Source organism: Stenotrophomonas sp. CFBP 13725, from assembly GCF_014841935.1.
Taxonomy (GTDB): domain Bacteria; phylum Pseudomonadota; class Gammaproteobacteria; order Xanthomonadales; family Xanthomonadaceae; genus Stenotrophomonas.
Genome location: NZ_JACYUV010000002.1, coordinates 288,034 through 400,413, shown reverse-complemented (window position 1 = coordinate 400,413; position 112,380 = coordinate 288,034). Strand labels below are relative to the sequence as shown.

The following is a 112,380-nucleotide window of genomic DNA, read 5'->3' as shown; positions in this document are numbered from 1 at the left end:
CGCGGGTGGTGCGTGGGCCGCGGACGTGCACATCCAAGAGCGCCGCTCCGGCTGGTCAAATCTTAAACAGCCTTCCAGTGGAACAACACCCTGAAGACATGCGTCGCCCCTACATGTCGGCCATGTTGAAACGCATGGGCTTCGGCCGTCCAACGATTAATGGATTTCGGTCAACTTTCAAGGATTCGCGGCGAGAACAACTGATTTCCCTGATGATTTGTCGGAAGCGGCGCTGGCCCATAGGGTCCGCGACAAACCCAAGGCCGCCTACAAGCGGGGAAGGATACTGAGACACGCCAGACAGTAATGCGGACCGACCAGCCTTCTACGGATGCCCGTCCCACGTGCAAGTGCCGAGGCGTAGGGGCGGTCATGCCGCACCGGAAGATGATCGAGAATCTGGGCGGTTGGGGAGTCTCTCGGGAATGGGCCAGCCCAGCGAGAGAACATGGCAGCATAATGCGCCGCGTCTCAGAACCGATGTTCAACGAGGTCAACCATAGCGTTTCTAACGTACCTGCAAGGGTTTCGCCAAAGCATCACACGATGATGAAAAGGATAACTACGCTTTTCAAAGGATTGATAACGCGGAAAAAGCTAGCTCTTGCGCTGGTTGTCATCGCCTCGCTGGGCGCGACCACAACAATTGCGACTACCGATCTGGCGAGGGTCCAAGTTGTAGCGATCGCAATGGATGGAAAACCCATCTCTTGCTCAACATCCGGTTGCAACAATGCGGCAAATCAAGAAGCGCTGGCAGAATACATGCGCTGGCAGTTGGAGCACGCTACCGCTCCCGAGGAGCCACTAGCCATTGATCGCCCGAAATTTTGTCAACGACTTCGCGCAAGCAGGCCTGCTAACTGCGGCTCAGGTCCACCGCCTTCCGTTCCAGGATATGACTTGGGCTGGCAGCCTAATGGCTGTGGCACCGGAGGTTTTTCGAACTGGATTGCCAACTCTGTGCTCTCTATCATAAGTACTGAAGCATATTCTGGAAATTTTGATGCTCCCTATCCAGGAGTGTCTTTCCTGGGTTCTTGTAATGAACACGACAGATGCTGGGGAGGCGGAGGCAATCGGGCCGCGTGCGACACGGCCTTCCATGGTTCAATGTTGACTGCCTGCGGTGGGGCGGCTGAGGGCGGCCCGCGGTCCACGTGCATCGGATTTGCAGGTATCTACCATGGCGCAGTAACAACGACTGACGCATCGAATGATGCCTACGCCAATAGCGTGGCTCAACATGCGTGCGCCGCATGGACCTATGACATGAATCTCAATGAGTGCCCACGGTGATGAACAGGAAAATCGTCTTTATGGCGCTCGTAGCAGCCGCACCGCTGAGCGTGAGTGGCTGCCAGAATGACAGCGCGGCAGCGTTGGCCGTGGAGTCCGCTGCGACACCCACCCGTCAAATCGCCAAGCCTCCTGCGGCTCCACGAGCGGTTGAGGAGGAGCTCTTTGAAGGCGTAGCCGATTCACGTGCTAAGAGTTGGGATGCATTCCTCTCAAGCGTTTCTAAAGATGAGCGGACTTACTTGGAGGGGCTATCCCAACGTTACTTTGGAGCTCTACACTTCAGCACCGCTGCAGAGCGTAGTGAGTTGATCAGTTTGGGGACACCGCTTCCTGAAGAGTGGCTTGTTGCCCAGCATGTTAGCGACGCTGACCTACGAGCGATGGCCGACGACAACAATCGAAAGGCCGGTATATTCCTTGTCGACCGTCTGCTGGCGAGGATGGCGAGTGTTATGGAGCAGGCAGGCGCCAGCAGCTATCTTGAGGTAGTCAACGCACTTCCCGAGGCACAGCGCCCAGCAATAGATAGAGACCGCCGCGAAGCAATGGATCGGTCTGCTTCACAGTTCAGCATCAGTCCTACGCCATTTACCGCGTACCAGTTTGGCCTTGGGTTTTCTGCGGGCACGGGAAGCACTGCCGGAATTCCTGCCGCCATGACTGTTGCTGGGGAGTTGGGGGACCCGCGTGCTGTGAAGTTGCTGGCAGCCTACACTGCTACGCACCCCGACGAAGATCCCAAGCTGGTAACCAACGTTATAGGGGCCATGCGGGCGTTGGCGAAGCCAAGCGAAAAATGAAGTGGCTGCCCGGATCCTTCAGCCAACCAGCCAGGTGATCACGGGTGACTGTCCGCCACACGCGCATGGTGGGGGCGTGCCTGCAGCAGGATTGGCTTCCTCGCAGATCAACGCGGAGCTTTTCCTGATCGGTTCTTCCAACGTCAAGAGCGTGTTCGACAAGATCTACGCCGCCAGCGGTTTCATCGAACGCAATTGGCACTTCCTCGGCGATCCGCGATGCGTATAACTGCAGGCCTCGTAACTGTTCTAATCACCGGCCTATGCGCATCGGTAGAGCCGACTTCAGTCGGCTGCCTCACTTCCCGCCGAGCACGGCTCGGCGCTACCGTGGCCTTGGTAGCGCCGACCCATGGTCGGCGAGCGCAGCGGGCCGCACTACATCACGCCGACCATCAGCCAGCATGACGCGTGTCCATCACGGGGCGGTGTAGGTCGCCGTCAACGTAACCGCGCGATACCCGCCGGTGCCGCCCACCAACCGGATGAAGTACGAGTCCGCCACCGGCAACGCGGCCTGCATGTTCTGCGTCGTGCCGGAGCGCACCGCACTGACATCCGCGCCGGTGCCATCGCGTTCCGGTGCGCGGGTGGTGCGTACGTACATCTTCAACTGCCCGCTGCCGCCCAGCGTGCGGATCTGCAGATTTCGCGCGCCAGCCGGCACGTCCACGCGGTACAACTGCCATGCGCCCTGCGCAGCAGTGAGCTGGCTGGCAGACGCACCGCGTGCCAGGGTCACCGCGCTACCTTCGTCACCGCCAGCAGAAACACCGGCCGCCCGCGCGACCGCTTGCCGCGCATCCAACAGGCCCGCGCCGATGCGCAGGATCGGCTTGACCGGAAACACCTTTGACGTCTGGGTGAGGATGTCACGCACTTCGCGCGGTGTCGGCAGCGGACGGTTGGCAGTGTATGCAGCGCTGAACACCAAGGCTGCCACGCCGGCGACGTGGGGGGCGGCCATCGAGGTCCCGGTGTAACCCGCATACGTGGGGGTCTCTGGCCCGTGCGAGCCGGTGTTGAGCGTGGACCAGATGTAGCCGGCACGTGCCGTCGTCCCGGTAGACGGATCATCGTTGGTGTACGTGCCACCGCCGGGTGCCGACAGGGTGATGCTGTTGCCGTAGTTGGAGTAAGACGCGCGCTTGCCGGTGATGCCGGTGGCGGCCACGTTGATGACGCCCGGGCAGCTCGCTGGCGTGAAGGACGCCGCATCCACGTTCGAATTGCCGGCGGCGACCACCACCACCGTGCCGCGCGACATCGCACCGGCAATCGCCTGTGCGGTCACGCTGTCGGCGGTGCAGACGCCGCTGCCGCCCAGGCTCATGTTGATGACCTCGGCCGGATTCTGGTTGTCCGGCACGCCATCCACATGGCCACCCGATGCCCACGTGATGGCGTCGGCGATGTCCGCCGTGCTGCCGCCACAGTGGCCCAGCGCGCGGATCGGCAGCACCTTCGCCTTCGGTGCAACCCCGACCATGCCCACGCCGTTGTTGGTCAGCTCCGCGATGGTGCCCGCCACGTGCGTGCCGTGCCAACTGCTGTCAGTGGCTTCCTGCTCCTGCACACAACCGCCATTGGCCACGAGGAACTTGGGGTCGGTGGTCCAGTCGCCGGTGTCCCAACCGCCCGCGACGCGGCCATCGGTGGCACGCCCGGACACGAACGCATTGCTGATGAAGTCGTAGCCCGCGTTGGCCAGCGACAGGTCCAGGTCCGGATGCTGGGTGATGCCGGTGTCGATCACCGCGACGGTGATGCCTTCGCCATCGCCCAGCTCCCATGCCGGGATCACATCGATGCCGCCACGGTTGGGTGCCGTGATGCTGGTATCCGGCTCCACCCGCTCCAGCGTGCCGTCCGCCGCACGCATGTGCCACTGCACCTTGAAGTTGGGATCGTTGGGTACGGTCGCACCAGGAGCAAGCACAGTGCTGGCCGTGCTGCGGATGGCCTTCAGCATCAGGTTCGGCTCGACGTGGGCCACGTTGGGATCAGCCTTCAACTGCTGCACCAGACTGTCTACCTGGCCCTGGGTCAGGATGCGGCTGGGGCGTACCAGATCGGCGCCCACACCCAGTCGACGCACGCGGGTCAGCACCGGCGGTGCCTGTTTGTACTGGCTGCTCCACTGCGCGCGCACCGTGCTGCTGCCCATGACGGTGCTCAAGCGGCTGGCGGCGGCGCTGGCACTGGTGCGTGCGGTGGTGCCAGTGCGGTAGGTGACAATCAATCCGTCATACAGCGCCGTAGGCTGGGTCGTACTGCCGGTCTGCAGCGTGGAAAACCGCGGTTGGGCGGCATGGACGGCCGGCAGTGCGGACAGCAGCGCAGCTGTCAGCAGGCTGCGGCGCAGCATCGTGGAACGCTTGCTCATCTGTTTCTCTCCGAGGAAGGGGCTGGCGGCAGCAGGGAGCCACCGCCATGCAGGCGATGGGGGTTACAGGTCGATGCCGAAGCCGATGCCGGCCGAGTTGTCACTGCCACTGAAGGCACCGCCGAGGCTGAAGCTGGCGCGCTCGCTGATCTGCTTGGCGTAGCCGACCGACAGCGCGTTCTCCCCGCCCTGCCAACCGGCGCCGACGGCCACACGACCACGCGGACTGCGGCTGCCTGCTGCGTTGATCGCCATGTTCATCATCGCCGAGCTCATCGCGCCCATCCGGTCCATGCGCTGGTCCTGCTTGCCGAGGCGTCGGTCGAGATCGGTGCCCATCCGTTCGAAGCGATCATCCAGCGTGCTGTCGAGCGCGTTGAAACGACCATCGGTGTACGCGTTGGCCGTGCTCGCCGACTGGCGATCAGCGGCCTGCATCTGGGTCACGTTGACCGCGTCGGTGCCAGCAGTGCCTGCCGCCACGTGAGCGACCTGTCGGTCATTGCCGCTGCTGCCGACCGATACCGTATTGGCGCGGTCGGCGACACTGCCCTGCCCCACTGCAACGGCGTTGCTGGCCGTGACGCTGGCACCTTGGCCGAGCGCGGTACCCGAGGCGGCGCTGACCTGGCTGCCCTCGCCCACCGCTACCGCGTTCGTCGCCGTTGCACTGATCGCGCTGTTGGCACCCACGGCCGTGCTGCCATCGGCGAGCACCCGCGCATTGGCGCCCAGCGCCGTGTCGTTCGGACCCACAGCCACGGCACCCGCACCGACGGCGGTGGCATTCTGCCCGCCCGCACTGGCACCCGAGCCGATGGCCACGGCATTGCTGCCTGCCGCGATGCTTGCACTGTCATCGCCGCCCACGGCAACACCGGGGCTGCCGACGCCGCCCTGCGGACGCGATTCCACGGCAGTGACACGTTGATCCAGCCGGGTCCACGCGCTGTCCAGTGCAGCGAAGGCGGTATCCACCGAATTGAACACATTGCCCTGCACGCTGTACGCCGGCGCCACGAAAGCGCCATCGTCGGCGACGCGGCCACCCAACGCGGCCACCGTGAGCCCCAGGTTGGCCCGCAGCGCTTCATCGCTGCTGCCGAGCACGGTGGAGAGCGCACGGAACTGCGCAACGTTCACCGCGTCGGTGTCTTCGCTGCCGGCCGCGACGCGGGTGAGCTGGCGCTCAGCCCCTTCGCTGCCGATCGACACCGTGTTATCCCGCTCGGCCACGCTGCCTGCGCCCAGCGCGATGCTGCCCAGGCCGGTCGCCGCCGCGTTCTGGCCCAAGGCCAGCGAGCCGTCACTCAGTGCGGTCGCACCGGCGCCCAATGCCGTGGCGCCGACCCCGTTGGCGCTGGCGACGTAGCCCACTGCCGTCGCTTCTTCTGCAGCGGCGAAGCTCATCGCACCCAATGCGCTGGCGCTGTTGTCGGTGGCCAATGCCTGCCCACCCAGGGCGGTGGCATACATGCCATCGGCGTGACTGTCATACCCCATCGCCACGCCATAGTCCGACAGCGCCCACGAGCCTGCACCGACGGTCACCGAGCCGAGTCCATTGGCCTGTGTATAGATGCCCGCACTGCTGGACCCGATCGCGATGCTCTGCTGCCCTTGGGCCAGTGCGGTTTCACCCAGGGCCACCGCACCATCGCCTGCAGCCTGGCTGGACCAACCGGCGGCCAGCGAGGCAAAGCCGGTCGCCTCGGCGAAGCTGCCCAGCGCCACCGCGACGTCATTGTTGGCATAGGCGCCGTAACCCACTGCAGTGGATTGAACACCGTTGCCGGCCGCTGAAGCGCCCACGCCCACCGAATACAGGCCTTGTGCCCGCGAGCCGGAACCCAATGCGGTGGCGTTGTCGCCTTCGGCAACGGCCGACCAGCCAACCGCCGTGGACGTGTTACCCGTTGCGGTAGCCACCGAGCCCACTGCCACGGACCCGAAGCCGCTGCTCAGCGCGCCGTCCGAGTCACCGAAGGAACTGCCGAAGAAACTCCCGCCGATCGCCACGGCCGACTGGCCGGTGGCTGCCGCGCCGTCACCCATCGCGATGGCGGTGTTGCCGGCGGTCGTGCGGTGGCCGATGGCGATGCCGTAGGCGTCGGTCACCCGCGAACGCGGACCAATGGCCACACCGAAGTTGCCGTCCGCCGCCGCACTGGCACCGATCCCGATCGCATGGGTGCCGACCGCGGTGGCGTCGTCGGTATCGTCTTCTTCGCCGTCCGCCGCGAAGTAACGGTTGGCCGCATCGACCGATGCAGGCGTGACCACGGGATCGGCGTCAGCCTGCACGGCGGCCGTATCGGCGGCCGCCGGCTCGGCGGCGGTCGCCAGCGAGGACAGCGCCAGCAGCAATGCGGCTGTCAACGAACTGAAAGACGGGGCGCTCAGACTGCGGCGCAGGGAACGCTGCCCGACGCGGGCGATCGGCTGGATTCGGCTGGTCATGTGGGTTGTCCGGAGGAAGGGTTGGCCGCACCGGGCCCCCTTGGCCGACGCGTTCCGTACCTCGATTTACCGACAGCGACGACGTCGCTTCAATGCACGCATTCTCTCTGCTTCCTCACGCTAGACTCACCGCATGGGGATGCCTGGACTGCAGCGGGTCACGTGGGCGCCATGGCGCCGGGCGGCGGCATGGCTGCGCCGCGTGCCGGTGGCTGATCCGATTGACCGCCGCAACGCGCCGGCACTGCAGATCCTGTTGATTTTCCTGGGCGTGGAAATACCGCTCAACAAGCTCTATCACCTGCTTACCTACGAAATACAGATGAACGCCGCGCAGTTGGCGGTGGATATCGGCACCGATTCCGCGATGACGGTGGCAGCGTGGAGCGGTGTGCTGATGATCCGCCGCGGGCTGGTCAAGCCCGGCACGGCCATGTTCATCACGGTCACGATGTGCTGCGCGCTCATCGCCAACCTCGCCTTCGGTTACCAGCTGCAGGCCTTCGATCCTTATCCGATGCTGCTGCTTACCCTGGCCGCGCTGGTGATCGGTCGCGGTGCGCTGTGGAGTGTCTACGCCTGCATCCCGCTGATGTTCGTGCTGGGCATGGGCAGCCCGTGGGGGCAGCCTCCGTCGGGCAGCGGCAGCCGGTTCCAGAACCTGCCATCGCTTGCACTGAGCTACCTGATGATCACCCTGGTGCTGGACCGCACCGTCGCCGCGCTGCGCGAAGGATTGGCGCGCGCGCAACATGCCGCACGCCGGATGCGCGAGGAGATGCGCGAACGCGAACGCGTGCAGCAGCGGCTGCTGCACATGCAGAAGATCGAGACGGTCGGCCAGCTCACCAGCGGCATATCGCATGACTTCAACAACATCCTGGGCAGCATCATCGGCCACGCCTCGCTGCGCCACCGCATCCATGAACTGGATTTCGATGCTGCCAGCGAGGCACCGCAGCTGGCCGATGCGCTGGAAGGCGTCGAACAGGCCGCCCAACGTGGCATCAGCGTGACCCGCAAGCTGCTCAGTTTCAGCCGCCAGGACCTGTTGGTGCCGGTGGTGTTCGACGTCGGCCACGCCGTGCAGGAGCTGCGGCCGATGCTGCGCCAGCTGCTCGGCCCCGGCGTGGCACTGGAGGTGACCGTCCCCGCACAGCCGTGCACGGTTCGTCTGGATCGCAGCCAGTTCGAACTGGTCCTGCTCAACTTCGCCGCCAATGCGCGCGATGCGATGCCCGCCGGCGGTTGTTTTTCGATCAGCATCCAGCACGAAGGCACCTGGACACTGCTGGAGTTGGCCGACACCGGCACCGGCATGAGCCCGGACGTCGCCGCGCGTGTATTCGAAGCGTTCTACACCACCAAGCCGACCGGCCAGGGCACCGGCCTGGGGTTGGCGGTAGCGTGGGAAATGGCACGCGACGCCGGGGGCACGATCAGCGTGGACAGCACGCGCGCGGTGGGGGCGTGTTTCAGCCTGCGCCTGCCACAGGCATCAACAGATACCCCTGCCCACGAATCGAGGTAAGGGGCAGCGCACTGCCTGTGCGCTCCAGCACTTTCTGCCGCAACCGGTGCAGCAGCACATCCAGCCGATGCGGGTCGATCTCCATGCCGAGCTCGCCGCCCAAGGTCGCCAGCAAGGCATCGCGCTGCACCAGCCGTCCGCGCGTGCGCCACAGACACAACAGCACACGCCGCTCGGAGCTGGTCAAGGCTAGCGCACGGCCATCCGGTGCGAACAAGCACCAGCCATCATCCTGCAGGACCCAGTCCGCGGCGGCCGGGGCACTGGCCATATCACGCTCCGCGGCAACCGTCGCACCGACGGCGACGCGCTGCAGCCGCCGCGCGACACTGAACAGCGTCGCCGCCAGCATCTCGATTTCCACCGGTTTGGCCAGATACGCATCGGCGCCTTGGCTCAGTCCCTGCACCATGTCCGGGGCGCTGCCACGGCCACTCAGGATGACGATGCCAAGGCCAGGGAAGCGCTGCTGCAGATCACGGGTCACAACCAGACCATCGCCATCAGGTAGCCCGATATCCAGCACGATCAGGTCCAGCCGACGGTGCTGCAGCACCTGTTCGAGTTCGGCCACAGTACGCATGGGCAGTACGTTGAAACCATGGCGACGCAGCCCCGGCAACAGCACCCGGTCGCGCAGCATGTCGTCGTCCTCCAGCAGGGCGACGCAGATCAGCGAGTCAGGCACTTCGGTTTCGGATGAAGCGTTCAAGGCGCTACCAGGACCACCGGGACGACGAAGCCCAGTGTATTGCAGTCCGCTGACGTCAACGGCGTCGATATGCAGACAATCGGTTGCGCGGCGTCATGCTCGGCGGCTCGAACACCGGGTCGACTCTCAACGCTGCCGTGCACGGCGCGTGCGCTGGCTGAAGGCAAAAAAAAACGCCTGCAGATCAACTCTGCAGGCGTTTTCGTATGTGGCGGAGCGAGAGGGATTCGAACCCTCGATAGAGTTTTTGACCCTATACTCCCTTAGCAGGGGAGCCCCTTCAGCCGCTCGGGCATCGCTCCGGGGTAGTGCAACCGCTGGTGGAGAAGTACTCCGCAGCGGGGACGCGAATAATAACGTTTTTCGCGGCCGCAGGTAAAGCCTTATTCAGCAGAATCTTCACTGCTGGTCGCAGCTTCATCTCCGCGCTGGATGCGCTGGTAGATTTCTTCGCGATGGACGGCCACGTCCTTCGGTGCCGTGATGCCGATACGGACCTGGTTGCCCTTGACGCCGAGCACAGTAACGCTGACCGAGTCGCCGATCATCAGGGTTTCGCCAACGCGGCGGGTCAAGATCAACATTGCAGTAATTCTCCATGAAACCGTGTGGAAGGGTATCCCCCACCGGCCTGGCAGACCGTCAAGGCCCGCCCCACGTTTAAGGGAAAAAGATGGCCAATGGTACCGTCAGCCCTCCCGCAGCCACAAGGCACGAGAGGGCTGCGGTTCATACGAGACGCGACTTGACCCAATCGGCAACCGCCGCCAATGCAGATGCAAGGGCGGGCCCGTCCTCACCACCACCCTGGGCCAAGTCCGGGCGACCGCCGCCCTTGCCCCCGATCTGACTGGCGACGTGGGCCAAGAGTTCCCCCGCCTTGACCCTGCCGGTTGCACTGCCGTTCACGCCAGCGACCAGCGCGGCCTTGCCGTCCTGGGTGCCGGCCAACAGGATCACGGCATCACCCAGCTGCTGCTTCAGGCGATCCACCGCATCACGCAGGGCTTTTGCGTCAAAGCCTTCAAGCCGGGCGACCAGCAGCTTCACTCCGGCCACGTCCACCGCCTGCGACGACAGGTCCGCCGTGGCACCGGCGGCCAGCTTGGCCTTCAACGATTCAAGCTCACGTTCCAGCTGTTTCTGCCGTGCGACCTGCACGCGGATCTTTTCCACCACATCGGCCGCGCTGCCACCCAGCAGATGGGCGGCTTCGGCCAGACGCGCTTCTTCGGCATCCACATGGTCCAGCGCACCCTGGCCGGTCACGGCCTCGATGCGACGCACGCCGGACGACACGCCGCCCTCGGACGTGATCTTGAACAGACCGATGTCACCGGTGCGGCTGACGTGGGTGCCACCGCACAGCTCCGTCGAGTAGTCGCCCATCTTCAGGACGCGCACGTTCTCGCCGTACTTCTCGCCGAACAGGGCCATTGCGCCGAAGTCCAGCGCTTCCTGCATGCCCATGTTGTGCACTTCAACGGCGTTGTTGATGCGTACCTGCTGGTTGACCTTGCGCTCGATGATCGCCAGTTCTTCGGCGCTGATCGGCTGGAAATGCGAAAAGTCGAAGCGCAGGCGATCCGGAGCCACCAGCGAGCCCTTCTGCTGCACGTGAGTACCCAGCACTTCGCGCAGGGCGGCATGCAGGAGGTGCGTGGCGGAGTGGTTGAGGATGGTGGCGCCACGGCGCTCGGCATCGACCTGCCCGGCCAGCACGTCGCCGACCTTCAGGCTGCCTTCGGCCAGCGTGCCGACATGGCCATGGAACTGCCCCGCGAACTTCTGGGTTTCCGCTACGTCCACGCGCACGCCGTTGGCCGACAGCACGCCGGTATCGCCCACCTGGCCACCGGATTCGGCATAGAACGGCGTCTGCTCGGTCAGCACGATGACCGCATCACCGGCCTGCACGGCCTGTACCGGGCGACCGTCCTTCAGCAGGGCCACCACGCGCAGGCCATCGGACTGCAACGCGTCATAGCCCAGGAACACGGTCGGCTTCAGCGTGGCCACCAGATCAGCCGGAAGCGACACGCCGCCACCGAACTTGCCCGCGGCGCGCGCGGTTTCGCGCTGCTGTTCCATCGCCGCATCGAACCCCGCCGTGTCCACCGTCATGTCGCGCTCGCGGGCGATATCGGCAGTCAGGTCCAGCGGGAAGCCATAGGTGTCAAACAGACGGAAGGCATCCACACCCGGAATCACCTTGTTGCTGGCACGGCTGGCGATGTCTTCGAAGATCTTCATGCCGGCATCGAGCGTTTCAGCGAAGCGCTCTTCCTCAGCCTTCAGCGCACGGGTCACGGTGTCGGCCGTGGCCGGCAGCTCCGGATAGGCCACACCCATCTGCTCCACCAGCGTGGGCACCAACTTGCTGAAGAACGGCTGGCGCACGCCGAGCAACCAGCCATGGCGCAGTGCGCGGCGGATGATACGGCGCAGCACGTAGCCGCGGCCTTCGTTGGACGGCAGCACGCCGTCCACGATCAGGAAGGAACAGGCGCGGATGTGATCGGCGATCACGCGCAGCGACTTGTTTTCCAGATCGCCCATGCCGGTCAGCTCGCTGGCCTTGCGGATCAGTGCCTGGAACAGGTCGATTTCATAGTTCGTATGCACATGCTGCAGGATCGCCGCCAAGCGCTCCAGACCCATGCCCGTATCCACGCACGGCGCGGGCAGCGGGGTCAGCGTGCCATCGGGCTGGCGATCGAACTGCATGAACACCAGGTTCCAGATTTCGATGAAGCGGTCACCGTCTTCGTCCGGCGAACCCGGCGGACCACCGGCGATATGATCGCCATGGTCATAGAAGATTTCCGTGCAGGGACCGCACGGCCCGGTGTCGGCCATCTGCCAGAAATTGTCCGAGGCGTACGGGGCGCCCTTGTTGTCGCCGATGCGCACGATGCGCTCTTCGGGGATGCCCACCATGTCGCGCCACAGTGCATAGGCTTCGTCATCGGTCTGGTAGACGGTGACCAGCAGGCGATCGGCCGGCAGCTTCCAGACCTGGGTCAGCAGCTCCCATGCCCACGCGATCGCATCCTTCTTGAAATAGTCGCCGAAGGACCAGTTGCCCAGCATTTCAAAGAAGGTGTGGTGACGTGCGGTGTAGCCGACCTGGTCCAGGTCGTTGTGCTTGCCACCCGCACGCAGGCAGCGCTGCACATCGGCGGCGCGCACGTAGCTGCGCTTTTCCGCACCGAGGAACACGTCCTTGAACTGGACCATGCCGGAATTGGTGAACAGCAGGGTCGGGTCATTGCCGGGCACCAAGGGGGCCGACGGCACGATGGTGTGCCCCTTTCCCTTGAAGAACTCAAGGAAATCACTGCGGATCTGGGAGGTGGTGAATTTGGCGGATGCGGTCATGGGGGCTGGCAGTCTGCGGGCCGGAGAGCCACCGCCGCCAGCCACACTGGCCAGGGTCGGATTTCGGACCTCCGAAACCCTGAAGGGTAACAGGCCAGCGCCGCTCAGTCCTCTGCATCGAAGCGGGTAGCGCGGCGGATGGTGTCGCCATCGAACCCGCGGCGGGCCAGCAGGTCGGCGGCCTTGCGCCGCTGGGGCAGATCCTGCGGCCCTTCCTCGCCGAATCGACGGCGAACCAGGTCGCGGGCGTTTTCGAGGAAATCCCCTTCGTACCGATCCATCGCCGCACTCACGGCGTCGCTGTCCAGACCGTGGGTACCCAGCTCGGCGAGGATATGGCGCGGGCCGTAGCCGCCATTGGCGCGGTTGCGCACCAGTGTTTCCGCAAAGCGCTCATCGTCCTGCCAGCCCTCGCTGGTCAGCCGGTCCACGGCGGCCTGGGCCTGCTCGGGTTCGATGCCGCGGGCCACCAGCTTCCGGCCGAGCTCCTTACGCGAGTGCTCGCGCCGCACCAGCAGGCCCAGCGCGCGTTGCAGCGGCGTCAGCTCAGGCCGTCGGCGCTTGCGGGCCGGAGCGGCGGGCGGTTCGGTTTCGTCGTGCATGTCCACATCCTTCCGTCAGCGTCGTGGCGTCACGCCACCCGACCAACGGGCATCAAGAGCTGCGGGACAGGGCGACGTCACTGACGGCGCCGCCCTGCCCCGCAGGCACTGCTTACGCTTCTTCGGCGTCGTCTTCGTCGCCCGCTTCCTTGGGCGCCTCGGCCGGCTGGAACTTCTCACGCAGTTCCGCTTCCAGCTTCTGGGCGACCTTCGGGTTGTCGCGCAGGTAGCCGCGGGCGTTGTCCTTGCCTTGGCCGATACGTTCTTCACCGTAGCTGTACCAGGCGCCTGCCTTCTCGACCAGCTTGGCTTCCACGCCCATGTCGATCAGCTCGCCTTCGCGACTGATGCCTTCGCCGTACAGGATCTCGGTGATGACCTGCTTGAACGGGGGCGCCAGCTTGTTCTTGACCACCTTGATCTTGGTCTGGTTGCCGATGATCTCGTCGCCCTTCTTGATCGCGCCGATACGGCGGATATCCAGGCGCACCGAGGCATAGAACTTCAATGCGTTGCCGCCGGTGGTCACTTCCGGGCTCTGGCCCGGCATCATGACGCCGATCTTGTGGCGCAGCTGGTTGATGAACACCACCAGCGTGTTGGAGCGCTTGATGTTGCCGGTCAGCTTGCGCAGCGCCTGGCTCATCAGGCGGGCCTGCAGACCCGGCAGCTGGTCGCCCATTTCGCCTTCGATTTCCGCCTTCGGCGTCAATGCGGCGACCGAGTCGATCACCACGATGTCCACCGAGTTGGAGCGCACCAGCATGTCGGCGATTTCCAGCGCCTGCTCACCGGTATCCGGCTGCGACAGCAGCAGGTCGTCTACGTTGACGCCCAGCTTGCCGGCATAGATCGGATCCAGCGCATGCTCGGCGTCGATGAACGCTGCCGTGCCGCCCTTCTTCTGGCATTCGGCAATCGCCTGCAGCGTCAGCGTGGTCTTGCCGGACGATTCCGGGCCATAGATTTCCACTACCCGGCCCTTCGGCAGGCCGCCGATGCCCAAGGCAATGTCCAGCATCAGCGAACCGGTCGGGATGATCTCGACAGGCTCGACAACGCGGTCGCCCATGCGCATCACCGAACCCTTGCCGAACTGCTTTTCGATCTGGCTCAGAGCGGCGGCCAGGGCGCGCTTCTTGTTCTCGTCCATTGTCTTGGTCCTTGAAGTAGTGGTCATCTTTTTAATCGTGGTCAACTCGGGTTCGGGGGAGACTGTAGCGGCCGCTCATCGCACAGAGTGAGACGCGGGCCGGGCAAGTCGAACATTATCGCCGCAGACGTCAGCGGCAGCCGTCCCCGGGATGTTCAGCGGTTGGGTCGCAGCAGGCCGCAGTACAGGCCTTCGATGGAAAAATCCTGGTCAGGTTGGACTTCGATCGGCGCATAGTCCGGGTTTCGCGGCAGCAGGCGGATCCGGTCCTTGCCGATCTTCAGCAGCTTGACGGTGATTTCCTCGTCGATCCGCGCCACCACGATCTGCCCGGTGCGCGCATCACGGGTGCGATGCACGCCGATCAGGTCACCGTCGAAGATGCCTTCGTCGATCATCGAGTCGCCCTGCACCTTCAGCAGGTAATCCGGCGCAGGCGAGAAGAACACCCGGTCGAGCACGACGAAATCGTCCGATCCGATGTCCGCCCCTATCGGCAGGCCGGCGGCGACACGCCCCAGCACGGGCAGGCGCAGCACGCTGTCATCCAGCGCCGGATCGGCCACCTGCTTCAACGGCGGGGCCTGCATCAGCCGGATACCACGCGCCTGCCCCGGCACGCGGCGGATCGCCCCGGCCGCTTCCAAGGCCTCAAGGTGATACTGCGCTGCGCGCACCCCCTTGAAGCCGAAGGCCCGCGCGATCTCGGTCTGCGACGGCGGCACGCCATCGCTTTCGATGCGGTCGGTGATCATCTGCAGGATGGCCTGCTGGGTTTCGGAGAGCGTCGTCGTATCCATGGTTAGTAGTAATACTACTAACTCAATCGTGTCGCAAGTGCCTCCGATGTGGCGGCGAACGGCTGGGCGCGTTGTGGTGGGTCGCAGAGAGCGGTTTACGGTGATTGGGCCGGGCGATGGGACTGGGCGGGGGACGGCAAGGGCCGCATCCATGCGGGCCTCGTTTCGCGCCATCCTTGGCGCTCAACGCCCCCGCCCAGCCCCATCGCCCGGCCCTGTGACGGTTCGCGTGCGCCCACCACGGACAAAAAAAAGGAAAAGCAGAAGCGGAAGCGGAAGCGCCGAGCCGTGCTCGGCGGAATGTTCCCGCCAACGGCCCGCTGCGCTCGCCGACCATGGGTCGGCGCTACCTTTTTCTTTTTTACGTGGTGGGACGCACACGCGGACTGTCAGGACCGGGCGGGAGGGGGTGGTGGGGGCGTTGAGTGCCATGGATGGCACGAAACGAGGCCCGCATGGATGCAGCTCTTGCCGTCCCCCACCACCCCCTCCCGCCCGGCCAAATCCAGAGAGCTCCAAGCGACCCACCAGGAGGGGCTCAGCCGTTCGCCCGATGTTTCCGCCAACGGCCCGCTGCGCTCGCCGACCATGGGTCGGCGCTACCTTTTTCTTTTTACGTGGTGGGACGCACACGCGGACTGTCAGGGCCGGGCGGGAGGGGTTGGTGGGGGCGTTGAGTGCCATGGATGGCACGAAACGAGGCCCGCATGGATGCAGCTCTTGCCGTCCCCCACCACCCCCTCCCGCCCGGCCAAATCCAGAGAGCTCCAAGCGACCCACCAGGAGGGGCTCAGCCGTTCGCCCGATGTTTCCGCCAACGGCCCGCTGCGCTCGCCGACCATGGGTCGGCGCTACCTTTTTCTTTTTACGTGGTGGGACGCACACGCGGACTGTCAGGGCCGGGCGGGAGGGGTTGGTGGGGGCGTTGAGTGCCATGGATGGCACGAAACGAGGCCCGCATGGATGCAGCTCTTGCCGTCCCCCACCACCCCCCCCGCCCGGCCAACCCCACAGTAGGCAGCTCCAACCGACCCACCACGAGGGGCTCAGCCGTTCGCCCGCCTCACCGACGGCGGCCGCTGCGCCAGATCGAAAACAGAATCCACACCCCGCACAGCCCCGCGCCGATGAAGCCGCCGACGCCCAGCACCAGCAGCCAGCGGCTGGAAAGCCCACCCACGCTGTGCATGACGATCGACGAGCCGATGATCAGCGCCGCGGTGATGATGCCCACCACCAGCCGGTTCGCTGCCTGGTTCACCTGATCGCCGAAACCCTTCAGCGCATTGGTTTCGACCTTGATCTGCAGGCGACCGCGGCGTGCTGCCTGCACCAGCCGACGTAGATCGCGTGGCAGCTCGCCAGCCAGGTCGATCATTCCCAGCAGGCTGCGTCGTCCCCGTCGCAGCAGTGCGCGCGGCGCATAGCGCTGCATCACCACACGCTCCAGGAACGGGCGCGCGGCACTGGCCATGTCGAATTCGGGATCCAGCTGCCGCCCCATCCCTTCCAGGGTCAGGAAGGCCTTGATCATCAGCGCCAGATCCGCCGGCAGCATCAGGTTGTAGCTGCGCAGCAGCAAGGTGATGTCACTGAGCATCAAGCCGATGCGCAGGTCCTTCAGCGGGACACCGCGATAGCGGTCGACGAACTGGCTGATGTCCTGCTGCAGGCGTCCTTCGTCCACCGCTACGCCGCCCGCCCAGTCCAACAGGATATCGGCGACGGCCTCCGGCTCTTGTTCGACCAGTCCGTGCAGCAACTGTGCGACCTGGAATCGACGCGACTCGGAGAGCGTACCCACCATGCCGAAATCGATCACCCCGATGCGCCCGTCGCGCAGGTAGATGATGTTGCCCGGGTGCGGATCGGCGTGGAAACAGCCGTCCTGCAGCACCATCTTCAGCACGATATCAGCGCCGCGGTTGGCCAGCTGGCGCCGGTCCAGCCCGGCGGCATCCACGCTGGCCAGGTCACGCCCGGAGATGCCGTCGACGAAATCCTGGACGTTCAAGCTCTCGCAGGTCCACTGCCAATGCACCTGCGGGATCAGGATGTCCTGGCGACCTTCAAAGTCGCGTGCGATGCGCTCGGCGTTGCGGCACTCGGCCGCGAAATCCAGCTCGCGACGCAGCGACGTGGTGAACTGCTGCACCACCTCGGCAGGATGATAGCGACGCAGGTCCGGCAGCCGCGCTTCGATGATTTCGGCCAGCCGTGCCAACAGGCGCAGATCCGCCTCGACGACGTCACGGATGCCGGGGCGACGCACTTTCAGCACGACCTCGCGGCCGTCGTGCAGCCGCGCACGATGCGCCTGCGCCAGCGAGGCGGCGGCCAGCGGCGTTTCGTCCAGCCATGCAAATACCTGCGCCGGCTCGCCACCGACGTCTCGCTTCAACTGCTCGTGGATCTGCGCATAGGGCAGCGCCGGCACCGCATTCTGCAGTTCGGAAAATTCAGCGATCCATTCGGGCGGGAACAGGTCTACGCGGGTAGCCAGCACCTGTCCCAACTTGACGAACGTAGGACCGAGCTCTTCCATCGCACGGCGCACACGCATCGGCGCGGTCATCGGCAGCCGCTGGCTGCTGTCATCGCCCCAGTGCAGCAGGCGACCTGCGCGCTCGAGCACATCGGCCAAGCCGATCCGCCGCACCAGATCACCGAACCCATAACGGATCAGGACCGCCGCGATTTCCTGCAGACGTCCAAGGTCACGGACCGTGCCCAGTGTTTCCCACATCGAAGACCGCTCCGTGCCGAGTGAGCGGCCAGCATCTCACAGCTGGGCGAGCATCCCGTGCAACGCCGCCGAAACGGTCTGCCGACGGATCGCGTCGCGGTCGCCGTGGAAATGGAACAGCTGTGCCTGCGCGTAGCCGCCGCGCCGCTTCCAGCCGATCCAGACGCTGCCGACCGGCTTGTCATCGCTGCCACCGCCAGGACCGGCGATACCCGTCACGGCGATCGCCACCCCAGCGCCGGAATTGATCAGGGCACCGGACACCATCTCCAGCACCGTCTCGCGACTGACCGCACCGAACACTTCCAGCGTCTGCGCACGGACACCCAACAGGCGCTGCTTGGCTTCGTAGCTGTACACGACCATCCCGCAGTCGAAGAACGCCGAAGAGCCGGCGATATCGGTCATGCACTTGGCGATCCAGCCACCGCTGCAACTTTCGGCGGTGACCAGCTGCAGCTGGGCGAGCCGCAGCGTCTGGCCCAGTTCGCTGGCCAGGGTGGCCAGCATGTCATCAGTGGGAACGGTCATGGCGATCCTGCGGCAAGGGGGCAGCCCACGCTACCACTCCGGCAGTTTCTCGGGCAGCAGCGCGCGGATCGGAGCACCGTCTTCACCGGCGGCGAGTTTCTCCGCTTCGGCGATCGGGATGTTCACCTGCAGCAACCAGCCATCTTCATCGCTTACTTCCTCGCCTACCACTTCCAGCTGATGCAGCTTGGCCCGCAACCGTCCCGCAGAGGGCGGCAGACGCAGCTCAGCCGTCACGTGCTGCAGGCCCAGGCGCTGGCCCAGTACGCTCTGCAACAGCTCCAGGCCGCGCCCATCGCGAGCGGAAATCCACACGCGTTCGCGGCGCGACTCGTCCGGCACGCCATCCTGGCCGTCGTGGCGGACGTCGGCCCCGTCGATGCGGTCGATCTTGTTGAAGACCAGCAGTTGCGGCAGATCACCTGCCCCCACGGCGGTCAGCACCTCGTCGACCTGGGCGATGCGTTCTTCGCGGTGCGGATCGGCGGCATCGACGATATGCAGCAGGAAGTCGGCGTCGCGCGCCTCGGACAATGTGGAACGGAACGCCGCCACCAGGTCATGCGGCAGGTCGCGCACGAAGCCGACGGTATCGGCCAGCACCACGTTGCCGCCGGGCAGCACGATGCGCCGCACGGTGGGATCCAGCGTGGCGAACAGTTGGTCGGCCGCGTAGGCGTCCGCACCGGTCAGCGCATTGAACAACGTGGATTTGCCGGCGTTGGTGTAGCCCACCAGGGCCACGCGCGGCAGCTCACTGCGCAGGCGCGCACGGCGCATCTGCGTGCGCTGCACTTCCACTTTTTCCAGACGCTTCTGCAGCTGTTCGACGCGCTTCTGCAAAAGGCGGCGATCGGTTTCCAGCTGCGTCTCACCCGGGCCGCGCAGGCCGATGGAGCCACCGCGCTGGCGCTCCAGGTGGGTCCAGCCACGAATCAGGCGCGTGGACATATGCCGCAACTGGGCAAGCTCGACCTGCAGCTTGCCGTCATGGCTGCGAGCGCGCTGGGCGAAGATATCCAGGATCAGACCGGTACGGTCGATCACCCGGCGCTCCAGGAATTTCTCCAGGTTGCGTTCCTGGCCCGGACTCAACGCATGGTTGACCAGGATCAGGTCGGCACCGCTGGCATCGGCGGCCGCCTTCACTTCTTCCAGCTTGCCGCTGCCGATCAGCGTCGACGGACTGGGCCGGTCGATGCGTGCCGTGATGGTGGCGGCGATGCTGGCACCCGCCGAGCGTGCCAGGTCACCGAACTCTTCCAGCACGTCTTCTTCCAGCTTGCCCATATGGGGCTGGATCAACAGGGCGTTTTCGCCCTTTTTCGAGCGATCAAACACGAACCACTCCAAGGTTATTCAATTGAGTCATCACCTGCCTGCTGGCCGTCCTCGTTGGACTGCACCAGACCGCCGCCCGGGCCCATCTTCACATTACGCGCTGGCACCACCGTGGAAATGGCGTGCTTGTAGACCATCTGGCTGACGGTATTGCGCAGCAGCACCACGAACTGGTCGAACGATTCGATCGTGCCCTGCAACTTGATGCCATTCACCAGATACACCGAGACCGGCACGCGCTCGCGCCGAAGTGCATTCAGAAACGGGTCCTGCAGCGATTGCCCCTTGGACATGGCTAACTCCTGATTATTGTTTTTATGGGTGTCGGCAGCTACCACGGCCCCCCAGCCAACCACCGACTTGCCGATGGTACACGGCAGGCGCATGGGACGCTTTCAGGACGGGACGAAGGCGGAGACCGCTGCAGCCATCCGCTGATGTTCTAGATGGGGATCGAACCAGCGCGCATCAAGTTCCCCGCGCAACCAGGTCAGTTGCCGTTTGGCCAACTGGCGTGTGGCGAATATCGCCTTGTCACGGAAAGCGGCCGCATCCACGTGGCCATCGAGCAACTCCCAGGCCTGGCGGTAGCCCACCGCACGCACGGCGGGCAGATCCAACGGGCTGGGCACGGCGGCCATGGCGGGCAGCGCGCGCAGCGCATGCACCTCATCCAGGAAGCCTTGCGCCAGCATGGCGTCGAAGCGCTGTTCGATGCGCCGGTGCAGCACTGCGCGATCCTGTGGCGCCAGCACCAGCTTCAGCGTCCGCAGCGGCAACCTGCCCTCGCCCGGCTGGCGCTGCCAGTGGCTGATCGGCTGGCCGGTCAGCCGATGCACTTCCAGCGCCCGCTGGATACGCTGCGGGTCCGTTGCGTGGATGCGTGCGGCGGCCTGCGGATCGACCTTCGCCAAATCAGCATGCAGGGCCGCCCAGCCGCGCTCGGCCGCCTCCGCGCTGAGCTGCGCCCGGGTGGCCTCATCGGCGGGCGGCATGGGCGACAGCCCTTCCAGCAGCGCGCGGAAGTACAGCCCGGTGCCACCGGCGAGGATCGGCAGCTTGCCGCGCGCGACGATGTCATCCACGGCGCGGCGGGCGGCGGTGGCGAACTCGGCGGCCGAAAACGCCAGCCACGGGTCACACAGGTCCAGCAGGTGATGCGGCGCCTGCGCGCGTTCGGCGGCGTCGGGCTTGGCCGACCCGATATCCAGCCCGCGATACACCAGCGCCGAATCGACGCTGACGATTTCTCCATCCAGTTGCTGGGCCAGCGCGATCGCGGTGGCTGTCTTGCCGCTGGCGGTCGGGCCCATCACCGCGATGGCAAGTGGCCGCCGATCGATTGCCATCAGTCTTCGTCCGGCCAACGGATGCTGGGCGCGGCGTCCTTGCGCACGGCAGGCACGGCCTGCACCGCCTGCCACAGCTTCAGGGCATCCACCGTGGCCGCCACGTCGTGCACGCGCACGATGCGCGCGCCACGCTGCACGGCGATCACGTGCGCCGCCACCGAGGCGGCGAGCCGGTCCGCGGGTACGTCGCGGCCGGTGATCTCGCCCAGCATGCGCTTGCGCGACAAACCGGCCAGCATCGGCACGCCCAGTTCGATGAAGCGTTCCGAGCGGGCCAACAGCGTGAGGTTGTGCTCCAGCGTCTTGCCAAAGCCGAAACCGAGATCGACGATCAGGTTCTTCTTGGCGATGCCTGCCATTTCGGCAGCAAACAGCCGCTGCACGAGGAAACGATGCACCTCCGCGACCACGTCGTCGTACTGTGGGTCGGCCTGCATGCTGCCGGGCTCGCCCTGCATGTGCATCAGCACTACCGGCACGCCGGTATCCGCCACGGCCTCCAGCGCGCCAGGCTGACGCAGCGCATGGATGTCGTTGATCATGCCGGCGCCCGCAGCGACGGCGGCACGCATCACCTCCGGCTTGAAGGTGTCGATGCTGATCGGCACAGCGGTGCGCGCCGCCAGTTGCTCGATGACCGGCAGTACCCGGCGCAGTTCTTCCTCCAGCGACACCGGCGCACTGCCGGGGCGGGTGGATTCCCCGCCGATATCGAGGAGGTCCGCTCCTTCTTCCACCAGTTTCAGGCCATGAGCTACCGCGGCGTCGGCACTGTCGTGAGCGCCGCCGTCGGAGAAAGAATCCGGGGTGACGTTGACGATACCCATCACCTGCGCACGGTCCAGCCGCAGAACACGACCGGCGCAATCAAGCTGGGGGGAGATATCGAACATGGCGGACCCTCGGGCGTAGTGACGGCCGCTGGCCGTGAACAGGAAATTCAACCGATCCGCCGGGCATGCCGCGGCGCGACCAGCAGGGGGAGTCAGCGCTTGCGGCGCTTGCGATCCACGTACAGCGTCTTGCCGATGCTCAGCACGATACCCAGCGCGATACCGACCCCGCAGCCCAGCAGCAGGTTGTCCATGCCCAGCCCGACGGCCACGCCGACGACGGTGGCGATGACCATTTCGGTGGTGTGGGAAATCGGCTCGGGAGGGGGCGTCGACATGAGGCATCCGGGGGTGGAAGGAACGTCGTCCTATTGTCCCGCACCGGCCCGCCCCGTGCACGGAACACATGAACGGAAAAGGCCGGGTTTCCCCGGCCTTTTCCTGCACGATCACGCTTGGCGGATCAGATCTGCTCAGCCGGCCCACTGATCGGCGGCACCGGACGGGCATCACCGCCCTTGTCATTGTTGCCGCCATCCTTGTTGTCGCTGTTGTTCGGCGACTTGGCCCAGCCCATCGGCGGCGGCGGATCGCGGCCTTCCATGATGGCGTCGATCTGCGGCGCGTCGATGGTCTCGTACTGCAGCAGCAGCTGGGTCATCGCGTGCAGCTTGTCGACGTTGGCGGTCAACAGCTCGGTGGTACGGGCATACGCCTTGTCCAGGATGCTGCGCACCTCTTCATCGATGCGGCGCGCGGTGTCGTTGGACACGCTCTTGTGCTGGGTGACCGAACGGCCCAGGAACACCTCGTCGTCTTCCTCGCCATAGGCGATCGGACCAAGGGTCTCGGACAGGCCCCACTTGGTGACCATGTTGCGGGCCATCTTGGTGGCACGCTCGATGTCATTGGAGGCACCGGTGGTGACCTTGTCGGCACCGAAGATCAGCTCCTCGGCCACGCGACCACCGTACAGCGAACACAGCTGCGAATTGATCGCCACGCGGTTGATCGAGTACTTGTCGCCTTCCGGCAGGTACATGGTCACACCCAGCGCACGACCGCGCGGAATGATGGTGACCTTGTAGACCGGATCATGCTCGGGCACCAGACGGCCGACGATGGCGTGACCCGCCTCGTGGTACGCGGTGAGCGTCTTCTCTTCTTCGCTCATGGCCATCGAGCGACGCTCGGCACCCATCAGGATCTTGTCGCGGGCACGGTCGAAGTGGTCCATGCGGACTTCCTTCTCACTGTTGCGCGCGGCAAACAGGGCGGCCTCGTTGCACAGGTTGGCCAGGTCGGCACCGGAGAAACCAGGCGTACCGCGGGCAATCACCATCGGCACGACATCGTCGGCCAGCGGCAGCTTGCGCATGTGCACCTTGAGGATGTGCTCGCGGCCCTTCACGTCGGGCAGGCCGACCACGACCTGACGGTCGAAGCGACCCGGACGCAGCAGCGCCGGATCCAGCACGTCCGGACGGTTGGTCGCGGCAATGACGATCACGCCTTCGCCGCCTTCGAACCCGTCCATCTCGACCAGCAACTGGTTGAGGGTCTGCTCGCGCTCGTCATGACCGCCGCCCAGGCCGGCGCCACGATGGCGACCGACGGCGTCGATTTCGTCGATGAAGATGATGCACGGCGCGTGCTTCTTGGCCTGCTCGAACATGTCGCGCACGCGGCTGGCGCCGACGCCGACGAACATTTCCACGAAGTCCGAGCCGGAGATCGAGAAGAACGGCACCTTGGCTTCGCCGGCGATGGCTTTTGCCAGCAGCGTCTTGCCGGTACCGGGCGGGCCGACCATCAGCACGCCGCGCGGGATCTTGCCGCCCAGCTTGGTGAACTTCGACGGATCGCGCAGGAAGTCGACCAGTTCGCCGACTTCTTCCTTGGCCTCGTCGCAGCCTGCCACGTCGGCGAAGGTGACCTTGACCTGGTCTTCGCCCTGCAGCTTGGCCCGCGACTTGCCGAAGGACATGGCGCCCTTGGCGCCGCCGCCACCGCCCTGCATCTGGCGCATGATGAACAGCCAGAAGCCGATGATCAGGATGACCGGCAGGAAGTTCATCAGGATGGCGCCCAGCGAGATACCGCTGGACGGCTCCTGCTGGACGATTTCCACGTTCTTGGTGCGCAGCACGTTGATCAGGTCGCGATCGAACGGCGCGGTGATGGTGGAGGTCTGGCCGCCACGGGTGGTGTAGGTGATTTCGTTGGTGCCGCCGCGCATGTCGCCGGCGAAGGTCACCTTCTGTACCGTGCCGCTGTCCACCTGGTCCAGGAACTGCGAATACGTGGCACCCGGAGCGCCCGCACCACTGGTCTTGGGCGAGAAGCTCTGGAATACCACCATCAGCACGACGGCGACGACCACCCATAGCAGGAGGTTCTTGGTCAAGTCGTTCATCCTCATTGGCTCCGGTATTCCTCTTGTGCTGGGTGGCGCGTGGGTACTGCTTGCGTGTCGAGCTTACTTGATCGTGGCGCGCTTGCCTTGTCCGAGGGCATAGACCTCGGGGGAGCGCTTGCGTGAGGCGTCCGGCTTGCGGATGGAGACCTTGTCGTACCGCCGGCGCATTTCACGCACGTAGTCGTCAAAGCCTACCCCTTGGAACAGCTTGATCAGGAATGCCCCACCGGTCTTGAGGTGGTTGTCGGCGAAATCCATGGCCAGCTCTGCCAGGTGCATCATCCGCGGCTGATCCACCGCATCCATTCCACTCTTATTGGGGGCCATATCGGAGAGCACAAGGTCCACCGGCTGCTCACCGACCATTGCCTCGAACTGCGATAGGACGGTTTCTTCCCTGAAGTCGCCGTGAAGGAAGTCCACGCCGGCCAGCGGCGGCATCTCCAGAATGTCCAGTGCGAACACCCGACCGGTATCGCCCATCTGCCGGCGGACCTGCTGCGACCAGCCACCGGGCGCCGCGCCGAGGTCCACGACCAGCATGTGCGGCTTCAGCAACCGGTCACGTTCGAGCAGCTCTTCCAGCTTGTAGGCGGCGCGCGAGCGCATGCCCTCGGCCTGCGCCTTCTTCACATAGGGGTCGGAGAAGTGTTCTTTCAGCCAACGCTGGCTGCTCTTGCTGCGGGAAACCATAGTAAATACAGCCGGGTGGGGTCGCCATGATACCCTGAACCCCCCAAGTCACAGCGCTTTCCTGCATGTCCACTGCCCTGACCGCATCCCAGACCCGTTTTCTTCGCGGCCAAGCCCACGACCTCAAAGCCCTGCTCCAGATTGGTGGCAAAGGCGTGACCCCGGCCTTCCTGGCCGAGCTGGAAGAGGTGCTGGAGCGCCACGAACTGATCAAGGTGAAGGTGGGTGCGGAAGATCGCGAAGCCCGCGACGCCATGATCGCCGAGCTGGTGACCACGACCGGCAGCACCCTGGTGCAGCGCATCGGCCACGTCGCCGTGCTGTACCGCCCGAGCAAGGAAAACCGCCAGATCGTGCTTCCGCGCGGTTGATCGGAGCCCCGTCCCCGTATGCAACTCAGTCACGAAGCGCCTGATTACGCCTACACCCTGCGGGGTGCGGATGGTCATTCGGCGCGCATCAACGACCGCGAGCTGGCCAGCAGCTTCATCGTCACCCCCCAGGTGCTGGTGGAGGACTGGCCGGTCGCTTCGGTGGCCGCGCTGACGGTCGCCCATCTGGAGCAGATCCTGACACTGGAGCCGGTGCTGATCGTGCTGGGCACCGGTGCCCGTCAGGTATTTCCGTCGCCGCAGCTGATGGCCACGTGCCTGTCGCGCGGTATCGGCCTGGAAGTGATGAACAACCCGGCCGCCGCGCGCACGTTCAACATCCTCGCCGGCGAAGGCCGCAAGGTCGCCGCCGCGTTCATTCTCGAGCGATGAGGGTTGGCCGCTGAGAGCGGCTTTCGGCCATGGGTTCTGTGTTGGGCGAGGGGGAACGCCCCTGTGCGGGACACGCGCAAGTACGTCCATGTAGCTCTTCGCGGCTCCTGCCGCTCAAGGTCCCGCCCAGCGCCCTTCCCCTCGCCCCGACAGTCCGCCGGTGGCCGGGGAAAAAGAAGAAAAAAAAAAGCAAAAGCAAAGCCGATCCAACGATCGGCTGCTTTGCTTCGCTTTGCTTTTCTTTCTCCCCCCGCCGAGGGGATGTGTCGAAGGCGGGTGCCGGCGGGGCAGATGGGACCGTTGGAGCCCATGGATGGGCGGAAACGAGCCTACATGGATGTACTTGCGGCGGGTCCCATCTGTCCCGCCGGCACCTGCCCGCCGCCAAATCCCACAACCAACACGGCAACCGCTCTCAGCGGCAACACCTCAGCGCGCTGGCAGGTACTGCTGGGGATCGACCGGCTTGCCGTTGTAGCGGATCTCGAAATGCAGCATGTCCCGGTTAGCACCGGTGCGGCCCATCTCGGCGATCTGCTGACCGGCCTTCACGCTCTGTCCTTCGTTGACCAGGCGCTTGCGGTTGTGACCATAGGCCGACAACCACTGCTCGTTGTGCTTGACGATGATCAACTCGCCATAGCCCACCAGGCCGGCACCGGAATACACCACCACGCCATCGGCGGCAGCTTTTACCGCCTGTCCGCTGGTGCCGGCGATGTCCACGCCCTGCTTGGTCGTTTCACCCGCCACGTAGCGGCCCACGACCGCGCCGTCGGCCGGCCAGCGCCAGCTGACATTGCTGCGCACCGGGGCCACCGTGGACACCGGCGTGGTCGTGGTCGTCGTGCCACCCGAAGGCCGCGGCGCCGTGACCACCGTGGTCGGCACCCGACCGCCGCCCGCACCCTGCGGATACAGCCGGATGATCTGCCCCGGATAGATCGTCGAGGGATTGGACAGGCTGTTCCAGGCAATCAGGTCGGAGGGCGTGATGCTGTGGATGCGCGCAAGGGCATAGACCGTATCGCCCTTCTGTACGCGCACGGTCTTGCCCGGCTGCGCCACCGAGGTCTTCGGCGTGGACGAGGCCCCGCCGCTCCCGCCACCGGACGGACGCACCACGGTGGCCGTGCCGCACGCGGTCAGCGCGGACAGCGCCATGGCCAGCGCGCCCAGACGCAACCCCCTGTTCAAACAATCAGCACTCATGCGAACTTCGACCTCCATACAAGCCAGGCCACCATCGCCACTACCAATGCAGTAGCGATCCAGCCCAGCGGTTCAATCCAGCGACGCAACGCCGCTTCAGCGCGCGCTCCACCGATGCGGATGACGGCGGCCAGCACGAATACGCGCTTGCCGCGACCAATCAGCATGCTCAGCAGATACTGCGGCATCGGAACACCGACGATACCCGACGCCCATGTGAAGACCTTCATCGGGATCGGCATGAAGCCGCCCAGCACCAGGAACGTGAACACAGCCCACGGCGAATCGGCCATCTTCTCCTGCACGATCGCGATACCGCGTTCGATGCCCGGCAGCATGCCCATCGTATCCAGCAACGGCTTGACCGCCTCGTAGGCGAAGTGACCCAGCGCATAGCCCACCACCGCGCCGACCATCGAGCCGGACAGGCTGAGCGTGGCGAACCACCAGCCGCGCTTGGGCTGGGCAACGCACATCGGGGCAAGCATCACTTCCGGCATCACCGGGAAAATGATCGCCTCGATGAAGCTCAGCACCGTCAGGTAGGTCGGTGCCCGCTCATGGTTGGCCCACTTTAACGCCCGCTCGTACAGCGGCCCAAAGATCTTCATGAATGCCCTGCTCCGTGAAATTCAGTCAAGCATGCCAGACAGCAACGGGACGAAGGTGACCGGCGCCAACACGGATTGCGTGATGCTGCCATCCTCCAGCCGGTCCAACTGCACCAGCGACTGCGCGCCCGGGCCGCCGACCGGCGCGACCAAGCGTCCACCGACCGCCAGCTGCTCCACCAGCGCGTCGACCAACGCAGGCGCTGCAGCAGTCACCACGATCGCATCGTACGGGCCATGCTCCGGCCAGCCCACGCGGCCGTCATCGTGCTTGGTACGGATGTTCATCGCCAGCGAACGGAAGCGCTTGCGCGCCTGGCGCAGCAGGTCGCCGATCCGCTCCACGGTAAACACCTCCAGGCCTACGGCACCGAGCACGGCCGCCTGATAGCCCGAACCGGTGCCGACTTCCAGCACATTCTTCGGTGCGACCTGCAGCACCGCCTCGGTCATCCGCGCCACGACCCACGGCTGCGAAATGGTCTGCCCATGGCCGATCGGCAGCGCCGTATCTTCATAGGCACGCGAGGCCAGCGCTTCGTCGATGAAAAGGTGACGCGGCACGACGCGGATGGCGTTGAGGGTGGCCTCGTCCACGATGCCCGCCTCACGCAGACGCTCGACGAGTCGGTCACGCACCCGCTGGGAGGTCATGCCGATGCCGACGGCTTCCGGCTGCAGGCGCAGGCGCTGGCTCATGCCGGTCGGCCCAGCGCGGCAGTCAGCCCACCTACCCAGCTGGCAACGTTCTCCAGCGCCTGGTAGCGGGTCAGGTCGACCTGGATCGGGGTGATGGAAATGAAGCCGGTACGTACCGCATGGAAGTCGGTGCCGGGACCGGAATCCTGTTCACGACCGGCCGGGCCGATCCAGTACACCGTATTGCCGCGCGGGTCTTTCTGCGCGATGCAGCCTTCGGCGCGATGGCGGTTGCCCAGACGCGTGACCTCGAATCCCTTCACTTCGTCCCAGGGCAGATCGGGCACGTTGACGTTTAGGATGGTGTCGGCCGGCAACGGATCGGCCTTCAACTGCGCGACGATCTCCACTGCCGCTCGCGCCGCCGTCTCGAAATGCTTCGGCTCATGGTTGCGGCTCACCAGTGACACCGCGACCGCGGGCAGGCCCAGGTGACGGCCCTCCATCGCGGCGGACACGGTGCCGGAATAGATCACGTCGTCGCCCAGATTGGCCACGTTGTTGATCCCGGAAACCACCATGTCCGGCTCGTTGTCCAGCAGGCCGGTCAGTGCCAGGTGCACGCAATCGGTAGGCGTACCGGCGACCGAGACGGTGGAGGGGTCCAGGCGCTTCACGCGGATCGGCAGGTCCAGCGTCAGCGAATTGCTGGCACCGGAGCGATCACGGTCGGGCGCCACCACGGTGACCTCATGGCCCGCTTCGCGCAGGACAGACGCCAGCATGCCGATACCGGGGGCGTCGACGCCGTCATCGTTGCTGACCAGGACCCGCATCTGCGTTTTAACCACTTGATCGTTCAAGACTTCTGCTTCCATCACTGCTGACATGGACATGTCGCGGCGCTCCCCCCGGCGCATGCCGCAACCTCGCAAGTGCGTTCTGTATTGTGCCGCAAGCCGCCCCCATGGCCTACCCTGCCATGGGTCATTGGACAGCGCTCATGGCCGGGGCCGCATGCGGTAATCTGTGAGCATGTCGCATCCGCATGACGAAGATCCTGCCGAACTGTTCCGCTCGGCCATCGGCGAGATCACGCCGCTGCGCAAGGTCAGCGAGCCGGCTCCGGCCGCGCCGAAGCCGCGTCCGCGCGCGCGCATGGCCGAACGCGACGACCAGGAAGCACTGGGGGAGTTCGCCCGCCTGCTGCGGGCAGGGCCGCCACTGGATGCCGGCGACGCGCTTAGCTACCGCCGTGACAACCTGCCCCCGCGCATGTTCCAACGACTGAAGAAGGGCCAGTACTCGGTACAGGACGAGCTGGACCTGCACGGCGCCACGGCCGCCCAGGCCGAAACCCTGCTGCGCCAGTTCCTGCTGGAAGCGCACGCCCACGACCACGGCTGCGTCCGGATCATCCACGGCAAGGGCCTGCAGGCCGACGGCGGCGCCCCGGTGCTGAAGAACCTGGTCGACCGTCACCTGCGGCTGCGCAACGACATCCTCGCCTTCCACTCGGCCCCCGCCGGCCAAGGCGGCACCGGCGCGGTGCTGGTACTGCTGGCGCGGTAGAGCAAAAAAAAGGGGACGGAGGGGATTAAGTAAAAAGGGGACGGAGGGGGTTAAGTCGCATTTGGCCCACGCGTGGGCCAAATGCGACTTAACCCCCTCCGTCCCCTTTTTGAGCGACTTAATCCCCTCCGTCCCCTTTTTTTCAGCTGACGGGGCCGAGTTCCTGCAGGACGGCCGTCGCGTAGCAGCCCGGCGGCAGCGCGAAGCTGAGCTCCAGCGCGCCTTCTTCCAGCCACTGGTGCTGCAGCAATGCCGGACGCAGGCGCAGGGCGCGGCGCTCGTGCTTCAGTCCTTCCGCTTCCAGCCCTGCGCGCAGCGCCAGCGACTCCTCGTCGCTGATCGCGGCCAGTTCGAGTTCGCGTGCGGCATCGGTGCTGCGCAGTTCGCCAGCACCCCACAACGGGCCGCTCGGATGGATGTCGAAACGCGCCAGGCGCTCGGCCAGCACCTCGGTCCAGGCTTCCGGACCGAATACGCTGCGGCTGCCGTCCAGCATCCACACCTCGCCGTCCAGCGGCTGATCCCAGCTGCCCTGCTCCACGCGCGCGGCCAGCACGCGGTTGAACAGCGCCGAGCGGGCAGCCGACAGCAGCAGTGAGCGCTGGTCCTTGCGCATGCGGCGGCCACCGAACATCGCCAGCGCCGCCGGTACGTTGCCACCGTCACGGCCGAACCGCTGCTCACCGAACCAGTTGGGAATGCCGCGCACGGCAATCTGCCGCAGCCGTTCGTCGATGGCCTGCGGATCGCCGTCCACCTCGCGCAGCACCAGCTTGAAGCGGTTGCCCGCCAGTGCGCCACGCTGCAACTTGCGGTTGTGCCAGGTCGACGACACGACCTCCACTTCGTCGCTGGCCAACAACGCCAGGTCGGGGGCCACGCGCTTGGGCAGGTGCACGCTGAAACGCTGCGTGGTCACCGCATGGCGATCCTTCATCCCGGCGAAGCTCACTGCCATTTCCGGCAGTCCCGCCCATTTCGCCAGCAGCGTGGCCACGTGCACGGTATTGGCACCGCGCTTGCGGATCTCCAGCAGCAGATGTTCGCCCTCGCCGGTCGGCTCGAAGGCAGGCAGCTCGTCTACCTGGAAATCTTCCGGCGTGGTGCGGATGCGGGCGTTGGAAAACAGCGGCGCACCGAAGGCCAGCGGCAACGGAATCATGCCGCCACCAGCAGCACGATGGCCTGGGCGGCAATGCCTTCGCTGCGACCGGTGAACCCCAGCTTCTCCGAGGTGGTTGCCTTGATGCTCACTGCATCCAGCGGCACTTGCAGCAGTTCGGCGATGCGCTCGCGCATGGCCATCGCATGCGGCCCGACCTTCGGGCGCTCGCAGATCACGGTGATGTCGGTGTTGCCGACCTGCCAGCCACGCGAGCGCAGCAGCGCATCGCAGTGGATGACGAAATCACTGCTGTCGGCATCCTTCCAGCGCTCGTCGCTGGGTGGGAAATGCTGGCCGATGTCGCCCAGCGCCAGGGCACCCAGCATGGCATCACAGAGCGCGTGCAGGATGACGTCGCCGTCGCTGTGTGCGAGCACGCCGGCACTGTGCGGCACGCGCACGCCCCCCAGCATGATGTGGTCGCCCTCGCCGAAGGCATGGACGTCGTAACCCTGGCCGATGCGGACAGGCGGGAAAGGAAGGGTGGTCATGGGTGATGCCTTTGCAATGCCACGCGCGGCTGGATCAGCCGGCGCGACGGGAGAGTACGAATTCGAAGCGGTCCAGGTCGGACGGCGTAGTGACCTTGAAATTGTCCTCGCTGCCTTCCACCAGCAGCGGGCGCTGGCCCTGGCGCTCCATGGCCATGGCATCGTCGGTGACCTCGACCCCGGCAGCGGCGGCCTCGGCCAGCGCGCGGCTGAGCTGATGGCGGCGGAACAGCTGCGGCGTCAATGCACGCCACAACCTTGCACGCGGCTCGGTGCCATCGATGCCACCGTCATCGCCTGCACGCTTCAGCGTGTCGCGGACCGGTGCGGCCAGGATCGCGCCGACCGGATCGGCCCGCCCTACTTCCAACAACCGGCTGAGGTCGACCAGTGCCAGGTTCGGTCGCGCCGCATCGTGCACCAGCACGAACTCATCGGCACGCACGCTGTCCGGCAAGGCCTGCAGACCGGCCAGTACGGAGTCCGCGCGGGTAGCGCCGCCAACGCAGGTCAACACCGGCTTGCCTGCCCACTCGGTCCAGCCTGGCCAGTCGACATCATCCTGGCTGATGACCACCATCGCGCCGGCCACGGCCGGGTGCACCAGCAAGGCGTCCAGCGTGTGCGCGATCACCTTCTGCCCGCCAGCCTCGAGGTACTGCTTCGGCAGGGCAGCGCCGAAGCGCGCACCCCGACCGGCGGCAGGCACCACCACCCAGATCGCCGCGCTCATGGCACGTCCGCCGGGTGCTCGACAACGGGTGCCGCGGCAGGCGCCCGCACCGGGGCCACCGGCGCATCTTCCACCACGCGATAGAACTTCTCGCCAGGCTTGATCATGCCCAGCTCGCTGCGCGCGCGCTCTTCGATGGCGGCCTGGCCATCCTTGAGGTCCTGCACTTCCGCAGCCAGCGCATCGTTGCGCTGCTGCAGACCGTCGTTATCGCGGTTCTGGTGCTCGACCTGGGCCTCCAGGGTCATCACTTCCCCTGAATTGCCCGGGCCGAACCAGAAGCGGTACTGCAACCATGCCAGCAGCAGGGCCAACGCCAACAGCACCCACCGCCAGTTGCGCATGGGATCAGCGCTTCAGCGAAACGAAAGCGTCGCGACCGGCGTAGCGCGCACCGGCACCCAGCGCTTCTTCGATGCGCAGCAACTGGTTGTACTTGGCCACGCGGTCGCTGCGGCACAGCGAACCCGTCTTGATCTGGGTCGCGGTGGTAGCGACGGCGATGTCGGCGATGGTGGTGTCTTCGGTCTCACCGGAACGGTGCGACACGATGGCGGCATAGCCGGCACGGTCGGCCATGGCGATCGCTTCGAGCGTTTCGCTCAGCGTGCCGATCTGGTTGACCTTGATCAGGATGGCGTTGGCAGTGCCCGAATCGATGCCTTCCTTGAAGATGCGCGGATTGGTCACGAACAGATCGTCACCCACCAGCTGCACGGTCTTGCCGATGCGGTCGGTGAGCAGCTTCCAGCCTGCCCAATCGTTCTCGGCCAGACCGTCTTCGATGGTGATGATCGGGTACTGCGCGGCCCAGTCGGCCAGGAAGTCGACGAACTGATCCGAGGTCAGGCGCTTGTTCTCGCCCACCAGGTTGTACTTGCCGTTCTCGTAGAACTCGCTGGACGCCACGTCCAGGCCGAGCAGGATGTCTTCACCGGCGGTGTAGCCGGCCTTGCCGATCGCTTCGAGGATGGTGTCGAGCGCTTCGACGTTGCTGCGGAAGTCCGGCGCGAAGCCGCCTTCGTCGCCGACTGCCGTGCTCAGGCCGTGGCCCTTCAGCACCGACTTCAGCGAATGGAAGATTTCCGTACCGGCACGCAGGCTTTCAGAGAAAGACGTGAAACCGACCGGCAGCACCATGAACTCCTGGAAGTCCACGTTGTTGTCCGCGTGCGCACCGCCGTTGATGATGTTCATCATCGGCACCGGCAACGACGGGGTGACGCCGGTCTTGCCGGCTAGGTACTGCCACAGCGCCTGCTTGCTGGAAGCAGCGGCGGCATGCGCGGCGGCCATGGAAACACCCAGCAGCGCGTTGGCGCCCAGGCGGCCCTTGTTCTCGGTCCCGTCCAGATCGATCAGGCGGCGGTCGAGGCCTTCCTGGTCGGCGGCATCGAAACCGGTCAGCGCGCCAGCGATCGCGCCGTTGATGTTCTCCACGGCCTTGCGCACGCCCTTGCCCAGGTAACGGGTCTTGTCGCCGTCACGCAGCTCCACCGCTTCCTTGGTGCCGGTCGAGGCGCCGGAGGGCACGGCGGCGCGACCGAACGAACCGTCCTCCAGGATGACGTCGGCTTCCAGCGTGGGGTTGCCACGGCTGTCGAGGATTTCACGGGCGTGGATGCTGCGGATCGTACTCATGGGCTGGCCGGTTACCTGTCTGTAGAGGGGTGCGACAAAAACGAATGCCGCGTGATTATCCCCGCACACCGGTCAGATGCCAAATCGGCGCGCAGGGCAGCGGTGACGCCACCCCGCGCAGCGTTCAGGACAGCAGCGCAGGCAACGCCAGGCAGGCCATCAGCAGCGCCAGCAACGCAAGCGCTGCGACACCGCCTGCTGGCCGTTGCGGCAAGCGCAGCGAAAGCACGCTGGCGATCAGGCAACCGATCACCACCAACCCGCCAAACGCCACGGTGATGAACAGGGGAACGCGGGTGGCGCGCATGGCATGGTCGCCGTCCCCGGGCATGCCAACGCTGGCCGCCACCAGGAACGCCAGCGCGAACAGGCAGATCCAGGCCGCAATGGACAGCGTCAACGCCGTCCAGCCCCAGGGCCACTGGCGCCAGTGCCGCCGCTGGCGGCGCGCATCCAGCGCCGCCCACGGGTCCTGACTCATGCGAAGCGCGAGAACCCGTGCTTCTTGGTCACGGCATCGAGCTCCATCAGGGTTTCAAGCAGTTCTTCCATGCGGTCCAGCGGCCAGGCATTCGGGCCGTCGGACAATGCCTTGGACGGGTCCGGGTGGGTCTCGGCGAACAGACCCGACACACCCACCGCGACCGCGGCACGCGACAGCACCGGCACGAACTCGCGCTGGCCACCGGAGCTGTTGCCCTGCCCGCCCGGCAGCTGCACCGAATGGGTGGCATCGAACACCACCGGGCAGCCGGTATCGCGCATCACCGACAGCGAGCGCATGTCGCTGACCAGGTTGTTGTAACCAAAGCTGGCGCCGCGCTCACAGACCATGATCTGCTCGTTGCCGGTCGCCTTGGCCTTCTCCACCACCGGCTTCATGTCCCACGGGGACAGGAACTGACCCTTCTTGATGTTCACCGGCTTGCCAGCGGCGCAGACCTTGGTGATGAAGTCGGTCTGCCGGACCAGGAAGGCCGGGGTCTGCAGCACATCCACCACCGAGGCTACTTCGTCCATCGGGGTGTATTCGTGCACGTCGGTCAGCACCGGCACGCCGATCTGCTTCTTCACCTCGGCCAGCACCTTCAGGCCTTCTTCCAGGCCCGGGCCACGGAAGGACGTGCCGGAAGTACGGTTGGCCTTGTCGAAGCTCGACTTGAAGATGAAGTTGACGCCCATCCGCCCGGTGATTTCCTTCAGACGCCCGGCAACGTCGAGCTGCAGCTGCATCGACTCGATCACGCAGGGGCCGGCGATCAGGAACAGGGGCTGGTCCAGCCCGACCTCGAATCCACACAGTTTCATGGCATTTCCTTGGTAGTTGCGCGGTGCCGACAGGGCCGGCAGGCAGCAGGGTTTTCAGTGCCGAAGATGGGGGCGGCTCGCCCCCGCTGCAAGTCAGGCGTTTGCTTCGGCCAGCGGCTGGCCACCGGCCTTGCGCTCGCGCGCGGCCCGGATGAAACCGATGAACAACGGGTGCCCCGCACGCGGCGTGGACAGGAATTCCGGATGCGCCTGGCAGGCCAGGAACCACGGATGCGCACTGCGCGGCAGCTCGACCACTTCAACCAGCGTGTCGTCCATCGACTTGCCGGCGATCACCAGGCCGGCGTCTTCCAGCTGGGTACGGTAGCGGTTGTTGAACTCGTAGCGGTGGCGATGACGCTCGGACACCACGTCCTGCCCGTACAGCTCGCGGGCCAGGGTGCCCGGCTTCAGGCGCTGTTCCTGCAGGCCCAGTCGCATCGTGCCACCCAGGTCGCTCTTGTCGTCGCGCTTTTCAACGTCGCCGGTGGCGGTACGCCATTCGGTGATCAGGCCGATCACCGGGTTCGGCGACTGGCGGTCATTCTCTGTGCTGTTGGCCCCTTCCAGGCCGACCACGTGGCGTGCGTAATCCACCACCGCGGCCTGCATGCCGTAGCAGATGCCGAAGTACGGCACCTTATGCTCACGGGCGTATTGCGAGGTCAGCACCTTGCCTTCGAAGCCGCGGTCGCCGAAACCACCCGGCACCAGGATGCCGTCGACATCGGCCAGCGCGGACATGTCGCTGCCTTCCAGCTCCTGTGCTTCCAGCCACTTCAGGGTGACCTTGGTGCGCTGGCGCAGGCCACCGTGCTTGAGCGCTTCGCCAACGGATTTGTACGCATCCTGATGGTCGACGTACTTGCCGACCACGGCGATGGTGACCGCATCGAGCGGGTTCAGCGTGGCATCCACCGCGTCTTCCCACATCGACAGATCCACCGGACCGACTTTGTCGGCCAGCTTGAACTGGTTGACCACGATGTCGTCCAGGCCCTGCGCATGCAGGCCCATCGGGATGCTGTACAGCACGTCCACGTCCGGCACGCTGATCACCGCACGCTCGGAGACGTTGGTGAACTGGGCGATCTTGCGACGCTCCGAATCCGGCACTGCCTGCTCGGAACGGCACAGCAGCACATCCGGCTGGATGCCGATCGAGCGCAGTTCCTTCACCGAATGCTGGGTCGGCTTGGTCTTCAGCTCACCGGCAGCACTGATGTAAGGCACCAGGGTGAGGTGCATGAACAAGGCTTTTTCCGGGCCGCGCTCGGTGCGCACCTGGCGGATCGCTTCCAGGAACGGCAACGACTCGATGTCGCCGACCGTGCCACCGATCTCCACCAGTGCCACGTCGAAGCCTTCGGTCGCTTCATCGATGCAGCGACGGATCTCATCGGTGATGTGCGGGATGACCTGCACGGTGGCGCCAAGGTAGTCGCCGCGACGCTCCTTGCGGATCACGTTCTCGTAGATGCGGCCGGTGGTGACCGAGTTCTTGCGGCTCAGGCGCGTGCGCACGAAGCGCTCGTAATGGCCCAGATCCAGGTCGGTCTCGGCGCCGTCATCGGTGACGTACACCTCGCCGTGCTGGAACGGGCTCATGGTGCCCGGGTCGACGTTGATGTACGGGTCGAGCTTCATCATCGTGACCTTCAGGCCACGCGCCTCGAGGATGGCGGCCAGTGACGCGGCGGCAATGCCTTTGCCGAGCGAGGACACCACGCCGCCGGTTACGAAAATCAAGGGAGTCATGGCTGCAAGCATCCTGTATTGAATTGGAAAACGGCCGCACTCCCCTGTCCCGAGGGGCAGGGGGTGGGCTGGAAGGGGGTTTTCCGGTTCGCTGGAGCAGCGAGGGAGCGGGCGGTGCGATGACCATCGTGCGAGGTCAGCTTGGCCGTGCCGGTCATGGAGACCGTCACCTGCGCCCAGCCTTGCTGGCCGCCATGCATGGCCTTGCCAGTCCAATCGCTGATGGTGGACACGCACTACTCCCGGAAAGCGATAGTTTACAGATTGAAGCGCCCAAGCCCAAGGGGGCGCCGCCAACCGGCCAAAAAGAAAGCCCCGGCAATGCCGGGGCCTGATTACCGAAACAGCGGAGATCAGCGCTTCTTGCGCGCCTCTTCCTCTTCTTCTTCGCGCGGCGGCGTCTGCTGGCCCTTGGCCTTCAGTTCCGCGTTGGCCTGCGCGCGGCGCTTGGCCTTGGCGTCCGCCTCGGCCTGCGCGGCGTTGGCCTGATCACCCTGCGGCGGTGCGTTCTGCGCCATTGCCAGTGGCACGGCGACCACGGCAGCAGCGATGACAGCGATGGTAAGCAGCTTCTTCATGGAGTCCTCCTCGCGGTATCGACCCGGAAACGGGGGGTGCTGGCGTCCTTTTCCCAGCTGTGACCATTTTAGCGCCCCGCCGGCCCTGCCAGATGAACCGCAGGCGTGCAAAATACCCGCCCAGACCGCACACTTGCGCGTCGCTCCAACGCTTTGAAATATAGATGAACGCCCGCTATAACGCCGCCGATATCGAAGTCCTGTCCGGCCTTGACCCCGTCAAGCGCCGCCCCGGCATGTACACCGACACCACCCGCCCGAACCACCTGGCGCAGGAAGTGATCGACAACTCGGTGGACGAAGCGCTGGCCGGCCACGCCCGTTCCATCGAGATCACCTTGTACAAGGACGGCAGCGTGGAGGTCAGCGATGACGGCCGCGGCATGCCCGTGGACATCCACCCGGAAGAAAAGATTCCGGGCGTGGAGCTGATCCTGACCCGCCTGCATGCCGGCGGCAAATTCAACAACAACAATTACACCTTCTCCGGCGGCCTGCATGGCGTGGGCGTGAGCGTGGTCAATGCGCTGTCCACCCTGGTGGAGCTGCACATCAAGCGCGAAGGCGCCGAGCACCGCATCACCTTCCGCAACGGCGACCTGGCCTCGCCGCTGGAAGTAGTGGGCAGCGTGGGCAAGAAGAACACCGGCACGCGCCTGCGCTTCTGGCCGGACCCGAAGTACTTCGACACCCCCAAGTTCGCCGTACGTGCCCTCAAGCACCTGCTCCGCGCCAAGGCGGTGCTGTGCCCGGGCCTGACCGTGAAGCTGACCGACGAGGCGACCGGTGAGGTCGATACCTGGCATTACGAAGATGGCCTCCGCGATTATCTGAAGGTCGAGCTCGGCGAGCGCGAGATGCTGCCGACCAACCTGTTCGTCGGCCACGTCAAGAAAGAGAACGAGATCGCCGACTGGGCCGTTGCCTGGATGCCGGAGGGCGAGCTGGTCCAGGAAAGCTACGTCAACCTGATCCCGACCGCCCAGCACGGCACCCATGTCAACGGCCTGCGCACCGGCCTGACCGAAGCCCTGCGCGAGTTCTGCGACTTCCGCAACCTGCTGCCGCGTGGCGTCAAGCTGGCACCGGAAGACGTGTGGGACCGCGTGGCTTTCGTGCTTTCGGTGAAGATGACCGACCCGCAGTTCAGTGGCCAGACCAAGGAACGCCTGTCCTCGCGCCAGGCCGCCGGTTTCGTCGAGGGCGCCGCCCACGATGCCTTCAGCCTGCTGCTCAACCAGAACGTGGAGATGGGCGAGCGGATCGCGCAGCTGGCCATCGAGCGTGCCAGCGCCCGCCTGAAGACGGAAAAGCTGGTGGTCCGCAAGAAGGTCACCCAGGGCCCTGCCCTGCCCGGCAAACTGGCGGACTGCATCAGCCAGGACCTGTCGCGCACCGAGCTGTTCCTGGTGGAGGGTGACTCCGCGGGCGGCAGCGCCAAGCAGGCGCGTGACAAGGATTTCCAGGCGATCATGCCGCTGCGCGGCAAGATCCTGAACACCTGGGAAGTGTCGTCCAACAGCGTGCTGGCGTCGGAAGAAGTGCACAACCTGGCCATCGCGATCGGCTGCGACCCGGGCAAGGACGACATCAGCGGCCTGCGCTACGGCAAGGTGGTGATCCTGGCCGACGCCGATTCCGACGGCCTGCACATTGCGACCCTGCTTACGGCGCTGTTCCTGAAGCACTTCCCGGCGCTGGTCGATGCCGGCCACGTGTTCGTGGCGATGCCGCCGCTGTTCCGCATCGACGTGGGCAAGCAGGTGTTCTACGCGCTGGACGAAGAAGAGAAGCGCACCATGCTGGACAAGATCGAGCGCGAGAAGATCAAGGGCGCGATCAGCGTCACCCGCTTCAAGGGCCTGGGCGAGATGAACCCGCCGCAGCTGCGCGAATCGACCATCCATCCCGATACACGCCGCCTGGTGCAGCTGACCATCGACGACGGCGAGATGACCCATTCGCTGATGGACATGCTGCTGGCGAAGAAGCGGGCATCGGACCGGAAGGGGTGGTTGGAGACCAAGGGCGACCTGGCGTCGCTGGAAGCCTGAACAAAAACGCCGGCCCCAAGGGCCGGCGTTTTTTTGTGCCATGGTGGACCTGGTAGCGCCGAGCCATGCTCGGCGGGCTTCCGTACGCTGAGGGAAAGCCGCCGAGCATGGCTCGGCGCTACCGATGAAAAGCGACCAGCCGTCAGGCCCAGCCGATCATCTCGAACAGCTTGAGGATCAGGTAGGCGCAACCGCCTGCAGCGGGGATGGTCAGGATCCACGCCCACACGATGCGCTCGATCACGCCCAGGCGCAGCGAACGCGGGTTCTTGGCAAAGCCCACGCCCATGATCGCGGTGGAGATGCTGTGCGTGGTCGACACCGGCATGCCGAAGTGCGCCGCCACCGTCAGCACCGTTGCGGAGCTGGTTTCCGCCGCAAAGCCATGGATCGGGTGCAGCTTGACCATCTTGTGGCCCAGCGTCTTGATGATCTTCCAGCCGCCCGACGCCGTACCGGCCGCCATCACCACCGCACACGTCAACACGATCCACATCGCGATGCCGTCGCCGGCACTCGCGTCAGGGTGCATGAACGCCAGGAAGGACGGCAGGTCGTTCAAGGCGCCCGTGGCTTCGGCCCCGATCAAGGTCATCGCGATGATGCCCATGGTCTTCTGCGCATCGTTGTGGCCGTGGGCGAAGCCCATGTAGGCCGCCGAGACGATCTGCGCCTTGCCGAAGAACATGTTGACGAAGCGCGGACGCGCCAGGCGACCGATCGCACCGCCGACCTTGGCCAGCGCCGCAATCAGCGCCCACAGCAGCAGCATCACCAGGATGCCGAGCAGGAAGCCCGCCACCGGCGAGGTGATCATCGGCACGAAGACCTTCCACAGCAGGCCTTTGTTCTGTGCCCAGCTGCCGAGGCGCTCCGACCAGATCAGTGCATCCCAGTTGTTCTGCGCGGCCGCCAGCCCGGCACCACACAGACCGCCGATCAGCGCGTGGGACGACGAGGAAGGCAGCCCCTTCCACCAGGTGATCAGATTCCAGATGATGCCGCCCAGCAGCGCGCACAGGATCACCTGCGGCGTCACGTCGACCACGTTGGTGTTGAGCAGGCCCGAGGCGATGGTCAGCGCGACGGCGGTGCCGGTCAGCGCGCCGATGAGGTTCATGAAGGCGGCCATCATCACTGCCCAGCCCGGCGACAGCACTTTGGTCGCCACCACGGTGGCAATCGAGTTCGCCGTATCGTGGAAGCCGTTGATGAACTCGAAGACGAGAGCGGTGAAGATCACCACCAGAACAAGGGTCAGCATCCGTGCGGCCCGTCAGCTGTTCTTCAACACGATCTGGTACGCCACGACGCCGGCTTCACGGCAGCGGTCGATGGCCTTTTCCAGAATCTCGAAGAACTCCTTCAACAGGAACATCTGCACGTGGTCCAGGCGACCGGAGTAGATATCGCGGTACAGCTCCAGCATCAGCCGGTCGGCCTCGTTCTCCAGCGCGCGCAGCTTCTCGTTCAGCGCGGTCATGCGATCGAGGTTCATGTGGCGCAGGTCGGCCACCATCTCCACCACCACGCCGGCCGCCTGTTCCAGCATCGCCGCGCGCGGCGCGAAATCGATGTGTTCCAGATGGGCCACCGCCAGCGAATAGCGATCAGCGAACTTCTCGATCTGCTTGGGGATCTTGTACAGCGCCGAACCCAGCGCTTCGATATCCTCCCGCTCGATCGGGGTCATGAAGCTGTCGACCAGGGCCTGGCTGATCTTGTCCGACGCGGCGCGCTCACGCAGGCGGGCAAGCTTGAAGGCGTCCAGCGCAGGCTGGCGGTCGGACTCGCGCATCATGGCGTGCAAGGCCCGGGCGCTGTCGTTGGCCGCGACGGCAGCCTCATCAAGCAGGGTGTAGAACTGTTTGCCGGAGCCGAAAATGGTCTGCAGAGAGAACATCGAGAAACCTGTTCGCCGTCGCGGGAAGGACGGCACCAGACGGAATTATGACGGCTAGATGACCGTTCCGGGTACTCCCCGACACTTCTGTCTGGTTTTCCCCTCTACCTGAACAGGCACTTGCAGCATTCCACCCCCCGTTTGCTAAGATGCCAGCGCGCCCACGGGCGCACACCTATGGAAGACGACCCTTACCCCCCGCCGCCGCGCCGGACTTACCTCCCCAGCGCCTGCCGCCATCGCAAGCACCCGCCCTCCCTGCCACCAACCGGGGATGCCGCCCGTGTTTGAACTGATCATTGTCCTCGCCCTCGTTCTGTTGAACGGTTTCTTCGCCATGTCCGAGATGTCGGTCATGACCTCACGCAAGAGCCGCCTGAAGCAGATGGCGCACTCCTCCAAGCGTGCGGCGCGCGCCCTGGAACTGTCCGAGCGGCCGGAAAACTTCCTGTCCACGGTGCAGATTGGCATCACGCTGATCGGCGTGCTGACCGGCCTGTTCGGCGGTGAAGCCATCGGCGAGGCCATCGGGGCGTGGATCCATGAAGTCGCCCCCGGGTTCGCCTATGCGTCCGGCGTGGGCAAGACCTTGGCCGTGGCCCTGATCACTTTCCTGACCCTGATCTTCGGTGAGCTGGTGCCCAAGCGCCTGGCGATCACCCGATCGGAGGATATCGCCGGGCTGGTCGCCCTGCCGATGAGCTGGCTGGCCAAGGTGGCCGCCCCCGGCGTCTGGCTGCTTTCACATACGACGCGCCTGGTGCTGCGGGTGATCGGCCTGGGCAAAGACGAAGCCGCCAGCGTCAGTGAAGAAGAGATCCGCATGCTGGTAGCCGAAAGCCACGAAGCCGGCGTCATCGATGCGCACGAGCGCGACATGATGAACCGCGTCATGCGACTGGGCGACCGCACCGCGGACAGCCTGATGACCCCGCGCAACCGCATCGCGTGGCTGGACACCCAGGGCGCGCTGGAAAAGAACCTGGAAATCATGAGCGAGAACGAATTCTCGCGCTATCCGGTGTACCGCGAGAACGACTCGGACGTGGTCGGCATCCTCGAGGTGAAGACCCTCGCCACGCGGATGGCACGCGGTGACCATGCGCTGTTCCAGAACCTGCGCGAGGTGCTGTACGTATCGGAAAGCACCCATGCCATGAAGCTGCTGGAAATCTTCCGCGAAGAACAGCAGTCCGTGGCCCTGGTGGTGGACGAGTACGGCGAAATCCAGGGTCTGGTGACCATCAGCGACCTGATGGGCGCCGTGGTGGGCCGCCTGCAGGCCACCGAAAACGCCGATGAAGATGCGTTGGTGGTAACGCGCGAAGACGGCTCGCTGCTGGTGGATGGGTCGCTGCCCATCGAAGACCTGCGCGAACTGCTGGGGACCAGCAACCTGCCTGACGCCGAGGATGGCGATTACTACACGCTGGCCGGCATGTGCATCCACTACTTCGGCCGCATCCCGCATGTCGGCGAGTATTTCGACTGGGCCGGCTGGCGGATCGAAGTCATCGATCTGGACGGCGCGCGTGTCGACAAGCTGCTGCTGCGCATGCTGTCTGACGAGCAGGCCGATGAACTCACCGCCTGATCCGTCGTCGTCACCGTCGCCGGACGAGGCGCCGCTCTACCGCAACGAGGGCATCCGCACGCTGTTGGCGATGTTCCAGTTCGGCGATCCCGCCCAGCACATGAAGCTGGGGGAGATCCTGCAGAATCTGCAGCAGAGTGCGTACGGGGTCTTCCTGTTCATTGCGATCCTGCCCGCCTTCATCCCGATCCCGGGCGTGGGCGGCGCGGTCAGTGGCCCGCTGATCCTGCTGATGGGCACGCAGATGATGTTCGGCCTGCGCAAGCCGTGGGTACCGGGGTTCATCGCCCGTCGCGGCCCACGGCGCGGCACCATGCACAAGTTCCTGGACCGGATCGACGGCGCCCTGCGCCGGCTGGATCGCCTGCTGAAGCCGCGCATGCCGCAGCTGCTGGTGCCGGTGCTGGCACATGCGTTTACGGGCCTGCTGCTGGTGCTGCTGGGCGTACTGCTGTCGTTGCCGATACCGTTCACGAACTATCTGTTCGGCTTCCAGTTGCTGCTGTTCGCACTGGCGCTGCTGGAACGCGATGGTGCGTTGATGCTGGTGAACTGGATAGCGGCGATCGCCGCCATCGTCTTCTTCGGCTTCAGCTCCGGGCAGCTGGTTGGCTACATCGCCGAGTTGTTCCAGCGCTGGTTCTAGCTCTACCAAAAAAACAGCCGGCTGAAGCCGGCTCTACCCTTGTTTCATTTTCCCGGTAGAGCCGACTTCAGTCGGCTGCCGTGCGCTCCCGGCCTCAGCGCAGATCAACAAACCCGTTGTCGCCCAGACGCGCGGGCTCATCCTGCACTGCGGACAGGACGAAGCTCAGCGCCTTGCCCAGCAACGTGCCCGGACCGTCCCAATACTCGGCCGACTCGGCATGCACATGGATCAGGCGCAGGTTCGGATCGTCCTTGCCCTCCGGGAAGAACAGCTTCATCGCCGGCGACCACAGTTCGTCGATTTTCGCGCGGTCGGCAACGATCTCCGCGGTGCCCGAAACCGACACATAGCTGTTCTTGGACGTTGACGCATAGGCGACGTTGACGCGGGGGTTCAGGGCGATCTCGGCCACCTTCGGGCTGTCGGCCGACGTGGCGAACCACAGGTCACCGTCGAACTCCACTTCCTGCGTGCCCAGCGGGCGACTGTAGAGGCGGCCGTCCACGCCGGTGGTGGTGAACATCGCCACCTCGACGTCCTTGATCAGGGCGGCAAGCTGGGTGATGTGCTGCTGGCGATCTGCGTTCATGGGGAACTCCGTAGGTAGGGCCCCATCTCACGCGAGCGCGGTGCAACGCTGCGTGAGGCGGATGTTCATTGCGCGTGGTGGCCTGCGCGCTGCATTCAGGCTGCGTGGCGCGCGTGCCAGGCCTGCATGGCCAATTCGAACGAACGCAGGCGCGCGCGGTGGTCGTAGATGTTCGCCGTGAGCAGGAGTTCGTCGGGCTGGTGGCGCTCGACGAAAGCCGCAATGCCCTCGCCTACCTGCTGCGCGTCCCCCAGCACCGTGCAGGCCAGCGCACGCTCCACGCCGACCTTCTCGTGCGGCTGCCAGAAGGTTTCGATGTCATCCACCGGCGGTGGGATCTTGCCCGGGCTGCCGCGCCGTAGATTGACGAAACTCTGCTGCTGGCTGGTGAACAAGCGGCGTGACTCGGCTTCGCTTTCACTGGCCACCACGTTCAACGCCAGCATGGCATGCGGCTGCTGGAGCGAGTCGGAGGGACGGAACTCGCGCCGATACACGGCCAACGCTTCGTCCATCGCATCGGGCGCGAAGTGCGACGCGAAGGCGTAAGGCAGGCCCAGCGCAGCGGCCAGGCGTGCGCCGAACAGGCTGGAACCGAGGATCCAGACCGGCACCCGCAGACCCGCGCCCGGCACCGCCTGCACCGCTTGGCCCGGCTTCGCCGGCTCGAAGTAGTGCAGCAGCTCGCGCACGTCCTGCGGGAAATTATCGGCCCCATCGAAGTATCGGCGGAGCGCGCGAGCGGTCGGCTGATCGGTGCCCGGGGCTCGGCCCAGGCCCAGGTCGATGCGGTCCGGGTACAGGGAGGCCAGCGTGCCGAACTGCTCGGCGGCCTGCAGCGGCGCATGGTTGGGCAGCATGATGCCGCCGGCGCCGACGCGGATGCGCTGGGTGCCACCGGCGACGTGACCGATCAGCACCGCGGTGGCCGCACTCGCGATGCCGGGCATGTTGTGGTGCTCGGCCAGCCAGAAGCGGCGGTAGCCCAGCGCATCGGCCTGCTGGGCCAGCTCAAGCATGTTGGCGAAGGCAGCGGTTGTGTCACTGCCCTCGCAGACGGGGGCCAGATCGAGGATCGACAAGGGAATCATCAGCGCGGCTTTTCTTCAGGAGACCCTCCCTTGTGTGGGGCCGCGCGGGAGGGATTGCCAGCGGACGCCGCGGGACGCTGATTCCCGCCAAGGCAACAGGCGCCGGTAGTGCCGGCTTCAGCCGGCAGCTCGCTCCACCGGTAGTGCCGGCTTCAGCCGGCAGCTCGCTCCATTGGTAGTGCCGGCTTCAGCCGGCAGCTCGCCCCATCGGTAGTGCCGGCTTCAGCCGGCAGCTTGCCCCATCGGTAGTGCCGGCTTCAGCCGGCAGCGTTACTGCTCAGCCGACTGAAGTCGGCTCTACCTGTTGGCGGTCTCGCTCAGCCGACTGAAGTCGGCTCTACCTGTGGGTGTTAATGCTCAGCCGACTGAAGTCGGCTCTACCAGTCGGCGCTACCAGTCGGCGCTACCTGCGCGGTATCAGAACGCGCTCGGCTTCGGCTCGGGCAGGGGCTGGTCCACCAGCGGCTGCAGCTGGGAATCCAGTGCTACGCGCTCGTCGAAGACGAAGCAGCGGCCTTCGTAGCCCTCGCCCCCCACTTCCTCGAAATAACCCAGAATGCCGCCGTCCAGCTGCAGCACATTGTCCATGCCATCGTTCTGCATCCACAGTGCCGCTTTCTCGCAGCGGATGCCGCCGGTACAGAAGCTCACCACGGTGCTGTCCTTCAATGCCTGCCGATGCGGGGCCAGCGCGGCGGGCAGGTCGGTGAACTTGTCGATGGGCAACACCAGCGCATCCTTGAACGTGCCGTACTCGATCTCCTGCACGTTGCGCGTATCGAGCATCACCACCGGCTTGCCGTGATCGTCGTGGCCCTGCCGAAGCCAGCGCTGCACCGTCGCCGGGTCCACGGCCGGTGCGCGCGGATACTCCAGCGGTTGGCCGTCATCGCGCCGGAAACTGATGATCTCGTCCTTGACCTTGACCTTCAACCGAGCAAACGGCTGGTGCTCGCTGAAGCTGGTCTTGACCCGCATATCGGAAAACCGAGGGTCGGCATGCAACGCATCGTAGAAGGCATCGATGGCCGCCGGGCTGCCTGCAAGGAACAGGTTCAGGCCTTCAGCGGCGACCAGGATGCTGCCGCGCAGGCCTGCAGCCTCGGCGTCGGCAACCAAGCGGTCGGCAAGCACCTGCGGCGCGTCGATGGTGACGAAATGATAGGCGGCGGTATTGGCGATCATCCGCCCATTTTACCCGCTGCGCGCCGGTTCAGCCTCGTAGCAGCATGAACGGTAGAAGCACGAGCGCGGCCGCGCCGACCATGCCCAGCAGCACCAGCGCCACAAAGCCGGGACGACGCTGCAACAGGCCGGAAAAGGTCTCAGCGCTGCCGTCCTGCAGGGCCTGCTCACGCTCGGCACGCATCCGCACGCTGCGCTCGCGCTGGTACGCGCCCATCACGTCGCGGGCTCGCGCAAGATCGTCGTCGTCGCGGATCCACAGCCCCCCGTTCGAGATGCCCCAAGGGCTCGGCTCGGTGCGATACCACGCAATACGGTGCTGATCCAGCAGCGTGCAGACGTCATGGTATTCATCGTTGCCGACGTGGCGCAGGTTCAAGAGCAGCTTTGACATGCCGCCATCATAGCCCGGCGAACAACCGCTTCAGCGAGAGGAGAGGGCGACGGTCCGCCCTGTCTCTGCCGTGGATGCGATGCGTTACCCTTGCATCCCCTCGAATTCGGATGCCGCCCATGCGCCGCCTGCTCGCTCCCCTCCTGTTGTCCCTGGCCCTCGCTGCCTGCGCACCGGCCGGTCCGCCGCCGGGCGGCTCCATTGCCGCCTTTGAGACCATCGACACGCAGGCAGGTACCGGCGCTGTCGCCACACCCGGCAGCAAGGTGACCGTCCACTACACCGGCTGGATCTACGACGAGCGCGCTGAAGACAAGCACGGCAAGACCTTTGACAGCTCGGTGACGCGTGGCGAACCGTTCTCCTTCGAACTGGGGGGCGGTCAGGTCATCCGGGGGTGGGACGAAGGCGTGGCGGGCATGAAGGTGGGCGGCAAGCGCACCCTGATGATCACCCCGGACATGGGCTACGGGCAGCGCAGTGTCGGACCGATTCCCGCCGGCTCCTCGCTGGTCTTCGATGTCGAGCTGCTTGATGTCCAGCCCCGCTGATCCGGTAGCGGTGCCGCGCGTTGCGGTGATCGGTGGCGGCCCGGCAGGGCTGTTTGCCGCCGAGCAGCTGTGCGCGGCGGGACTGGCGGTGGATCTGTATGAGGCCAAGGGCTCGCCTGGCCGCAAGTTCCTGATCGCCGGCAAGGGTGGCTTGAACCTGACCCACTCCGACGCGCGCCCGCTGTTCGACAGCCGCTACCGATCGCAATCCACGGCGGTGGCCAGCTGGCTGGATGCGTTCGATGCCGATGCGCTGCGGCGGTGGGCTGCTGGGCTGGGTGTGGAAACCTACGTGGGCAGTTCCGGTCGCGTTTTCCCGGTGGACCGCAAAGCCGCGCCGCTGTTGCGCGGCTGGGTGCGCCGGCTGAAGGAACAGGGCGTGCGTTTCCATGTGCAGCACCGCTGGCAGGGATGGGACGCCGACGGTGCGCTGCGCTTTGCCACGGCTGAGGGCGACACCCGCGTTGTCGCCAACGCCACCGTCCTGGCGCTCGGCGGTGGCAGCTGGCCGCAGCTCGGTTCCGATGGCAGCTGGGTACCGCTGCTGCAGGAACGTGGCGTCGCCGTTGCGCCCCTGCAGCCGGCCAACTGCGGTTTTGATGTGGCATGGACGCCCTGGTTCGTGCAGCGCCACGCCGGCACTCCACTGAAATCCGTGGTGGCGCACTGGACCGACCTGCAAGGTACGGATCACCAGCAGCAGGGCGAATGCGTGGTGAGCGAGTACGGCATTGAAGGCAGCCTGGTCTATGCCGTGTCGGCAGACCTGCGCGATGCACTCGCCCGCGATGGCACAGCGACGCTGTGGCTGGATCTCGTTCCGGGACGGTCGCAGGAACGCTTGGCAGCCGATCTGGCACGCCCCCGCAAAGGACGCAGTTTCGGCGAGCATCTGCGTCGCCAGACCGGCGTGGATGCAGTGAAGGCATCGCTGCTGTTCGAGGTACTGGGCAAGGAAGCGGGCCAGGACGTCGACCGCGTTGCGGCCGCGTTGAAGCGCCTTCCGGTGGTCCTGCAGCGGCCGCGACCGATGGCAGAGGCGATCAGCACGGCGGGCGGCGTGATGCTGCCGGCGATGGATGCCGAGTTGATGCTGCAGGCGGTGCCGGGCGTCTTCTGCGCCGGCGAAATGCTCGACTGGGAAGCGCCGACCGGCGGCTACCTGCTGACCGCGTGTTATGCGAGCGCGCAACGTGCGGCCGATGGTGTAGTCGCGTGGTTAGCTGCCCGCTGACGCGGCGGGCCGCCGCATGCGGATCGCGGCCAAGGTGATTCCGCTGGGGTGCAGGTAATCCTGCGGTCCTTCTGCAATGAATCCGCCACGCTGGTAGAACGCCACCGCATTCAACGATGCCGACAGGACGATGTCGGCATCCGGTGCGGCAAGGGCGAACAATTGCTGCAGGAGTGCCCGTCCAACCCCCTGACCGGCCGCATCCGGATCCACGAACAGCGCATCGACCTCGTTGTCCTGCAGAACCAGCATGCCGTAGCCGACCACGCGGCCCTGCGCATCCTCGGCCACCACGCAGCCGCCCTGCCCCAGCAGCGCGGCATAGTGAGCAGGCGGCGGCGATGCGGACCAGCGCGCGATCACGTCAGCGGGGTAATGGCTGCTGCACAGCTCGCGCACGCAGCGCGTCCGCAATGCCCAGAGCACCGCCTCATCTCCCGAGCTGCCCGCGCGAAAGCGCAGCGCGCTGGCAGTGCTCATCGCGATTTGCTGGCGCGCAGTGCCTGGATGCGCGACGGCGGCTGGAAGGAATCGCTGCGCGCATCGCCCCAGTAATCATGGAACACCGCATGGTCGGGCACCTGCCGCAGCAGCTCGCCCGGCGCCAGATAGCGATACAGCGATGCCAGCGAGCGTATCTCCACCGGCGACACCCGACGCAGGATGTGTTCCGGCCCCAGCTCGGCAGGGTCGTTCAGTCCCGCCGCGCACAGCAGTTCTTTCAACGCATGCAATGTCTGCCGGTGGTAGTTGTGCACCCGCTCGGCCTTGTCGGTCGGGTCCAGGCTCTTCCAGCGTTTCGGATCCTGGGTGGCGATGCCGGTGGGACATTTGTCACTGTGGCAGCTGAGCGACTGGATGCAGCCCAGCGCGAACATGAAACCCCGCCCCGCGTTGCACCAGTCCGCGCCCAGCGCGATGATCCGCGCGATGTCGAAGGCACTGGTGATCTTGCCGGCCGCCCCGATGCGGATGCGGTCACGCAAGTCCAGCCCGACCAGCGTGTTGTGCACCAGAAGCAGCGCTTCATGCATCGGCACCCCGACATGATCGATGAACTCCGACGGTGCCGCACCGGTGCCACCCTCCGCACCGTCCACGACAATGAAATCAGGCAGCAGGCCGGTTTCACTCATCGCCTTGGCAATGCCGAACCATTCCCACGGATGGCCGATCGCCAGCTTGAAGCCGACCGGCTTGCCACCGGACAGCTCACGCAGGCGCGCGACGAACTGCAGCAGTTCGATCGGGGTGGAGAAGGCGGAATGCCGCGACGGCGACACGCAGTCTACGCCCATCGGCACCCCGCGCGTCACCGAGATTTCTTCGCTGACCTTCGCCGCCGGCAGCACGCCACCGTGGCCCGGCTTGGCGCCCTGCGACAGCTTGATCTCGATCATCTTGACCTGATCGTGCGTGGCATTGGCAACGAAACGTTCTTCGCTGAAGCCGCCCTGCTCGTCACGGCAGCCGAAATAGCCCGACCCGATTTCCCATACCAGGTCACCGCCCATTTCGCGGTGGTACGGCGATATCGAGCCTTCACCGGTATCGTGATGGAACCCGCCGCGGCGCGCGCCTTCGTTGAGTGCGCGGATGGCATTGGCCGACAACGAGCCGAAGCTCATCGCGGAGATATTGAAGATGCTGGCCGAATACGGTTTGGCGCAGTTGGGCCCGATCAACACGCGGAAATCCTGATGCCCGATGCTGGTCGGAGCCAGCGAATGATTGATCCATTCGTAGTCCACCGCATACGTGCTGCGCAGCGTGCCGAACGGCACCACGTCCATCTCGTTCTTTGCACGCTGGTAGATCAGCGCGCGCTGCTGGCGCGAGAACGGCACATCTTCCAGATCGCTCTGCACGAAGTATTGGCGGATCTCCGGACCGATCGACTCCAGGCCGTAGCGGAAGTGGGCCAGTACCGGATAATTGCGACGCAGCGTGCTGCGTGTCTGCAGCAGATCCCATGTACCCACCACGAAGACGGTCGCCGTGAACGCCACGCCCCAGTACCAGGCGGGCCAAATGGTGGCCAACCACAGGCAGACCGGAAACAGGATGATGGCGAGCACGTAGGCCAGATAGCGGTGCATGGCGTTCCTCTTTGCGTAGCTGTGACCAGTCTACCCCGCCGCTGATCAACGCCCCGCCAATGGCCTCAGAGCCGGTCGTCCACCACGTCACGCGGCCAGGCCGATTTGACGTCATAGACGACACCCTGCGGTGCCAGCAACGCCTTGATCGCGGCCGCATCCATCTGCCGGAAGCGCTGGTGCGCCACCGCCAGCACGACCGCGTCATACACCCCTGCTTCGGCCTCGGCCACCCATTCGACGCCCGCATCCTGAAGCGCGGCCGGCCCGACCCAGGGGTCCTGTACCTGTACGCGTGCGCCACTGGCCTGCAGCTGCTGGGCCAGTTCCAGTGCACGGCTGTTGCGCAGGTCCGGGCAGTCTTCCTTGAAGGTGACGCCCAGCACCAGCACGCGCGCTGCCTCGGGTGCTCGCCCACGTCCGGCCAGCAACGACAGCACGCGCTGGGTGACATGTGCACCGACGCGATTGTTGACCTGTCGCGCGGTGTGGATCAGATCGGGGTGGTAGCCCACGCTTTCCGATTTGTGCAGCAGGTAATACGGGTCCACGCCAATGCAGTGCCCGCCCACCAGGCCCGGCCGAAACGGCAGGAAGTTCCACTTGCTGCCCGCCGCTTCCAGCACGTCCTGCGTATCGATGCCCAGCTTGTCGAAGATCAGCGCCAGCTCGTTGACCAAGGCAATGTTGACGTCGCGCTGGATGTTCTCCACCACCTTGGCCGCTTCGGCCACGCGCATGGACGGTGCCGGGAAGGTGCCGGCCGTGATGATCTGCCGGTACAGCGCATCCACCACGGCGGCGACGTCCGGCGTGGAGCCGGAGGTGATCTTGCGGATGTCGGCCAGGCGACGCTGGCGGTCACCCGGGCTGACCCGCTCCGGCGAATAGCCGCAGAAGAAATCTTCGTTGAAGCGCAGGCCCGAACCGGCCTCGAGCAGCGGGATGCACACTTCTTCGGTGGTGCCGGGATATACCGTGGATTCGTAGATGACCAGATCGCCGGGCTGGAGCACGCTGCTCACCCGTTCGCTGGCCGAGCGCAACGGCCCCAGGTCGGGCTGCTCATGCACGTCGATCGGCGTCGGCACGGTGATGATGTAGACATTGCACGCCGCAAGCTCACCGGCATCGGCCGTGCAGCGCAGGTGCGTGGCCTGTGCCAGTTCGCCGTCTTCCAGCTCGAGGGTGTGGTCATGGCCCTGCTGCAGTTCGGCCACGCGAGCGGCATCGATGTCGAAGCCCAGCGTGGGGAACAACCGGCCGAAAGCGACGGCCAACGGCAAGCCCACATAGCCCAGTCCGATGATCGCCGGACGCGGCGACTGCGCCGCCGACAGCGGCGTACTCATGCCATCCACCGGCAGCACGTGATGCGATCGGAACGTTCCATGGCGCACCCGGCTCCTGCATAAAGAGCGACAAGGTTAACCGCCCTGCTGGTCGCTGACCACGTCCTGCCTCACGACCCCAGGCTGACCGCCGCAGGCTCCAGCTCGCCGCCGCCGCCCATCCAGGTGTACAGCAGCCGCTCGAAGCCGTGCCCAGCCAGCGCCGGCTCCAGCGAAAGACCTTCCCATGGCGCGTCCACGATGGCCGCCAATGCCTGGGCATCGATCTGCCGGCTGGCCATGGTCCAGCGCGGAAACCAGCGTGCCTGCACGCGTGCGCTGGCCAATTGTCGAAGGCCGTGGTGTCGACGCGCGTTGACCACCCGGGCATACACCGAATCCAGCCCATCAGCGGGACCCTCCAGATACTGCAGAAAGCGCGCACCATCGAACATCAGCACGCCGGTGACCCCGGCCATGCGATTGAACGCGGTGGCATCGGCCATCAGCCCGTCCAGCTCGGCGAGGGACAGTTCCGCCCGGGCCTGACTGACATAGACAATCGCGCGCAGTGGCATGTTTCCCTCCCCAGGTACGCCTGATTCAAATATGGCATGAACCTATTAGTGTTGGTAGGTAATGCAGAAACGAATTGCCGGCGGCACGTCACCATTCCAAATTGGCGCCGCGTGGTGCACCCTATGCGCGCGGCCCGGATGGCGAAACTGGTAGACGCATCAGACTTAAAATCTGCCGACCGCAAGGTCATCCCGGTTCGATTCCGGGTCCGGGCACCAGCCATCACCCTTGCGTCTGCACCGCTCAGATCGCGCGCGAATACTGCGCCACAGGTGCTGATTGCGACAGATATCGATCAAAACACATGGCCAGCAGGCGCAGCAGCGGCCTGCCCTGCTCGGTCACGCGCACGCGCCCTTCGATCACCTCGGCCAGCCCATCGGCTTGCAGGGCCGCCAGGCGTGGCAACGCATCGGCGAAGTACGTGTCGAAGTGCTCGCCGCGCGCGGCACACACCGCGGCTACATCCGCTTCGCCGTGGCACATCAGCTGCTGGATGATCTCCGCACGCAGCACATCGTCGGGGTCCAGCTGCAGTCCGCGCCATACCGGCATGTGGCCGGCATCCACCGCGGCTTCCCACGAAGGCAGGTCGCGCGGATTCTGGCTGTAACTGGCACCGACGTTGCTGATCGCGCTCACCCCCAGCCCCAGCAGATCGGTATCGGCATGGGTGGTGTAGCCCATGAAGTTGCGATGCAGCTGCCCTGCCCGCTGCGCGCGTGACAGGTCCTCTTCGGGCAGCGCGAAATGGTCCATGCCGATGTATTGATACCCCGCCGCCATCAGCTGCTGCACCGCCAACCCCAGCAGGGCGAGTTTCTGTTCCGGCGCGGGCAGCTGGGCTTCGTCGATCTGCCGCTGCGCCCGGAACACGTGCGGCAGGTGCGCGTAGCCGTAAACCGCCAACCGGTCCGGACGCAGGGCCAGCACCTGCTGCAGCGTACGCCCGAATCCCTGCGGGGTCTGGCCCGGCAATCCGTAGATCAGATCCACGTTGACCGAGCGCATGCCGTAATCGCGGCAGGCCTGCAGGATGTCCAGCGTCTGCCCGACCCCCTGCACGCGGTTTATCGCCACCTGCACGGCCGGATCGAAATCCTGGATCCCCAGGCTGGCCCGGTTGAATCCCAGCTCGGCCAACAGCGCCACGTCGTCACGGTCGATGAAACGCGGATCCAGCTCGATCGAAAAATCACGCGACGGCGAGGAACTGAAAGTGAAACGACGCCGCAGGCCACCGACCAGCTCGACCAGCGCGTCGCGGGTCAGAAAGTTCGGCGTGCCACCGCCCAGATGCAGTTGAATCACCTCGCGTCGCGGATCGACATGCGACGCCAGCAGGTCTGCCTCGGCCAACACGCGGGCCACATAGGCCTGGCCGCGACTGCGGTCGCGGGTGATTACCCGGTTGCAGCCACAGTAGAAACATGGACTGCTGCAGAAAGGCACGTGCACATACAGTGACAGCGCCTTGCCTGGTCCGTTGCTGGCAGCCAGCGAATCGGCCAGTTGCCGTTCGCCGAAGCCATCGTGGAAGTGCGGCGCGGTCGGGTAGGAGGTATAGCGCGGGCCGGCCTTGTCATGCCGCTGCAGCACCTCGGCATCGAAGCACCAGGCCAAGCCACCGTGCACGGGAGAGTACGTATCCATGACGCAAGCATCCCGCCAACGGACACGCCGCGCTTTGACCCAGATCAAATCAGCCGACGATCGGCAGGCCAAGCGACGGCAAGCGCAGCATCCGATAGCGCTTCCAGAAGGTATCGGCGATACGCGCGGCGATATCGTCGGCAAGCCGCTGCATGTCTGGATTGCCGCACTCCGCCGAAGTCAGCCGGAACAGCGCCAGCCAACGATCGAACAGATCGCGGTCCATGTCGTCGATCGCCATGTGCTTGGACATCGGCGAGCCCTGGAAACGGCGGGTGCCGCGCAGCAGGGCCGACCAGAAATCCACCAGCTGGCGCAGATGCGTAGGCCAGTCGACGACATGCGCGGTGAACACCGGGCCGAGTCGGGGCTCGTCGCGGACGCGCGCATAGAAGTCATGCACCAGACGGGTGACCTCTTCCTCCGTACACAGATCGGGCGAGGCGTCAGGCAGGGGCAGCGGGGCAGTGTCCATGGGATCCAGCAGGTGTCGAACCGCGATTATCCCACCGCGCGCGCGTGCGCGCAGCGGGCGGGCCCTGCAGCGCTTGATCCAGATCAATGCCTGCGCCGGACGGGCTTCCTAGATTGATCGCTCGCCGGCGCGCGATACACCCGCAGCCCGTCGCCCCACTGCCTCCTGCCGGACTGACCCGCATGCCGCTGTCGCCTGTCCCTCATCGCCTGCCCTGCCGACAACGCGTCGAGCGGTGGGGGATGGTGCTGTGGCCCAGCTTCATCGCGGCGGGGCTGGCCAGCGGGGTGTTCTTCGCCTTCGTTGATCCGGTGCGCTTATGTGCCATCACCTTTCCTGACCACGTGATCAGCCGTGAACTGGGCTACACGCTGGGGTTCTTCATGTTCTGGACGGTCACCGCCGCCTCCAGCGCCGTCACCGCGTACCTGCTGCGGCCGATGGATGCGGACGACGATGAGGTGCCGTTGGGGTGAACTGGCTGCTGCGCACGCCCTATCTGCGAACCGGACTGACGCTTGCGCTGCTGGCAGCCTTCTACGGGTTGCCGTGGCTGCAGTGGAACGGCCGACAAGCCCTGTTGTTGGATCTCGCGCAGCGCCGGTTTGACCTGTTCGGGCTCACCCTGTGGCCGGACGATGTGGGCCTGCTGTTGGCGCTGTTGGCATTTGCCGCCGTGTTGCTGGCGCTGTTCACCCACCTGGCGGGGCGACTGTGGTGCGGCCATGCCTGTCCGCAGACGTTGTGGAGCCAGTTGTTTGGCTGGGTGGAACGTGGCACGCGGTGGGCACTTCAAGGCGCATCCGTTGAGCCGCTGTTGCGGCATGCGCTCTGGGCCTGCCTGGCCTTGGCCACCGGCCTGACCGTCGTCGGCCTTTTCACGCCGTTCCACCCGTTGCTGATGCGGGCGGTGCAGTGCCGGCTGGGTGCCTGGGAAACGTTCTGGATCGTGTTCTATGCTGCCGCGACATGGGGCAATGCAGGATTCCTGCGCCGTCATGTGTGCAGGGCGCTGTGTCCGTTTGCACGCGTCCAGCCCCTGCTGGCCGATGCGCATACGCCGCGCATGCTCTATCTGGCGCCGCGCGGCGAGCCCCGAGGCATGCGCGCTGCCGGGCTGGGCAGCGTGGCGGCGCGCGGCCGGGGGCTGCTCGACCCCACTACCGCGCAGGACTACGTGTTTCGCGCCGCACATCCTGAACTTGCCGGGTCCATGCCGCTCTTCGCCGCTGACCGGCTGGGGGACTGCGTCGACTGCCGCCTCTGCGTCAGCGCCTGCCCGGTAGGGCTGGACGTACGTGAGGGGCCACAGGCGGATTGTCTGGCGTGTGGCGCATGCCTGGTGGCCTGCAACAACGTGCAGCAAGCCACGATGGGCACCTCCGGGCTGATCCGTTACACGAGACCCGACCACGGCCTGTTGCCGCCACGCAGGATGCTGCGACCGTTCACGCTGGTGCTGCTGGTCCCGCTCTGCGTGCTGGGGGCGTGGCTGGTGGCGCGCCTGTTCGCGGGCTGACTCAGCGCGCTGGCGACTCGGCAGGTGGCACAAGTTGCGCCTGCCGCACGATGCCAAGCTGCTCGATCAACAACGCCATTTCATTGGTGACCTGCGTGCGCTGGCCACCTTGTGGCACCAATCGCGCGAGCACCTGCTGGTAGGTATTCCAGAACTCTGGACCGCATCCGTGCTTCTGGTAACTGTCTTCCAGCTCGTGGCGGACCTGGTCTGCCAGATCCTGCGTGCCGTAGTCCATGTACGACCCTCCAAGGAATAAACGCCCGGTTTCGACTCTCTCGTCCAGAAAGCCTGCTTATGCCGCCTATTGAATTAGTCATAAATTTGACTACACGTCAATGACAAGAAGAACACATCATCGGCATAAACCTGAACTATTTACCTGCTCCCGCCAGGTTACGTCGCCTACTACCGACACCGCCCTCACCCCGTACCGCTAAGGTTGGTGAAAACAGACAGGTGAGACGAGCATGCAACTGACGACCGAGCAGCGCAGGATCCTTGAGGACATCCACGCAACGCGTGAGGTGTCTGCCGAAGACGCGACGTGGGCGGTCAAGGCCGGCTTGGCCGTACAGGCCGAAGATGGTGACATCGACCTGAGCCAGGAAGGCCGGCAGCAGGTCGAGCCGATCGTCGGCTGAGACCTACCCCGCCTGTGGGTGCAGCCGCTGCGCAGGCTGACAGGTTGCGCCATGCCCCATGCGACGCCGCGGCTGCGTACCACGCGGCGGCGGGGCGCAGCGGACGGAACAGAGGGAGATCAAGCGAGCCTGCCGCACTGTGTAGGCTGCACGTCGCGCGCAAGCTGCCGTCTGCTGACAGGACACAGCGGCTACACCGCGTTCGTGCAGCCTTATCGCGCGCAGGGCCGATGCGCGCCTCGGCTCCCGGAGCGTCAGATGCTCACCGCAGCACACCTTTCGCAAATTCTCATGTGCCCGTTGACGCTGGCGCAGCGTTGGGCAGACCCGTTGAACGTGGCCATGGACACCTTCGGCATCACTACACCGCGGCGCCAGGCCCACTTCCTGGCCCAACTGGGGCATGAAAGCCACAGCCTGCAGACGTTGCAGGAACTGCTGTCGTACAGCCCCAAGCGCATCCGCGACGAATACGGCTGTCGCGTTGCCGAAGCGGAACATTCGTCCTACGCGCGCAAGCCGGAGCGGCTGGCCAATCGCGTGCACGCTGATCAAGGTGGCAACGGCGACGAAGCCAGCGGCGATGGATATCGATATCGCGGTCGCGGACCGTTACCGCTACGCGGGCGTGGCGACTATCGGCGCATCGGCGTGCTGATCGGCATGCCACTGGAAGAACAACCCGAGTTGATGGAATCCCCGGAAGTGGCTGCGCTGGCGGCAGCCGCATGGTGGCACGACGCCGGACTCAATGTGCTGGCCGACAAGGACGATCTGCTGTCGATAAGCCGACACGTCAACCTGGGAAGTGCCGCCTGCAAAGCGACACCGCAGGCGCTGAGCGAACGCGGCGCCCGCACGCGCCGTGCGCTGCTGGCGCTGGGCACGATGCCGCGCGCAGATGGCTGGTAGAGACGCGCAATGGCATGCGACTGATGCCCGCACGCGTCGTGACGTGTTGGCGCTGGCCACACTGATACCCGGTAGAGCCGACTTCAGTCGGCTGCCGTTGCGGTTGCGGTTGCCGTCGCCGTCGCGGCTGCTGCGATGCGGGACGGCAGCGGACTGAAGTCCGCTCTACCAGACTGGTTCACCTCTATCTGCACCGACCTGCATGCCGGACCGTACCGCCTGCCAACCCATTTGCGCGATTTCTGACAGCAGGCGTTGCGGCCCGCAGGCAGCCTTCTGTTGCCTCAGCAGCGTCCCAACGACGTCAAGGATCACGCATGTGGAACTCAAAAACCGCTCTATCGGCTGCCGCAGGCGTGCTGTTATGCCAAGGCGCTGCTGCCGAAAATACATTGCCGCTCATGCCGCAATCGTTCGAGCTAATCTCAGAAACAGTATCGAGTAGCAACGACACCCCAGGAAATCCGCCAACGTTGATTCGCCGGTATCAACTGGAAGAAGGAGATCTCGTGGAATTGGTTCACTCGGTAGCATCGGATGGGCATCTGCTTCTCAAAGCATCCGAGCAGTCAAAGGACACACTTACCAAGATGGATCGGTACTGCTCAAAGCTGGGCGGCGAAGTGGTCCGCACGAGCACCGCCAAGTTCCCCTTTGGAACCCGCACACTGCTCTCTTGCGGGAAGAGTGGAAACAGCCATGCGGGATCGTTGTGACCTTCTCGAAAGGTATTGAATGACCCGAGCGCGGCGAAGGTGGAACGCACCACCGCGCCTTCTGATTCAGGTGTGCACAGGGCTAAGGACCGCAGGGCTCATCGCACTTCCAACTGCTTTCCAGCCGATGCCTTGATCAATTCCCGGCCAGCAACCAGCAAGCCATCTACCAGGTGCTCTCCAAGCAGCGAAGCGTTATCCCCATCGCAACGCGCTATGTGCTCGGCATGCAGGATCTCCAGCGCCGCATCCAAAGCTTGCATCACGCGGATTGGCACGGCGACTTTACCCACGCGCTCCAGTTCGGCGGACGGGTCTACCTCCGGTGCGGGCAGCGACGGAACCAGCGTCAGGTGGGTCAGTCGAGTACTCGCCGGGTGCTCAGCCGCGTACTGCTGCAGACGGCGTTCCAGCGTCTCGATGAACTTCTGCGGCACGTCGTGGATCTGCTCGCCCAGCAGGGAGGCAAGACGCGCGGAGCTCAGGGGATGTTCGGTAGTCAACGGCAGGACCTCGCAGTGAGGCCACCTGCGCCGGAGCGCAAGGTGGCGGGCGATGCGGGTTGCCATACCGGGTGAGTAAACCATTAACCGGCGGATCAGGGATCCCCCGCATCGCCTGCCATGAAACCGATAGGCGATGCAGTGCATTCTCCGCCGTGCCCCGGAGGGCAGAACAGAGTCAACGGTTAACTCACTAACAGGATGGCAATCCCGGCTGATGCCCCGTGGCACCAGCGGGATCATCGTGCGCAGCGGCAAGTGCCTGCGTCCATGAGGAAAATTGCGAAGTTCCGCCCATGTGCGCCATGTATCCCGCGTAGCCATCAAAGACATGAGATGGCGCGAAGCGCGGGACCAGAGATGACGCCGGATTGGCCACCATCCATACGGCAATGGGCAGCATGCGACATGCCGCCAAGACCGCCGACCGAAGCACACGCCGAATTACAGACATAAAAAAAAGCCCTGATCAAGATCAGGGCTTTAGTCTGGAGGCCTGGGTCGGAATTGAACCGGCGTACGCGGCTTTGCAGGCCGCTGCATAACCACTCTGCCACCAGGCCGGTGTACAGCAACCAAGGATGCGAGACCCTGGTAAGACGAAGTTCCGTGTTGGAACCTGTCGGGATTTGGAGCGGGAAACGAGACTCGAACTCGCGACCTCAACCTTGGCAAGGTTGCGCTCTACCAACTGAGCTATTCCCGCGTGAGGCCGACATGCTACCGGATGACCCGGGACCACACCAGCGTTTTTCACGCTTCAACACATCGTTTTTCCCGTTGCAGGCCGCTTACTGGAGCGCTGCCCCGCGCAGCCAGCGCGGGAGAAAAACAAAGCCCCTTCCGGGGCCCGGTAAAACTGGAGCGGGAAACGAGACTCGAACTCGCGACCTCAACCTTGGCAAGGTTGCGCTCTACCAACTGAGCTATTCCCGCGTTTTCTTCGACCTGCGCCGAAGAAGCGATATTGTGTCTAAAAACCTTCATCTCGTCAAGCCTGTTCATCTGCAATCGAACAGTCCGGATGCTGGTTTTCCAGCGCGGGATGCAGGCAAAAAAAAGAAGCCACGTGGGCTTCTTTTCGAAAACCTGGAGCGGGAAACGAGACTCGAACTCGCGACCTCAACCTTGGCAAGGTTGCGCTCTACCAACTGAGCTATTCCCGCTTGGGAGGCGGCATTCTACAGCAGCCAGCGCAGGAGTCAAGAAACGCGAAAACAAAAAAAGAGGCCTTTCGGCCTCTTTCAGATTCTGGAGCGGGAAACGAGACTCGAACTCGCGACCTCAACCTTGGCAAGGTTGCGCTCTACCAACTGAGCTATTCCCGCTTGGGAGGCGGCATTTTACCTGTCTTCACATCGGTGTCAACAGGCCTGTCAGCCGCCTTTCTTCAATCGCGCGCGTTCGCGTGCCGCGCGTTCATCGGCGCGCAGGCTCGGCCAGGCGGCATGCAGATACTGCAGGCCCGAATACAGCGTCAGCATGGCGGCGATCGCCAGGGTCCAGTCGCCGATATGGAACACCGGCGGGCCCATCCAGATCGACTCGACCGGAGTGTTGGGCGCTACGGAATACAGCAGGCACAGCAAGGCCACCATCTGCGCGGTGGTCTTGACCTTGCCGATCATCGCCACGCGCACCTTCGCGCGCTGGCCCAGTTCCGCCATCCACTCGCGCAGCGCGGACACGGCGATTTCGCGGCCGACGATCACCGCCGCCCAGAAGGCCATCCACGGAGTCGGGTGCCCCTGCACGATCAGGAACAGCGCCACGGCCACCATCAGCTTGTCAGCCACCGGGTCCAGGAACGCGCCGAACGCCGATTCCAGCTTGTAGCGCCGCGCGATCCAGCCATCCAGCCAGTCGGTGATCGCTGCCAAGCCGAACAGGGCCGCCGAGGCGAAGTTCGTCCATGTATAGGGAAGATAGAACACCAGCACCAGCACCGGGATCATCAGGATCCGCAGCAGTGTCAGCCAGGTGGGGAGGGTCAACGTCATCAGATCTCTCTACTCGCCCGCCGCATTCGGCTCGGGCAGTCCATGAAGGTTAGCGTAGATACGGGCAGCGAGGGCATCGTTGATGCCCTCGACCTTGGCTATTTCCGACTCGCCTGCCGCCTTCAGGCCGACCAGTCCGCCGAAATGCTTGAGCAGGCTGGCCCGCCGCCGTGGGCCGATGCCGGCGATGTCTTCCAGTTTGCTGGTCATCCGCGCTTTCTGGCGGCGGCCGCGATGGCCGGTGATGGCGAAGCGGTGCGCCTCATCGCGCACCTGCTGGATGAACTGCAGGGCCGGCGAGGCCGCGCCCGGGCGCAGCTCGCGGCCGTCGGGCAGCACCAGCGCTTCGTGTCCGGCGCGGCGTTCCGCACCCTTGGCCACGCCCACCAGCAGCACGCCTTCCACACCCAGGTCGGCCAGCGCTTCCTGCGCCTGGGTCAGCTGGCCGGCACCGCCGTCGATCAACAGCACATCCGGCAGCACGCCCTGCTCTTCCACCGCCCGGCGGAAGCGTCGGTCGATGGCCTGGCGCATGGCCGCATAGTCATCCCCCGGCTCGATGCCGGTGATGTTGAAACGGCGATACTGCGCTTTCACCGGACCGGCGGCGTCGAACACCACGCACGATGCCACCGTGGCCTCGCCCATGGTGTGGCTGATATCGAAACATTCCACCCGCTTCACCGGCTCGGCCAGGCCCAGCATCTCGCGCACGGCCTCGCTGCGCGCGTGCTGCGAATCCCGGCTGTTGAGCTCGGTGGCCAAGGTCAGCTGGGCATTGCGGCTGGCCAGTTCCAGATACCCCGCGCGTTCGCCGCGGACGTTCCATTTCAACTGCACCTTGTGCTCGGCGGAGGCGGACAACGCCACTTCCAGCAGCGACGCATCGGGAATTTCGCGGTCCAGCAGGATCTCGCGCGGCGGCTGGAATTCCACGTAGTACTGAGATACGAACGCGCCCAGCACTTCGTCCGGGCTGTCTTCGCCATTGGTGCGCGGGAAGAACGGCCGCGTGCCCATGTTGCGGCCATCACGGAACGCCAGCAGCATCACGCAGGCCTGCGCTCCGCGCGTGGCCACGGCCAGCACGTCCAGGTCGGCCGCGCGGCCATCGACATACTGCCGGGTCTGCATGCTGCGCAGCGATTTGACCAGGTCACGCAACCGCGCGGCCTGCTCGAACTCCAGCGACTCACTCGCGGCCTGCATCTGTTCGCCCAGCTCGCGGGTCAGGTCATCACTCTTGCCTTCCAGGAACATGGACGCCCGGCGCACCGATTCGGCGTAGTCCTCGGCCGGCACCAGCTCTACGCACGGCGCACTGCAGCGACCGATCTGGTACTGCAGGCAGGGCCGCGAGCGGTTGCGGAACACGCTGTCTTCGCAACTTCGCAGCTTGAACAGCTTGTGCATCAGGTTCAGCGTTTCGCGCACGGCGGTGACGCCGGGATACGGGCCAAAATAGCGGCCCGGCACCGCGCGCGGGCCGCGGTGCAGCGCAATGCGTGGCCACTGCTCGCGGGTCAGCAGGACGTGCGGATAGGTCTTGTCATCGCGCAGCGACACGTTGTAACGCGGCGACAGCGATTTGATCAGTTGGTTTTCCAGCAGCAGCGCTTCGCCTTCCGAGCGCGTGACCGTCACGTCCATCCTGACGATCTGCGACAGCATCGACATGATGCGTGCGTTCTTCGGGCTGCCGTTGAAGTAGCTGCCGACGCGGTTGCGCAGCGCGCGCGCCTTGCCCACGTACAGCAGCGCATCGTCGGCACCGTACATGCGGTAGACGCCGGGTGCGGTACTCAAGGCAGCGGCGAACGCCTTGCCATCAAAAGCGGGTACTTCGTTCATTCGGTGATCGGCACTTCGCTCAGCACGCCACTGGCGGGGTCCAGCCGCAGTACGGCATGTGCATCGGTCTCGGCGATCCATACCGCGCCCGCGCCGGCCGCCAGCCCCGCCGGCCCATGCAGCCGCCGTGGCAGCGCCTGGGTCAGCAGCTCGCCACCGCCCAGCCGCAGCGTGCGCAGCCGGCCATTGCCGGTATCGGCGATCCACAGCAGCGGCGCATCCGGGCTCAGTGCGATGGCCTGCGGGAACTGCAGGCTGGCCTGCTCGCGCGGGCCGTCTTCGGCACCGTGGCTCCACATGCCCTGCCCCACCAGCGTCTGCACCAGGTCACCGCGCAACTGCAGCGACCGGATCGACGACCCCAGCGCATCGGCCACGTACAGCGCCTGCTGCACTACCGCCAGCGCGGTAGGCTGGGCAAACGCCGCCACGTTGCCGGCGCCGTCGCGCTGATCGAGGATCCCGCTCCCGGCGCGCCGCTGCAGGCGTCGCTGGCCGAGGTGATAGCTCCATATCCGGTTGTCACCGGCCATGGCGATGTGCAGTTCGTTGTCAGCCAAGGCAAGGCCGATGGGGTGATTGAGCTGCGAGGAGCGTGGATCGCTCAGCTCGCCCTCCACCGGCTCGCCGCAGCGCCCGTTGCCACACAACGTGTCGACCTGGCCGGTGATGATGTTGATGCGCCGCAGGGCGTGGTTGCCGGTGTCGGCGACGTACAGGCATTCACGCTCCACCACCAACGCTTGCGGGCGGTTGAACGCCGCCTCCTGCGCGCCGCCATCCATCAGGTCGGCGGTGCCCTGGCCGAACTGGCGCAGTACACGGCCGCCATGGCTGCATTCGAGGATGCGGTGGTGTCCCGTGTCGGCGATGTACAGCCGCTCGGTGGTTACCGCCAGGCCGGTGGGAAAGCACAGCGGCACGCGGGGCTCTGGATTCAACTCACGCAGCGGCGCGATATCGGCAGCCTGCGCGCCGGCACACAGCTCGTTCAGGCTGCGATCCAGCTCGCCGGGCTGCCCCAGTCCGACCAGTCGGCCACTCTCGCGGCCATACACATCCATCATCACCATCGTCGGCCACGCGGTCACGCCGAACCGGCGCCAGCCATCCCAATCGCTGTCGAGCAGTGCGATCGAGCTCAGCCCCTGCCGCCGCAGCAGCTTCAGCGATGCCGCCTGGTCCCGTTCGAAATCGAAGCGCGGCACCTGCAGTACCAGCACCTGCAGGCGGCCCGGGTTGCGCGACTGCCAGTTGGCCACTTCGGCCAGACGCTGCGCGCACCAGACCGACGCCGCGTTGACGAACAGCAGCGCCAGCGGTCGGCCACGCAGTTCGCTCAAGGTGGCCGGCGCAGCATTCAGCCACGTGGCGAATTCGGGGAGATCCTGGACGGGTTGGGCATTCATGCGCTGATTATGCCGGAGACCGTGTCATGCAATCGTTGTGCCCCCAGACCCTGCCGGCCAAGCCTCACGCCTGGCCGGTGGCCAGCAGCGCTTCGGCCCGCGCCAGGTCTTCGGGCGTATCGATGCCCGGCGGGAACGGGGCGGGTGACAACGCCACGCTGATCGGAAAACCGGCCTCCAGCACGCGCAGCTGCTCCAGATTCTCGACCTGCTCCAGCGTTCCCGGCGGCATCGCCGCGAACTGCTGCAGGAACCGGGCGCGATACCCGTAGATGCCGATATGACGCAGCCAGCGGTGACCGTCCGGCAGCACCTCGCGGCTGCGCGCAAAGCCATCGCGGTGCCAGGCGATCGGCGCGCGGCTGAAGTACATCGCCTCGTTGCGCACGTTGCGTACCAGCTTGACCACGTTGGGGTCAAACAGGGTTTCGGCGTCCTCCACAAGGGTCGCCAGCGTGGACATCGGTGCCCGGCCATCGCCCAGCGCCTCGGCCACGGCGCGGATGCCGGCTGCTGGCGCGAAGGGCTCATCGCCCTGCAGGTTGACCACCACCGTGTCATCGGCCCAGCAGGCGATCCGCGCGCACTCGGCCAGCCGGTCGGTGCCCGATGCGTGCGCCACGTCGGTCATGGCCACGTTGACGTCGGCCAGCCCGCCCAGCGCATCGGCGATGCGCGTGTCATCGGTGGCGACCCATACTTCGCGGGCACCGGCCAACAGCGCGCGTCGCGCCACGTGCAGCACCAGGGGCTCGCCACCCAGCAGCCGCAGCGGCTTGCCGGGCAGGCGCGATGCCGCATAGCGGGCGGGAATGGCGACGACGAAGTCAGTCATGGGAGCAGTCCTTTCAGGCAGTTCATGCGGCACATCAGCCCGCACGCAGTTTCTCGAGGCGATCGGTCAATGCCACCCAGAAGGCAGCAGGCAGGTCGGCCTGCAGCGGCACCGCGAAATGCCAGTCGTTGGCGAACGCGCGGCACTTCACCGCGTCTTTTTCGGTCATCAGGATCGGCAGCTCACTGCCGAAGCGCAGATCAGCGGCCTGGTAGGCGTGATGATCGGCGAAGGCATGCGGCACCACGCCGATGCGCGCGGCACGCAGCATGTCGAAGAAGCGCTGCGGATTGGCGATGCCGGCCACCGCATGTACGCGCTGTCCGGCGAAATGAGAAAGTGCACGCAGGCGCCCCCCCACCAACGGCTGGGCGCTGTCGATGCGCAGGCTCATCGCCCATTGGCCGAAACCGCAGGCGCTTTCCGCTGCTTCACCGCTGCTTGAGCCGAGATTGACGACGCGGAAATCGCATTCCGACGCGCGGGCCACCGGCTCGCGCAAGGGGCCGGCAGGCAGCAGTCGGCCGTTGCCATAGCGACGCTGGGCGTCGATGACTTCGATCTCGATGTCGCGCGCCAGGCGGTAATGCTGCAGGCCGTCATCGCAGACGATGACATCGCAGCCGGCATCCACCAGGGCTTTGCCGGCAGCCACACGATCACGGTCCACGCGTACCGGCGCGCCGGTTTTCCAGGCGATCAGAACCGGTTCGTCACCGCCCAGATCGGTGGGCGTATCGGCGTCCACCCAGCGCGCGGTCTCGGCCGCGTCGCGGCCATAGCCACGACTCGCCACGCCCGGCTTCCATCCCGCATCGCGCAGGCGCTGTACCAGCGCGATGGTCAGGGGCGTCTTGCCGGTGCCACCGGCGGTAATGTTGCCCACCACGATCACCGGCACCGGCAGGCTGTGCTGCTTCAGCCAGCCGCGCCGGAACAGCCGTCGACGCAGCCCGGTCACCGCCGCATACACGGGGCTGAGCAGGCGCATGCCGAACGGAATCGTCGAGCCGTCGTACCAGTAAACCGGTGTCTGCGTACCTTTGCCGGACATCAGGCCTGCCTTTCGCGGAACTGCATCTTGTACAGGTGCTCGTACAGGCCACCCATCGCCAACAGTTCGACGTGGGTACCCCGTTCGACGATGCGTCCCTGGTCCATCACCAGCACCTGGTCTGCGTGCTCGATGGTGGACAGGCGGTGCGCGATCACCAGCGTGGTGCGGTCCGGCATCAGGCGCTGCAGGGCGTCCTGCACCAGCCGCTCGGATTCGTTGTCCAGTGCCGCAGTGGCCTCGTCCAGGATCAGGATAGGCGCATCACGCAGGATCGCGCGGGCGATCGCCAGGCGCTGGCGCTGGCCACCCGACAGCAGTGCACCGTTTTCGCCGACCGGCGTCTGCAGCTGCTGCGGCAGGCGGGCGATGAACTCCCAGGCGTTGGCTGCCTCGGCGGCGCTGCGGATCTGTTCTTCGCTGGCATCCATGCCGTAGGCGATGTTGGCCCCGATGGTGTCATCGAACAGCATCACCTTCTGCCCCACCATCGCCACCTGCCGACGCAGGTCGGCCAGCGGGTAGTCGTCCAGCGATACGCCATCCAGCGTAATGCGTCCGCCACTGGGCTCGTAGAAGCGCGGCACCAGGCGGATCAGGCTGGTCTTGCCACTGCCCGAGCGGCCGACCACGGCGGTCACCGTACCAGGCGCCGCGACGAAGCTGATGTCATCCAGCGCCGTGCCGGCATCTTCGCGATAACGCAGCATCACGTGCTCGAACGCCAGCTCGCCGCGCGCTCGGCCGATGCGCTGGTTGCCCTTGTCACGCTCCACCGGCATATCGAGGATGGAGAACAGACGTTCGGCAGCGGCTACGCCGCGCGAAATCGACGTCTGCACGCTGGTCAAGCGCCGCAGCGACGGAATGATGGCCATCATCGAGGTCATCAGGCCCATGAACTGGCCGGCATTGAGCTTGCCCACCAGCGCCTCGCGCGTGGCGACCCAGACGATCACCGCCAGCGCCAGCGCCGCCAGGAACTGCACGGTGCTGGAGGCGAACGCGCGCGTGGTCTCCACCTTCATGTTCAAGCCGAGCATGCGGTTGGCCAGCCGCGCATAGCGGCTGATCTCCAGCTGCTGCGTGCCATGCACCTTCACTTCCTGCTGTGCGGCCAAGGACTGTTCGGCCGTCGCCGCCATGGTGCCCATGCCGTCCTGGATGCCGCGACTGATGCGCCGGTAGCGCTTGCCCACGAAGGACACGATGACCCCGATAAGCGGCACCACCACCAGCATCGCCACGGTCACCTTGACACTCATCTGCAGCATCACCACCAGCATCGCGATGATGGTCAGGGTGTCGGCCACCAGCGTCTTCAGCGCATCCGCACTGGCCTGGGTGACCTGCTCGGTGTCGAAGTTCAGGCGACTGACCATCACCGGCGTGGCTTCGGTATCGAAGTGCGACGACGGCAGGTGCAGGTACTTGTCCAGCACCTGCTCGCGCAGGTCGCGCACCACGCTGCGTCCGGTGCGTGCCAGCGTGTAATCGCTGACCAGCGTGGCCAGGCTGCGCATCATGAACAGGCCCAGGATGGTCAGCGGCAGGATCACCGCCATGCGCGGTTCCGGATTGACGAAGCCCCGATTGACCAGCGGCTCCATCAGCTTGGTGAAGTGATAGCCGGCCAGGGCTTCAACCACCATGGCCACCACGGCAGCCACCATGAACACCCAATAGGCGCGTGTGTAGCCCAGCAGGCGTTTGTAGATCGGCCAGACGGGCGCGTGTTTGGAACTCATTGACGCACCTCGGGAGCGGTCGCGATGGAAATCCTGCGGAAGCCAAGCTGGCCCAGCGCATCCTGCGCGGTGACCACGGCCTGGTAGGGAGTACGTGCATCGGCGCGCAGCAGCACCGACTGCGTGCGGTCTTCACCGGCAACGCTGGCGATGGTCTGCTTGACCGACTCCACGTCGGTGCGCAGCACTTCCTGGTCGTTGACGAAGTAACGGCCGTCGGCGTTGATGAGAATGCTCAGCGCGCGCGGCGGCTCGCTGTTGGCCTGCTGGCTGGCATGCGGCAGCTGCACCTGCAGCGTGGACCGCGCATCGAAGGTGGTGGTGACCACGAAGAAGATGATCAGCACCAGGATCACGTCGATCAGCGGCACCAGGTCGATGTGCGGCTCATCGGCGGCACGGTCGTTGCGGATGCGCATCCGTCAGACCTTGGCCGGGGACGGCGCAGTGGGCGCGGTCGCCTGGCCGGCCGTGCGGGCAGCCGTCGCCAGTACGCTGGGACGCCCATCGAGCGCATCCAGCAGGGCGCTGGCTTCCTGCTCCATTTCGATCACGTAGCCGTTGATGCGGCCCTTGAAGTAACGGTGGAACATCAGCGCCGGGATGGCCACGATCATGCCGGTCGCCGTGCACACCAGCGCCTTGCCGATGCCACCGGCCAGCTGGTTCACATCACCCACGCCGTGGTCGAGGATGCCCATGAACATCTGGATCATGCCGACCACCGTGCCCAGCAGACCCAGCAGCGGGCCGGCCGAGGCGATGGTGCCCAGCGTGTTGAGGAAGCGCTCCATGCGATGGACGAGGAAGCGCCCGGTGTCTTCGATGCGCTCACGGATCTGGTCGCGCGGTCGGTTGCGCGCATCCAGGGCGGCAGCCAGCAGAGCGCCCAGCGGCGAGTTCGCCCGCAGGGTCTGCAGGTGCGCTGGATCCAGCTTGCCGCGCGCGGCCCAGTTGCGCACATCCTGGCCCAGTCCCGGCGGCAGGACCTCGTTACGGCGCAGGGACCAGAAACGCTCCAGGACGATCGCCAAAGCCAACACACCCAACAGCAGCAGCGGCACCATCGGCCAGCCACCGGCCTTGACCAGTTCCCACACGTTTCAACCCTCCGGCCCAGCGGCCGCCTGTTTGTCCACCGATAGGATAGCAGCCGCCCGCGTCCGCCCCGCAGCATCCCACCAGCGGCCAGCATGCGCACGTTGTTCGCGCACCTGCAGGCCCTGCCCGCCCAGCCAGACGCGCACGGCGCCCGATTCGGCGGTGTTCAGCACTTCGGCCCCGACCGCGTGCCAACGCGCCACCACCTCTGCCCGCGGATGGCGGAAGCGGTTGCGATGACCGGCCGACACCAGCGCAAGCCGCGGCGACACCGCCGCCACCCAGGCGGCGCTGGACGACCCGGCACTGCCATGGTGCGGCACCAGCACCACCTGCGCGGCCAACGCCGCGCGGTCGCCGCGCAGCAGGGCCGCTTCACTGGACGCGCCGATGTCACCGGCAAGCAGTACGGCCCCGTGCGCGGTGGCGATACGCAGCACGCAACTGCTCTCGTTCCCGCGCTCGGCATGGCCAGGTGCGGGATGAAGCACCTGCAGGTCCACGCCGTCCCAGTTCCAGCGCTGGCCACGGTGGCAGGGCGTGGCCACGGCGATGCCGGCCCCCAGCGGCGCCGACACGGGGACTTCGGGGAACGCCGCACGAACGCCAGGCAATCCGCCCGCGTGGTCAGCGTCACCGTGGCTGAGCATCACCCGCTGCGGCGGCCCGGTGCCCAAGGCGCGCAGGGTTGGCACCACCACGCGTTCACCGGCATCGCTGCCTGCACCCGGTGGCCCGAGGTCGTACAGCAGCACGTGGGTGGCCGTGCGCACCAGCACCGCCGTGCCTTGGCCGACGTCCATCACCAGCAGCTCCACCTCGCCCGCAGCCGGCGCTCCCCGCGATGGCCACAGCAGCGGCAGGCACAACAAGGGCGCTGCCAGCACGCCCCCCCTCCCCCGTGGCAGCAGCCACCAGAACACGCCCAGCAGCGCCATCGGCAAGGTCCAGCGCGGTGCTTCCGGCAGCCACCACACTGCCCCACTCCATTCAGACAGGGGCTGCAGCCAGCGCCAGCTCAGCGCGAAACTCCAGTCGGCCAGCTGCCACAACCACTGCCCCAGCCCAGCGTGGAGGGCCTCAAGGGCCGTGCCGAGCAGGGCCAGCGGCACCACCACCAGGCTCCACCACGGCACCACCGGCAGATTGACCAGCGGCCCGATCCGCGAGGCCTGGCCGAACAGACTGATCCCCAGCGGCAGCAGCGCCAGAGTGGCAACGCCCTGTGCAGCGAAAAACGGCTTGAGGATGCCGCGCAAGCCTCCCTCCGGCCGTCCACCACCGGGCAGGCACCACAGCAGCCACAGCACGCCACCGAAGCTGAGCCAGAAGCCAGCCACCAGCACAGACAGCGGCGCGACCAGCAGGGTGGCGAATGCGGCCAGCGCCAGCGACTGGCCCCAGGCCATGCGCCGTCGGCCGCAGCGCGCCAACGCCACCACCACGATCATCAAGGCCGTGCGTACCGTGGGCAGCGCCAGCCCCGCCACCAGCGCATAGCACGCTGCCCCGACTGCCGCAGCCAGCGCCACCGCGATAGGCCGCGGCAACAGCATCGGCAGCAGGCGGGTACATCGCCACAGCAGGCTGGCCATCAGCGCGACGCCGCCCGCCACCAGGCCCACGTGGAAGCCGGAGATGGCGATCAGATGGGTCAGGCCCAGCGCCCGCAGCTGCTCCCAGTCGGTGTCGGACAAGCCGCGCGTATCGCCAAGCGCCAGGGCAGCGATGAAGCGCGACGTCGGCCGCTGCAATGCCGCGCTGATGCGCGCGGACATCCGCTCGCGCCAGGCACCCAGCCCTGTGGACGGCGCGATCTCGCGCGCATTGCCGCCATCGCGCACGGACCCGGTTGCGGTGATACCCAGCAGCAAGGCATGTCGTTCGCCATCGAACCCGCCGGGGTTGATCCGGCTGCGAGGTGCACGCAGGCGCAACGGCAGCTGCCAGCGCGATCCTGCCTGCACGCTGCGGCGTTTTTCCTCCGCTGCCGGTTGCGTGGAGGGACGTGCCGAAGGCCGCGCGAACGGCGCGCTCCAGTAGACCTGCACCCGCCGCCCGCGCAATGCGACCGGCAGCTCAGCGTCGTCTGCGATGCGAAGCAGAAAGCGGCTGTACGTGGGGTGGTGCTCAGGCAGGTCGATGACGGTGCCGGTCAGCAGCTGGTCACGGGGAGGATCCTGTGGCGGCAGCTGCGCGGCCAGGGCCCAGTGGCCATGCACGGCCGCCCAGCCGCAGCCGATCAGCAGCATGCCCAACCATCGACCGCGCCAGCGCAGCAGCCAGAGCAGCAGGCCCACCGCGCATCCCGTCCAGGCGGCGGCGACGGGAGGCAGCGCCGGCAGCTGGCAGCATGCCGTGGCGCCGGCCACCAGCGCCGCCGCGCTGGACGTGCCCAACAGGCCCGGCGGCACGACGAGATGATCGCGGACCTGTCCCCCCATGCCGCCAGCATCGCGCGGCCGGTCGCCGGCTCATATCGGCGCAGTGCCCGACCGCGTGTCGGGAGATCAGTCGGGTCGGCGCACCGTGCGGTGGAAGGCGATGCGGAAACTGGCACCGCCTCCCGGGGCCTCGCCCACCGAGACGGTTCCCTCATGGTGCTGGACGATTTCCTTCACCAGATGCAGGCCCAGCCCACTGCCACCGCCAGCGGCACGCAGCCGATGGAACGGCTCGAAAATAGCCTGACGATCGTTCTCCGGCACACCGGCACCCTGGTCCGATACTTCCAGCGTCCCACGGCTGTCCAGGCGCACGCTGATGGTGCCGCGCCCCCCGCCGTGCACGATGGCGTTGTGCACCAGATTGGCGAGCACACGCCCCAGCGCGATGCCATCACCGACGATCCACACCGGCTGTTCCGGCGCATCCACCTCGAAGCTGTAGCCCGCACCGATCACCAACGGCGCAAGTTCCGCCGCGGCCGTGCGCGCCAGCATCGCCAGATCGAGTGGCTGCAGTTTTTCCACGCTGCGGTCCAGGCGCTGCAGATCGAGCAGATGCTCAGCCACATTGCCCAGCCGCGCCACGTCGTTGAGCAGTTGCGCCTTCAATGCGCCTTGCGGCAGCTGCGACAGGCGCGCCTGCACCACGGCGATCGGCACCCGCAGCTCATGGGCCGCATCCGCCAGGAACTTGTCACGCGCGGCATAGCCTTGCTGGACTTTGCCGATGGCATCGTTGAACGCACTGACCAGCGGCGCGATCTCGCTGCTGACCATCTGCGTATCCAGCCGTGCGCCTGCCTTGCCGATATCCAGCTGCTTGGCCTGCTGGGCGAGACGGCGCACACCGCGCATCGCACGGTGGATCACCAGCGGCATGACCAGCAGAGTCACCACGATCAGCGGCAGGAAAAACCACGGTCCGATCAGCCGCAGCACCAGCAGCGCGCCCTCCCACATGCCGCCCTTGGGCTGCCCGCCGACCATGACCGTCAGCCGTCGGCCGTTCTCCTTGCTGATCATGATGCGGGCCGCATCCAGGTAGGGCGGCGTCAACGATCCCAGCTCGCTGTAGCCCACCCGCTCCAGGCGGGAGAGCAGTTCGCGATGGATCTCCGGCACCGCGCCCTCGGACAGTCGGTTGCCGCGTTCGTCCACCGCCACGAACCACAGGTTGCCGCCAGCGCGTGCATTGAGCGCGTCCCAGCGCGCACGGTCCAAGGTGATCGCCGTGCCATCCCCGTGCAGCGCTTCCACCACATCGTCGGAGATGAACATGTCCATCTGCACCGAATCCTGGTCACCCCAGGTCAGGATCAACGCCATCACCGCGATGAGCACGGTGAACACCTGCGCCAGGCACACGCGCCACGCCAGGCCCAGGGAAATAGAGCGGATATCGGTGTTCATCCTCATACCTCGGCCAACAGGTAACCCACGCCGCGGATCACATGGATTTCCACGCGCGCCCCCGCCTGCTGCAGCGCCTTGCGCAGCTTGGAAATGTGCGCGTCCAGCGCGTTGGACTGAATGTCATCGTCAAAGCCGTACACCGCTTCTTCCAGCGCGCTGCGCGTGACCGTGCGCCCTTGGCGCAGGGCCAGGGCCTGCAGCACCAGCACCTGCCTGCGCGGCAAGGGAAGCGCATGGCCTTCCACGTCGGCCTGCAGGGATTCGAAATCGAAGGTCAGGTTGGCCAGCCTCAGCACCGGCGCCACCATCTCGCTCGGTCGCCGCGCAACAGCGCGTATGCGCGCCATCAGTTCCTCGATGGCAACCGGCTTGACCAGGTAATCGTCCGCGCCCACGTCCAGGCCTTCCACCTTGTCGCTGAGACTGCCTTTCGCGGTGAGCATGATGACCGGGATGTTGGGACGCAGGGCGCGCGCCACCGCGACGAAATCCGCACCGTCACCGTCGGGCAACTGGCGGTCCAGCAGCACCAGTTGGTGCACCGGCTCGCGCAGCGCGGCCGTCGCGGCAGCCAACGTATCCACGGCATCGGCGACCACACCCTGCCGTTCCAGCCCTGACTGCAGGGCGCGGGATAGATCAGGGTCGTCTTCAACCAGCAGGATGCGCATGGGGAACCGGTAGGCCAGGGAGGAACAGCGTGGATGATAAGCCCCCCGGCCGCCGCGCAATGTTCCGACAATGTTGATGTCGCATCGTGCACGGACCGCTTCTGTATCGAGCCGAACGACGCCATGGATGCCTCCCCCTCCCCGGCCAGCCCTGCGCCCGCCCTGCTCTCCCCTCCTCACGATCCGCGGGTCGTGCTGATGGCTCCGGACCTGGACAGCGCCGAGCGCGCGTACCTGGGCCTGCTGCCGGATCGCGATCACGTGGATGCGCTTGCCCGCCATGCCATCAGCCATGCGCGCAACACACCCGGTAGCGGCTATGCGTTGTCGCTGACGCTGGTCGGCATGCGCCTGCAGGAATTCAAGATGGGCGAAGCGTGCGCGACGACCTGCCGGCAGGATTCACTGCACAGCTTGCGCCAGGCGTTTGCTGCGGGGTGAGGGGGAGAGCCCAAGCACCAGGGGCGTTATCGCCCTTCGGTAGGCGGCCGCATACCGGGAAAAGATATCTGCGTCGCTGCGCGCCGATGCTCGATGACTTTGACCACCTCGTAGTCAGTCTTGGCACCCGATGGGGTCTGCCACTGAGTCACCTTGACCTCGCAGATCAACACGTCGCCCTTGGTGAATGAGGTCTCGTTGGCGTTGACGCCTGCAAGAAACTCCGCATCGGAGATCTTCGCATTGATGGTCGAGTTCCCATCCGACAGCCGCCACTTGTTTTCCTCCTTGAACGCGAGGGAGACGATCGAAAAGGCCATCTTCCTGCTGTCCTCGATGATCAGTTCGTCCTGCCCCGCTGGGGCGGAAAAATAGGGGCGCTCGTCTTCTCTGATCACGACACCAAATGCAGCTTCATCGCCCGCAGCGAAGGTATCGATCCCCTCTCTGTCCAAGGGTCCAAGCACCCGATCGAAGGCCTGACGTACGGCAAGATCGCGCAACAGAACCAGAACCTGGTATTCCACTTCCTGCTCGTCGTCGTCGGCGACGATGGTGACGTTCCCATCGGCCATCAACTGTACGTTGGTGATGCGCCTGCCGCGCAACCATTTGAGAACCTGCGCCACGCCGTTGTAGCCGAGCTTCGCGGTCAACCCGAGTGCCGTTAGAACCGCCGTCGCATTCGCAATGGCCGTCATCCCATCGCCTGAGAAAATATCCTTCGCCGCTTTCAGGAAGTTGATCGCCGTCGTGAAGTCGACATTGAAACTGCCCGTCTTGAACGACCCCTTTACGTTGATCTGCGCCTTCGCACGCTCACCGTGCAGCGCGCGCACACTCGAATCCAGGAGGTCCGCCATCGCCATGAGCGCGGGTGCGAGCTCTCTGGCATCCATCTCGTGAGTAGCCAGTGCAGGGCCATCGTAGGTAATGCGAAACTGCGTCATGTCACCCATGTTACGCCCGTCTTTTCTCATGCGCATGGTCGTGCATGCACGTCGATCCTAGCGCCGCCAAGCGCGTAGACAAAGCGTTAATGCAAGCGGGCGCTGCTGATGACCGTTATCCGTCATCTCGTTCACGCTTATCGCAAAACGGCGTGAAAAAAGAGGATCGAACCCGACTTTGACGGTCAGTACACTGGTAGAAGTTTGGCGAGGTCCAACTTGAGCTTCGTGACCTGCTTGGGGTCACTGCGGGGTCACTTTGCGTGACCCGTGAATCTGCTCTTTCCACTTCAAGCCTTGATGCATCTGGCTTGAGAGTGGTGGGCGGTACAGGGTTCGAACCTGTGACCCCTACCATGTCAAGGTAGTGCTCTACCGCTGAGCTAACCGCCCGTTTGTTGCGTCCTGACCCGTTGCGATTGCGTAGGGGCAGGCCGCGTATATTACGGAGGAGACCGGGGTTGTGCAACACTTTTGTGAAGAATCTTCGAAAGAGAGGATTGCGCGCGCTTTCGGGGATTCCGCCGAGCGTGGCTTGGCGCTACGCGTGCCCGCTTCAGGCCAGGCTGGCTTCTTTCAGGCGCTTGATGAGGTCGCGCACGCGGCCGGCCTCCTCGAACTCCAGGTCCTTGGCGTGCTGATACATCCGCTGTTCCAGTGCCTTCATCCTCGTTGCCACCTGGGATGGCGACAGCGTGGCGTAATCGGCCCCCTCTTCTGCCAGTTCCACCGCACCGATCTTGCCGGCCTTGCCTTTCCCCTTCCGCGATCCCTTGTCGTAGGGGTCAGAGCGCGCGCCCTCCAGCACGTCCACGATCGGGCGGGCGACTGACTTGGGCACGATGCCGTGCTCTTCGTTGTACTCGACCTGCTTGGCCCGGCGCCGGTCGGTCTCATCGATCGCCGCCTGCATCGACCGCGTCATCCGGTCCGCATACAGGATCGCCTTGCCGCGCACGTTGCGTGCTGCGCGGCCGATGGTCTGGATCAGCGAACCGGTTGAGCGCAGGAAACCTTCCTTGTCCGCATCAAGGATCGCCACCAACGACACTTCCGGCATGTCCAGGCCTTCGCGCAGCAGGTTGATGCCTACCAGCACGTCGAACTTGCCCAACCGCAGGTCGCGGATGATCTCCACACGCTCCACGGTCTCGATGTCCGAATGCAGGTAACGCACGCGGATGCCGTGCTCGCTCAGGTACTCGGTGAGGTTCTCGGCCATGCGTTTGGTCAGGGTGGTGACCAGCACGCGGTCGCCCATCTTGATCCGTTCGTTGGCCTCGCTCATCAGGTCGTCCACCTGCGTGCCGACCGGGCGGATTTCCACGATCGGATCGATCAGGCCGGTCGGGCGCACCACCAGTTCCGCCATGTCCTCGCCTGCTTCGCGGTATTCATACGGACCGGGCGTGGCCGACACGTAGATCGCACGCGGGCAACGCTGTTCCCATTCCTCGAAACGCAGCGGCCGATTGTCCAGCGCCGAGGGCAGGCGGAAGCCGAATTCGACCAGCGTCTCCTTGCGCGAACGGTCGCCCTTGTACATCGCGCCGATCTGCGGAATCGTCACATGCGATTCGTCGATCACCAGCAGCGCGTCCGGCGGCAGGTAATCAAACAGGGTCGGCGGCGGCGAGCCGGCAGGCTTGCCGGTCAGGTGACGCGAGTAGTTTTCGATGCCGTTGCAGAACCCGACCTCGGCCATCATCTCGATGTCGAACTGGGTGCGCTGCGCCAAGCGCTGCGCTTCCACCAGCTTGTTCTCGGCGTACAACTGGTCCAGCCGTTCCTTCAGCTCTACCTTGATCGTCTCTACAGCGCCCAGCACCCGTTCGCGCGTGGTGGCGTAGTGGGTCTTCGGGTACACGGTGAAGCGCATCATGTTGCGCAGTGTTTCGCCGGTCAGCGGGTCGAACAGCGTGATCTTTTCCACTTCACCATCGAACAGCTCGATGCGCAGGGCCTCGCTGTCCGACTCGGCCGGGAACACGTCGATCACTTCGCCGCGCACACGGAACGTACCGCGATGCAGCTCGTACTCGTTGCGCGTGTACTGCAACTGGGTCAGGTGGTTGATCAGGTCGCGCTGGTCGATCCGCTCGCCCTTGGACAGGATCAAGCGCAGCGACAGGTAATCTTCGGGCGCACCGAGGCCGTAGATGGCCGATACGGTCGCCACCACCAGCGCATCCGGGCGCGACAGTAGGGTCTTGGTCGCGGCCAGGCGCATCTGCTCGATGTGCTCGTTGATCGAACTGTCCTTCTCGATGAAGGTGTCCGACGAGGGCACGTAGGCCTCGGGCTGGTAGTAGTCGTAGTAGCTGACGAAGTACTCCACCGCGTTGTGCGGGAAGAACGCCTTGAATTCACCGTACAACTGCGCGGCCAGCGTCTTGTTCGGCGCCATGATCAGCGTCGGCTTCTGGATGCGGTCGATGACGTTGGCGATGGTGTACGTCTTGCCCGAGCCGGTCACGCCCAGCAGGGTCTGCTTGGCCACGCCGGCTTCGAAGTTGCTGGTCAGCTTCTCGATCGCGTTCGGCTGGTCGCCAGCCGGCGAATACGGCGATACGAGTTGGAAACGGTCGCTCATGGGGCTGCCGGGTCAGGGGGGGACCAGTATAGCGGGGGGGTTGGTGACGGCCGGTTGAGGGGATGCCGGAGGCCTTTGGCCCGGGTCAGCCGACGGCCTGTGCCGCGCAGGGGGGCGATGCTGGGCCCAGCCCCACCCCAACCGGAGACCTCCGATGCCCCGGCCCCGACGCACCGCAGGATCAGCCTCCGGACTCACGCTGCTGGAAATGCTGATCGTTGTCGCCCTGTTGGCGATCAGTTGTTTCCTTGCAGTACCCGGGTTCATCACGCTGCTGGAAAACCAACGTGCCGACGCCCTGCGCATGCAGTTGATGTCCGTGCTGGCCAGCGCACGCAACACCGCGATCACGCGCCGACGTTATGTCGAAGTGTGCCCCAGCAGCGACGGGGTGACCTGCGGAGCGCAATGGGCGCACGGCTGGCTGCTGTATGTCGTTGAATCATCTAAAACGCCACGGCGCCAGCCCAGCGTGCCGATCCTGCTGGTGGAGCAGCGTCCGCGCAGTGCCCTGCAGGTCCATCACGACAACTCGCGTCCTGCGTTCAGATTCAGGCCGGACGGAAGAAGCGCCGGACTCAACCAGACACTGAGTATCTGCGTTGGGGACCGCACTACCAGCAAGATCGTCGTCAGCATCCCCGGGCGCTTGCGCGGCCATCGGGTGCGTACACGCTGGCCCCTGCCGTGCGGCATGAAGGAGCCAAAAGAATAGCAAAAAGCCGCGATTTCTCGCGGCTTTTCGTGAAACTGGCGCCCGAAGTTGGACTCGAACCAACGACCCCCTGATTAACAGTCAAGTGCTCTAACCGGCTGAGCTATTCGGGCGGGGAGCGCATTCTAGCCAACATCGCGGGAGCAGTGCAACCCCCTGAACAAGGCCTACCAGCAACCTTCCACCGTGGCGTTGTTCGGCGTTTTCCGCCCCGCCTGGTCCAACGTAAGCGTGCCGCACTTGTCCTTGTCCTGGCCGGTGCCCGGTACAGCCTGCAGCTTGAAGGCCGATGCACTGGGGTTGCCGCTGTAAGACAGTGTGTAACGCGAGGTCCCATCCCGGGGAGACTGGGTAATCGGCAGCGTCAGTCCCGCGTACGTGTTCTGCACGGTGTGATGGCGCTCCAACTGCTGCGCCAGCTCCACCAGGTCGGCTTTTGCCTGGGCGCGGCGCGATTTACGCACATGGTCGTTGTAGGACGGAAAAGCAACTGCCGCCAGGATCGCGATCACCGCCACCACGATCATCAGTTCAATCAGGGTGAAGCCCACGGCGTGCCTGCCAAGGGAACGTCTGTTTCCATTTCGCATCGTCACTGTCCTCATCGGATCTGCCGCCATGACTGTCTGCCACAGGGACGCGGCATGTAAAGACCGTCCGCGCCCGGCGCACGCAGCACGAAGGTGCACTTCTCACGATTGATGCGTTCATCCACGCTGCAGCCCGGATCTCCAGGCTTGCAACCCGTGAGCGCTGCCGGTGGCGGTGGTACGAAGATACTGGTGTCACGTACCGGCGGCCCCTTGCTCAGATCGCCCCCCTTGGTCAGTGCGATGCCGCCACAGTCACCGGTACACACCGGAGCTCCGCTGCGATCCGGGCTCAGTCCCGACATGGACCCTGCGCCGGTCAGCAGGTTCAGACCGTAAAGCCAATTGACACCGCCGCCGCTACCGCAGATCGACGTACCGGGCACATAAGCCGTAAAGAAGACGATGCCGTTCTGGATATTGGGATTACCCACAAAGCGCTCGCCCTCCACGGACGTGCCCACCATCAGATCGACATACCAGCCCCGTTTCGTCGTGTAGCTCACTGCGTTACGGCTGACAGTACGGACGGCGTAACCGCTGCTATTGGCTGCCGAGCCAATGGTCTGTGCCACCAGTTGGCTGCGTCCCGTCACCGACGTCTTCAGATCATCCCATATGCCATACAGCGACTGCACCGGCGATGCAGAACTGACCTGATTGTCATCCGCAGCAAAGTACTGGCCGGTACCGAAGAACAGGCTGACACCCCCACCGGGGCCACTGCTCACTTCGATACCGCCGGTGATGGGCTGCTTCGCATTGTCGCGCACCGCCGAGAACAGTGGCTTGCCACTCAACGCAATGCTCCAGTTCTCAGGGTTGGCATCGGAGAGATCGTACTTCCACAGATTTCCCTGCATGTCTCCGCCGTAGACGGTGTCGGTGATGCCATCGCTGTTCTTCAACGCCACTGGGGCGATGTTGATCAATCCATTGCGCCCGGTGTAAGCCGCCTCTGACGAGGTCAAGCGCTTCAGCACCTTGCCGGTCGCAATATCGACGGCGAAGAGCACTGCCCTGCCGCTGGTGGAATTGACCCCGTTTCCGAACAATGCAACGAAGCGCGGAGGGCCGCCGGATGTTGCTGCGGTGACGGGCACCACGACCGGCTTGCCGAGCACGAAGCCCATGTCCGATTCCGTCTTGCCGGAGACTTCCCACAGCACACTGGACGCATCGAACCCAGTCGGGTTGGTGACGTTGAGGCCGAATACCGACCCATTGCCGATGGTCGCCGCATTGGGCGCCTTGCTCGAACCACCGCCACCGGTGCTGCCCACCAGCACCGTGCGCCATGCATTACCGTAGTAAACGTCAGCCGATGTCAGCGAACCATCTACGTAATAGCGGTGCCCGTAGGCCGGGTTCGCCAATTCGGCAATGTGTTGCAGCGAAGCGGATGGGATGAACGCAAGTTCTTCGTTACCCGCAGCACTGCCCGTAGACGCATTGAACCCGTGCAGCATGCCGTCGTTCGCACCGACATACACCATCGTCGGAGCGCCACCCGTGCCGCGTTTGGTGGTCAGGTACGTCGCGTAGGCTGCCCCCATGGTTCGCTTCCATGAGGTCGTGCTCTGTGACCAGGAAGCGTAGCCATAATCGTCCCGGTTGGACACGATCTCGGTCGAGGAATTGACGATGTCGCCAAGCGGCGATGTCCGTGTCCGCAGGCCACTGATTGGCGTGCCCCGCAGATACGAGACCAGGTTGTCCACGCTGCGCGAGCCGAACCAACTCGGGATCGAACTGCTGAAGCCCATCGCCGAGAGTTTTGCTGGGCGATCAGCACCGGGGACATTGGTCGAAGTGAACTCTGCCGCAGCGACCGCCTTGACCTCGCCCGCCGTGCTCGTGCTGGTCGGCGCCGTGGCCATGTAGATGCGCCGGGTGGAGCCGGAAATCCGGCTGGACGCGCGCCACAGCTCCGCACCATCGGTTCCGTCGGACGTGACCGCGGTGCCTACGACGTCGCCGGTCCAATCATTTGAGCCTTCCGGCACCTTGAAGTTGGAGCTGACCGTGAAGGATCCCGTGGTGATACGGGCACCGCTGCCGCTTCCGCCAACAGGCGCATCGCCCGCAGCAGCACTATCGAAGATCGCTTCGAGCGCCTCCTTCAACTTGGTCGGATTACGGGCCAGGAAGTAGTTGTCCGGCACGCCCGCCTTCTTGCTATCCCATTTCTTGCCACCCGCCGGCACACCGTACTTGGCCGCATACCACAGTGGGCTTTCCAGCTGTTCGGCTGCGCCTGTAGACAACTTGTACTTGATGACTACCGGCTTGTCCCATGTGCTGGGAAAATTATTGTTGGACGTCAGCACCGAGTCATTCTGGTTGCCCGGGCGCAGCGCGAGTCGCTGCACCGTGTTGGGCGAATTGGAGCCGGTGATGGTGTAGCCCGACAGCATCGCGTTGCCGGCATACGCGGACAGGTTCTCGATGCGGATCATGACTTCGTCCGCCGCAACCGTGCCGCGCACTGTACTGCCGACGTTGTTGTTGTCTCCGTTGCAGACCGCCGTATTGATGTTGGCCGCGCTGTAGCTCTTTGCGGCACGCGAGTCCGCACGCCAGCAGATGTTGTTGTGGCCGGTTGCCTCACCGCAGCTGGCGCCAACGCAGTAGCTCAGCATCGCCACGACGTCGTTGTCGTGGTCATTGCCCCAGAGAGAATCCTCCCACACCAGCGAGAAGCTGCCCGCAGTGCCGTCAGCCTTGTAGGGCCGCCCGTACACGTTCGCCTGCGAGGTCGTGGACACCTTGGTGCCGATTCCGACCGCGCCGAGGAAGCAGCTGCGCCACCCGTTGGAGGCTGCTGTCGCATTGCCGCCGTTGTTGGCTTGGCACAGAGGCGAAATGCCGATCTTGCCGCCGCCAACATTGATCTCGAACTTGGGCAGGTTTTCGGCCATGGCCACCGTGTAGGTGGTCGCGGTCACCTTGTAGCCCGCTGGCTTGTTCTGCACCCCGGGGCGCAGATCCGTCTCGGCCGCCGCCTTCGCCAGCCCGGCCAGCATGTAGCTGCCCTCCATCGAGGGGATGTCCGGGCAGATGCCGCGCATGTCGCTGAGCTTGCCGACCGTTCGGCCCTGGCAGATATCCTCGTGGGTGTTCAGCGATGCGTAGCGCGGCGTCGCCGTATTGCGGCCGGCCATGAAGGACTTGCCGACAACGCCCTCTGCCGTGCCGACCGCATCGGTGGCCGCCGTTGCCGCAGCGAGGTTGGCGACGGAGCCGATATTGTCACTGTCGAACGACGGCAGGCCCGAAGACATCACCAGGATGTTGCAGGTCGCGCAATACGAGTTGCCGCCGCTTGCCGGCTGACGGTAGGGATCGGCCCATTTCACGCCGGTCGGCAGCCCAGCCAGATCACCGAGATCGCCGTACAACGGCGTACCTGCGGTAACGTAACGTAACGCCTCGGCGTACATCTCAGCCAACGGGTTACCCCAGGCACTGCACTTCTGGCCCCCGGTGCCTGGATCGGTCAAGTTGCCGTTGCCGTTCTGGTCCTGTCGATTCAGGATGCCGTAGGTGTTGCAGTCGTTCCAGTTGCTGCTGCCATTCCACTGGTTGATCTTGAAGGTGGAGATCGTGTTGATCACCCCCTCTGCCGCCGCCGTCGCACCGGCCTTGAGGTAGCAGAACTGACCGGTCGACAGATCGATTTCATCGCCAGCTGCGCAGAACGTGCTCGCGTTTCCGGCGATCTTGCCGATGTTGCGACGCAGGGTTCCGCCATCACGTGGATTGACGTAGGTACCGGTGACCAGGCCGAAGCGCAGTCGACCACTCTCACCATACGTCTGCAGCACGCCGCTCGGCTTGTACCGATCAGTATTGCCATCGTTGTACTTGCGGCAGTTGCTCTCACGGATCGCATTCGCGCTCGAATCGCATACTTCCACGCGAACAGCATAGGTCGTCGCGCTGCGCGGAACGTCGGATGACCCTTCGCCCGAGCGGCCCACGCCGCACTGGTAGCCCGCCGTGGACGCCCACTCCGACCAGTTGCCCGCCGCCACCAGCATCAGCGGGGGATTGGTCGCGGTGCCGGCACCCAGCGTCGCATTGCAGAAGGACTGCGTGCCCGTCAGCGGCGCGAAGTTGCCGATGTCCGATCCGCTGTAGACCTTCACCCAGGAGTGAAGGTCATTGGGAATCTGTGCCCGCTCGATGACCGTCTTGGTCAGCGTATCGGTTGACCGCTGGCCGCCGTACAGAACACCGCGCATGACGTCCAGGCGGCTCATCGCGATCCAGTTCAGGAAGTTGCCGGACCAGCGTCCCGAACAGGTATGGCCATTGGTGCCACCCGCGTTGCCCGTCGCTTTGAAGACGCCATCGTTGCCGGTGGCGCTGGGCGCATAGCAGAGCTTCGGATCGAAATAGCCGCCGTACTCGAAGGTATCCAGATACGTGGTATCCAGCGTACCGTCTTCATTGAGATCGCTGTAGTCGCTGTAGGCCGCGTTGAACAGCTGCTCGTCGCGCGACATCACCATCATCATCAGCGGCGGCTGCGTCTGCTTGCTGTACAGCGGTTCCTGGGCGACGTCGTAGTCACCGACAGCCGCGCGCAGCGGCACCACCAGCGCGGCAATACCCGCAAGCAAGGCCAGCCCCAGCCCGATGCGGGCAATGCGGGAGGGAGAAAAACCGGGGAAGCGACGGTCACTGTTCATGGGATGAAGATCGTGTCGATGACGGCGCTGGCCGCGGCATTGGTCGGGTCGTCACTGGCCAGGGCCGTGACCTGATAGATGTTGCCGGTCTCTTCGCTCTGTCGCGTACCCACGCGGCGACTGGAGGCCGCAAAGCATTTGTCGATCCGACGGGTATAACTGGACGTGGTGGCGGTGACGCCGTTTGACCAGGTCAGCGGGTCGTAGCTCGGGCTGCACTCTTCCTGGGTAGCGACGAAGACTTCGCCACCGGCGATCTTCGTTTCGATGTTCTGTTCCATCCCGCGTGCGTCGGCCTCCGCGTTCTGGAACGCCTGGTTGGTGCGCAGGTAGTTGGCCGACATGCGCTCCTGCATGCCCGTTACCTGCATGCCGGCAATACCGATCAGCGCCAACAGGATCAACATGATGAGCGCGACATACAGCACGGCACCGCGCTGTTGACGGGGCGGCGGACCAAAGCGATACGGGGAAGCGGGCATGGAAACCTCAGTTGCCGTACAGGCGGTTACGCAAGGCGATGGTTGTCTGGTAGACCGAACGCATCCGTCCATCATTCGGCGCGGTGTATGTCACACCCAGCGAGGTCAGAGCAGCGGCGTCGCCCGTGGTCCGTTTCGCAGCCGCCGGGTCCGGACTGGACACCAGCAGACCCAGCTGCACGGCGCCGACGCGTCGCCACGCCTGAGCCTTGTCGGTCAGTGACGCTTCGACGTCCAGCGCGGTCCCTTGACGATCAATGAAGCCCGTCGGCGCTGTTGCGTCGAGCTGACGATCCTGTCCGTATAGCAACTGCATGTTCTCAACACCTTCGACCAAGGCTTCAGGCGCCTGGGCCGCCAGTCCACCGCCCGGCTTTGCGGTGAAGCGCACCCGGTAGAGCTGTGACTGCTTCGACGTGGCATCGTAGCCGACGTAGAAAACAACGCTCTCCGCGCGATACAGGCTGGCCTGACCGGTGGTGTACAGACTGCTGAAAACGGAGGTGTTGTTCGGCGCGGTGTCGAACGTCACGCTGCCACCGTTATCGACGGCACTGGCCTGGAAGACGGTGGCAGATAGACAGTCAGCCACCCCGAAAAGACCGGGCTCGGAGACGCCGCTCTGCAGCACCGCGAGTCGTGACGCCTCGAAATTGAAGATGGGTTTGGCCGGCGTACCCGCGATCAGACTGACCGGCACGCCTTCAGGCATCAGGTAGCGCAAGGCGACGATGTCGCTGCCATTGACCCGGTTGGTCAATGCCGCCGCGTACTGCGTAGGCAACGCGGGGCTGTATGCCGTGCCTCCGGTCGCGGGCGTTGCGGGCAGGGTCAGGGTTTTGCCAGGACCGGTGTCGGTGGCTTCATAGCCCTGGATGGACCTGCTGAAGTCCAGCGCCGGGTGCGTGGTGGCCAGGGTGGAGTTCAGTGATGCGGGTGTCTGCAGGCCGTGTGCCTGGTCGTTGACGCAGCCGAAGTGACCGGCCATGCGCAGCTCGCGCTGAAGGGAATCCATCGCAAACCGGCTGTTCTCCTGCACGCGGGCCAGGCCTTCGGACAACTGGTAGGCCGAGCGCGATGCGGCGAATACCTGGATCACGGCAAGCATCACGACCAGGCCAATGACCATGGCGATCATCAGCTCGACCAACGACACGCCTGCCATGCGGGAAGGCAACGAACGGGTACATGAAGGGCTCACAGACGCGTCCTCGCCGTAAATGTCGTATCGGCGGCAGTTTCATTCCAGCGCTCGTCACCCCAGGTCACGTTCACCGTTACGACCCCGTTGTTGCTGGCCACCGTCGCTGTCGCGTTGTCGCCCAGCGCCTTACCGAGACGACACTTCCAGTCACTCATGAAGCTGTCCTTGCTGATGTCCTTGCCCGTGGGAGGATTGCAGTTGGTCGTGGTGGCGGTGTAACTGCCGACGAACGTGTCGGCAGCCACCCGGTTGATCCGGATCTGATCGAGCAGTTCGTAACTGAGATTGGTTGCCTGGGTCCGGTAGTTCGCGCTTTGGACGTAACGCACATTCATCGTCTGCAGGAGCGCGAAGCCGAGCAGACCGAAGCCCAGGATCAGGATGGCGATCATGACCTCGATCAGGCTGAAGCCGCCCGCCTGGCGTCGTCCGCCACTGCAATTCCGAGGGCTCATGCGCATGCCTCCTTGTGAAGCCGAACTTGGCCTGTAGCCGAGATGGTGAGGCGCCGCTGGACCGGCTGGCCAGCGCACTCCTGCGGCCTCAGCGTGATGTCTTTCGCCGCATTGGCACGGCTGCGGCCGCGGCCATCGAAGGAGAACGAAAGGTCTTGATCACTCACGCCCGTCAACGTGGGGCGGCCCTCGGAGAAACGAAGGATCGGCTCGCCGGCATCGAAGCTGCCATTGCGGTTGGTATCGCCCCAGACCATCCAGCCACCGGCCCAACTCGTGCCGTTGCACGACGCGCCTGCAGTGGACGCGCAGATTCCGGCACCGCGGGTGTTCTTCACCGCCTCGGAGCGGGCCAGCGCCATCGAAGCAATCAGCTCGTTGGCCGTAGTCGCCATGCGGTTGGAACGAAGGGTCGATTGAAAGCTCGGGAAAGCAATCGCGGCCATGATCGCCATCACTGAGATCGTGACCATCAATTCCAGCAGCGTGAAGCCCTTGATGCGGCGTAAAGACATGGAACGCTCCCCAGCGTGATGGCTGCACGATGGGCCCCGCGCCTGCCGCGCGCAAGCGGCGGCAGGACGAACGGTCATTCCGGGCGATGGGCGTCAAAAGATCGGCACCACGGGCCCCCGGTAGCGCCGAGCCACGCTCGGCGAGCGCAGCGGCAACCTCCGCAGGGCCGGAACCCATCCGCATCACGGACGGGATCCGCCCCCTACCCTGCCCTCAGGTCACGACCTGGTAGCAGGGCTTGTACTCACCGGAGATCTTCATCCGGCGCTGGTCGACGAACGCGCGCAGCAGCGCGTCCAGCGCCTGCATCATGTCGGCGTCGCCATGGATCTGGAACGGGCCGAACTCTTCGATGCGGCGCATGCCGTCTTCCTTCACGTTGCCGGCGACGATGCCGGAGAACGCGCGCCGTAGGTCGGCCGCCAGGGCATGCGGCGCCCGGCCGTGGTGCAGGTCCAGGCCGGCCATCGCCTCATGCGTGGGCACGAACGGCTGCTGGTAGTCCCACGGGATCTCGATGGACCAGTTGAAGAAGAACGAATCCTTCTGCGCCAGGCGGTGCTCACGCACCTGCTTGATGCCAGCCGACATGCGCCGTGCCACCGCCGATGGATCGCCGATGATGATCTCGTAGCGCTCCGCCGCCGCATCGCCCAGGGTCAGGCGGATGAAGCGATCGATCTGCTCGAAATACGGCGCGGCCATCGCCGGGCCGGTCAGGATCAGCGGGAACGGCAGATCCTTGTTTTCCTCACGCAGCAGGATGCCCAGCAGGTACAGGATCTCTTCGGCCGTGCCGACGCCGCCGGCGAACACGATGATGCCGTGGCCGATGCGGACGAACGCTTCCAGCCGCTTTTCGATATCCGGCATGATCACCAGATGGTTGACGATCGGATTCGGCGACTCGGCAGCGATGATGCCCGGCTCGGTCAGGCCGATGTAGCGCGTCACGCTGCGGCGCTGCTTGGCGTGGGCGATGGTGGCGCCCTTCATCGGGCCCTTCATCGCGCCCGGGCCGCAGCCGGTGCAGATGTCCAGGCCACGCAGGCCCAGCTCATAGCCGACCTGCTTGGTGTACAGGTACTCGTCGCGGCCGATCGAGTGGCCGCCCCAGCAGACCACCAGGTTCGGGTCGCCCGGATTGAGGATGCGCGCATTGCGCAGCAGCCCGAACACCGCATTGGTGATGCCATCGGACGATTCCAGCTCGGCCGCGTAGGCCGGGCCCATCTCGATGGCCATGTACGCCAGGTCCCGCACAACGGCGAACAGCAGCTCGGCGACGCCGCGGATGATCTCGCCATCGACGAAGGCCATCGCCGGCGCATTGGCCAGGTCGATGCGCACGCCGCGGTCCTGCTGCGCCACCTGGATATCGAAATCCGGGTACAGATCACGCGCCGCGCGCGGATCGTCCGAGGCACTGCCACTGGTCAGCACGGCCAGCGCGCAACGGCGCAACAGCTCATGCATGCCACCGATGGAGGCATCGCGCAGGCGCGCCACTTCGGCGCGCGACAGCACATCCAGCCCACCGCGCGGGTAGATCCGCGCGTCCTGCACCGGCAGCGTACGTGCCGGCGTCTCACTCTTTGTGGTCATGTCCAACGTTTCGCTTCCTCAAGGTTTCCGACTTTAGCGCTGCCCCCTTAAAAAGCAAAACGGCCGGGAAACCCGACCGTTGGATAGGCGTCGCCAGCGTCCCCGGAGGTCGCGGCAGCGGCTTTCACCGCATACGTGGGTTGATGCTACGCCTGCGCGGAGGGCTCCACAAGCCCTGCCGCCGACAAAAGAAAACGGCCGGGTTGCCCCGGCCGTTCTCCGTTACAGCAGGTACACGCTACCGCTTAGAACTGGTAACGGAAGCCCAACTGCAGCGACCACTGCGACACACCGACGTCGAAGCCGTCGGCATCCGCGTTGGCAACCGTCGGCGCATCGGCGCTGCGGTAGTTGTACACGTACTTGCCCTGGTACATGCCCTGCAGGGTGGCCACACGAGCGTCGGCGAAGAAGCCGTAGTCGTAGATGTTGCCCCAATCCTTGTTCAGCAGATTGCCAACGTTCTGCACGTCCAGCCAGATTTCAGACTTGTGCCCCTTCATGAAGCCCGGCAGCTGCTGGCTGACACGGATGTCGAAGGTGTTGATCCAGCCAGTGCGGAACTCATTGGCACCCGGCGAGCTGCCGGCGTACTTGGCCAGTTCCGGGTTGGCAGCCAGCCAATCGAAGAAGCTCTTCTCCATGGCCGCATCGGCAGCGAACGCGCCAGTGCTGGAGAGCGTGCCAAACAGCACATCGCCCGGGCCCTTCGGCACGTAGAACAGGTCGTTGGCGCTGCGGTTGTCGCCGTTGGCGTCGTTGACGAACACGTAGCTGTACGGGCGGCCGCTGCGGCCTTCGTACACCAGACCAACCTTGGTTTCGTAGTCACCGAAGAACTTGTGCTTCCAGTTCAGCGAGCCCGACAGGCGGTCGCGGATCTGGTAGCGCGAGGTGTTCTCGACCGGGGTATTAGCGTCGAAGGCGTACTGATAACCCCAACCCGAGCTGGCGGTGGAGCTGGTCAGCGAACCGACTTCGGTAGCATCGGTGTAGGTGTAGCCGATGTTCCAGGACCAGTCGCTGGCATCGCTCCACGGCTTGGACAGCGACGCGGTGAACTGCGAGGTGCGGCCCTTGTCGGTGTTGTCGATCAGGTAGACGTTGTTGTAAGCCCGGTTGCGCGAGACACGGCTGTCGTTGTCGGTCCAGGCGCCGACCTTCGAAGCGCTGTAGAAGATATCGCGACCATCCGGGCCCTGGTACTGGATCGGGCCCAGGTTCAGGTTCTGGTAGTACAGGCCATCCTTGACCTTGGTGACCAGCAGTTCGGCCGAAGCCACGATGCCGTACCACGGGGTTTCATGATCCAGGGCCAGATTGGCCTTGTAGATCGACGGCATCTTGAAGTCGTTGCCGACGAAGTTGACGTTCTGGATCGCCGAGCCCGGCGCGGTCGGGACCGGCTGGGTGTCCTTGTTCGCGTTGAACTTCAGCGCATCGTTGTACGCGGCGCTGTTCAGGCTGTAGACGTTGGTGTTGAAACCGGTCGCCGAGTAGCTGTTGCTCAGCCACACCTGCGGCGAGTCACCCTGGAACAGGCCCACGCCACCGCGCAGCTGCGTCGGGCGCTCGGTGTCGAAGGTGTAGTTGAAGCCGAAGCGCGGCTGGATCAGGAACTTGCTGTCGAACACCTTGCTGTTGTTATAGCCGAAGACGTTCGAGGCAGGTGCGTTGTAAGCCGGCGTCGGGCTGGTGTCCGGACGGTCGGCACGCAGGCCCAGCGTCAGGGTCAGGTTGTTGTTCACATACCAGGTGTCCTGCACGAACAGGGCCAGGTTGCTGTACTTGTAATCGGCGGGGATAGAACCCGGCGTACGCTCCGGGGCGTAGTTGTAGCTGCTCCAGCGGCCGGCGGCGAAATTATCCAGGCCGTAGAAGGTGTAGGTGCCAAACGAGTTGGCGCCGAAGAAGTTGTAGATATCGTTGGTATCGTACGACGCACCGAACTTGACGTCGTGGTCACCCAGGGTCAAGGTGCCGGCGCCGTAGTAGTTCCACGCCTTGGTCTGCAGGACGTTGTTCTGCGAGTTGGCTTCGGTACCCAGGTACAGCGAGTCGCCGGACGGCGCGCCCACGTTGCCACCAAAGAAGATGCGCACGCTCGGGGCATTGGTGCTCACGTTACGGATGGCCGAGTACTCGCGGTACGAAGCCTTCAGTTCGGTGGAGAAGTTGTCCGACCAGTCGCTGAACAGCTGGGCGACGTAGCTCTCGTTGGTCTTGTCGTGCTGGTACCAGTACGAGCTGAGCGAGGCAGCGCTGGTGGTCATGCCGTTGATGCGCAGCTTGCTCTGGTCGATCTTGCTGTAGCGAACGCTGGCACGCTGGTTGTCGCTGATGTTCCAGTCCAGCTTCAGCGCATACTCTTCCATCGAGGTGTCGCCGTTGCTTTCCAGGCCACCGGCTTCGATGCCGTAGCCCTGCGCGATCTGCTGGGCGCGGGTCACGTCCGCCAGGCTGAACTGGCCATTGGCCTTGCCCAACGGGGTGGTCGACAGATCGGCGCCCGGGGCAGCCTGCTTGAACTTCTCGTAGTTGGCGAAGAAGAACAGCTTGTCCTTGATGATCGGACCGCCCACGGTCACGCCGTAGGTTTCTTCTTTGGTGAAGCCGTTGAACGGCTGGCCTTCCGGGTTGTCGCCGAACCAGTCACCGTCACGGTAGGTGCCGTAGACCGAACCGTGGAATTCATTGGTACCGGACTTGGTCACCGCGTTGACGGTGGCACCGGCGGCGGCAGCGATGCTGACGTCGTAGTTGGACAGGTTGATGTCCAGTGCTTCGATGGCTTCCATGGCGACCGGCTGGCGACGGGTCGGCATGTTGTTGCCTTCCAGGCCGAACGTATCGCTGGCGGACACGCCGTCGATGCTGATCGAGTTGTAGCGCGGATTCTGGCCACCGGCCGAGATCGAGCCGGAGGCGCGATCGATGAAGGTCACGCGCGGATCCAGACGCATCAGATCCTGGATGTTGCCGCCGATGGACGGCGCCATCTCGATCTGCTCTTGGCTGATATTGGTGCCCGAGCCCATTTTGGTGGTGCTGAAGACTTCCGAGCCACCGCCCACGGCCATGACCTGGACAGCGTCCAGGTTGGTGGCGGCGAGGTCGCCGGCCAGCGTGGCGTTGATGGTGCCGGTCTGGTTCACGCCCAGATAGACGCCATCTTCAGTCTTGGTGCCTTCACCGGGCTTGGTGATCGAGATCGTGTACGGACCACCCACGCGCAGACCGCGTGCGTTGTAGCGACCAGCCGCATCGGTCGTCGCACGCGAAACGGTGCCGGACTCGGTGTGGGTGATGGTGACTTCTGCGCCTGCAACGGGCGCGCCGGCCGAGGAGACAACCTGACCACCGACACCGGCAGAGGTGCTCTGGGCAAAGGCGGGGGCGGCGGCGAGCACGGCCATGAGGCCAAGGGTGAGCTTGGACATCCGGAGCGGGTGGTTCATCTAGGGTAGCCTCGATGCGAGTTGGCGATGGCGGAAAAAAAGCGCATCCAGACAGCCTTGCGGGAGGCTGTAAGGACATTTATCTGGGGTTCCCAACCGTGAACGGCAGCTGCCGCAACGGTTAACAATAGATTAACACGGTACGATCTGAATGTGACGGTAGTGCGACAAAAGGCATGTCGACGCAACCCATACGTGACGTTTTCTTCACTCCCCGTGAAGATACGTACGAATTCGCGCCGTTCTTACCCGTTTACGTCCATGACAAGACCGCGCTGCGTCAAGGCCGAAGGCGACAGCAGGTGCACGGCAGCAGCAGCCGCGACGTCCGGGGCCTGTGCGGCGTCATCCTGGTCCAGCGACCAGGCGCGAGCCCGCAACGCGGTGCGCATCGGGCCGGGCTGCAGGCCGGACACTCTTACCGGGCCACTCTTGAGTTCATCGTGCAGGGTGGCGATCAGCCCCCTCAGGCCATGCTGGGCGGCGCCGTATCCGCCCCAATAGGCTGCCCCCACCCGCGCGGGATCATCCACGCAGAACACCACGGCGGCATCCTCACGCTGACGCAGAAGAGGCAGGCAGGCCTGCACCAGCCACGCCGGTGCGGTCAGAGTGACGTGCAACGAGCGCGCGAAGCTGGCCGGATCGGCCAGTTCAAATGGGGTAAGTCCGGGAAAGTCTGCCGCGCATACCAGAATGCCATCCAGTCGACCCAGCTCACTGTGCAGGCGGGCCGCCAGTTCGGCGTAGTCATCCGGGCTGGCGCCTTCCAGATCCAGCGGATACAACAGGGGCTCCGGCCCGGCCTGCTGCACCTGCGCATACACTCTATCCAGGCGACGCGGCTTGCGCCCGCACAACACCACCGTCGCACCGGCGCGCGCGCAGGCCACGGCGGCCGTGCTGCCCAGACCGCCGCCAGCCCCGACGACCAGAATCACCCGGCCCTCGAGCGACCCGCCGTCAGCAGCAGGCGAAGGCGCGGCACTCATGCAACCGAGGCTTCTTCGACGATGCGCTTGAGCTCACCGGCCTCGAACAGCTCCATGACGATGTCGCAGCCGCCGATCAGCTCCCCGTGCATGAACAGCTGCGGAAAAGTCGGCAGGTTGGAGAAGCGCGGCAGGTTGGCACGGATCTCGGGCTCTTCGAGCACATTGACGGTACGCAGTGAGACGGCACCGGCGGCCATCAGGGCCTGCACGGCGCGGCTGGAGAACCCGCACGTCGGGTATTGCGGGGTACCCTTCATGAACAGCACGAGGGGGTACCGATCAACTTCGGCCTGGATCTGTTGCATCACTGCCACAACCACACTGCCTCCTGGATGGGCGAATCCGACCGCGACGGTCGGCTAGACTTCCCACAGTAGCCACCATTGTAAGCCGATGGAACCGGCCACCGGCATCCCCTTTCCCATCGCAGATCGCATGCCCATAGAACTCACCCCCCTGCCCTACTCCCCCGGCGCCCTGCAGCCGCACCTGTCCGAACGGGCGGTTGCCCTGCAGCACGGGCAGCACCAGCGCGCCTGCGTGGACGCCGTCAACCAGCGGATCATCGGCACCGAATGGGAAGACGCCCCGCTGGAGCGGATCGTCCGTGAAAGCCAGGGTTCGCTGTTCGAGTCGGCCGCCCAGGCCTGGAACCTGCAGTTCCAGTGGCAGTGCCTGCGCCCACGCGGCAGTGGCGACCCGCAAGGGCGGCTGGCCGACCGGGTGAAGCGTCGTTTCGGCGATGTGGCCGGTCTGCGCCATGCGTTCAATGATGCCGCGCTGGGCCTGTTCGGCGCTGGCTGGGCGTGGCTGGTGCTGCATCCGGATGGCAGCCTTGCGATCCAGGTGACCCGCAACGCGGGCACGCCATTGACCAGCCACAGCACCCCACTGCTGGGGTGCAACCTGTGGGAACACGCCTATTACCTGGATTACCAGAATGATCGCGCGCGCTACCTGGAGGCCTGGTGGAAAGCGGCGAACTGGGAGTTCGCGAGCGAGCAGATGCCCGACTGAGGTCGGGGGACCGGCGGTGCCGAGCCACGCTCGGCGAGCGCAGCGGCAAGCGCTGACTACCCGACCTGACGGCCAGCGGCCGTCAGTACCTCGATCAGCAGCGCAGTGCGCGTACGGCAGGTTCCACCTGCGCCTGCCGGTCCAGCGCTTCACCTACCTGCTGCAAGGCGCTTGCGAGCGCACCCGCGTCGTCGTCACGCAGCGTAGCGTGGCCCACCTTGCGCCCGTCGCGTGCCTGCTTGCCATAGTCATGCCAATGACCACTGGCCTGCGCCAGCACCGGCAGCGGGTCGGGCATGGCACCGATCCAGTTCAACATGCACGCGTGGCCCAGCATCCGCGTGTCGCCCAGCGGCAGGCCCAACACGGCGCGCAGGTGGTTCTCGAACTGCGAGGTCTCGCTGCCCTCAATCGTCCAGTGGCCGGAGTTGTGCACGCGCGGCGCCATCTCGTTGGCCAGCAGCTCGCCATCGCGGCAGAACAGCTCCAGCGCGAACACACCGACATACTGCAGATGGTCAGCCAGCGTGCGCGCATAACCGATCGCCGCATCGTGCTCGGCTGCGCTCAGCTGCGCGGGCGCGACGCTGGCGGAGAGCACGCCGTCCACATGCCAGTTACCCGTCACGGGATAAGCGCGGAAGCTGCCATCGACAGCGCGCACGGCGACCACGCTCACTTCGCGCTGGAAGGCGACGAAGCCCTCCAGGATCAATCCCGTGCGATCCACCTGTGCGCCCAGCGCGTCCCACGCGGCATCGATATCGGCCTCGCTGCGCAGACGGAACTGTCCCTTGCCGTCATAGCCCAGGCGACGCGTCTTCAAAATGCACGGCAGGCCGAATTCCGCTGCTCTGGCAGCAAGCTCATCACGACTGCGGATATCGGCGAACGGCGGCAGCGGGATGCCCAACTGCTGGAACAGGGTCTTCTCACTGAGGCGGTCCTGCGCGACAGCCAAGGCCGACGGCGGCGGATACACCGGCACGCGTTCGGCCAGCCACTGCGCACTGTCGGCGGGTACGTTCTCGAAATCGAAGGTGATCACATCGACCTTCGCTGCGAACGCCGCCAGCGCATCGCGGTCGTCGAACGCCGCCACGGTCAACGGTGCCAGCGGTCCGCCGCACGCATCAGCGGCAGGATCGAACAGCTCGAAGCGCAGGCCCATCGGCGCGCCGGCCAGGACCATCATGCGGGCCAGCTGGCCGCCGCCCAGGATGCCAACGGTCTTCGTACTCATTGACGCGGATCGTCGTGGGCCATGACATCTTCGGTCTGGCGTGCGCGGAAGGCATCCAGCGCCTCGCCGATGGCGGGCTGATCGCTGGCCAGCATCGCTGCGGCGAACAGCGCCGCATTGGACGCACCGGCGTTGCCGATGGCGAAGGTCGCGACCGGGATACCGGCCGGCATCTGCACGATCGACAGCAGTGAATCCATGCCGTTGAGGGCCTTGGACTGCACCGGCACGCCCAGCACCGGCACCGCAGTCTTGGCCGCGATCATGCCCGGCAGGTGCGCCGCGCCACCGGCACCGGCGATGATCGCGCGCAGACCGCGCGGACCGGCCTGTTCGGCATAGTCGAACAACACGTCCGGGGTGCGGTGTGCGGATACGACTTTCACTTCGAACGGAACGCCCAGTGCTTCAAGCTTCTGGGCCGCGTGCTGCATGGTTTCCCAATCGGAGCGGGAGCCCATGACGATGCCGACGAGCGGCGAGGGGTGGTTGGGGGTCATTGGCCGTCACCTGCCTTAAAGACGTATTCTAGCCATCTTCCACGCAAGACGAAGAACCATGGATCGCAAGCTGCTTGACCTGCTGGTCTCACCGGACACCCGCCAGCCCCTTTCCCTGCTGGATGCCAAGGGGCTGGATGCCCTCAACCGCGCCATCGGCAGCGGTTCTGTCACCAAGGCCGACGGCAATCCGCTGGCGCAGCCGTTGCGCCAGGCCCTGGTCACCCGCGACCGCAAGCAGGTGTTCCGCCTGGACGACGGCATCCCGGTGCTGCTGGCCGAAGAAGCCATCGCAACCGACCAGATCGCCGACTTCCCCGCCGCATGAGCACCGCCGGCGCTGGCGTCTTTGATGCGCCGGATCCGGCGCTGGTCGCCGCCGACGTGGCCCGCGCGCTTGCCGAAGACCTCGGCAGCGGGGATGTCACGGCCGCGCTGTTGCCCGACCAGGCCGACACGGCGTACCTGCTCTGCAAGCAGGATGCGGTGATCGCCGGCCGGCCGTGGTTCGATGCCACCCACCGCGCGCTGGACCCCGACGTACGCATTGACTGGAAGGTCGATGAAGGACAGCAGGTCCACGCCGGTACGGTGTTGGCCCTGCTGCAGGGTCGCAGCCGCAGCCTGGTCAGTGCCGAACGCACCTCGCTGAACTTCCTGCAGACCCTGTCAGGCACGGCGACCATCACGGCGCGGCACGTGGCAGCCGTGGCCGGCACCGCCACGCGCATCCTCGACACCCGCAAGACCCTCCCCGGCCTGCGCCTGGCGCAGAAATACGCGGTGCGTTGCGGAGGCGGTGCCAATCACCGCATCGGCCTGTACGACACGGTGATGCTGAAGGAGAACCACATCCGCGCCGCCGGCTCGCTGCCCGCTGCGGTCGCCGCCGCGCGCGCGATGTGGCCGCAGCTGCCGCTGATCGTGGAAGTGGAAGACCTGGACCAGCTGCAGCAGGCCCTGCAGGCAGGCTGCGAGCGGATCCTGCTCGATGACTTCCCGGCCGCACTGCGTCGCGATGCGGTCCGCCTGACCGCCGGGCGGATTCCGCTGGAGGTGTCAGGCAGCGTCGGACTGGACGGCCTGCGGGCCATCGCCGAGGACGGCGTGGACTGCATTTCCATCGGTGGTCTGACCAAGCACGTGCAGGCCATCGACCTGTCGTTGAAGCTGGGGCCCCCGCCGGCTTGATGTGTGTGGCAGGCCGGAATCCAATCCGGTCTGCTGCGCGCGGGCGATCTGAGCGCCCGCTCTACCCTTCGTTCACGAGCACGCTGCGACGCTTGCGCCATCCCCCTTGTTGCGGAGCACCGCATGCGCCGGTTGCTGCTTGCCTGTCTGCTGCCCTTGTCAGCTGTTTCATTCGATGTGGCGGCGGCGGAAGCCTGCGATGTGCCACCTCCGTTCGGCCAGAGTCCGTTGGCGCTGGCCATCCGCCAGACCGCCTGCAACGAACATCGCTTATGGTTCCGCCCCTTCATCGACCGCGAGGGCCGCGCCGCCAGCCTGGCGGTGACCGAGGCGGAGAACGAGCACCTGGCCGACAACGGCCTGATTGCATGGCAGCGCGTGGCGGGTTACTGGCGCGACAGCGGCACGTTGAATGCGATGGGCGCCCAGCCCGGTGCCAGCAGCTGCATTGCGCCCCTCGGGTCGCGCTACACCGACAGCGATTGCCGCGCCTTCCTGCTCGACAACCCGTGGTCGGCTGCCTTCATCTCGTGGGTCATGGTGCGCGCGGGCGTGCCCGGCTTCAACGCGTCGCCTCGCCACATCGATTACATCCGCGCCGCTTACAACGGGTCTGCCCCGTACCGCCTGGCCGATCCGGCAGCCGAGAAACCGGCAGTCGGCGACATGCTCTGCTTCCTGCGTGATCGCAGCCAGACCCTGAGCTACAGCGGGCTGGTGCAGGCACTGGGCAATGGTTCGGTCGGCCACTGGAAATCGCATTGCGAGGTCGTGGTGTCGGCCAACATGGGCGGCGACCGGACGCTATACCTGATCGGCGGCAACGTCATGAACACGGTGGCCATGCGCATGTTGATGCTGGACCGCACCGGCCGCGTCGAGCTGCCTGGCAAGCGGGAAGCGGACCCGGACGGCATCGCACCGACGTGCACGCCCGGCCGTGAGGAGGAGTGCAGCTTCAACCGCCAGGACTGGGCAGCACTGTTGAAGCTGACCGCAGCGGCACCGTTGCAGATGCAGCCCTAGACCCGGGATCCGCGCTCCATCGCAGCCCCGACCCGACTACGCCACCTTGAACTGCGGCGCGCGGACCGCCATCTTGTAGGCACCTTTCCTGCAGTGCGCGAGCGACATGCCTACCTTGATCCTGTTGATGATTGTCGGCGCCGCAGGTTATGCGTTCTGGAACTCATCGCGCGCGGCCGCCGAGCGCGCCGGTGTGCTGGGTCGAAACGCGTGCAAGGCTGCCGACGTGCAATGGCTGGATCAGAGCGTGCATGCGATCGGCCTGAAGGTGGCGCGCGGTGACGATGGCAAGCTCTGCTTCGAGCGCACCTTCAAGTTCGAGTATTCCTACGATGGGATCGATCGCCACGTCGGGCGGATGGTGCTGCGCGGGGACGATCTGGTGTCCTTCAGCGGCCCCGGTGCGGCGCGGATCAGTGCGATCCGGCCGGATGTGGACGACGCCGAGGATGTCTGATGGGATGACGACCCAGGGTCGTCATCTGGCAGTGCGTGGCGTTACTTGACCACGCGCAACTGCGGACGACCACTCGGGCGCGGCGGCGGCGCATCGGGCGGCGTATCGTCATCCGACGAACCATCGGCCTCATCCGACACCTCGTGGAGCGGCACATCGTCGTCGGCCGCATCCGCGCCGATCACGTCGTCAGGCAGCGCCATGCCCTGCCCCGTTTCCCGGGCATATACGGCAAGCACCGCACTGATCGGCACCAGCACCGCGTAGCTCACGCCGGAAAAGCGCGCAGAGAAGCTCACCGCCTCGTTGTCGATCAACAGCTTCACAACGGCGCGTTCGGCGATGTTGAGCACGACGCGACCGTCCTTGATGCTCGACGGCGGCACTTGTACGCCAGCCACCCCCGCATCCACCAGGATGTGCGGCGTCAGCGCGTTGTCGTTGATCCATTCCACCAAGGCCCGCAGCAGGTACGGACGGTGGCTGGTCATCCGGAAGAATTCGTCAGTCATGTGTGAAGTGTACGCGCCCGCCCCCCTGCTTGGCACCGGGGGCCGACAGAGCGTTCGGCTGCCAGTCGAAAACGCGGAACGCCGGAAACCGGTAGCGCCGAGCCGTGATCGGCGAGCACAGCGGCCGCGCGCGGTCCGGCATTCCGCCGAGCGTGGCTCGGCGCTACAGGAACCGCAGCACATCGGTAGCGCCGACCCGTGGTCGGCGAGCGCAGCGGCCGCGCGCGGTCCAGCAATCCGCCGAGCGCGGCTCGGCGCTACAGGAGCCGCAGCACATCGGTAGCGCCGACCCGTGGTCGGCGAGCGCAGCGGCAGCGCGCGGTCCAGAAATCCGCCGAGCGCGGCTCGGCGCTACAGGAACCGCAGCACATCGGTAGCGCCGACCCATGGTCGGCGAGCGCAGCGGCAGCGCGCGGTCCAGAAATCCGCCCAGCGTGGCTCGGCGCTACAGGAACCGCAGCACGTCGGTAGGGCCGACCCACGGTCGGCGAGCGCAGCGGCCGCGCGCGGTCCGGCAATCCGCCGAGCGTGGCTCGGCGCTACAGGAACCGCAGGACACCGGTAGCGCCGACCCATGGTCGGCGAGCGCAGCGGAAGCGCGCGGTCCGGCATTCCGCCGAGCGTGGCTCGGCGTTACAGAGGGGATGCGCGGTATCGATCAGCTCGGCAGATCGCGCAGCTTCTTTTCCTGATCGGTCAGGCTGCGGATGAAACCGGGGTGGCGGAAAATGCGATTGCCGTAGTCCTCGATCGCCTTGCCATCCTTCGGCAACGGAATATCCAGTGCCTGCAGGCGCCAGATGATCGGTGCGATCGCGCAGTCGGCCAGGCTCATTTCCTGGTTGAGGAAGAACTTGCTCGCCTTGAACAACGGCACCGACGAGGTCAGCAGTTCCTTCAGGCGTTTACGCCCGGCCTCGGCCTGCGCTTTGTTGCCCAGTTGAATGGCCTGCACCTGCGGCACCCAGTCGTGCTCGATGCGCAGCATCGCCAGACGGATGCGGGCACGTGACAGCGGGTCCACCGGCATCAGCGGCGGATGCGGATAGCGCTCGTCCAGGTACTCGCTGACCACCGAGGCGGCGTACAGCACCAGCTCGCGCTCCACCAGCGTGGGCACCGAGTGGTACGGATTGAGGTCGATCAGATCTTCGGGCGGATTCTGCGGATCCACTGCCACGAAGTCATAGGTGACGCCCTTGGCCGCAAGGACCAGACGCACCCGATGACAGAGCACATCGTCGTTCGAGGAAAACAGCGTCAGGGTATTACGCATGCGTACGCTCGCCGCCATCAAAGGCTCTCCAACGACAGGAGTCCGCCTGCCGAATCGGCGCTGTCGGACCATTTCCGACAGTCAGCTCGTTCCCGAGTGTGCAACCGGCGATCACAAAAGCCAATAGGCCATGGGTATCGGGTCACACATTGACGCGTGCACCGCGTCCCGGGGTCGAACCGTCAATGTACATCCTTCCAGTAATCTTTCTTCAGCAGATACAACAGGAAGGTCAGCAGCGCCAGGAACAGGATCACCCACACGCCCAGCTGCTGCCGCTTCAATGCCGCCGGCTCGCCGGCATAGGCCAGGAAGTTGGTGATGTCGCGCACGGTCTGGTCGTACTGTCCGGCATCGACGTTCCCGGGCGTACGCACTTCCAGGGCCAGCACCGGCGGATCCAGTCCAGGTGCCTCTGGCTTGCCGTGCACGGCGTGCTGCAGGCCCTGCATCTGCCACAACGGGTTGGGCATGGAGGCGTTCGGGAAGACGGTGTTGTTCCAGCCCAGCGGACGGTTGCTGTCCAGGTAGAACGACTTGAGGTACGTGTAGACCCAGTCCGGTCCGCGCACGCGCGAAATCAGGCTGAGGTCCGGTGGCATCTTGCCGAACCACTTCTCCGCATCGGCCTTGGGCATCGAGACCGGTACCTGGTCGCCAATCGCGGACCCGGTGAAATTGAGGTTGTTCATCACCTCTTCTTCGGTCAGCCCCAGGTCGGCCGCCATGCGCGAGTAGCGCAGGTATTTCAGCGCATGGCAGCTGGAACAGTAGTTCATGTACAACTGTGCGCCGCGCTGCAACGACGCACGATCGCCCAGATCATTGCCGGCCTGCAGCATCTTGGCGCTGCCTTCAGCAGCCAGCGCCGCGCCGCCTGCGAGCAGCATCGTGGCCATCAGGGCCATGCGGACCATCCAGCGCTTACTCATGCGTGGTCACCCTTTCCGGTACCGGCTTGGTCTTGTCCAGTCGCGTCCATATCGGCATGGTGAGGAAGAAAGCGAAGTACAGGAAGGTCAGTACGCGACCCACCCAGGTTTCCCACACCGCCGTGCCCGGGCCGGAACCGATCACCCCCAGCCAGATGAAGCACACCACCAGCACGCCCAGCATCACCTTGGATATCCAGCCGCGGTAGCGCACCGACTTGACCTTGCACTTGTCCAGCCACGGCACCAGGAACAGGATCGCGATCGCCGAGAACATCACGATCACCCCGCCCAGCTTGTTTGGAATGACCCGCAACATCGCGTAGTAAGGCGTGTAGTACCAGACCGGCTTGATGTGTTCCGGAGTCACGAGGCGGTTGGCCTCGGTGAAGTTGTCGTGTTCCAGGAACTGCCCGCCGAAGGCCGGCGCGAAGAAGATGATGAAGGCGGCGATGATCAGCAGGAAGCCGGCGCCGACGGCGTCTTTCATCGTGTAATAGGGATGGAACGGAATGCCATCGGTCGGCGCGGTGGGCGACCAGCGGTTGCCCTTCGGCCCCTTCTTGATTTCCACGCCGTCGGGATTGTTCGAGCCCACCTCATGCAGCGCACCCAGGTGCAGCACCACCAGCAGCAGCAGCACCAGCGGCAGGGCGATCACGTGCAGGGCGAAGAAGCGGTTGAGCGTGGCATCGCCGGGCAGGTAATCGCCCATGATCCATTCGGTCAGCCCGTTGCCGATCACCGGGATCGCACCGAACAGCGAAATGATCACCTTCGCGCCCCAGAACGACATCTGGCCCCACGGCAGCACGTAGCCCATGAAGGCTTCGGCCATCAGCACCAGGTAGATCAGCATGCCCAGTATCCACACCAGCTCGCGCGGCTTCTGGTAACTGCCGTACAGCAGCCCGCGGAACATGTGCAGATAGACCACGATGAAGAAGAGCGATGCACCGGTGGAATGCATGTAGCGGATCAGCCAGCCCCACTCGACGTCGCGCATGATGTACTCGACCGAGGCGAAGGCTTCGGCCGCGCTGGTCTTGTAATGCATCGTCAGGAAGATGCCGGTGACGATCTGGTTGACCAGGATCAGCAGCGCCAGCGAACCGAAGTAATACCAGATGTTGAAGTTTTTCGGCGCGTAATACTCACTGACGTGCTTGCGGTACACCGGCATCAGGCCCGGCGCGCGCGCGTTGACCCAGTCGGCCAGGCCGCTGGCGGTACGGGCAAGGATGTTGGCCATCAGGCGGTACCCTCCGGATCGACGCCGATGATGATCGTATTGTCGTCCTGGTAGTGATGCGGCGGCACCAGCAGGTTGATCGGGGCGGGGACGTCATTGAAGACCCGGCCGGACATGTCGAAGCGCGACTTGTGGCACGGGCAGAAATAGCCCCCCTTCCACTGCGCGTCATAGGGTTCCGGGCGGATTTCGGCCACCATTTCCGGCGAGCAGCCCAGATGAGTGCACAGGCCGACAAGCACCGAGACAGCCGGCTTGATCGACCGCAGCTCCGGATTGCCCTTGAGCACGTACTCCGGCTGCTGGTCTTTCACACCTGACCCGGGATCCTTCAGGCGGTCATCCAGACTGGGCAGCGCGTCCAGGATGGCCTTGGAGCGCTTGACGATCCAGATGGGCTGACCGCGCCATTCCAGTATCAGCCGCTGGCCTTCCTGCAAGGCACTGATGTCAGCGGTCACCGGTGCACCGGCCAACTTGGCACGTGCACTGGGGTTCCAGGACTTGATGAAAGGAACTGCGACGAAACCGACGCCTACCGCCCCCACCACTGCAGTAGTGGCTGAGAGGAATCGGCGACGTCCATGATCGACTGGATCGTATACCCCATCGTTGGCCATCCGGCACTCCGATATTGATTAGGTAGCTTTAAGGCTGCCGGCAACCTGGTGGGGGCCAGGCTGCTTTGAATCTGAAGCGAGTGTATCTAAACGCGCGTTGCGGTCAATCATCACTGATGGGAGGCCAGCGCACCGCGATAGCGCTCGGCCAACTGGCCTACCCGCTGTACGTAGTACCGCGTCTCACTATACGGCGGCACGCCACCGTGGCGGGCAACGGCGCCCTCCCCTGCGTTGTAGCCAGCCGCGGCAAGCGTGAGGTCGCCATTGAATCGTTTCAACAGCCATGAAAGATACTGGACGCCACCGCGGATGTTCTGCGCAGCATCGTACGAATCGGTTACGCCAAAGCGCGCCGCGGTCGGCGGCATCAACTGCATCAGTCCCTGCGCCCCGGCGCGGCTGAGCGCTGTCGGGTTGTAGGCCGATTCCGCATGGATGATCGCCCGCACGATCGCCTCCTCCACACCGTATTGGCGCGCGGCGGCGGCGATCTCGCTCTGGAAGGCGGTGGTATTGAGCCGGACCGAGCCGAAATTGACTGCAGGATTGCTGCCACACGCGAAGCAGCGCTCGATGAAGCTGTAGCGGATGGTGCGCACCTGGGACAGGCTGGCCACCTGCCCCGCGGGCCGGGCGCTGGTGTAATGGCGCACGCCGTCCTTCATGTACGTATAGACCTGCCCGCTGACGACGCGGCCCGCCTTGCTGGCCGGGGCCGGAACGGGTTTTGGGGCAGGTGCGGCGATTACCGAGGCCACGGCAGCAGACGCTGGCACCACGGCGGCGGCAACGGCCGCGCCTGCAGCAACCGCAGAGGATGAAGGCGCTTCGCGGGCCGGGACGGCCGTGACAGGGGCCGCCGGCGGGACGGGCGCGGTGGTTGCGGGGCGGGCCGGTCGGCTGTCGCGGCTGTAGCTGATGCCACTGCACTGCGCACCGCTGACCCGTTTGCTGACGTAACTGGGAACGCCATCGGCGCCGACACACTTGTACAGCGTGCCGGCACTGGCCGGCACGGCCGCCAGTGCAGCGATGCTGATCGCCACGATCCTTAAGGTCCCCTTCATGGGCGCGAGTGTCCCAGCTTGCGCGACGGTTGCCAAGGGCCGGGCCAGACGAGGCCCGTCCGGGACATGCGCTCCGGGGTCAAGCCCCTTTCCCCGCGCGGGGCGGATCGGATCCCACCGCGCGGCCTCGGCCACACCCGCGCGACCCACGCATTCCGCCGAGCACGGCTCGGCGCTACCAGCGCCGACCCACGGTCGGCGAGCGCAGCGGCCCGTGCGACCCACCTGCACCGGTAGCGCCGACCCACGGTCGGCGAGCGCAGCGGCCCGCGCGCTACCCCGTTCCGGCAACGCAAGGGAGTAAACTGGACCGCTTACCCGCCACCCGCCTGGATTAATCACCATGACCGGGACGCCAGACGTCTTTCCATCCGTCGCTGTTGACGACACCCCTCTGTTCGCCCTGCCTACCGGTCCGCGCAAGCCCGACCAGGTGCGTGGCAAGCTGTACATCAAGACCCACGGTTGCCAGATGAACGAGTACGACTCGGCCAAGATGGCGGACGTGCTGGCAGCCAGCGATGGCCTGGAGCTGACCGATAACCCGGAAGAAGCCGACGTTATCCTGGTCAACACCTGCTCCATCCGCGAGAAAGCGCAGGAGAAGGTGTTCAGCCAACTCGGTCGCTGGAAGGCGCTGAAGAACAACGGGCGCGACGTCATCATCGGCGTCGGCGGCTGCGTGGCTTCGCAGGAAGGCGAGGCCATCGTCAAGCGCGCGCCGTATGTGGACCTGGTGTTCGGCCCGCAGACCCTGCACCGCTTGCCGGAACTGATCCGTGCGCGACGTGAGCAGAACCGGCCGCAGGTCGATATCAGCTTTCCGGAGATCGAAAAGTTCGACCGCCTGCCCGAGCCACGTGCAGACGGGGCCTCCGCTTTTGTGTCGATCATGGAAGGCTGCTCGAAGTACTGCTCGTTCTGCGTCGTGCCCTATACGCGTGGTACCGAAGTCAGCCGTCCGTTCGAAGACGTCGTGGTGGAGGTGGCGCAACTGGCTGCTCAGGGCGTGCGTGAGATCAACCTGCTCGGCCAGAACGTCAATGCGTACCGTGGACCGTATGGCGAGGGCGAGCATGCCGACCTGGGCCTGCTGATCCGCACGATCGCCGAAATCGACGGGGTCGGCCGCATCCGCTTCACCACCTCGCACCCGTTGGAGTTCAGCGACTCGTTGGTGGATGCCTTCCGCGACGTGCCGAAGCTGGCCAACTTCCTTCATTTGCCGGTGCAGGCGGGCAGCGACCGCATCCTGTCGGCGATGAAGCGGGGCTACACGGCGCTGGAATTCAAGTCGAAGATCCGCAAGCTGCGCGCGGTACGTCCGGACATCTCCATCAGCTCGGATTTCATCGTCGGCTTCCCCGGTGAAACCGACGCCGACTTCGAGAAGACGATGAAGCTGATCGAGGACATCGGATTCGACCAGAGTTTCTCCTTCATCTATTCGCGTCGCCCCGGCACCCCGGCCGCCGACCTCGAAGACACCATCACCGATGCCGAAAAGCACGCACGGCTGTCGCGCCTGCAGGCACGGATCAACCAGCACGCCGGCGAGATTTCCGCTGCCATGGTCGGCACAGTGCAGCGCGTCCTGGTGGAAGGCCCGTCGCGCCGTGACCCGAACGAGTTGAGCGGCAAGACCGAGAACATGCGGACGGTGAACTTCGCCGCTCCTGCGCGTCTGGTCGGCCAGTTCGTGGACGTACTGATCACCGAGGCCTACAGCAATTCTCTGCGTGGCCGGGTCAGCGGCGCCTGACTGGCAGGTTTTTCACCACCTCATAATGCGGCTTGTGGCACAAGCGCTGAGAAGGCTTATCCACAACTTTACCGCGTGACCACCCACACCTTGTGTGGAAAGAACCCGCACCCAATTCTGGATCCATGAAGAATATCGAGCACCGAGATTTCACCCTGTCGCCGGAAGACAACACCCGACTCGCCAACCTGAGCGGGCCCTTCGACGGTCATCTGCGCCAGATCGAGCTGAAGCTGGGTGTGGAGATCGCCAATCGTGGCCACGTCTTCCGCATCAGTGGCCCGACCGAGGCCGCCGTCGAAGCGCAGAAGCTGATCGAAGCCCTGTACGAGGAAGCCGCCGAGGTCACTTTCGACAGCCAGGCGATCCACCTTCGGTTGAACGAAGCCAACATCGAGCACATCGCTGAGCGCTCCTACGAGGCACAGGACGTGGCGATCAAGGTCAAGCGAGGCACCGTGCGGGGCCGCGGCGCCAACCAGGCGCGCTACCTGCACCAGATCGCAAGCCATGACATCAATTTCGGTATCGGTCCCGCCGGCACCGGCAAGACCTTCCTGGCCGTTGCCAGCGCCGTGGAAGCCTTGAACGAGTCGCGCGTGCAGCGGCTGATCCTGGTGCGCCCCGCGGTGGAGGCCGGCGAAAAACTCGGCTTCCTGCCTGGCGACCTGACCCAGAAGGTCGACCCCTATCTGCGCCCGTTGTACGACGCCCTGTACGAAATGCTGGGCGTGGAAAAGGTGGTCAAGCTGCTGGAAAAGAACGTCATCGAGATCGCGCCGCTGGCGTACATGCGCGGACGCACGCTGAATGATGCGTTCGTGATCCTCGACGAGGCACAGAACACCACCATCGAGCAGATGAAGATGTTCCTGACCCGCCTGGGCTACGGCTCGACCGCCGTGGTGACGGGCGACCTCACCCAGACCGATCTGCCCAAGCACGTGAAATCGGGTCTGCGCGATGCCGTGGACGTGCTGCGCGACGTGGAAGGCGTGAGCTTCACCTTCCTGGAGGCGCGCGATGTGGTCCGCCATCCGCTGGTGGCGCGCATCGTCAACGCCTACGACCGTCGTGAACAGCAGCAGGCCCTGCCGGAGAAGACCCCATGACCCGCGGCCCCGTCCGCCTGGATGTCGCGGTCAGCTATGCCCTGCCCCGTGCCGGCCTGCCGGCTGCGGTGAGCTTCCGCAAATGGGTGGCGGCCGCGCTGAAAGGCCGCATCCGCGAGGCGGATCTGGCTATTCGCATGGTCGACGCCAAGGAAGGCCAGTCGCTCAATCGCCATTACCGCGGCAAGGACTACGCGACAAACGTGCTGAGCTTTCCCGCCGATGTGCCGGAGGGCCTGCCCAAGGGCGTGAAGTTCCCGCTGCTGGGCGATCTGGTGATCTGCGCACCGGTCGTGGCACGCGAAGCCGACGAACAAGGCAAGCCGCTCACCGCCCACTACGCGCACTTGACCGTGCATGGCGTGCTGCACCTGCTGGGCTGGGACCACGAAGACGACAAGGAAGCCGACGCAATGGAGCAGCTGGAGCGTGACATCCTGGCCGAGCTGGGCATCGCCGATCCGTACGCGGGCGAGCGTTGAGACCGGTGCGGGATCCTCGCGCACCCTCTGTTGCAGCCCATGCGCTTCATGCTTCAATACGGCCACTCATATCTGCCACGGATGGCCGTCATGCTTGAACAACGCCCGACCCTCATGGCTCCGGTCCTGCTGCTGGTCGGACTGGTCTGCGTACTTGCCGCGCCGTGGCTGCCGATGGCGGCCAATGGCCGCATGGTGATCACCGCACTGGGCATCGTCGGCGCCGCACTTGCCGCCGGCCCCGCCTGGCGCTGGACCCTCGCCGCCCGCCGTTGATCTGCGTCCGCTGTTGATCTTCGTCCTGCGTTGATCTGCGTCCGGTAGTGCCGGCTTCAGCCGGCAACCGCGCGCGCCCTCGACGGCCCGACACCCTTGGCTTGGCACGCTATCATCGTCGCCTTCGCCAGCTCCTGCCCGTCGCCCCGATGAAACTGCCCGCCTGCATCGCCGCCCTGTTGCTGTGTTCCGCCCTGCCGAGCGTCGCCGCCGAGCCGCTGGATCTGCCGGCCCTGGTGGAATGCCGCCAAGGCGTGGCCGCGCACGCTGCGCTGGCAGTCGCCCTGGCCGACCCACTGCAGGCCGTCGCGAAGGGATTGCAGCCGCTACCGCAGCAGAATCAATTCATGACCGAATACCGCCTGGCAACGCCGATGACCGTGTTCGGCCAGCGCACCGACCGCATCGCCTTGGCCGGGGCCAGCATCATGGCGATCCTGGACCTTGAGGATCCGCGGCCGCTGGCGACGGAGCTGAAACTGGAAACCGCCTACGACGCCGACGGGAAGTTCATGGCGGGCCGTGAACTGGTCAGCCGCGATGTCACCGATCCGGTGACGGGGGAAGCGCAGATCGAATCGATCATCCTCAGTGTTTCCACTGTCCAGAGCCATCCGGACCAGACCTTGGCCGGCTGCACCTACAGCCTGGACCTGCCTGCTGACGATGAGGCGCCCGCCGCGCTGGCCCCACCTGCCGACAAGGGCTGACCGGTCTTTCCCCGTCCCCCCACGCAAGCGCCGGGGACGCGCGACAGGGCCTGACATCCTGCTAGACTGCAGCCAACGCCCGGCCTGCCGGGTGCCTTTTTTCCCGAGATGTCTGAAGACGACAGTAGCAGCTCCACGCTGGAGCACAGTGAGAAAAGACGCAGCTGGCTTGAACGCCTGGGTGCTGCGTTTTCCGGTGAACCACATACCCGCGATCAGCTGATCGCCCTGTTGCGTACCGCACAGGAAGACGGGCTGATCGCCGCCGATACCCTACGCATGATGGAAGGCGCCATTTCGGTCGCCGAACTGACGGTGGGCGACGTGATGATCTCGCGTTCGCAGATGGTATCGCTGCCGGTGGAGGCGCCGTTCCTTGACCTGATGAAGCAGGTGGTCGAATCCGGCCATTCGCGCTTCCCGGTGCACGGCGACAACAAGGACGACATCCTGGGCGTGCTGTTGGCCAAGGATCTGCTGCGTGGCGTGGTATCCGACCATGGCCCCGCCAATATCCGTGAACTGCTGCGTCCGGCGGTGCTGATCCCCGAGGCGAAGAAGCTCAACGTGCTGTTGAAGGAGTTCCGCCTGTCGCGCAACCACATGGCGATCGTGGTGGACGAGTACGGCGGTGTCGCCGGCCTGGTCACCATCGAAGACGTGCTGGAGCAGATCGTCGGCGAAATCGACGACGAGCACGACGAAGCCGAGGACCCGGCGGCCGGTATCGCCATCCAGGCCGACGGTCGCTATGTCGTGGATGCGCTGACGGCCATCGGCGATTTCAACGAACGCTTCGGCGCCGACTTCCCCGATGATGACTACGACACCATCGGCGGACTGGTCACTGAGGCGATCGGACACTTGCCGGAAATCGGTGATGAGCTGGCCCTGGACCGCTTCATGTTCCGCGTGGCACGTGCCGACGCGCGCCGCGTGCAGGCCTTCCACGTGACCGTGCTGCCGACGGACGAACAGGAATCCGCTTGAAGCGTACCGCTGGACTCCTGCTGAGCGGCTGGCTGGCCGTGCTGATGCTGGCGGCGTTGCTGGTCGCGCCGGCGTCGGTGCTGGCGCAGTCATCGCCTGCCACCGCCCATGCCGCCGCCTCTGGCGACGCGCAGGCTGATGTCCCGCGCATCGGCGTGGTCACCATGCAGCCGGGCACGATCTTCTTCGAGCGCTTCGGCCACGATGCCATCGTGGTGGTGGATCCGCTCAGCGGCGCCGCCACCTCGTACAACTTCGGCTACTTCGATCCGGGCGAGCCGGACTTCATCAGCCGCTTCATCAGCGGCGAGATGATGTATTACCTGGTCGCCCTGCCCTTGCAGCAGGATCTCGGGTATTACGACGAATCCGGTCGCGGAGCGAGCGTCCAGTGGCTGGATCTGCAACCCGAACAGGCCCGTGCGCTGGCCGCCGACCTCGCCGAGCGCGCGAAGCCGGAGAACGCGCGCTACCGCTACGATTACTACACTGCGAACTGCGCCACGATGGTCCGCGATACGCTGGACAAGGCGTTGGGCGGCGGGCTGCATGCGCAGCTGTCGGGCCGTTCGCGGGGCAACACCTACCGCAGCGAGTCGGTGCGCCTGGCTTCGCCGGCACCGTGGATGTGGCTGGGCTTCGACCTGGGGCTGGGGCCGTTCGCCGATCAGCCGCTGTCGCGCTGGCAGGAAGCTTTCGTGCCGATGCGCCTGGCCGATGCGCTGCGCCAGGTGCGCAACAGCGAGGGCCGGCCCCTGGTGCAGTCCGAACAGCAGCTGCTCGCACACCGCATCGACGCCGAACCGACCGAGCAGGCCCGTGCCTGGTGGCCGTGGCTGGTGGTGGGGCTGGGGCTGGCTGCGGGTGTGTTCGCACTGCGTCGCCGCCCCCGTCTGCTGGCCGCGCTGGCGCTGCCGTTCTGGATAGTCAGCACGATCGCCGGCAGCCTGCTGGTCTTCCTGTGGGGCTTCAGCGACCACCATGCCGCGTGGGCCAACCGCAACCTGCTGCAGCTGTCACCGCTGTGCCTGCTGCTGCTGCCCGGCGCCATCGCGCTGCTGCGCCGGCGCCGGCCGGGTCGCCTGTTCCGCATCGTGCTGTGGGCCGTGGCCGGGTTGTCCCTGGCCGGACTGGTACTGCACTGGCTGAGCCTGCAGGCCCAGTACAACGTGCAGTGGATCGTGCTGCTGCTGCCGCTGCATGCCGCGCTGGCGTGGGTGCTCGGCCGCGCATCGCGATGGCCGCTTCACGCCCGCTGACGCAGGATAAGCGGCATGCACGTGCCCGATACCACCGCCCCCGCAGCGCATAATCCTGCCTGCGTCATCAACTGCGTTCACTACGATGATGATGGCAAGCGCCATGACATCGCCCTGGATGCCATCAGCGACGTCATCGCCAGTGGCAACGGATTCGTCTGGGTCGGCCTGTATGACCCGGCGGACAGCGTCCTGCTGAAACTGCAGGAAGAGTTCGGCCTGCACGACCTGGCGATCGAAGACGCGCGCAATGCCCACCAGCGTCCGAAGGTGGAGACCTACGGCAACTCGCTGTTCGCGGTGGTGACCACGGCGCAGATGGTCGATGAGCGCATCCAGTACGGTGAAACCCACGCCTTCGTCGGCCCCCGCTTCCTGGTGACGGTGCGCCACGGCGCCTCCCTGTCCTACGCGCCGGTGCGGGCGCGCGTGGAGCGCGAGCCGCACCTGTTGAAGATGGGTCCGTCCTACTGCCTGTATGCGGTGCTGGATTTCGTGGTCGACAACTACCTGCCGATCACCAACCGCTTCCGCGACACGCTGGAACTGCTGGAGAAGGACATCTTCGCCGACGACTACAAGCGCAGCACCGTCGTGCGCCTGTATGAGTTGAAGCGCGAGCTCAACAAGATGCGCATGGCGGTGGCGCCTTTGCAGGACGTCCTGTCGGCGCTCAAGCGGCATCCGGCCGAAAGTGGCCTGGTGCCCGACGAGGTGAAGTTGTACATCCGCGACGTGCATGACCATGCCGTCCGCATCAGTGATGTCATCGATACCCTGCGCGAAATGCTGGGCACCGCCCTCAGTGTGAATCTGTCACTGGTGACGCTTGCACAAGGTGAAACGGTAAAACGGCTGGGTGCCTGGGCCGCACTGCTGGCAGCCCCAACGCTGATCACCAGTTGGTACGGCATGAACTTCACGCACATGCCCGAGCTGGACAAACCATGGGCCTATCCGGCGATCATCATCGGGGTCGCCGCGGTCTGCGTCGGGATGTACCGCCTGTTCAAGCGCGCACGCTGGCTGTGAAGCGGTAGCGCCGAGCGATGCTCGGCGGATCTCCCGTAGCGCCGAGCCCGGCTCGGCGCCATCGCGTCGGTTCAGGCCACGTAGATCGTCTTGATGTTCATGAACTCATGGATGCCGTGCTCGGCCAGTTCGCGGCCGAAACCCGATTCCTTGCTGCCGCCGAACGGCAGCCGCACATCGCTCTTGACGATGGAATTGACGAAGGCCGCACCGCACTCCATCTGCTGTGCAAACGCTTCGCCGCGCGCCGCATCGGTGGTCCACACGCTGCCGCCCAGCCCAAAGCGCGTGTCATTGGCGACACGCAGCGCCTCGGCCTCGTCCTTGACCCGGATCACCGCCGCCACCGGTCCGAACAGCTCCTCGTCATAGGCCGGCATGCCCGGCGCCACCGCATCCAGCACCGTCGCGGCGTAGCCCGCGTGGCTGCCCGCTACCGGTTCGCCACCGATCAACACGCGTGCGCCCTTGGCCACGCTGGCCTGTACCTGCTTGTGCAGCTCATCACGCAGGTCCGCGCGTGCCATCGGCGCCAGTGTCGTTTTCTCGTCGGACGGATCACCGTAACGACGCTCGGCCGCCGCCGCCACGAAACGGTCGGTGAAGGCTTCAGCCACCGCATCGACCACGATGAAGCGCTTGGCCGCGATGCAGGTCTGGCCGCTGTTGTCGAAGCGCGACTTCACCGCCGCATCCACCGTCGTCTCAAGATCGGCGTCTTCCAGCACCACGAAGGCATCGCTGCCGCCCAGTTCCATCACGCACTTCTTCAGCTGATCGCCGGCGTTGGCGGCGATGGATCGTCCCGCACGCTCACTGCCGGTCAGCGTCACTGCTCTCACCCGGCGGTCGCGCAGTACGTCCGCCGCCTGGTCGTTGTCGATGTGCAGCACGTCGAACACGCCTGACGGCAAGCCCCCGGCACGTACCACGGCATTGATCAGGTCGGCGCACTGCGGCACGTTGCTGGCGTGCTTCAACAGCGCCACATTGCCGGCCATGAACGCCGGGGCCAGGAAACGAAACACCTGCCAGATCGGGAAGTTCCACGGCATCACCGCGAACACGCAGCCGATCGGCTCGTAGCGCACGTAACTGCGCTGTGCTTCGGTCTTGATCTGCTGCGGCTGCAGATAGTCGCCCGCGTGATCGGCATAGAACTCGCAGGCCAGCGCGCACTTTTCCACCTCGGCCAGCGCTTCGCCTTTCAGCTTGCCCATCTCGGACGTCATCGCCTGCTGG

At 65.3% G+C, this 112,380-nt stretch carries 108 protein-coding genes and 9 tRNA genes (2 of these 117 cut by a window edge); 32 read left to right on the top strand and 85 right to left on the bottom strand.

Annotated elements, in window-relative coordinates:
* On the bottom strand, nt 1-37 hold the 5' portion of the coding sequence (locus IFT65_RS04930; protein ID WP_192080546.1) for a hypothetical protein. It extends 167 nt beyond the left edge of the window; only the first 37 of its 204 coding nucleotides appear in the window; the start codon lies at nt 35-37; its stop codon lies off the left edge, out of view.
* A 1,261-nt stretch (nt 38-1,298) separates the two neighbouring features.
* Here IFT65_RS04930 and IFT65_RS04925 point away from each other — a divergent pair.
* Both IFT65_RS04925 and IFT65_RS04920 read left to right on the top strand, forming a co-directional pair.
* A complete protein-coding gene (locus tag IFT65_RS04925; protein ID WP_192080544.1) occupies nt 1,299-2,102 on the top strand; it encodes a hypothetical protein in 804 nt (267 codons plus the stop codon).
* A 76-nt stretch (nt 2,103-2,178) separates the two neighbouring features.
* Nucleotides 2,179-2,331, top strand: coding sequence for a hypothetical protein (locus IFT65_RS04920; RefSeq protein ID WP_192080543.1), 153 nt, complete (start codon nt 2,179-2,181; stop codon nt 2,329-2,331).
* 189 nt (nt 2,332-2,520) lie between these two features.
* Here IFT65_RS04920 and IFT65_RS04915 read toward each other — a convergent pair whose 3' ends face one another.
* Both IFT65_RS04915 and IFT65_RS04910 read right to left on the bottom strand, forming a co-directional pair.
* Nucleotides 2,521-4,488: a S8 family serine peptidase gene (locus IFT65_RS04915; RefSeq protein WP_192080541.1), complete on the bottom strand. Its 1,968-nt coding sequence runs from the start codon at nt 4,486-4,488 to the stop codon at nt 2,521-2,523.
* Between the two features lie 63 nt (nt 4,489-4,551).
* Nucleotides 4,552-6,948 carry a YadA-like family protein gene (locus IFT65_RS04910; RefSeq protein WP_192080540.1) on the bottom strand — a complete coding sequence of 799 codons (2,397 nt, stop codon included), beginning with the start codon at nt 6,946-6,948 and terminating at the stop codon, nt 4,552-4,554.
* 133 nt (nt 6,949-7,081) lie between these two features.
* Between IFT65_RS04910 and IFT65_RS04905 the strand changes: the two genes are divergently transcribed.
* Nucleotides 7,082-8,479 carry an ATP-binding protein gene (locus IFT65_RS04905; RefSeq protein ID WP_249405040.1) on the top strand — a complete coding sequence of 466 codons (1,398 nt, stop codon included), beginning with the start codon at nt 7,082-7,084 and terminating at the stop codon, nt 8,477-8,479.
* Here the strand turns inward: IFT65_RS04905 and IFT65_RS04900 are convergent.
* From IFT65_RS04900 to rlmE, 16 genes are all read right to left on the bottom strand, one after another.
* The gene (locus IFT65_RS04900) at nt 8,424-9,191 is read right to left on the bottom strand and encodes a response regulator transcription factor (protein ID WP_342029525.1); all 768 of its coding nucleotides are present in this window, start codon (nt 9,189-9,191) and stop codon (nt 8,424-8,426) included. The two genes, IFT65_RS04905 and IFT65_RS04900, sit on opposite strands and share 56 nt — an antisense overlap.
* Before the next feature lie 209 nt (nt 9,192-9,400).
* Nucleotides 9,401-9,493, bottom strand: a tRNA-Ser gene (locus tag IFT65_RS04895).
* An 81-nt stretch (nt 9,494-9,574) separates the two neighbouring features.
* Nucleotides 9,575-9,775 (bottom strand): carbon storage regulator CsrA, encoded by a 201-nt coding sequence (gene csrA, locus IFT65_RS04890; RefSeq protein WP_042615469.1) that lies wholly within the window; start codon nt 9,773-9,775, stop codon nt 9,575-9,577.
* A gap of 145 nt (nt 9,776-9,920) precedes the next feature.
* On the bottom strand, nt 9,921-12,572 hold the full coding sequence (alaS, locus tag IFT65_RS04885) for an alanine--tRNA ligase (protein WP_192080538.1): 2,652 nt from the start codon (nt 12,570-12,572) through the stop codon (nt 9,921-9,923).
* Nucleotides 12,573-12,676: 104 nt separating this feature from the next.
* A complete protein-coding gene (gene recX / locus IFT65_RS04880; protein ID WP_192080536.1) occupies nt 12,677-13,174 on the bottom strand; it encodes a recombination regulator RecX in 498 nt (165 codons plus the stop codon).
* Between the two features lie 112 nt (nt 13,175-13,286).
* Complete coding sequence (recA, locus tag IFT65_RS04875; protein ID WP_188324407.1) at nt 13,287-14,327, bottom strand: recombinase RecA; 1,041 nt, start codon at nt 14,325-14,327, stop codon at nt 13,287-13,289.
* A gap of 155 nt (nt 14,328-14,482) precedes the next feature.
* On the bottom strand, nt 14,483-15,127 hold the full coding sequence (gene lexA, locus IFT65_RS04870; protein ID WP_192080535.1) for a transcriptional repressor LexA: 645 nt from the start codon (nt 15,125-15,127) through the stop codon (nt 14,483-14,485).
* A gap of 1,063 nt (nt 15,128-16,190) precedes the next feature.
* Nucleotides 16,191-17,873: a 2-polyprenylphenol 6-hydroxylase gene (gene ubiB / locus IFT65_RS04865; protein WP_192080534.1), complete on the bottom strand. Its 1,683-nt coding sequence runs from the start codon at nt 17,871-17,873 to the stop codon at nt 16,191-16,193.
* 36 nt (nt 17,874-17,909) lie between these two features.
* Nucleotides 17,910-18,404, bottom strand: a complete 495-nt coding sequence (locus IFT65_RS04860) for a CinA family protein (RefSeq protein WP_188324410.1) — start codon at nt 18,402-18,404, stop codon at nt 17,910-17,912.
* Between the two features lie 30 nt (nt 18,405-18,434).
* Nucleotides 18,435-19,745 (bottom strand): ribosome rescue GTPase HflX, encoded by a 1,311-nt coding sequence (hflX, locus tag IFT65_RS04855; RefSeq protein WP_188324411.1) that lies wholly within the window; start codon nt 19,743-19,745, stop codon nt 18,435-18,437.
* Nucleotides 19,746-19,759: 14 nt separating this feature from the next.
* Nucleotides 19,760-20,038: an RNA chaperone Hfq gene (gene hfq / locus IFT65_RS04850; protein ID WP_188327310.1), complete on the bottom strand. Its 279-nt coding sequence runs from the start codon at nt 20,036-20,038 to the stop codon at nt 19,760-19,762.
* Between the two features lie 102 nt (nt 20,039-20,140).
* The gene (miaA, locus tag IFT65_RS04845; RefSeq protein WP_192080532.1) at nt 20,141-21,094 is read right to left on the bottom strand and encodes a tRNA (adenosine(37)-N6)-dimethylallyltransferase MiaA; all 954 of its coding nucleotides are present in this window, start codon (nt 21,092-21,094) and stop codon (nt 20,141-20,143) included.
* Nucleotides 21,094-21,990: a dihydropteroate synthase gene (folP, locus tag IFT65_RS04840; RefSeq protein ID WP_192080530.1), complete on the bottom strand. Its 897-nt coding sequence runs from the start codon at nt 21,988-21,990 to the stop codon at nt 21,094-21,096. The genes miaA and folP overlap by 1 nt, the downstream gene beginning before the upstream one ends.
* 92 nt (nt 21,991-22,082) lie before the next feature.
* A complete protein-coding gene (locus tag IFT65_RS04835) occupies nt 22,083-22,268 on the bottom strand; it encodes a hypothetical protein (protein WP_188324413.1) in 186 nt (61 codons plus the stop codon).
* Between the two features lie 125 nt (nt 22,269-22,393).
* Nucleotides 22,394-24,346, bottom strand: a complete 1,953-nt coding sequence (ftsH, locus tag IFT65_RS04830; RefSeq protein ID WP_188324414.1) for an ATP-dependent zinc metalloprotease FtsH — start codon at nt 24,344-24,346, stop codon at nt 22,394-22,396.
* A 63-nt stretch (nt 24,347-24,409) separates the two neighbouring features.
* Nucleotides 24,410-25,042: a 23S rRNA (uridine(2552)-2'-O)-methyltransferase RlmE gene (gene rlmE / locus IFT65_RS04825; RefSeq protein WP_188324415.1), complete on the bottom strand. Its 633-nt coding sequence runs from the start codon at nt 25,040-25,042 to the stop codon at nt 24,410-24,412.
* A 65-nt stretch (nt 25,043-25,107) separates the two neighbouring features.
* Between rlmE and yhbY the strand changes: the two genes are divergently transcribed.
* Nucleotides 25,108-25,413: a ribosome assembly RNA-binding protein YhbY gene (gene yhbY, locus IFT65_RS04820; protein WP_188324416.1), complete on the top strand. Its 306-nt coding sequence runs from the start codon at nt 25,108-25,110 to the stop codon at nt 25,411-25,413.
* An 18-nt stretch (nt 25,414-25,431) separates the two neighbouring features.
* The gene (locus IFT65_RS04815; RefSeq protein WP_192080528.1) at nt 25,432-25,806 is read left to right on the top strand and encodes an Mth938-like domain-containing protein; all 375 of its coding nucleotides are present in this window, start codon (nt 25,432-25,434) and stop codon (nt 25,804-25,806) included.
* A 429-nt stretch (nt 25,807-26,235) separates the two neighbouring features.
* On the opposite strand, the gene IFT65_RS04810 is transcribed toward IFT65_RS04815, so the two are convergent.
* Genes IFT65_RS04810 through surE form a run of 4 tightly spaced genes read right to left on the bottom strand, consistent with a single transcriptional unit; the run spans nt 26,236 to nt 29,104 of the window.
* Nucleotides 26,236-27,018: a peptidoglycan DD-metalloendopeptidase family protein gene (locus IFT65_RS04810; protein ID WP_188324418.1), complete on the bottom strand. Its 783-nt coding sequence runs from the start codon at nt 27,016-27,018 to the stop codon at nt 26,236-26,238.
* Nucleotides 27,015-27,629 carry a YqaA family protein gene (locus IFT65_RS04805; protein WP_192080526.1) on the bottom strand — a complete coding sequence of 205 codons (615 nt, stop codon included), beginning with the start codon at nt 27,627-27,629 and terminating at the stop codon, nt 27,015-27,017. The genes IFT65_RS04810 and IFT65_RS04805 overlap by 4 nt, the downstream gene beginning before the upstream one ends.
* A 21-nt stretch (nt 27,630-27,650) precedes the next feature.
* Nucleotides 27,651-28,328, bottom strand: a complete 678-nt coding sequence (locus IFT65_RS04800) for a protein-L-isoaspartate(D-aspartate) O-methyltransferase (protein ID WP_188324420.1) — start codon at nt 28,326-28,328, stop codon at nt 27,651-27,653.
* Nucleotides 28,325-29,104, bottom strand: coding sequence for a 5'/3'-nucleotidase SurE (gene surE / locus IFT65_RS04795; RefSeq protein WP_192080738.1), 780 nt, complete (start codon nt 29,102-29,104; stop codon nt 28,325-28,327). Before surE ends, IFT65_RS04800 begins: the two co-directional genes overlap by 4 nt.
* A gap of 199 nt (nt 29,105-29,303) precedes the next feature.
* Here surE and IFT65_RS04790 point away from each other — a divergent pair, with 199 nt between their 5' ends.
* Nucleotides 29,304-29,840: a Smr/MutS family protein gene (locus IFT65_RS04790; protein WP_188324421.1), complete on the top strand. Its 537-nt coding sequence runs from the start codon at nt 29,304-29,306 to the stop codon at nt 29,838-29,840.
* Between the two features lie 142 nt (nt 29,841-29,982).
* Here IFT65_RS04790 and truD read toward each other — a convergent pair whose 3' ends face one another.
* The 9 genes from truD to IFT65_RS04745 all read right to left on the bottom strand — a co-directional run bounded on the left by truD (nt 29,983) and on the right by IFT65_RS04745 (nt 37,514).
* Nucleotides 29,983-31,002, bottom strand: coding sequence for a tRNA pseudouridine(13) synthase TruD (truD, locus tag IFT65_RS04785; RefSeq protein WP_192080524.1), 1,020 nt, complete (start codon nt 31,000-31,002; stop codon nt 29,983-29,985).
* Nucleotides 30,999-31,496, bottom strand: a complete 498-nt coding sequence (gene ispF, locus IFT65_RS04780) for a 2-C-methyl-D-erythritol 2,4-cyclodiphosphate synthase (RefSeq protein WP_192080523.1) — start codon at nt 31,494-31,496, stop codon at nt 30,999-31,001. The genes truD and ispF overlap by 4 nt, the downstream gene beginning before the upstream one ends.
* Nucleotides 31,497-31,530: 34 nt before the next feature.
* The gene (gene ispD, locus IFT65_RS04775; protein WP_192080521.1) at nt 31,531-32,229 is read right to left on the bottom strand and encodes a 2-C-methyl-D-erythritol 4-phosphate cytidylyltransferase; all 699 of its coding nucleotides are present in this window, start codon (nt 32,227-32,229) and stop codon (nt 31,531-31,533) included.
* Nucleotides 32,226-32,573 carry a cell division protein FtsB gene (ftsB, locus tag IFT65_RS04770; RefSeq protein ID WP_192080520.1) on the bottom strand — a complete coding sequence of 116 codons (348 nt, stop codon included), beginning with the start codon at nt 32,571-32,573 and terminating at the stop codon, nt 32,226-32,228. Before ftsB ends, ispD begins: the two co-directional genes overlap by 4 nt.
* 4 nt (nt 32,574-32,577) lie before the next feature.
* Entirely contained in the window at nt 32,578-33,870 is a 1,293-nt protein-coding gene (gene eno, locus IFT65_RS04765; RefSeq protein ID WP_192080518.1) for a phosphopyruvate hydratase, read from the bottom strand.
* A 124-nt stretch (nt 33,871-33,994) separates the two neighbouring features.
* Nucleotides 33,995-34,351: a hypothetical protein gene (locus tag IFT65_RS04760; RefSeq protein WP_192080516.1), complete on the bottom strand. Its 357-nt coding sequence runs from the start codon at nt 34,349-34,351 to the stop codon at nt 33,995-33,997.
* Nucleotides 34,348-35,178, bottom strand: a complete 831-nt coding sequence (kdsA, locus tag IFT65_RS04755) for a 3-deoxy-8-phosphooctulonate synthase (protein ID WP_188324428.1) — start codon at nt 35,176-35,178, stop codon at nt 34,348-34,350. The genes IFT65_RS04760 and kdsA overlap by 4 nt, the downstream gene beginning before the upstream one ends.
* A gap of 93 nt (nt 35,179-35,271) precedes the next feature.
* Nucleotides 35,272-36,936, bottom strand: a complete 1,665-nt coding sequence (locus IFT65_RS04750) for a CTP synthase (protein WP_188324429.1) — start codon at nt 36,934-36,936, stop codon at nt 35,272-35,274.
* A 353-nt stretch (nt 36,937-37,289) separates the two neighbouring features.
* Nucleotides 37,290-37,514: a hypothetical protein gene (locus tag IFT65_RS04745; protein ID WP_188324430.1), complete on the bottom strand. Its 225-nt coding sequence runs from the start codon at nt 37,512-37,514 to the stop codon at nt 37,290-37,292.
* Between the two features lie 164 nt (nt 37,515-37,678).
* On the opposite strand from IFT65_RS04745, the gene parE reads away from it, so the two are divergent.
* Nucleotides 37,679-39,568, top strand: coding sequence for a DNA topoisomerase IV subunit B (gene parE / locus IFT65_RS04740; RefSeq protein WP_188324431.1), 1,890 nt, complete (start codon nt 37,679-37,681; stop codon nt 39,566-39,568).
* A gap of 142 nt (nt 39,569-39,710) precedes the next feature.
* On the opposite strand, the gene IFT65_RS04735 is transcribed toward parE, so the two are convergent.
* Both IFT65_RS04735 and IFT65_RS04730 read right to left on the bottom strand, forming a co-directional pair.
* A complete protein-coding gene (locus IFT65_RS04735; RefSeq protein ID WP_188324432.1) occupies nt 39,711-40,832 on the bottom strand; it encodes an inorganic phosphate transporter in 1,122 nt (373 codons plus the stop codon).
* A gap of 12 nt (nt 40,833-40,844) precedes the next feature.
* Nucleotides 40,845-41,471 carry a DUF47 family protein gene (locus tag IFT65_RS04730; RefSeq protein ID WP_188324433.1) on the bottom strand — a complete coding sequence of 209 codons (627 nt, stop codon included), beginning with the start codon at nt 41,469-41,471 and terminating at the stop codon, nt 40,845-40,847.
* Between the two features lie 283 nt (nt 41,472-41,754).
* Between IFT65_RS04730 and IFT65_RS04725 the strand changes: the two genes are divergently transcribed.
* On the top strand, nt 41,755-43,065 hold the full coding sequence (locus IFT65_RS04725; RefSeq protein WP_188324434.1) for a hemolysin family protein: 1,311 nt from the start codon (nt 41,755-41,757) through the stop codon (nt 43,063-43,065).
* Nucleotides 43,049-43,711, top strand: coding sequence for an exopolysaccharide biosynthesis protein (locus IFT65_RS04720; protein ID WP_192080514.1), 663 nt, complete (start codon nt 43,049-43,051; stop codon nt 43,709-43,711). The genes IFT65_RS04725 and IFT65_RS04720 overlap by 17 nt, the downstream gene beginning before the upstream one ends.
* A gap of 94 nt (nt 43,712-43,805) precedes the next feature.
* Here the strand turns inward: IFT65_RS04720 and IFT65_RS04715 are convergent, their stop codons facing one another.
* The 4 genes from IFT65_RS04715 to IFT65_RS04700 form a co-directional block, all read right to left on the bottom strand.
* The gene (locus tag IFT65_RS04715) at nt 43,806-44,303 is read right to left on the bottom strand and encodes a pyridoxamine 5'-phosphate oxidase family protein (protein ID WP_188324436.1); all 498 of its coding nucleotides are present in this window, start codon (nt 44,301-44,303) and stop codon (nt 43,806-43,808) included.
* A 95-nt stretch (nt 44,304-44,398) separates the two neighbouring features.
* Entirely contained in the window at nt 44,399-45,394 is a 996-nt protein-coding gene (locus IFT65_RS04710; protein WP_192080512.1) for an LLM class flavin-dependent oxidoreductase, read from the bottom strand.
* Between the two features lie 417 nt (nt 45,395-45,811).
* Complete coding sequence (locus tag IFT65_RS04705) at nt 45,812-46,579, bottom strand: sulfurtransferase (RefSeq protein WP_192080510.1); 768 nt, start codon at nt 46,577-46,579, stop codon at nt 45,812-45,814.
* A 28-nt stretch (nt 46,580-46,607) separates the two neighbouring features.
* Nucleotides 46,608-46,973 (bottom strand): DUF6164 family protein, encoded by a 366-nt coding sequence (locus IFT65_RS04700; RefSeq protein WP_188324439.1) that lies wholly within the window; start codon nt 46,971-46,973, stop codon nt 46,608-46,610.
* A 119-nt stretch (nt 46,974-47,092) separates the two neighbouring features.
* Here IFT65_RS04700 and IFT65_RS04695 point away from each other — a divergent pair, with 119 nt between their 5' ends.
* Nucleotides 47,093-47,524, top strand: a complete 432-nt coding sequence (locus tag IFT65_RS04695; protein ID WP_188324440.1) for an FKBP-type peptidyl-prolyl cis-trans isomerase — start codon at nt 47,093-47,095, stop codon at nt 47,522-47,524.
* Entirely contained in the window at nt 47,508-48,758 is a 1,251-nt protein-coding gene (locus IFT65_RS04690) for a TIGR03862 family flavoprotein (RefSeq protein WP_192080508.1), read from the top strand. Before IFT65_RS04695 ends, IFT65_RS04690 begins: the two co-directional genes overlap by 17 nt.
* Here IFT65_RS04690 and IFT65_RS04685 read toward each other — a convergent pair.
* The 4 genes from IFT65_RS04685 to IFT65_RS04670 all read right to left on the bottom strand — a co-directional run bounded on the left by IFT65_RS04685 (nt 48,744) and on the right by IFT65_RS04670 (nt 52,766).
* Nucleotides 48,744-49,220 carry a GNAT family N-acetyltransferase gene (locus IFT65_RS04685; RefSeq protein ID WP_192080737.1) on the bottom strand — a complete coding sequence of 159 codons (477 nt, stop codon included), beginning with the start codon at nt 49,218-49,220 and terminating at the stop codon, nt 48,744-48,746. The two genes, IFT65_RS04690 and IFT65_RS04685, sit on opposite strands and share 15 nt — an antisense overlap.
* 14 nt (nt 49,221-49,234) lie before the next feature.
* Complete coding sequence (locus tag IFT65_RS04680; RefSeq protein ID WP_192080506.1) at nt 49,235-50,857, bottom strand: FMN-binding glutamate synthase family protein; 1,623 nt, start codon at nt 50,855-50,857, stop codon at nt 49,235-49,237.
* Nucleotides 50,858-50,922: 65 nt separating this feature from the next.
* Nucleotides 50,923-52,209, bottom strand: coding sequence for a nucleotide sugar dehydrogenase (locus IFT65_RS04675; protein WP_192080504.1), 1,287 nt, complete (start codon nt 52,207-52,209; stop codon nt 50,923-50,925).
* Nucleotides 52,210-52,319: 110 nt separating this feature from the next.
* On the bottom strand, nt 52,320-52,766 hold the full coding sequence (locus tag IFT65_RS04670) for a BLUF domain-containing protein (RefSeq protein WP_188324444.1): 447 nt from the start codon (nt 52,764-52,766) through the stop codon (nt 52,320-52,322).
* Nucleotides 52,767-52,898: 132 nt separating this feature from the next.
* On the opposite strand from IFT65_RS04670, the gene IFT65_RS04665 reads away from it, so the two are divergent.
* A tRNA-Leu gene (locus tag IFT65_RS04665) sits at nt 52,899-52,985 on the top strand.
* Between the two features lie 25 nt (nt 52,986-53,010).
* Here the strand turns inward: IFT65_RS04665 and hemN are convergent.
* Entirely contained in the window at nt 53,011-54,420 is a 1,410-nt protein-coding gene (hemN, locus tag IFT65_RS04660; RefSeq protein WP_192080501.1) for an oxygen-independent coproporphyrinogen III oxidase, read from the bottom strand.
* 49 nt (nt 54,421-54,469) lie between these two features.
* Entirely contained in the window at nt 54,470-54,895 is a 426-nt protein-coding gene (locus tag IFT65_RS04655) for a group III truncated hemoglobin (RefSeq protein WP_188324446.1), read from the bottom strand.
* A 182-nt stretch (nt 54,896-55,077) separates the two neighbouring features.
* Here IFT65_RS04655 and IFT65_RS04650 point away from each other — a divergent pair, with 182 nt between their 5' ends.
* On the top strand, nt 55,078-55,371 hold the full coding sequence (locus IFT65_RS04650) for a hypothetical protein (RefSeq protein ID WP_188324447.1): 294 nt from the start codon (nt 55,078-55,080) through the stop codon (nt 55,369-55,371).
* Nucleotides 55,368-56,414 carry a 4Fe-4S dicluster domain-containing protein gene (locus tag IFT65_RS04645; protein ID WP_342365850.1) on the top strand — a complete coding sequence of 349 codons (1,047 nt, stop codon included), beginning with the start codon at nt 55,368-55,370 and terminating at the stop codon, nt 56,412-56,414. Before IFT65_RS04650 ends, IFT65_RS04645 begins: the two co-directional genes overlap by 4 nt.
* Before the next feature lies 1 nt (nt 56,415).
* Here IFT65_RS04645 and IFT65_RS04640 read toward each other — a convergent pair whose 3' ends face one another.
* Nucleotides 56,416-56,652 carry a hypothetical protein gene (locus IFT65_RS04640; RefSeq protein ID WP_192080499.1) on the bottom strand — a complete coding sequence of 79 codons (237 nt, stop codon included), beginning with the start codon at nt 56,650-56,652 and terminating at the stop codon, nt 56,416-56,418.
* Between the two features lie 232 nt (nt 56,653-56,884).
* Between IFT65_RS04640 and IFT65_RS04635 the strand changes: the two genes are divergently transcribed.
* From IFT65_RS04635 to IFT65_RS04625, 3 genes are all read left to right on the top strand, one after another.
* Complete coding sequence (locus IFT65_RS04635; RefSeq protein ID WP_188324449.1) at nt 56,885-57,058, top strand: hypothetical protein; 174 nt, start codon at nt 56,885-56,887, stop codon at nt 57,056-57,058.
* A 258-nt stretch (nt 57,059-57,316) separates the two neighbouring features.
* Nucleotides 57,317-57,970 carry a glycoside hydrolase family 19 protein gene (locus IFT65_RS04630; protein ID WP_192080497.1) on the top strand — a complete coding sequence of 218 codons (654 nt, stop codon included), beginning with the start codon at nt 57,317-57,319 and terminating at the stop codon, nt 57,968-57,970.
* A 317-nt stretch (nt 57,971-58,287) separates the two neighbouring features.
* A complete protein-coding gene (locus tag IFT65_RS04625; protein WP_192080496.1) occupies nt 58,288-58,686 on the top strand; it encodes a hypothetical protein in 399 nt (132 codons plus the stop codon).
* A gap of 98 nt (nt 58,687-58,784) precedes the next feature.
* On the opposite strand, the gene IFT65_RS04620 is transcribed toward IFT65_RS04625, so the two are convergent.
* The 17 genes from IFT65_RS04620 to IFT65_RS04540 form a co-directional block, all read right to left on the bottom strand.
* The gene (locus IFT65_RS04620) at nt 58,785-59,255 is read right to left on the bottom strand and encodes a hypothetical protein (protein WP_192080494.1); all 471 of its coding nucleotides are present in this window, start codon (nt 59,253-59,255) and stop codon (nt 58,785-58,787) included.
* 423 nt (nt 59,256-59,678) lie between these two features.
* Nucleotides 59,679-59,752: transfer RNA gene (locus IFT65_RS04615), tRNA-Cys, on the bottom strand.
* A gap of 67 nt (nt 59,753-59,819) precedes the next feature.
* Nucleotides 59,820-59,895, bottom strand: a tRNA-Gly gene (locus tag IFT65_RS04610).
* 154 nt (nt 59,896-60,049) lie between these two features.
* Nucleotides 60,050-60,125, bottom strand: a tRNA-Gly gene (locus tag IFT65_RS04605).
* A gap of 154 nt (nt 60,126-60,279) precedes the next feature.
* Nucleotides 60,280-60,355, bottom strand: a tRNA-Gly gene (locus IFT65_RS04600).
* Between the two features lie 86 nt (nt 60,356-60,441).
* Nucleotides 60,442-60,517: transfer RNA gene (locus IFT65_RS04595), tRNA-Gly, on the bottom strand.
* A 48-nt stretch (nt 60,518-60,565) separates the two neighbouring features.
* A complete protein-coding gene (pgsA, locus tag IFT65_RS04590; RefSeq protein ID WP_188324456.1) occupies nt 60,566-61,189 on the bottom strand; it encodes a CDP-diacylglycerol--glycerol-3-phosphate 3-phosphatidyltransferase in 624 nt (207 codons plus the stop codon).
* Nucleotides 61,190-61,198: 9 nt separating this feature from the next.
* On the bottom strand, nt 61,199-63,040 hold the full coding sequence (gene uvrC, locus IFT65_RS04585) for an excinuclease ABC subunit UvrC (RefSeq protein WP_188324457.1): 1,842 nt from the start codon (nt 63,038-63,040) through the stop codon (nt 61,199-61,201).
* Nucleotides 63,037-64,449 carry a hypothetical protein gene (locus tag IFT65_RS04580; RefSeq protein WP_192080492.1) on the bottom strand — a complete coding sequence of 471 codons (1,413 nt, stop codon included), beginning with the start codon at nt 64,447-64,449 and terminating at the stop codon, nt 63,037-63,039. The genes uvrC and IFT65_RS04580 overlap by 4 nt, the downstream gene beginning before the upstream one ends.
* Nucleotides 64,450-64,513: 64 nt before the next feature.
* Entirely contained in the window at nt 64,514-65,284 is a 771-nt protein-coding gene (gene kdsB, locus IFT65_RS04575) for a 3-deoxy-manno-octulosonate cytidylyltransferase (RefSeq protein WP_192080491.1), read from the bottom strand.
* A gap of 34 nt (nt 65,285-65,318) precedes the next feature.
* Complete coding sequence (gene lpxK / locus IFT65_RS04570) at nt 65,319-66,338, bottom strand: tetraacyldisaccharide 4'-kinase (RefSeq protein ID WP_188324460.1); 1,020 nt, start codon at nt 66,336-66,338, stop codon at nt 65,319-65,321.
* Nucleotides 66,338-68,086, bottom strand: coding sequence for a lipid A export permease/ATP-binding protein MsbA (gene msbA / locus IFT65_RS04565; RefSeq protein ID WP_192080489.1), 1,749 nt, complete (start codon nt 68,084-68,086; stop codon nt 66,338-66,340). Before msbA ends, lpxK begins: the two co-directional genes overlap by 1 nt.
* Entirely contained in the window at nt 68,083-68,505 is a 423-nt protein-coding gene (locus IFT65_RS04560) for a biopolymer transporter ExbD (RefSeq protein ID WP_188324462.1), read from the bottom strand. The genes msbA and IFT65_RS04560 overlap by 4 nt, the downstream gene beginning before the upstream one ends.
* Before the next feature lie 3 nt (nt 68,506-68,508).
* Entirely contained in the window at nt 68,509-69,186 is a 678-nt protein-coding gene (locus IFT65_RS04555) for a MotA/TolQ/ExbB proton channel family protein (RefSeq protein WP_192080487.1), read from the bottom strand.
* 3 nt (nt 69,187-69,189) lie between these two features.
* Nucleotides 69,190-71,631, bottom strand: coding sequence for a DNA internalization-related competence protein ComEC/Rec2 (locus tag IFT65_RS04550; RefSeq protein WP_192080485.1), 2,442 nt, complete (start codon nt 71,629-71,631; stop codon nt 69,190-69,192).
* 66 nt (nt 71,632-71,697) lie between these two features.
* On the bottom strand, nt 71,698-73,044 hold the full coding sequence (locus IFT65_RS04545; protein WP_192080483.1) for a HAMP domain-containing sensor histidine kinase: 1,347 nt from the start codon (nt 73,042-73,044) through the stop codon (nt 71,698-71,700).
* A 2-nt stretch (nt 73,045-73,046) separates the two neighbouring features.
* On the bottom strand, nt 73,047-73,718 hold the full coding sequence (locus IFT65_RS04540) for a response regulator transcription factor (RefSeq protein WP_192080481.1): 672 nt from the start codon (nt 73,716-73,718) through the stop codon (nt 73,047-73,049).
* A gap of 123 nt (nt 73,719-73,841) precedes the next feature.
* Between IFT65_RS04540 and IFT65_RS04535 the strand changes: the two genes are divergently transcribed.
* Nucleotides 73,842-74,159, top strand: a complete 318-nt coding sequence (locus tag IFT65_RS04535; RefSeq protein ID WP_223202875.1) for a hypothetical protein — start codon at nt 73,842-73,844, stop codon at nt 74,157-74,159.
* Between the two features lie 26 nt (nt 74,160-74,185).
* On the opposite strand, the gene IFT65_RS04530 is transcribed toward IFT65_RS04535, so the two are convergent.
* The 3 genes from IFT65_RS04530 to uvrB all read right to left on the bottom strand — a co-directional run bounded on the left by IFT65_RS04530 (nt 74,186) and on the right by uvrB (nt 77,702).
* Complete coding sequence (locus IFT65_RS04530) at nt 74,186-75,118, bottom strand: hypothetical protein (protein WP_197973999.1); 933 nt, start codon at nt 75,116-75,118, stop codon at nt 74,186-74,188.
* 309 nt (nt 75,119-75,427) lie between these two features.
* A tRNA-Val gene (locus IFT65_RS04525) sits at nt 75,428-75,502 on the bottom strand.
* Nucleotides 75,503-75,665: 163 nt separating this feature from the next.
* Nucleotides 75,666-77,702 carry an excinuclease ABC subunit UvrB gene (gene uvrB / locus IFT65_RS04520; RefSeq protein ID WP_188324467.1) on the bottom strand — a complete coding sequence of 679 codons (2,037 nt, stop codon included), beginning with the start codon at nt 77,700-77,702 and terminating at the stop codon, nt 75,666-75,668.
* Nucleotides 77,703-77,856: 154 nt separating this feature from the next.
* Between uvrB and IFT65_RS04515 the strand changes: the two genes are divergently transcribed.
* Nucleotides 77,857-78,417, top strand: a complete 561-nt coding sequence (locus tag IFT65_RS04515) for a GspH/FimT family pseudopilin (protein ID WP_192080735.1) — start codon at nt 77,857-77,859, stop codon at nt 78,415-78,417.
* A 36-nt stretch (nt 78,418-78,453) separates the two neighbouring features.
* On the opposite strand, the gene IFT65_RS04510 is transcribed toward IFT65_RS04515, so the two are convergent.
* The 11 genes from IFT65_RS04510 to grxD form a co-directional block, all read right to left on the bottom strand.
* Nucleotides 78,454-78,530 (bottom strand) — tRNA-Asn (locus tag IFT65_RS04510).
* A 54-nt stretch (nt 78,531-78,584) separates the two neighbouring features.
* Entirely contained in the window at nt 78,585-79,022 is a 438-nt protein-coding gene (locus IFT65_RS04505; protein ID WP_274602793.1) for a type IV pilin protein, read from the bottom strand.
* Entirely contained in the window at nt 79,019-83,704 is a 4,686-nt protein-coding gene (locus tag IFT65_RS04500) for a PilC/PilY family type IV pilus protein (protein WP_197973998.1), read from the bottom strand. Before IFT65_RS04500 ends, IFT65_RS04505 begins: the two co-directional genes overlap by 4 nt.
* On the bottom strand, nt 83,701-84,186 hold the full coding sequence (locus IFT65_RS04495) for a PilX N-terminal domain-containing pilus assembly protein (protein ID WP_192080475.1): 486 nt from the start codon (nt 84,184-84,186) through the stop codon (nt 83,701-83,703). Before IFT65_RS04495 ends, IFT65_RS04500 begins: the two co-directional genes overlap by 4 nt.
* Nucleotides 84,187-84,193: 7 nt before the next feature.
* Nucleotides 84,194-85,351: a PilW family protein gene (locus tag IFT65_RS04490; protein ID WP_188327318.1), complete on the bottom strand. Its 1,158-nt coding sequence runs from the start codon at nt 85,349-85,351 to the stop codon at nt 84,194-84,196.
* 32 nt (nt 85,352-85,383) lie between these two features.
* Nucleotides 85,384-85,845, bottom strand: coding sequence for a type IV pilus modification protein PilV (gene pilV, locus IFT65_RS04485; RefSeq protein WP_192080473.1), 462 nt, complete (start codon nt 85,843-85,845; stop codon nt 85,384-85,386).
* The gene (locus tag IFT65_RS04480; RefSeq protein WP_188324471.1) at nt 85,842-86,360 is read right to left on the bottom strand and encodes a Tfp pilus assembly protein FimT/FimU; all 519 of its coding nucleotides are present in this window, start codon (nt 86,358-86,360) and stop codon (nt 85,842-85,844) included. Before IFT65_RS04480 ends, pilV begins: the two co-directional genes overlap by 4 nt.
* Nucleotides 86,361-86,574: 214 nt before the next feature.
* Complete coding sequence (gene ppnN / locus IFT65_RS04475) at nt 86,575-87,966, bottom strand: nucleotide 5'-monophosphate nucleosidase PpnN (protein WP_188324472.1); 1,392 nt, start codon at nt 87,964-87,966, stop codon at nt 86,575-86,577.
* A gap of 245 nt (nt 87,967-88,211) precedes the next feature.
* Nucleotides 88,212-91,406: a TonB-dependent receptor gene (locus tag IFT65_RS04470; protein ID WP_192080733.1), complete on the bottom strand. Its 3,195-nt coding sequence runs from the start codon at nt 91,404-91,406 to the stop codon at nt 88,212-88,214.
* Nucleotides 91,407-91,669: 263 nt separating this feature from the next.
* Nucleotides 91,670-92,416, bottom strand: a complete 747-nt coding sequence (locus IFT65_RS04465; protein ID WP_188324473.1) for an SDR family NAD(P)-dependent oxidoreductase — start codon at nt 92,414-92,416, stop codon at nt 91,670-91,672.
* Nucleotides 92,413-92,733, bottom strand: a complete 321-nt coding sequence (gene grxD, locus IFT65_RS04460) for a Grx4 family monothiol glutaredoxin (RefSeq protein WP_188324474.1) — start codon at nt 92,731-92,733, stop codon at nt 92,413-92,415. The genes IFT65_RS04465 and grxD overlap by 4 nt, the downstream gene beginning before the upstream one ends.
* A 121-nt stretch (nt 92,734-92,854) precedes the next feature.
* On the opposite strand from grxD, the gene IFT65_RS04455 reads away from it, so the two are divergent.
* Nucleotides 92,855-93,436: a Fe-Mn family superoxide dismutase gene (locus tag IFT65_RS04455; protein WP_192080471.1), complete on the top strand. Its 582-nt coding sequence runs from the start codon at nt 92,855-92,857 to the stop codon at nt 93,434-93,436.
* 94 nt (nt 93,437-93,530) lie between these two features.
* On the opposite strand, the gene IFT65_RS04450 is transcribed toward IFT65_RS04455, so the two are convergent.
* Nucleotides 93,531-94,679 (bottom strand): 5-(carboxyamino)imidazole ribonucleotide synthase, encoded by a 1,149-nt coding sequence (locus IFT65_RS04450; RefSeq protein WP_192080469.1) that lies wholly within the window; start codon nt 94,677-94,679, stop codon nt 93,531-93,533.
* A complete protein-coding gene (purE, locus tag IFT65_RS04445; RefSeq protein ID WP_188324477.1) occupies nt 94,676-95,179 on the bottom strand; it encodes a 5-(carboxyamino)imidazole ribonucleotide mutase in 504 nt (167 codons plus the stop codon). The genes IFT65_RS04450 and purE overlap by 4 nt, the downstream gene beginning before the upstream one ends.
* A 58-nt stretch (nt 95,180-95,237) precedes the next feature.
* On the opposite strand from purE, the gene IFT65_RS04440 reads away from it, so the two are divergent.
* The 4 genes from IFT65_RS04440 (at nt 95,238) to IFT65_RS04425 (ending at nt 97,853) form a co-directional block, all read left to right on the top strand.
* Nucleotides 95,238-95,507 carry a Trm112 family protein gene (locus tag IFT65_RS04440; RefSeq protein WP_188324478.1) on the top strand — a complete coding sequence of 90 codons (270 nt, stop codon included), beginning with the start codon at nt 95,238-95,240 and terminating at the stop codon, nt 95,505-95,507.
* Entirely contained in the window at nt 95,504-96,370 is an 867-nt protein-coding gene (gene nadC, locus IFT65_RS04435) for a carboxylating nicotinate-nucleotide diphosphorylase (RefSeq protein WP_192080468.1), read from the top strand. Before IFT65_RS04440 ends, nadC begins: the two co-directional genes overlap by 4 nt.
* 123 nt (nt 96,371-96,493) lie before the next feature.
* Nucleotides 96,494-97,396, top strand: coding sequence for a DUF2272 domain-containing protein (locus IFT65_RS04430; protein ID WP_192080467.1), 903 nt, complete (start codon nt 96,494-96,496; stop codon nt 97,394-97,396).
* A 106-nt stretch (nt 97,397-97,502) separates the two neighbouring features.
* On the top strand, nt 97,503-97,853 hold the full coding sequence (locus tag IFT65_RS04425; RefSeq protein ID WP_188324482.1) for a DUF3301 domain-containing protein: 351 nt from the start codon (nt 97,503-97,505) through the stop codon (nt 97,851-97,853).
* Between the two features lie 41 nt (nt 97,854-97,894).
* Here the strand turns inward: IFT65_RS04425 and IFT65_RS04420 are convergent, their stop codons facing one another.
* The 6 genes from IFT65_RS04420 to IFT65_RS04395 all read right to left on the bottom strand — a co-directional run bounded on the left by IFT65_RS04420 (nt 97,895) and on the right by IFT65_RS04395 (nt 103,515).
* The gene (locus IFT65_RS04420; protein WP_192080466.1) at nt 97,895-98,365 is read right to left on the bottom strand and encodes a ClpXP protease specificity-enhancing factor; all 471 of its coding nucleotides are present in this window, start codon (nt 98,363-98,365) and stop codon (nt 97,895-97,897) included.
* 658 nt (nt 98,366-99,023) lie between these two features.
* The gene (locus IFT65_RS04415) at nt 99,024-99,659 is read right to left on the bottom strand and encodes a glutathione S-transferase N-terminal domain-containing protein (protein ID WP_188324484.1); all 636 of its coding nucleotides are present in this window, start codon (nt 99,657-99,659) and stop codon (nt 99,024-99,026) included.
* A 164-nt stretch (nt 99,660-99,823) separates the two neighbouring features.
* On the bottom strand, nt 99,824-100,573 hold the full coding sequence (locus tag IFT65_RS04410; protein WP_192080464.1) for a cytochrome c1: 750 nt from the start codon (nt 100,571-100,573) through the stop codon (nt 99,824-99,826).
* Entirely contained in the window at nt 100,566-101,825 is a 1,260-nt protein-coding gene (locus IFT65_RS04405; RefSeq protein ID WP_188324486.1) for a cytochrome bc complex cytochrome b subunit, read from the bottom strand. The genes IFT65_RS04410 and IFT65_RS04405 overlap by 8 nt, the downstream gene beginning before the upstream one ends.
* Complete coding sequence (gene petA / locus IFT65_RS04400) at nt 101,825-102,445, bottom strand: ubiquinol-cytochrome c reductase iron-sulfur subunit (protein ID WP_188324487.1); 621 nt, start codon at nt 102,443-102,445, stop codon at nt 101,825-101,827. Before petA ends, IFT65_RS04405 begins: the two co-directional genes overlap by 1 nt.
* Before the next feature lie 110 nt (nt 102,446-102,555).
* The gene (locus IFT65_RS04395; protein ID WP_192080462.1) at nt 102,556-103,515 is read right to left on the bottom strand and encodes a lytic transglycosylase domain-containing protein; all 960 of its coding nucleotides are present in this window, start codon (nt 103,513-103,515) and stop codon (nt 102,556-102,558) included.
* A gap of 343 nt (nt 103,516-103,858) precedes the next feature.
* Between IFT65_RS04395 and miaB the strand changes: the two genes are divergently transcribed.
* The 8 genes from miaB to IFT65_RS04355 all read left to right on the top strand — a co-directional run bounded on the left by miaB (nt 103,859) and on the right by IFT65_RS04355 (nt 111,138).
* Nucleotides 103,859-105,277, top strand: a complete 1,419-nt coding sequence (miaB, locus tag IFT65_RS04390; RefSeq protein WP_188324491.1) for a tRNA (N6-isopentenyl adenosine(37)-C2)-methylthiotransferase MiaB — start codon at nt 103,859-103,861, stop codon at nt 105,275-105,277.
* A gap of 125 nt (nt 105,278-105,402) precedes the next feature.
* Nucleotides 105,403-106,389 carry a PhoH family protein gene (locus IFT65_RS04385; protein WP_192080460.1) on the top strand — a complete coding sequence of 329 codons (987 nt, stop codon included), beginning with the start codon at nt 105,403-105,405 and terminating at the stop codon, nt 106,387-106,389.
* A complete protein-coding gene (ybeY, locus tag IFT65_RS04380; RefSeq protein ID WP_188324493.1) occupies nt 106,386-106,871 on the top strand; it encodes an rRNA maturation RNase YbeY in 486 nt (161 codons plus the stop codon). The genes IFT65_RS04385 and ybeY overlap by 4 nt, the downstream gene beginning before the upstream one ends.
* A 90-nt stretch (nt 106,872-106,961) precedes the next feature.
* A complete protein-coding gene (locus IFT65_RS04375; protein ID WP_192080458.1) occupies nt 106,962-107,147 on the top strand; it encodes a hypothetical protein in 186 nt (61 codons plus the stop codon).
* A 149-nt stretch (nt 107,148-107,296) separates the two neighbouring features.
* Complete coding sequence (locus IFT65_RS04370; RefSeq protein WP_192080456.1) at nt 107,297-107,857, top strand: hypothetical protein; 561 nt, start codon at nt 107,297-107,299, stop codon at nt 107,855-107,857.
* A gap of 108 nt (nt 107,858-107,965) precedes the next feature.
* On the top strand, nt 107,966-108,847 hold the full coding sequence (locus IFT65_RS04365; RefSeq protein ID WP_188324496.1) for a transporter associated domain-containing protein: 882 nt from the start codon (nt 107,966-107,968) through the stop codon (nt 108,845-108,847).
* A complete protein-coding gene (locus tag IFT65_RS04360) occupies nt 108,844-110,106 on the top strand; it encodes a DUF4105 domain-containing protein (protein ID WP_192080454.1) in 1,263 nt (420 codons plus the stop codon). The genes IFT65_RS04365 and IFT65_RS04360 overlap by 4 nt, the downstream gene beginning before the upstream one ends.
* Nucleotides 110,107-110,121: 15 nt before the next feature.
* Nucleotides 110,122-111,138, top strand: a complete 1,017-nt coding sequence (locus IFT65_RS04355) for a magnesium and cobalt transport protein CorA (RefSeq protein WP_192080452.1) — start codon at nt 110,122-110,124, stop codon at nt 111,136-111,138.
* A 71-nt stretch (nt 111,139-111,209) separates the two neighbouring features.
* Here the strand turns inward: IFT65_RS04355 and IFT65_RS04350 are convergent, their stop codons facing one another.
* Nucleotides 111,210-112,380 carry the 3' portion of an NAD-dependent succinate-semialdehyde dehydrogenase gene (locus IFT65_RS04350; protein ID WP_192080450.1) on the bottom strand. The gene runs 194 nt beyond the window's last position, so 1,171 of the gene's 1,365 nt are visible here — the last part of the coding sequence; the start codon falls outside the window, past its right edge; its stop codon occupies nt 111,210-111,212.

Bases quoted from the DNA above. Each gene is read 5' to 3' on its own strand.
- petA (WP_188324487.1), bottom strand. From the start codon at position 102,445: ATGGCCAACGATGGGGTATACGATCCAGTCGATCATGGACGTCGCCGA.
- IFT65_RS04735 (WP_188324432.1), bottom strand. From the start codon at position 40,832: ATGCTGACCCTTGTTCTGGTGGTGATCTTCACCGCTCTCGTCTTCGAG.
- IFT65_RS04680 (WP_192080506.1), bottom strand. From the start codon at position 50,857: ATGCACCGCTATCTGGCCTACGTGCTCGCCATCATCCTGTTTCCGGTC.
- IFT65_RS04655 (WP_188324446.1), bottom strand. From the start codon at position 54,895: ATGGACACTGCCCCGCTGCCCCTGCCTGACGCCTCGCCCGATCTGTGT.
- IFT65_RS04790 (WP_188324421.1), top strand. From the start codon at position 29,304: ATGTCGCATCCGCATGACGAAGATCCTGCCGAACTGTTCCGCTCGGCC.
- IFT65_RS04425 (WP_188324482.1), top strand. From the start codon at position 97,503: ATGCCTACCTTGATCCTGTTGATGATTGTCGGCGCCGCAGGTTATGCG.
- ftsB (WP_192080520.1), bottom strand. From the start codon at position 32,573: ATGCGCAACTGGCGGTGGGTGCTGTTGGCGTTGGCCCTGCTGCTGGCA.
- IFT65_RS04515 (WP_192080735.1), top strand. From the start codon at position 77,857: ATGCCCCGGCCCCGACGCACCGCAGGATCAGCCTCCGGACTCACGCTG.
- IFT65_RS04710 (WP_192080512.1), bottom strand. From the start codon at position 45,394: ATGATTCCCTTGTCGATCCTCGATCTGGCCCCCGTCTGCGAGGGCAGT.
- ybeY (WP_188324493.1), top strand. From the start codon at position 106,386: ATGACCCGCGGCCCCGTCCGCCTGGATGTCGCGGTCAGCTATGCCCTG.
- nadC (WP_192080468.1), top strand. From the start codon at position 95,504: ATGAGCACCGCCGGCGCTGGCGTCTTTGATGCGCCGGATCCGGCGCTG.
- ispD (WP_192080521.1), bottom strand. From the start codon at position 32,229: ATGAGCGCGGCGATCTGGGTGGTGGTGCCTGCCGCCGGTCGGGGTGCG.
- folP (WP_192080530.1), bottom strand. From the start codon at position 21,990: ATGTTCGATATCTCCCCCCAGCTTGATTGCGCCGGTCGTGTTCTGCGG.
- lexA (WP_192080535.1), bottom strand. From the start codon at position 15,127: ATGGATACGACGACGCTCTCCGAAACCCAGCAGGCCATCCTGCAGATG.
- IFT65_RS04375 (WP_192080458.1), top strand. From the start codon at position 106,962: ATGCTTGAACAACGCCCGACCCTCATGGCTCCGGTCCTGCTGCTGGTC.
- IFT65_RS04690 (WP_192080508.1), top strand. From the start codon at position 47,508: ATGTCCAGCCCCGCTGATCCGGTAGCGGTGCCGCGCGTTGCGGTGATC.
- IFT65_RS04620 (WP_192080494.1), bottom strand. From the start codon at position 59,255: ATGGCAACCCGCATCGCCCGCCACCTTGCGCTCCGGCGCAGGTGGCCT.
- IFT65_RS04385 (WP_192080460.1), top strand. From the start codon at position 105,403: ATGAAGAATATCGAGCACCGAGATTTCACCCTGTCGCCGGAAGACAAC.
- IFT65_RS04495 (WP_192080475.1), bottom strand. From the start codon at position 84,186: ATGCCCGCTTCCCCGTATCGCTTTGGTCCGCCGCCCCGTCAACAGCGC.
- IFT65_RS04700 (WP_188324439.1), bottom strand. From the start codon at position 46,973: ATGTCAAAGCTGCTCTTGAACCTGCGCCACGTCGGCAACGATGAATAC.
- IFT65_RS04640 (WP_192080499.1), bottom strand. From the start codon at position 56,652: ATGGACTACGGCACGCAGGATCTGGCAGACCAGGTCCGCCACGAGCTG.
- IFT65_RS04835 (WP_188324413.1), bottom strand. From the start codon at position 22,268: ATGTCGACGCCCCCTCCCGAGCCGATTTCCCACACCACCGAAATGGTC.
- IFT65_RS04550 (WP_192080485.1), bottom strand. From the start codon at position 71,631: ATGGGGGGACAGGTCCGCGATCATCTCGTCGTGCCGCCGGGCCTGTTG.
- IFT65_RS04635 (WP_188324449.1), top strand. From the start codon at position 56,885: ATGCAACTGACGACCGAGCAGCGCAGGATCCTTGAGGACATCCACGCA.
- IFT65_RS04805 (WP_192080526.1), bottom strand. From the start codon at position 27,629: ATGAAGATCTTTGGGCCGCTGTACGAGCGGGCGTTAAAGTGGGCCAAC.
- IFT65_RS04815 (WP_192080528.1), top strand. From the start codon at position 25,432: ATGCAACTCAGTCACGAAGCGCCTGATTACGCCTACACCCTGCGGGGT.
- IFT65_RS04760 (WP_192080516.1), bottom strand. From the start codon at position 34,351: ATGAGTCAGGACCCGTGGGCGGCGCTGGATGCGCGCCGCCAGCGGCGG.
- IFT65_RS04440 (WP_188324478.1), top strand. From the start codon at position 95,238: ATGGATCGCAAGCTGCTTGACCTGCTGGTCTCACCGGACACCCGCCAG.
- surE (WP_192080738.1), bottom strand. From the start codon at position 29,104: ATGCGGGTCCTGGTCAGCAACGATGACGGCGTCGACGCCCCCGGTATC.
- IFT65_RS04800 (WP_188324420.1), bottom strand. From the start codon at position 28,328: ATGAGCCAGCGCCTGCGCCTGCAGCCGGAAGCCGTCGGCATCGGCATG.
- IFT65_RS04915 (WP_192080541.1), bottom strand. From the start codon at position 4,488: ATGAGCAAGCGTTCCACGATGCTGCGCCGCAGCCTGCTGACAGCTGCG.
- pilV (WP_192080473.1), bottom strand. From the start codon at position 85,845: ATGAGCCCTCGGAATTGCAGTGGCGGACGACGCCAGGCGGGCGGCTTC.
- IFT65_RS04625 (WP_192080496.1), top strand. From the start codon at position 58,288: ATGTGGAACTCAAAAACCGCTCTATCGGCTGCCGCAGGCGTGCTGTTA.
- ppnN (WP_188324472.1), bottom strand. From the start codon at position 87,966: ATGACCACAAAGAGTGAGACGCCGGCACGTACGCTGCCGGTGCAGGAC.
- recA (WP_188324407.1), bottom strand. From the start codon at position 14,327: ATGGACGAGAACAAGAAGCGCGCCCTGGCCGCCGCTCTGAGCCAGATC.
- IFT65_RS04410 (WP_192080464.1), bottom strand. From the start codon at position 100,573: ATGAGTAAGCGCTGGATGGTCCGCATGGCCCTGATGGCCACGATGCTG.
- IFT65_RS04530 (WP_197973999.1), bottom strand. From the start codon at position 75,118: ATGGGTGACATGACGCAGTTTCGCATTACCTACGATGGCCCTGCACTG.
- uvrC (WP_188324457.1), bottom strand. From the start codon at position 63,040: ATGAACGAAGTACCCGCTTTTGATGGCAAGGCGTTCGCCGCTGCCTTG.
- miaA (WP_192080532.1), bottom strand. From the start codon at position 21,094: ATGGCAATCGATCGGCGGCCACTTGCCATCGCGGTGATGGGCCCGACC.
- IFT65_RS04860 (WP_188324410.1), bottom strand. From the start codon at position 18,404: ATGACCGTTCCCACTGATGACATGCTGGCCACCCTGGCCAGCGAACTG.
- IFT65_RS04505 (WP_274602793.1), bottom strand. From the start codon at position 79,022: ATGAGGACAGTGACGATGCGAAATGGAAACAGACGTTCCCTTGGCAGG.
- ubiB (WP_192080534.1), bottom strand. From the start codon at position 17,873: ATGTGGGAAACACTGGGCACGGTCCGTGACCTTGGACGTCTGCAGGAA.
- IFT65_RS04720 (WP_192080514.1), top strand. From the start codon at position 43,049: ATGAACTCACCGCCTGATCCGTCGTCGTCACCGTCGCCGGACGAGGCG.
- msbA (WP_192080489.1), bottom strand. From the start codon at position 68,086: ATGAGTTCCAAACACGCGCCCGTCTGGCCGATCTACAAACGCCTGCTG.
- IFT65_RS04670 (WP_188324444.1), bottom strand. From the start codon at position 52,766: ATGCCACTGCGCGCGATTGTCTATGTCAGTCAGGCCCGGGCGGAACTG.
- pgsA (WP_188324456.1), bottom strand. From the start codon at position 61,189: ATGACGTTGACCCTCCCCACCTGGCTGACACTGCTGCGGATCCTGATG.
- purE (WP_188324477.1), bottom strand. From the start codon at position 95,179: ATGACCCCCAACCACCCCTCGCCGCTCGTCGGCATCGTCATGGGCTCC.
- rlmE (WP_188324415.1), bottom strand. From the start codon at position 25,042: ATGGTTTCCCGCAGCAAGAGCAGCCAGCGTTGGCTGAAAGAACACTTC.
- kdsA (WP_188324428.1), bottom strand. From the start codon at position 35,178: ATGAAACTGTGTGGATTCGAGGTCGGGCTGGACCAGCCCCTGTTCCTG.
- IFT65_RS04545 (WP_192080483.1), bottom strand. From the start codon at position 73,044: ATGAACACCGATATCCGCTCTATTTCCCTGGGCCTGGCGTGGCGCGTG.
- IFT65_RS04925 (WP_192080544.1), top strand. From the start codon at position 1,299: ATGAACAGGAAAATCGTCTTTATGGCGCTCGTAGCAGCCGCACCGCTG.
- ispF (WP_192080523.1), bottom strand. From the start codon at position 31,496: ATGACCACCCTTCCTTTCCCGCCTGTCCGCATCGGCCAGGGTTACGAC.
- IFT65_RS04750 (WP_188324429.1), bottom strand. From the start codon at position 36,936: ATGACTCCCTTGATTTTCGTAACCGGCGGCGTGGTGTCCTCGCTCGGC.
- IFT65_RS04675 (WP_192080504.1), bottom strand. From the start codon at position 52,209: ATGAGTACGCCGCTGTCGGCGGCGCAGTCGCCGCGTCCGGCGATCATC.
- IFT65_RS04455 (WP_192080471.1), top strand. From the start codon at position 92,855: ATGCCCATAGAACTCACCCCCCTGCCCTACTCCCCCGGCGCCCTGCAG.
- alaS (WP_192080538.1), bottom strand. From the start codon at position 12,572: ATGACCGCATCCGCCAAATTCACCACCTCCCAGATCCGCAGTGATTTC.
- IFT65_RS04430 (WP_192080467.1), top strand. From the start codon at position 96,494: ATGCGCCGGTTGCTGCTTGCCTGTCTGCTGCCCTTGTCAGCTGTTTCA.
- IFT65_RS04535 (WP_223202875.1), top strand. From the start codon at position 73,842: ATGGATGCCTCCCCCTCCCCGGCCAGCCCTGCGCCCGCCCTGCTCTCC.
- IFT65_RS04490 (WP_188327318.1), bottom strand. From the start codon at position 85,351: ATGGCAGGCGTGTCGTTGGTCGAGCTGATGATCGCCATGGTCATTGGC.
- parE (WP_188324431.1), top strand. From the start codon at position 37,679: ATGAACGCCCGCTATAACGCCGCCGATATCGAAGTCCTGTCCGGCCTT.
- IFT65_RS04420 (WP_192080466.1), bottom strand. From the start codon at position 98,365: ATGACTGACGAATTCTTCCGGATGACCAGCCACCGTCCGTACCTGCTG.
- truD (WP_192080524.1), bottom strand. From the start codon at position 31,002: ATGATTCCGTTGCCGCTGGCCTTCGGTGCGCCGCTGTTTTCCAACGCC.
- kdsB (WP_192080491.1), bottom strand. From the start codon at position 65,284: ATGACTGACTTCGTCGTCGCCATTCCCGCCCGCTATGCGGCATCGCGC.
- IFT65_RS04730 (WP_188324433.1), bottom strand. From the start codon at position 41,471: ATGTTCTCTCTGCAGACCATTTTCGGCTCCGGCAAACAGTTCTACACC.
- hfq (WP_188327310.1), bottom strand. From the start codon at position 20,038: ATGTCCAAGGGGCAATCGCTGCAGGACCCGTTTCTGAATGCACTTCGG.
- IFT65_RS04415 (WP_188324484.1), bottom strand. From the start codon at position 99,659: ATGGCGGCGAGCGTACGCATGCGTAATACCCTGACGCTGTTTTCCTCG.
- lpxK (WP_188324460.1), bottom strand. From the start codon at position 66,338: ATGTCCGGCAAAGGTACGCAGACACCGGTTTACTGGTACGACGGCTCG.
- recX (WP_192080536.1), bottom strand. From the start codon at position 13,174: ATGCACGACGAAACCGAACCGCCCGCCGCTCCGGCCCGCAAGCGCCGA.
- IFT65_RS04500 (WP_197973998.1), bottom strand. From the start codon at position 83,704: ATGAACAGTGACCGTCGCTTCCCCGGTTTTTCTCCCTCCCGCATTGCC.
- IFT65_RS04405 (WP_188324486.1), bottom strand. From the start codon at position 101,825: ATGGCCAACATCCTTGCCCGTACCGCCAGCGGCCTGGCCGACTGGGTC.
- IFT65_RS04470 (WP_192080733.1), bottom strand. From the start codon at position 91,406: ATGTCCAAGCTCACCCTTGGCCTCATGGCCGTGCTCGCCGCCGCCCCC.
- IFT65_RS04695 (WP_188324440.1), top strand. From the start codon at position 47,093: ATGCGCCGCCTGCTCGCTCCCCTCCTGTTGTCCCTGGCCCTCGCTGCC.
- IFT65_RS04480 (WP_188324471.1), bottom strand. From the start codon at position 86,360: ATGTCTTTACGCCGCATCAAGGGCTTCACGCTGCTGGAATTGATGGTC.
- IFT65_RS04365 (WP_188324496.1), top strand. From the start codon at position 107,966: ATGTCTGAAGACGACAGTAGCAGCTCCACGCTGGAGCACAGTGAGAAA.
- eno (WP_192080518.1), bottom strand. From the start codon at position 33,870: ATGAGTACGATCCGCAGCATCCACGCCCGTGAAATCCTCGACAGCCGT.
- IFT65_RS04705 (WP_192080510.1), bottom strand. From the start codon at position 46,579: ATGATCGCCAATACCGCCGCCTATCATTTCGTCACCATCGACGCGCCG.
- hemN (WP_192080501.1), bottom strand. From the start codon at position 54,420: ATGGATACGTACTCTCCCGTGCACGGTGGCTTGGCCTGGTGCTTCGAT.
- csrA (WP_042615469.1), bottom strand. From the start codon at position 9,775: ATGTTGATCTTGACCCGCCGCGTTGGCGAAACCCTGATGATCGGCGAC.
- IFT65_RS04650 (WP_188324447.1), top strand. From the start codon at position 55,078: ATGCCGCTGTCGCCTGTCCCTCATCGCCTGCCCTGCCGACAACGCGTC.
- miaB (WP_188324491.1), top strand. From the start codon at position 103,859: ATGACCGGGACGCCAGACGTCTTTCCATCCGTCGCTGTTGACGACACC.
- IFT65_RS04560 (WP_188324462.1), bottom strand. From the start codon at position 68,505: ATGCGCATCCGCAACGACCGTGCCGCCGATGAGCCGCACATCGACCTG.
- IFT65_RS04910 (WP_192080540.1), bottom strand. From the start codon at position 6,948: ATGACCAGCCGAATCCAGCCGATCGCCCGCGTCGGGCAGCGTTCCCTG.
- IFT65_RS04395 (WP_192080462.1), bottom strand. From the start codon at position 103,515: ATGAAGGGGACCTTAAGGATCGTGGCGATCAGCATCGCTGCACTGGCG.
- IFT65_RS04465 (WP_188324473.1), bottom strand. From the start codon at position 92,416: ATGAGTGCCGCGCCTTCGCCTGCTGCTGACGGCGGGTCGCTCGAGGGC.
- IFT65_RS04745 (WP_188324430.1), bottom strand. From the start codon at position 37,514: ATGAAGAAGCTGCTTACCATCGCTGTCATCGCTGCTGCCGTGGTCGCC.
- IFT65_RS04450 (WP_192080469.1), bottom strand. From the start codon at position 94,679: ATGAGTACGAAGACCGTTGGCATCCTGGGCGGCGGCCAGCTGGCCCGC.
- ftsH (WP_188324414.1), bottom strand. From the start codon at position 24,346: ATGAACGACTTGACCAAGAACCTCCTGCTATGGGTGGTCGTCGCCGTC.
- yhbY (WP_188324416.1), top strand. From the start codon at position 25,108: ATGTCCACTGCCCTGACCGCATCCCAGACCCGTTTTCTTCGCGGCCAA.
- IFT65_RS04580 (WP_192080492.1), bottom strand. From the start codon at position 64,449: ATGAATGCCCAACCCGTCCAGGATCTCCCCGAATTCGCCACGTGGCTG.
- IFT65_RS04715 (WP_188324436.1), bottom strand. From the start codon at position 44,303: ATGAACGCAGATCGCCAGCAGCACATCACCCAGCTTGCCGCCCTGATC.
- IFT65_RS04355 (WP_192080452.1), top strand. From the start codon at position 110,122: ATGCACGTGCCCGATACCACCGCCCCCGCAGCGCATAATCCTGCCTGC.
- IFT65_RS04370 (WP_192080456.1), top strand. From the start codon at position 107,297: ATGAAACTGCCCGCCTGCATCGCCGCCCTGTTGCTGTGTTCCGCCCTG.
- IFT65_RS04905 (WP_249405040.1), top strand. From the start codon at position 7,082: ATGGGGATGCCTGGACTGCAGCGGGTCACGTGGGCGCCATGGCGCCGG.
- IFT65_RS04540 (WP_192080481.1), bottom strand. From the start codon at position 73,718: ATGCGCATCCTGCTGGTTGAAGACGACCCTGATCTATCCCGCGCCCTG.
- IFT65_RS04810 (WP_188324418.1), bottom strand. From the start codon at position 27,018: ATGAGTGCTGATTGTTTGAACAGGGGGTTGCGTCTGGGCGCGCTGGCC.
- uvrB (WP_188324467.1), bottom strand. From the start codon at position 77,702: ATGAGCGACCGTTTCCAACTCGTATCGCCGTATTCGCCGGCTGGCGAC.
- IFT65_RS04630 (WP_192080497.1), top strand. From the start codon at position 57,317: ATGCTCACCGCAGCACACCTTTCGCAAATTCTCATGTGCCCGTTGACG.